At 65.0% G+C, this 115,026-nt stretch carries 104 protein-coding genes and 1 pseudogene; 39 read left to right on the top strand and 66 right to left on the bottom strand.

Annotated elements, in window-relative coordinates:
* The first annotated feature begins 86 nt into the window (after positions 1–86).
* Positions 87–368: a hypothetical protein gene (locus tag XH87_RS29850; RefSeq protein ID WP_271589988.1), complete on the top strand. Its 282-nt coding sequence runs from the start codon at positions 87–89 to the stop codon at positions 366–368.
* 34 nt (positions 369–402) lie between these two features.
* On the opposite strand, the gene XH87_RS29845 is transcribed toward XH87_RS29850, so the two are convergent.
* The 3 genes from XH87_RS29845 to XH87_RS29835 form a co-directional block, all read right to left on the bottom strand.
* The gene (locus tag XH87_RS29845) at positions 403–1,482 is read right to left on the bottom strand and encodes an isocitrate/isopropylmalate dehydrogenase family protein (RefSeq protein ID WP_271589987.1); all 1,080 of its coding nucleotides are present in this window, start codon (positions 1,480–1,482) and stop codon (positions 403–405) included.
* A 109-nt stretch (positions 1,483–1,591) separates the two neighbouring features.
* Positions 1,592–2,659 (bottom strand): alcohol dehydrogenase, encoded by a 1,068-nt coding sequence (locus XH87_RS29840; RefSeq protein WP_271589986.1) that lies wholly within the window; start codon positions 2,657–2,659, stop codon positions 1,592–1,594.
* Between the two features lie 223 nt (positions 2,660–2,882).
* Entirely contained in the window at positions 2,883–4,079 is a 1,197-nt protein-coding gene (locus XH87_RS29835; protein ID WP_271589985.1) for a CaiB/BaiF CoA transferase family protein, read from the bottom strand.
* 182 nt (positions 4,080–4,261) lie between these two features.
* Between XH87_RS29835 and glgA the strand changes: the two genes are divergently transcribed.
* Positions 4,262–5,677, top strand: a complete 1,416-nt coding sequence (gene glgA, locus XH87_RS29830; protein ID WP_271589984.1) for a glycogen synthase GlgA — start codon at positions 4,262–4,264, stop codon at positions 5,675–5,677.
* Positions 5,678–5,812: 135 nt separating this feature from the next.
* Here glgA and XH87_RS29825 read toward each other — a convergent pair whose 3' ends face one another.
* The 3 genes from XH87_RS29825 to XH87_RS29815 form a co-directional block, all read right to left on the bottom strand.
* Positions 5,813–6,763, bottom strand: a complete 951-nt coding sequence (locus tag XH87_RS29825; RefSeq protein ID WP_271589983.1) for an oxygenase MpaB family protein — start codon at positions 6,761–6,763, stop codon at positions 5,813–5,815.
* A 91-nt stretch (positions 6,764–6,854) separates the two neighbouring features.
* A complete protein-coding gene (locus tag XH87_RS29820; protein WP_271589982.1) occupies positions 6,855–7,997 on the bottom strand; it encodes a patatin-like phospholipase family protein in 1,143 nt (380 codons plus the stop codon).
* Positions 7,998–8,067: 70 nt separating this feature from the next.
* Positions 8,068–8,892 (bottom strand): 3-hydroxybutyrate dehydrogenase, encoded by an 825-nt coding sequence (locus XH87_RS29815; protein WP_271589981.1) that lies wholly within the window; start codon positions 8,890–8,892, stop codon positions 8,068–8,070.
* Between the two features lie 177 nt (positions 8,893–9,069).
* Between XH87_RS29815 and XH87_RS29810 the strand changes: the two genes are divergently transcribed.
* Positions 9,070–9,957: a LysR family transcriptional regulator gene (locus tag XH87_RS29810; RefSeq protein WP_035715299.1), complete on the top strand. Its 888-nt coding sequence runs from the start codon at positions 9,070–9,072 to the stop codon at positions 9,955–9,957.
* Positions 9,958–10,013: 56 nt separating this feature from the next.
* On the opposite strand, the gene XH87_RS29805 is transcribed toward XH87_RS29810, so the two are convergent.
* The 3 genes from XH87_RS29805 to XH87_RS29795 all read right to left on the bottom strand — a co-directional run bounded on the left by XH87_RS29805 (position 10,014) and on the right by XH87_RS29795 (position 11,320).
* On the bottom strand, positions 10,014–10,730 hold the full coding sequence (locus tag XH87_RS29805) for a peroxiredoxin-like family protein (RefSeq protein WP_271589980.1): 717 nt from the start codon (positions 10,728–10,730) through the stop codon (positions 10,014–10,016).
* Between the two features lie 84 nt (positions 10,731–10,814).
* Positions 10,815–11,099 carry a hypothetical protein gene (locus XH87_RS29800; protein WP_035715294.1) on the bottom strand — a complete coding sequence of 95 codons (285 nt, stop codon included), beginning with the start codon at positions 11,097–11,099 and terminating at the stop codon, positions 10,815–10,817.
* Positions 11,096–11,320 carry a hypothetical protein gene (locus tag XH87_RS29795; protein WP_271589979.1) on the bottom strand — a complete coding sequence of 75 codons (225 nt, stop codon included), beginning with the start codon at positions 11,318–11,320 and terminating at the stop codon, positions 11,096–11,098. The genes XH87_RS29800 and XH87_RS29795 overlap by 4 nt, the downstream gene beginning before the upstream one ends.
* A gap of 16 nt (positions 11,321–11,336) precedes the next feature.
* Between XH87_RS29795 and XH87_RS29790 the strand changes: the two genes are divergently transcribed.
* Both XH87_RS29790 and XH87_RS29785 read left to right on the top strand, forming a co-directional pair.
* Positions 11,337–11,816 carry a cupin domain-containing protein gene (locus XH87_RS29790; protein WP_271589978.1) on the top strand — a complete coding sequence of 160 codons (480 nt, stop codon included), beginning with the start codon at positions 11,337–11,339 and terminating at the stop codon, positions 11,814–11,816.
* Between the two features lie 101 nt (positions 11,817–11,917).
* Positions 11,918–13,120 (top strand): MFS transporter, encoded by a 1,203-nt coding sequence (locus XH87_RS29785; RefSeq protein ID WP_271589977.1) that lies wholly within the window; start codon positions 11,918–11,920, stop codon positions 13,118–13,120.
* A gap of 124 nt (positions 13,121–13,244) precedes the next feature.
* Here the strand turns inward: XH87_RS29785 and ccoS are convergent, their stop codons facing one another.
* The 10 genes from ccoS to XH87_RS29735 form a co-directional block, all read right to left on the bottom strand.
* Positions 13,245–13,412: a cbb3-type cytochrome oxidase assembly protein CcoS gene (gene ccoS, locus XH87_RS29780; RefSeq protein ID WP_008550618.1), complete on the bottom strand. Its 168-nt coding sequence runs from the start codon at positions 13,410–13,412 to the stop codon at positions 13,245–13,247.
* Entirely contained in the window at positions 13,412–15,601 is a 2,190-nt protein-coding gene (locus XH87_RS29775; protein ID WP_271589976.1) for a cation-translocating P-type ATPase, read from the bottom strand. Before XH87_RS29775 ends, ccoS begins: the two co-directional genes overlap by 1 nt.
* 11 nt (positions 15,602–15,612) lie before the next feature.
* The gene (locus tag XH87_RS29770) at positions 15,613–16,098 is read right to left on the bottom strand and encodes a FixH family protein (protein ID WP_271589975.1); all 486 of its coding nucleotides are present in this window, start codon (positions 16,096–16,098) and stop codon (positions 15,613–15,615) included.
* 16 nt (positions 16,099–16,114) lie between these two features.
* Positions 16,115–17,581 carry a cytochrome c oxidase accessory protein CcoG gene (gene ccoG, locus XH87_RS29765; RefSeq protein ID WP_271589974.1) on the bottom strand — a complete coding sequence of 489 codons (1,467 nt, stop codon included), beginning with the start codon at positions 17,579–17,581 and terminating at the stop codon, positions 16,115–16,117.
* A 119-nt stretch (positions 17,582–17,700) separates the two neighbouring features.
* The gene (gene ccoP / locus XH87_RS29760; protein WP_271589973.1) at positions 17,701–18,576 is read right to left on the bottom strand and encodes a cytochrome-c oxidase, cbb3-type subunit III; all 876 of its coding nucleotides are present in this window, start codon (positions 18,574–18,576) and stop codon (positions 17,701–17,703) included.
* Positions 18,577–18,582: 6 nt separating this feature from the next.
* The gene (locus XH87_RS29755) at positions 18,583–18,747 is read right to left on the bottom strand and encodes a cbb3-type cytochrome oxidase subunit 3 (RefSeq protein WP_028135114.1); all 165 of its coding nucleotides are present in this window, start codon (positions 18,745–18,747) and stop codon (positions 18,583–18,585) included.
* Positions 18,748–18,760: 13 nt separating this feature from the next.
* Positions 18,761–19,495, bottom strand: coding sequence for a cytochrome-c oxidase, cbb3-type subunit II (gene ccoO, locus XH87_RS29750; protein WP_158668050.1), 735 nt, complete (start codon positions 19,493–19,495; stop codon positions 18,761–18,763).
* Positions 19,496–19,507: 12 nt separating this feature from the next.
* Positions 19,508–21,157, bottom strand: a complete 1,650-nt coding sequence (ccoN, locus tag XH87_RS29745; RefSeq protein WP_035715271.1) for a cytochrome-c oxidase, cbb3-type subunit I — start codon at positions 21,155–21,157, stop codon at positions 19,508–19,510.
* Positions 21,158–21,383: 226 nt separating this feature from the next.
* On the bottom strand, positions 21,384–21,809 hold the full coding sequence (locus XH87_RS29740) for a CBS domain-containing protein (RefSeq protein WP_035715268.1): 426 nt from the start codon (positions 21,807–21,809) through the stop codon (positions 21,384–21,386).
* Positions 21,810–21,839: 30 nt separating this feature from the next.
* On the bottom strand, positions 21,840–22,673 hold the full coding sequence (locus XH87_RS29735) for a universal stress protein (protein ID WP_271589972.1): 834 nt from the start codon (positions 22,671–22,673) through the stop codon (positions 21,840–21,842).
* A gap of 217 nt (positions 22,674–22,890) precedes the next feature.
* Between XH87_RS29735 and fixL the strand changes: the two genes are divergently transcribed.
* The 4 genes from fixL to XH87_RS29715 all read left to right on the top strand — a co-directional run bounded on the left by fixL (position 22,891) and on the right by XH87_RS29715 (position 26,290).
* Complete coding sequence (fixL, locus tag XH87_RS29730) at positions 22,891–24,408, top strand: sensor protein FixL (protein WP_271589971.1); 1,518 nt, start codon at positions 22,891–22,893, stop codon at positions 24,406–24,408.
* 3 nt (positions 24,409–24,411) lie between these two features.
* Entirely contained in the window at positions 24,412–25,029 is a 618-nt protein-coding gene (gene fixJ, locus XH87_RS29725) for a response regulator FixJ (protein WP_035715258.1), read from the top strand.
* Between the two features lie 43 nt (positions 25,030–25,072).
* Positions 25,073–25,507, top strand: a complete 435-nt coding sequence (locus tag XH87_RS29720) for a response regulator transcription factor (RefSeq protein ID WP_035715256.1) — start codon at positions 25,073–25,075, stop codon at positions 25,505–25,507.
* A gap of 84 nt (positions 25,508–25,591) precedes the next feature.
* Positions 25,592–26,290, top strand: coding sequence for a helix-turn-helix domain-containing protein (locus XH87_RS29715; protein WP_035715325.1), 699 nt, complete (start codon positions 25,592–25,594; stop codon positions 26,288–26,290).
* 64 nt (positions 26,291–26,354) lie between these two features.
* On the opposite strand, the gene XH87_RS29710 is transcribed toward XH87_RS29715, so the two are convergent.
* The 4 genes from XH87_RS29710 to XH87_RS29695 are packed head-to-tail and all read right to left on the bottom strand — an operon-like array spanning position 26,355 to position 32,237.
* On the bottom strand, positions 26,355–27,641 hold the full coding sequence (locus tag XH87_RS29710) for an MFS transporter (protein ID WP_271589970.1): 1,287 nt from the start codon (positions 27,639–27,641) through the stop codon (positions 26,355–26,357).
* A gap of 23 nt (positions 27,642–27,664) precedes the next feature.
* Entirely contained in the window at positions 27,665–28,186 is a 522-nt protein-coding gene (locus tag XH87_RS29705) for a PRC-barrel domain-containing protein (protein ID WP_271589969.1), read from the bottom strand.
* Between the two features lie 23 nt (positions 28,187–28,209).
* On the bottom strand, positions 28,210–30,414 hold the full coding sequence (locus XH87_RS29700; RefSeq protein ID WP_271589968.1) for an amylo-alpha-1,6-glucosidase: 2,205 nt from the start codon (positions 30,412–30,414) through the stop codon (positions 28,210–28,212).
* 56 nt (positions 30,415–30,470) lie between these two features.
* A complete protein-coding gene (locus tag XH87_RS29695) occupies positions 30,471–32,237 on the bottom strand; it encodes an ABC transporter ATP-binding protein (RefSeq protein ID WP_158669520.1) in 1,767 nt (588 codons plus the stop codon).
* Positions 32,238–32,510: 273 nt separating this feature from the next.
* Here XH87_RS29695 and XH87_RS29690 point away from each other — a divergent pair, with 273 nt between their 5' ends.
* Positions 32,511–33,581, top strand: a complete 1,071-nt coding sequence (locus XH87_RS29690) for a glycosyltransferase family 4 protein (protein ID WP_271589967.1) — start codon at positions 32,511–32,513, stop codon at positions 33,579–33,581.
* Positions 33,582–33,744: 163 nt separating this feature from the next.
* Here the strand turns inward: XH87_RS29690 and XH87_RS29685 are convergent, their stop codons facing one another.
* From XH87_RS29685 to XH87_RS29670, 5 genes and pseudogenes are all read right to left on the bottom strand, one after another.
* A complete protein-coding gene (locus tag XH87_RS29685; protein ID WP_271589966.1) occupies positions 33,745–35,676 on the bottom strand; it encodes an alkyl/aryl-sulfatase in 1,932 nt (643 codons plus the stop codon).
* Positions 35,677–35,803: 127 nt separating this feature from the next.
* A complete protein-coding gene (locus tag XH87_RS36665; RefSeq protein WP_035715321.1) occupies positions 35,804–37,084 on the bottom strand; it encodes a TRAP transporter large permease in 1,281 nt (426 codons plus the stop codon).
* A gap of 219 nt (positions 37,085–37,303) precedes the next feature.
* A pseudogene (locus XH87_RS36660) lies at positions 37,304–37,780 on the bottom strand (TRAP transporter small permease); the annotation flags it as partial.
* Positions 37,781–37,928: 148 nt separating this feature from the next.
* Positions 37,929–38,930, bottom strand: a complete 1,002-nt coding sequence (locus XH87_RS29675) for a DctP family TRAP transporter solute-binding subunit (RefSeq protein ID WP_035715235.1) — start codon at positions 38,928–38,930, stop codon at positions 37,929–37,931.
* Positions 38,931–39,127: 197 nt separating this feature from the next.
* Positions 39,128–39,898 (bottom strand): methyltransferase domain-containing protein, encoded by a 771-nt coding sequence (locus XH87_RS29670; RefSeq protein ID WP_035715232.1) that lies wholly within the window; start codon positions 39,896–39,898, stop codon positions 39,128–39,130.
* 142 nt (positions 39,899–40,040) lie between these two features.
* On the opposite strand from XH87_RS29670, the gene XH87_RS29665 reads away from it, so the two are divergent.
* The gene (locus tag XH87_RS29665; RefSeq protein ID WP_271589964.1) at positions 40,041–40,784 is read left to right on the top strand and encodes an SDR family NAD(P)-dependent oxidoreductase; all 744 of its coding nucleotides are present in this window, start codon (positions 40,041–40,043) and stop codon (positions 40,782–40,784) included.
* Between the two features lie 166 nt (positions 40,785–40,950).
* Here the strand turns inward: XH87_RS29665 and XH87_RS29660 are convergent, their stop codons facing one another.
* The 6 genes from XH87_RS29660 to XH87_RS29635 all read right to left on the bottom strand — a co-directional run bounded on the left by XH87_RS29660 (position 40,951) and on the right by XH87_RS29635 (position 47,793).
* Complete coding sequence (locus XH87_RS29660) at positions 40,951–41,568, bottom strand: DsrE family protein (protein ID WP_271589963.1); 618 nt, start codon at positions 41,566–41,568, stop codon at positions 40,951–40,953.
* 24 nt (positions 41,569–41,592) lie between these two features.
* A complete protein-coding gene (locus XH87_RS29655) occupies positions 41,593–42,141 on the bottom strand; it encodes a hypothetical protein (RefSeq protein ID WP_271589962.1) in 549 nt (182 codons plus the stop codon).
* Between the two features lie 77 nt (positions 42,142–42,218).
* Positions 42,219–43,256: a TAXI family TRAP transporter solute-binding subunit gene (locus tag XH87_RS29650; protein ID WP_271589961.1), complete on the bottom strand. Its 1,038-nt coding sequence runs from the start codon at positions 43,254–43,256 to the stop codon at positions 42,219–42,221.
* 64 nt (positions 43,257–43,320) lie between these two features.
* Positions 43,321–44,955: a hypothetical protein gene (locus XH87_RS29645; protein WP_271589960.1), complete on the bottom strand. Its 1,635-nt coding sequence runs from the start codon at positions 44,953–44,955 to the stop codon at positions 43,321–43,323.
* Positions 44,956–45,296: 341 nt separating this feature from the next.
* Positions 45,297–46,397, bottom strand: coding sequence for a calcium/proton exchanger (cax, locus tag XH87_RS29640; RefSeq protein WP_271590910.1), 1,101 nt, complete (start codon positions 46,395–46,397; stop codon positions 45,297–45,299).
* A gap of 334 nt (positions 46,398–46,731) precedes the next feature.
* Entirely contained in the window at positions 46,732–47,793 is a 1,062-nt protein-coding gene (locus XH87_RS29635) for an isocitrate/isopropylmalate dehydrogenase family protein (protein WP_271589959.1), read from the bottom strand.
* A 171-nt stretch (positions 47,794–47,964) separates the two neighbouring features.
* Here XH87_RS29635 and XH87_RS29630 point away from each other — a divergent pair, with 171 nt between their 5' ends.
* Positions 47,965–49,353 (top strand): MFS transporter, encoded by a 1,389-nt coding sequence (locus tag XH87_RS29630; RefSeq protein WP_271589958.1) that lies wholly within the window; start codon positions 47,965–47,967, stop codon positions 49,351–49,353.
* Between the two features lie 4 nt (positions 49,354–49,357).
* Here XH87_RS29630 and XH87_RS29625 read toward each other — a convergent pair whose 3' ends face one another.
* The gene (locus tag XH87_RS29625; RefSeq protein ID WP_271589957.1) at positions 49,358–50,962 is read right to left on the bottom strand and encodes a B12-binding domain-containing radical SAM protein; all 1,605 of its coding nucleotides are present in this window, start codon (positions 50,960–50,962) and stop codon (positions 49,358–49,360) included.
* 339 nt (positions 50,963–51,301) lie between these two features.
* On the opposite strand from XH87_RS29625, the gene XH87_RS29620 reads away from it, so the two are divergent.
* From XH87_RS29620 to soxA, 7 genes are all read left to right on the top strand, one after another.
* Positions 51,302–51,751, top strand: a complete 450-nt coding sequence (locus tag XH87_RS29620; RefSeq protein ID WP_271589956.1) for a (2Fe-2S)-binding protein — start codon at positions 51,302–51,304, stop codon at positions 51,749–51,751.
* 11 nt (positions 51,752–51,762) lie between these two features.
* Complete coding sequence (locus tag XH87_RS29615; RefSeq protein ID WP_271589955.1) at positions 51,763–53,949, top strand: xanthine dehydrogenase family protein molybdopterin-binding subunit; 2,187 nt, start codon at positions 51,763–51,765, stop codon at positions 53,947–53,949.
* Positions 53,950–54,075: 126 nt separating this feature from the next.
* Positions 54,076–55,347 carry an NAD(P)/FAD-dependent oxidoreductase gene (locus XH87_RS29610; protein ID WP_271589954.1) on the top strand — a complete coding sequence of 424 codons (1,272 nt, stop codon included), beginning with the start codon at positions 54,076–54,078 and terminating at the stop codon, positions 55,345–55,347.
* A gap of 267 nt (positions 55,348–55,614) precedes the next feature.
* The gene (soxX, locus tag XH87_RS29605) at positions 55,615–55,986 is read left to right on the top strand and encodes a sulfur oxidation c-type cytochrome SoxX (protein WP_271589953.1); all 372 of its coding nucleotides are present in this window, start codon (positions 55,615–55,617) and stop codon (positions 55,984–55,986) included.
* Positions 55,987–55,990: 4 nt separating this feature from the next.
* Positions 55,991–56,458, top strand: a complete 468-nt coding sequence (locus tag XH87_RS29600) for a SoxY-related AACIE arm protein (RefSeq protein ID WP_271589952.1) — start codon at positions 55,991–55,993, stop codon at positions 56,456–56,458.
* Positions 56,458–56,775 carry a thiosulfate oxidation carrier complex protein SoxZ gene (soxZ, locus tag XH87_RS29595; protein WP_158667926.1) on the top strand — a complete coding sequence of 106 codons (318 nt, stop codon included), beginning with the start codon at positions 56,458–56,460 and terminating at the stop codon, positions 56,773–56,775. The genes XH87_RS29600 and soxZ overlap by 1 nt, the downstream gene beginning before the upstream one ends.
* Positions 56,772–57,554 carry a sulfur oxidation c-type cytochrome SoxA gene (gene soxA, locus XH87_RS29590; RefSeq protein ID WP_271589951.1) on the top strand — a complete coding sequence of 261 codons (783 nt, stop codon included), beginning with the start codon at positions 56,772–56,774 and terminating at the stop codon, positions 57,552–57,554. Before soxZ ends, soxA begins: the two co-directional genes overlap by 4 nt.
* Positions 57,555–57,607: 53 nt before the next feature.
* Here the strand turns inward: soxA and XH87_RS29585 are convergent, their stop codons facing one another.
* From XH87_RS29585 to XH87_RS29575, 3 genes are all read right to left on the bottom strand, one after another.
* A complete protein-coding gene (locus tag XH87_RS29585) occupies positions 57,608–59,278 on the bottom strand; it encodes a regulator (protein ID WP_271589950.1) in 1,671 nt (556 codons plus the stop codon).
* A 10-nt stretch (positions 59,279–59,288) separates the two neighbouring features.
* On the bottom strand, positions 59,289–59,987 hold the full coding sequence (locus XH87_RS29580) for a cysteine hydrolase family protein (RefSeq protein ID WP_035713742.1): 699 nt from the start codon (positions 59,985–59,987) through the stop codon (positions 59,289–59,291).
* A 305-nt stretch (positions 59,988–60,292) separates the two neighbouring features.
* A complete protein-coding gene (locus XH87_RS29575) occupies positions 60,293–61,246 on the bottom strand; it encodes a hypothetical protein (protein ID WP_271589949.1) in 954 nt (317 codons plus the stop codon).
* A 174-nt stretch (positions 61,247–61,420) separates the two neighbouring features.
* On the opposite strand from XH87_RS29575, the gene XH87_RS29570 reads away from it, so the two are divergent.
* Positions 61,421–64,897, top strand: a complete 3,477-nt coding sequence (locus XH87_RS29570; RefSeq protein WP_271589948.1) for an indolepyruvate ferredoxin oxidoreductase family protein — start codon at positions 61,421–61,423, stop codon at positions 64,895–64,897.
* A gap of 141 nt (positions 64,898–65,038) precedes the next feature.
* On the opposite strand, the gene XH87_RS29565 is transcribed toward XH87_RS29570, so the two are convergent.
* The 4 genes from XH87_RS29565 to XH87_RS29550 all read right to left on the bottom strand — a co-directional run bounded on the left by XH87_RS29565 (position 65,039) and on the right by XH87_RS29550 (position 69,985).
* Complete coding sequence (locus tag XH87_RS29565; RefSeq protein WP_271589947.1) at positions 65,039–66,760, bottom strand: FAD-dependent oxidoreductase; 1,722 nt, start codon at positions 66,758–66,760, stop codon at positions 65,039–65,041.
* A 58-nt stretch (positions 66,761–66,818) separates the two neighbouring features.
* Positions 66,819–67,838, bottom strand: coding sequence for a S1C family serine protease (locus XH87_RS29560; protein WP_158667919.1), 1,020 nt, complete (start codon positions 67,836–67,838; stop codon positions 66,819–66,821).
* 91 nt (positions 67,839–67,929) lie between these two features.
* Positions 67,930–68,379 (bottom strand): hypothetical protein, encoded by a 450-nt coding sequence (locus XH87_RS29555; RefSeq protein WP_271589946.1) that lies wholly within the window; start codon positions 68,377–68,379, stop codon positions 67,930–67,932.
* Between the two features lie 7 nt (positions 68,380–68,386).
* The gene (locus XH87_RS29550) at positions 68,387–69,985 is read right to left on the bottom strand and encodes a GMC family oxidoreductase (protein ID WP_271589945.1); all 1,599 of its coding nucleotides are present in this window, start codon (positions 69,983–69,985) and stop codon (positions 68,387–68,389) included.
* A gap of 199 nt (positions 69,986–70,184) precedes the next feature.
* Between XH87_RS29550 and XH87_RS29545 the strand changes: the two genes are divergently transcribed.
* A complete protein-coding gene (locus tag XH87_RS29545) occupies positions 70,185–70,973 on the top strand; it encodes a thermonuclease family protein (RefSeq protein ID WP_271589944.1) in 789 nt (262 codons plus the stop codon).
* Positions 70,974–71,293: 320 nt separating this feature from the next.
* On the opposite strand, the gene cyoD is transcribed toward XH87_RS29545, so the two are convergent.
* Genes cyoD through XH87_RS29525 form a run of 4 tightly spaced genes read right to left on the bottom strand, consistent with a single transcriptional unit; the run spans position 71,294 to position 75,141 of the window.
* Positions 71,294–71,680, bottom strand: a complete 387-nt coding sequence (gene cyoD, locus XH87_RS29540; RefSeq protein ID WP_035713688.1) for a cytochrome o ubiquinol oxidase subunit IV — start codon at positions 71,678–71,680, stop codon at positions 71,294–71,296.
* Positions 71,677–72,318 carry a cytochrome (ubi)quinol oxidase subunit III gene (locus tag XH87_RS29535; RefSeq protein ID WP_271589943.1) on the bottom strand — a complete coding sequence of 214 codons (642 nt, stop codon included), beginning with the start codon at positions 72,316–72,318 and terminating at the stop codon, positions 71,677–71,679. Before XH87_RS29535 ends, cyoD begins: the two co-directional genes overlap by 4 nt.
* Complete coding sequence (cyoB, locus tag XH87_RS29530) at positions 72,318–74,318, bottom strand: cytochrome o ubiquinol oxidase subunit I (protein ID WP_271589942.1); 2,001 nt, start codon at positions 74,316–74,318, stop codon at positions 72,318–72,320. Before cyoB ends, XH87_RS29535 begins: the two co-directional genes overlap by 1 nt.
* A complete protein-coding gene (locus tag XH87_RS29525; protein WP_271589941.1) occupies positions 74,308–75,141 on the bottom strand; it encodes a cytochrome ubiquinol oxidase subunit II in 834 nt (277 codons plus the stop codon). Before XH87_RS29525 ends, cyoB begins: the two co-directional genes overlap by 11 nt.
* A gap of 239 nt (positions 75,142–75,380) precedes the next feature.
* Between XH87_RS29525 and XH87_RS29520 the strand changes: the two genes are divergently transcribed.
* From XH87_RS29520 to XH87_RS29510, 3 genes are all read left to right on the top strand, one after another.
* A complete protein-coding gene (locus tag XH87_RS29520; RefSeq protein ID WP_271589940.1) occupies positions 75,381–76,181 on the top strand; it encodes an SDR family NAD(P)-dependent oxidoreductase in 801 nt (266 codons plus the stop codon).
* 175 nt (positions 76,182–76,356) lie between these two features.
* The gene (locus XH87_RS29515; protein ID WP_035713674.1) at positions 76,357–77,286 is read left to right on the top strand and encodes a glycine/sarcosine/betaine reductase selenoprotein B family protein; all 930 of its coding nucleotides are present in this window, start codon (positions 76,357–76,359) and stop codon (positions 77,284–77,286) included.
* Between the two features lie 37 nt (positions 77,287–77,323).
* Positions 77,324–78,517 (top strand): CaiB/BaiF CoA transferase family protein, encoded by a 1,194-nt coding sequence (locus XH87_RS29510; protein WP_035713669.1) that lies wholly within the window; start codon positions 77,324–77,326, stop codon positions 78,515–78,517.
* Between the two features lie 129 nt (positions 78,518–78,646).
* On the opposite strand, the gene XH87_RS29505 is transcribed toward XH87_RS29510, so the two are convergent.
* Complete coding sequence (locus tag XH87_RS29505) at positions 78,647–79,408, bottom strand: SOS response-associated peptidase (protein WP_271589939.1); 762 nt, start codon at positions 79,406–79,408, stop codon at positions 78,647–78,649.
* A gap of 63 nt (positions 79,409–79,471) precedes the next feature.
* Between XH87_RS29505 and XH87_RS29500 the strand changes: the two genes are divergently transcribed.
* The 4 genes from XH87_RS29500 to XH87_RS29485 all read left to right on the top strand — a co-directional run bounded on the left by XH87_RS29500 (position 79,472) and on the right by XH87_RS29485 (position 81,351).
* Entirely contained in the window at positions 79,472–79,981 is a 510-nt protein-coding gene (locus XH87_RS29500) for a hypothetical protein (RefSeq protein WP_035713662.1), read from the top strand.
* 9 nt (positions 79,982–79,990) lie between these two features.
* Positions 79,991–80,425 carry an NUDIX hydrolase gene (locus tag XH87_RS29495; RefSeq protein WP_035713657.1) on the top strand — a complete coding sequence of 145 codons (435 nt, stop codon included), beginning with the start codon at positions 79,991–79,993 and terminating at the stop codon, positions 80,423–80,425.
* A gap of 88 nt (positions 80,426–80,513) precedes the next feature.
* Positions 80,514–80,891 carry a TIGR02301 family protein gene (locus tag XH87_RS29490; protein ID WP_035713654.1) on the top strand — a complete coding sequence of 126 codons (378 nt, stop codon included), beginning with the start codon at positions 80,514–80,516 and terminating at the stop codon, positions 80,889–80,891.
* Positions 80,892–81,084: 193 nt separating this feature from the next.
* Positions 81,085–81,351 carry a hypothetical protein gene (locus XH87_RS29485; RefSeq protein ID WP_025034564.1) on the top strand — a complete coding sequence of 89 codons (267 nt, stop codon included), beginning with the start codon at positions 81,085–81,087 and terminating at the stop codon, positions 81,349–81,351.
* 194 nt (positions 81,352–81,545) lie between these two features.
* Here the strand turns inward: XH87_RS29485 and XH87_RS29480 are convergent, their stop codons facing one another.
* The 5 genes from XH87_RS29480 to XH87_RS29460 all read right to left on the bottom strand — a co-directional run bounded on the left by XH87_RS29480 (position 81,546) and on the right by XH87_RS29460 (position 85,821).
* On the bottom strand, positions 81,546–81,866 hold the full coding sequence (locus XH87_RS29480) for a cupredoxin domain-containing protein (protein WP_271589938.1): 321 nt from the start codon (positions 81,864–81,866) through the stop codon (positions 81,546–81,548).
* A 10-nt stretch (positions 81,867–81,876) separates the two neighbouring features.
* Positions 81,877–82,410: a DUF4142 domain-containing protein gene (locus XH87_RS29475; RefSeq protein ID WP_271589937.1), complete on the bottom strand. Its 534-nt coding sequence runs from the start codon at positions 82,408–82,410 to the stop codon at positions 81,877–81,879.
* A gap of 87 nt (positions 82,411–82,497) precedes the next feature.
* Positions 82,498–83,190 (bottom strand): RNA polymerase sigma factor, encoded by a 693-nt coding sequence (locus XH87_RS29470; RefSeq protein WP_271589936.1) that lies wholly within the window; start codon positions 83,188–83,190, stop codon positions 82,498–82,500.
* Between the two features lie 255 nt (positions 83,191–83,445).
* Positions 83,446–84,315 (bottom strand): sulfurtransferase, encoded by an 870-nt coding sequence (locus XH87_RS29465; RefSeq protein WP_271589935.1) that lies wholly within the window; start codon positions 84,313–84,315, stop codon positions 83,446–83,448.
* A gap of 171 nt (positions 84,316–84,486) precedes the next feature.
* A complete protein-coding gene (locus XH87_RS29460; RefSeq protein ID WP_271589934.1) occupies positions 84,487–85,821 on the bottom strand; it encodes a dihydroorotase in 1,335 nt (444 codons plus the stop codon).
* A gap of 101 nt (positions 85,822–85,922) precedes the next feature.
* Here XH87_RS29460 and ygfZ point away from each other — a divergent pair, with 101 nt between their 5' ends.
* The 6 genes from ygfZ to XH87_RS29430 all read left to right on the top strand — a co-directional run bounded on the left by ygfZ (position 85,923) and on the right by XH87_RS29430 (position 92,634).
* Positions 85,923–86,804 carry a CAF17-like 4Fe-4S cluster assembly/insertion protein YgfZ gene (ygfZ, locus tag XH87_RS29455; protein ID WP_271589933.1) on the top strand — a complete coding sequence of 294 codons (882 nt, stop codon included), beginning with the start codon at positions 85,923–85,925 and terminating at the stop codon, positions 86,802–86,804.
* The gene (locus XH87_RS29450) at positions 86,801–87,427 is read left to right on the top strand and encodes a DNA-3-methyladenine glycosylase I (protein ID WP_271589932.1); all 627 of its coding nucleotides are present in this window, start codon (positions 86,801–86,803) and stop codon (positions 87,425–87,427) included. Before ygfZ ends, XH87_RS29450 begins: the two co-directional genes overlap by 4 nt.
* The gene (locus XH87_RS29445; protein ID WP_271589931.1) at positions 87,424–88,035 is read left to right on the top strand and encodes an HD family hydrolase; all 612 of its coding nucleotides are present in this window, start codon (positions 87,424–87,426) and stop codon (positions 88,033–88,035) included. The genes XH87_RS29450 and XH87_RS29445 overlap by 4 nt, the downstream gene beginning before the upstream one ends.
* 214 nt (positions 88,036–88,249) lie before the next feature.
* The gene (locus XH87_RS29440; RefSeq protein ID WP_035713616.1) at positions 88,250–88,756 is read left to right on the top strand and encodes a tyrosine phosphatase family protein; all 507 of its coding nucleotides are present in this window, start codon (positions 88,250–88,252) and stop codon (positions 88,754–88,756) included.
* A 145-nt stretch (positions 88,757–88,901) separates the two neighbouring features.
* Entirely contained in the window at positions 88,902–89,870 is a 969-nt protein-coding gene (locus tag XH87_RS29435) for an NUDIX hydrolase (protein WP_271589930.1), read from the top strand.
* A gap of 46 nt (positions 89,871–89,916) precedes the next feature.
* Positions 89,917–92,634 (top strand): DUF2339 domain-containing protein, encoded by a 2,718-nt coding sequence (locus tag XH87_RS29430; RefSeq protein WP_271589929.1) that lies wholly within the window; start codon positions 89,917–89,919, stop codon positions 92,632–92,634.
* A gap of 3 nt (positions 92,635–92,637) precedes the next feature.
* On the opposite strand, the gene XH87_RS29425 is transcribed toward XH87_RS29430, so the two are convergent.
* The 5 genes from XH87_RS29425 to XH87_RS29405 form a co-directional block, all read right to left on the bottom strand.
* Positions 92,638–94,326 (bottom strand): methyl-accepting chemotaxis protein, encoded by a 1,689-nt coding sequence (locus tag XH87_RS29425; protein ID WP_271589928.1) that lies wholly within the window; start codon positions 94,324–94,326, stop codon positions 92,638–92,640.
* A gap of 264 nt (positions 94,327–94,590) precedes the next feature.
* Positions 94,591–94,773 carry a hypothetical protein gene (locus XH87_RS29420; protein ID WP_271590948.1) on the bottom strand — a complete coding sequence of 61 codons (183 nt, stop codon included), beginning with the start codon at positions 94,771–94,773 and terminating at the stop codon, positions 94,591–94,593.
* Between the two features lie 321 nt (positions 94,774–95,094).
* Positions 95,095–95,694 carry a hypothetical protein gene (locus XH87_RS29415; RefSeq protein ID WP_271589927.1) on the bottom strand — a complete coding sequence of 200 codons (600 nt, stop codon included), beginning with the start codon at positions 95,692–95,694 and terminating at the stop codon, positions 95,095–95,097.
* Positions 95,695–95,808: 114 nt separating this feature from the next.
* Positions 95,809–96,795: an acrylyl-CoA reductase (NADPH) gene (acuI, locus tag XH87_RS29410; protein WP_271589926.1), complete on the bottom strand. Its 987-nt coding sequence runs from the start codon at positions 96,793–96,795 to the stop codon at positions 95,809–95,811.
* Between the two features lie 40 nt (positions 96,796–96,835).
* Positions 96,836–98,089, bottom strand: a complete 1,254-nt coding sequence (locus XH87_RS29405; RefSeq protein ID WP_158668034.1) for an MFS transporter — start codon at positions 98,087–98,089, stop codon at positions 96,836–96,838.
* Positions 98,090–98,446: 357 nt separating this feature from the next.
* On the opposite strand from XH87_RS29405, the gene nadA reads away from it, so the two are divergent.
* From nadA to nadC, 3 genes are all read left to right on the top strand, one after another.
* Positions 98,447–99,553 carry a quinolinate synthase NadA gene (gene nadA, locus XH87_RS29400; protein WP_271589925.1) on the top strand — a complete coding sequence of 369 codons (1,107 nt, stop codon included), beginning with the start codon at positions 98,447–98,449 and terminating at the stop codon, positions 99,551–99,553.
* A 182-nt stretch (positions 99,554–99,735) separates the two neighbouring features.
* The gene (locus XH87_RS29395) at positions 99,736–101,343 is read left to right on the top strand and encodes an L-aspartate oxidase (RefSeq protein WP_271589924.1); all 1,608 of its coding nucleotides are present in this window, start codon (positions 99,736–99,738) and stop codon (positions 101,341–101,343) included.
* A gap of 10 nt (positions 101,344–101,353) precedes the next feature.
* Positions 101,354–102,232: a carboxylating nicotinate-nucleotide diphosphorylase gene (gene nadC / locus XH87_RS29390; RefSeq protein ID WP_271589923.1), complete on the top strand. Its 879-nt coding sequence runs from the start codon at positions 101,354–101,356 to the stop codon at positions 102,230–102,232.
* Between the two features lie 42 nt (positions 102,233–102,274).
* Here the strand turns inward: nadC and XH87_RS29385 are convergent, their stop codons facing one another.
* The 3 genes from XH87_RS29385 to XH87_RS29375 form a co-directional block, all read right to left on the bottom strand.
* Positions 102,275–103,729, bottom strand: coding sequence for a cell wall hydrolase (locus tag XH87_RS29385; protein WP_271589922.1), 1,455 nt, complete (start codon positions 103,727–103,729; stop codon positions 102,275–102,277).
* A gap of 528 nt (positions 103,730–104,257) precedes the next feature.
* Positions 104,258–107,155, bottom strand: a complete 2,898-nt coding sequence (gene ppdK / locus XH87_RS29380; RefSeq protein ID WP_271589921.1) for a pyruvate, phosphate dikinase — start codon at positions 107,153–107,155, stop codon at positions 104,258–104,260.
* Between the two features lie 95 nt (positions 107,156–107,250).
* Positions 107,251–107,406, bottom strand: a complete 156-nt coding sequence (locus XH87_RS29375) for a DUF3096 domain-containing protein (RefSeq protein ID WP_008562090.1) — start codon at positions 107,404–107,406, stop codon at positions 107,251–107,253.
* Positions 107,407–107,632: 226 nt separating this feature from the next.
* Between XH87_RS29375 and XH87_RS29370 the strand changes: the two genes are divergently transcribed.
* The gene (locus XH87_RS29370) at positions 107,633–107,986 is read left to right on the top strand and encodes a DUF1236 domain-containing protein (protein ID WP_271589920.1); all 354 of its coding nucleotides are present in this window, start codon (positions 107,633–107,635) and stop codon (positions 107,984–107,986) included.
* 208 nt (positions 107,987–108,194) lie between these two features.
* Here XH87_RS29370 and glyS read toward each other — a convergent pair whose 3' ends face one another.
* From glyS to XH87_RS29340, 6 genes are all read right to left on the bottom strand, one after another.
* Positions 108,195–110,294, bottom strand: coding sequence for a glycine--tRNA ligase subunit beta (gene glyS, locus XH87_RS29365; protein ID WP_271589919.1), 2,100 nt, complete (start codon positions 110,292–110,294; stop codon positions 108,195–108,197).
* Positions 110,294–111,229 (bottom strand): glycine--tRNA ligase subunit alpha, encoded by a 936-nt coding sequence (locus XH87_RS29360; protein ID WP_271589918.1) that lies wholly within the window; start codon positions 111,227–111,229, stop codon positions 110,294–110,296. Before XH87_RS29360 ends, glyS begins: the two co-directional genes overlap by 1 nt.
* Before the next feature lie 200 nt (positions 111,230–111,429).
* Positions 111,430–111,621, bottom strand: a complete 192-nt coding sequence (locus XH87_RS29355; protein WP_028178670.1) for a hypothetical protein — start codon at positions 111,619–111,621, stop codon at positions 111,430–111,432.
* 104 nt (positions 111,622–111,725) lie between these two features.
* The gene (locus XH87_RS29350) at positions 111,726–112,634 is read right to left on the bottom strand and encodes a S49 family peptidase (RefSeq protein WP_271589917.1); all 909 of its coding nucleotides are present in this window, start codon (positions 112,632–112,634) and stop codon (positions 111,726–111,728) included.
* A gap of 214 nt (positions 112,635–112,848) precedes the next feature.
* Positions 112,849–113,613, bottom strand: coding sequence for a tRNA1(Val) (adenine(37)-N6)-methyltransferase (locus tag XH87_RS29345; RefSeq protein ID WP_271589916.1), 765 nt, complete (start codon positions 113,611–113,613; stop codon positions 112,849–112,851).
* Entirely contained in the window at positions 113,606–113,833 is a 228-nt protein-coding gene (locus XH87_RS29340) for a putative signal transducing protein (RefSeq protein WP_008131471.1), read from the bottom strand. The genes XH87_RS29345 and XH87_RS29340 overlap by 8 nt, the downstream gene beginning before the upstream one ends.
* Positions 113,834–113,965: 132 nt before the next feature.
* On the opposite strand from XH87_RS29340, the gene XH87_RS29335 reads away from it, so the two are divergent.
* Positions 113,966–114,973, top strand: coding sequence for a polyprenyl synthetase family protein (locus XH87_RS29335; protein WP_158669111.1), 1,008 nt, complete (start codon positions 113,966–113,968; stop codon positions 114,971–114,973).
* Positions 114,974–115,026: the final 53 nt, after the last annotated feature.

Below are 115,026 nucleotides of genomic sequence, written 5' to 3'. Positions count from 1 at the left end.
GTAGATTAAATTCGTCGCGCAACCTTACGCAGCCGCAACCACTTGATGTCGCGAAAGTTCTCCCGCCACCAACGAGGGAGATTGCGATGACACTGAAATTTGCTGTTCTTGGTCTTGCTGCCGTCGGCGGTGTGGCCCTCGCGTCGGGACCGGCCCTCGCGGCAATGCCAAACGGCATCCCGCAGGCGGACAAGATTGCAAGCGGTCCGGCGGCCGACGTCGAGCAGGTGCGTTGGGTGTGTAACCCCTGGGGCCGCTGCTGGTGGCGCCCGAACTATTATCGCGCCTATGGCTATTACGGCGGCCCGCGCTTCTACGGCCCGCGTCCGTGGGGCTGGCGTCATCACCATCACTGGCGCCGCTGGTGAACGACAAAGGGGCCCTCGGGCCCCTTTCCTTCGATTACAGCGCTGCCAGCACCGCCTTCGTAAGATCCGCCGTGCCGTTGCTGCCGCCGAATTCCATCGGCTTGATGCCGCCGGCATAGACCCGGTCTACCGCGCGCTCGATGGTCTCGCCCGCCTCGGCCGCACTCTCCACGCCATGCTTGTCGGCGAGCCAGTCCAGCATCATCGCCGCCGACAGGATCATGCCGGTCGGATTGGCCTTGCCCTGCCCCATGATATCGGGTGCGGTGCCGTGGCAAGGCTGGAACACCGCATGCTTGTCACCGATGTCGGCCGACGGCGCCATGCCGAGGCCGCCGATCAGGCTCGCGGTGATGTCGGAGACGATGTCGCCGAACATGTTCTCCATTACCATCACGTCGAAATCCCAGGGGCGCTTCACCAGCATCGCCGAGCAGGCATCGACATAGAGCCGGTCGGTCTTCACCTCGGGATGCTTCTTGGCGATCTCGTCGAAGATGCCGCGGAAGAACGCAAATGCCTTGAATACGTTCGCCTTGTCGACGCAGGTGAGCATTCCCGGCTTGCCGCGCGCGCGGCGCCGCTCGGCCAGGCGAAACGAGAACTCGAACAGGCGCTCGGATGTCTTGCGGGTGATCACCATGGTCTCGCGCGCATCCTCGTGGGTGACGACGCCCTTGCCCATGGAGGCGAACAGGCCTTCGGTCGATTCCCGGATCACGACGAGATCGATGCCGCGTCGGTCGGCGCCGACGATCGGGCTCGGCACGCCCGGAATGAGCCGCGCCGGACGCACGCCGGCATAGAGATCGAAAATGAAGCGCAGCTCGATCTGCGGCGCGATCTCGGTATTGTCAGGATAGCGCACCGACGGCAGTCCGCACGCCCCGAGCAGGATCGCATCCGCCTCCTCGCACAGCCGAACCGTGGACTCCGGCATCGACTTGCCGGTCGCGAGATAATTGTTGGCGCCGGCCGGCGCCTCGGTGAAGCGAAAGCTCAAGCCGGATTTCTGCCCGACCTTGCGCAGGACCTCGAGGGCCGGCGCCATGACTTCGGGACCGATGCCGTCACCGGCGAGCACGGCAATGTGGAAGGCGTTGTTGGCGGACATGGACGTTCCTGTAAAGAAGGTGTCATTCCGGGGCGATGCAAAGCATCGAACCCGGAATCTCGAGATTCCGGGTTCGATCCTGCGGACCGCCCCGGAATGACAGATGAGGCTACGGCGTCAGCACGGTGCGGCCGACCACCGCGCCCTGCTGCAACTGCACCAGCGCGTCATTGGCCTTGGCGAGCGGTTGCCGCGTCACCGGGATCGGCGGCACCTTCTTCGCTCGCACGAGTTCGAGCAATTCCTGCGTCTCGCGCAGATTGCCGACATAGCTGCCCTGAATCGTGACGGCCTTGATCGGAATCAGCGGCAACGCCCAGGTCGCGCCGCCGCCGAACAGGCCGACGATGACGAGCTTGCCGCCCTTGGTCAGGCAGTCGAAGCCGAGCTGCGTCGTGGCGGCGTTGCCGACGAGGTCGATCACGGCGCGAATGGGGCCTCCCGCTTTCCTGGCAAGCTGCTCCAGCGCATCCGGCGCCTTGGGATCGACGGTCGCCAGTGCGCCGGCCTTCTCGGCCGCTTCGCGCTTCTTCGCATCGATATCGACCATGATGGCGCCCTTGCCGCCCATGGCCTTGAGCAGCGACAGCGCCATCAGCCCGAGGCCGCCGGCGCCGAACATCACGATCGGCGTGTCGAAATGCTGCTCGACCTTCTTCAATGCGCTGTAGGTGGTGACGCCCGAGCAGGCATAGGGCGCGGTCGTCGCTGGATCGAGCCCCCGGAGGTTGAGCAGGTAGCGCGGATGCGGCACCAGCATGTGATCGGCATAGCCGCCGTCGCAATAGACGCCGAGCGAGCGCGGCGTCAGGCACATGTTCTCGTCGCCGCCGAGGCAGGTCGCACATTTGCCGCAGCCGATCCAGGGATAGACCAGACCGACATCGCCGACCTTCAGATCGCCCTGGTCGGTCGGCTTCACATCGGGACCGAAGGCCAGGACTTCGCCGACGGTCTCGTGGCCCATCGTGAGCGGCAGGTTGATGCCGCGGTCCTTCAGTGACAGCGGCTTGCGGCCATGGCCGAGATCGTAGCCGCCTTCCCAGATGTGGAGATCGCTGTGGCAGACGCCGGCCGCCTTCACCTTGATCAGCACCTGCGTGCCCGATGGCTGCGGCGTCGCCTCGTCGACCTCCTGCAGCGGCGCCTTGAAATCGGCAACCTTGAAACTCTTCATTGGCGTCCTCCCGGCATGCTTCTCATTCTCTGCACAGCATGCCATGGCCGGCGAGACGAGACAAACCCGGGAGCGGTCTTAGTTCGGGCCAGCGGATGCTGGCAAGCGGCGAATCCCGATGTCTCGGATCGTTGAATGACTTGGGGCGAGATTGGCGACAAAGGCTCGCCACGGCAAGAGAATGGCACGAGAGTCCAAACGCCGCATGCGGCGGCGATGCTGCTCAATATGTCGCGGCCGTCTTGCCCGACGGAATTGGCGTATCGCCTGTGAGGCCGATCTCGTCGCGCAGCGCATCCGTGTGTTCGCCAAGCACGGCCATCGTCTGGCCCGGTGTCGTATCGGCGCCGGACATCCGGAACGGCAAATTGAGCACCCGGAAGGAGCCACCCTGGTCCCGCACCTCGGAGAGCGCTTGCCGATGCGCAAGCTGCGGATCGGCCAGCGCCTCGGACACCGTGCGATAGGCCGAGGCCGGCACGCCGGCAGCACCAAGCGCGACGAGGCATGCATCGGTCGTGAGCTCACGTGACCAGACTTCGACGCCGTCCATCAAGTCCGCCCAGTTCTCGCGGCGCGCGGCGTAGGTGGCGAAGCGTGGATCGGAGATCCATTCGGGGCGGCCGATCACGCTCATCAGTCCCTGAAACGTCTTCTCACTGGCGACCGTGATCATGACATAGCCGTTTTCCGTCTCCGTCGGGCCGAACATCGGGCGCGGCGGCGGCTTCACCGCGAATTGTGCGCTCTGCAGTTCGACCACCGTCAAGGTCAGCATCGATTCCAGCATGGAGACGTCGATGTGCTGGCCAAGCCCGGTCACGGTGCGCTGGTAGAGTGCGGACGCAATTGCGCCAAAACCGTAGGTGCCGGTGACGACGTCGGCGTGGTAGATGCCGCAATAATCGGGACGATTGCGGCCCGGCTGGTAGGCCAGATGCGCCATATCGTAGCCGGAGGCCGCATGGATCACGGGAGCGTAGGCCGGAAGTTCGGCCGAGGGGCCGGTCTGGCCGTAGCCGGAGATGGAGCAGTAGATCAGCCTCGGGTTGACCTGACACAGCCTGTCGTAGTCGAGCCGCAGCCGGCGCATCACGCCGGGGCGGAAATTCTCCACCAGGATGTCGGCCGTCGCGGCCAGCCGGCGCACCGCCTCCCTACCGTCCTCGGACTTGAGGTCGAGAACCACGCTCTTCTTGCCGACGTTGAGTTGGCCGAACACGGTGCTGCACCCCTTGCGCAGGGGAGGCCGGGTCCGCATCGTCTCTCCGCCGTCGGTCTCGATCTTGATGACTTCGGCACCCATGTCGGCGAGCATCCGCGTGCAATGGGGACCGGCGATGGTGGTCGAAAAATCCAGGACCCGCAAACCCGCCATGACCTTTGTCAACGTCCCCTCATCCTTATCTGCTAGCTGCATCGCCGGAGCCCTTTGGAACCTTCAATGTTCTCTCTTGTTGATGCGGCGACCCTAGAGGGCGGCGGCCGAGTAGGAAAGTGTTTACCGCGCGGACGCGTCGCGTGGGCGGGCTTTGAGAATTCCAGGACAACTGGACCCGTTCTTGCATAGCAGCAAACGGGATCGGAAGAGGGCGGCTGTTCTTGAGGGTCTTGTTCGTCACCACAGAGATGGACGACTTCGTCCGCGTTGGCGGACTGGGCGCGGTTTCCGCCGCCCTCCCCCGTGCGCTTCGCTCCTTCGCCGACATCCGGATCATGCTGCCCGGCTATCGCGACATCATCGAGCAGCTCACGCACATTGAGATCGTTGGCCGCTGTCCCGCATTCGCGGAGATGCCGGCCTGCTCGCTCGGCCGGGCCGCGACCAAGGACGGCTTGCCGGTCTATGTGCTGTTGTGCTCGCAACTCTACGATCGTCCAGGCAACCCCTATGGCGACGAGTCCGGGCGCGATTGGCCCGACAACGACATCCGCTTCGCGCGCTTTGCCTCGGCGGCGGCTGAGCTCGCGATGGGCAAGCTGGACAAGAATTGGGCAGCAGATCTGATCCATGCCAATGACTGGCAGGCCTCGCTCGTGCCGGCGTACCTTGCCTGGCGCGGCGCCAAGCTGCCGTCGATCCTGACCATTCATAACCTCGCCTATCAGGGCCTCTTCCCGAAGGACTCGCTGCGGCGGATCGGCGCACCGGAGAGCGCCTTCCACATCGACGGCGTCGAGTTCTACGACCAGGTCTCCTTCCTCAAGGCGGGCCTGGTCTACGCCTCGCACCTCACCACCGTCAGCGGTACCTATGCCCGGGAGATCACCACGGCCGAGTTCGGCTGCGGCCTGGAGGGCCTGCTTCGCCTGCGCTCGGACGCCGCCGAGCTCACCGGCATCCTCAACGGCATCGACGAGAGCTGGGACCCGCGCTCCTGCGCCCAGCTCGCCCAGCAGTTCGGCGCCGGCGACTGGGTCGGCAAGAGAGCCAATGCGGATTACGTGCGCAAGCAGTTCGGGCTCGCGGTCTCCCGCGGCCCGATGTTCGGCATCGTCGCGCGGCTCGTGCACCAGAAGGGGATCGACCTCGTGCTGTCGGCGGCAGACGAGATCGTCGATGCCGGCGGGCAGATCGTGGTCACCGGCTCCGGCGAGCCGGCGCTCGAGCAGGCCCTGGTCGACGCGCATCGCCGCCGCCCCGACGCCATTGGCGTCGCGATCGGCTTCAACGACGCCCAGGCGCGCCGCATCTTCGCCGGCAGCGACTTCACGCTGATGCCGTCGCGCTTCGAGCCATGCGGCCTCAGCCAGATGTATGCCCAGCGCTTCGGCTCGCTGCCGATCGGGCACCAGACCGGCGGCCTCGCCGAGACCATCACCGACGGCGAGACCGGATTCCTGTTCTCGAAGCCCTCGCGCGAGTCCTTCCTCGGCGGCGTCCGCCGGGCCTTCTCGGCCTTCATGACGCAAGACCAGCTCGATACGATGCGCCGCAGCGCCATGGGACGTTCGTTCTCCTGGAGCATCTCGGCCGGCAGCTACAGCGCACTGTACCGGAAGCTGGCGTCGGTGTGAGGCCGAGGCACTTCCGCATACTCCGTCATTGCGAGCGCAGCGAAGCAATCCAGAATCTGTCCGCGGCGGCAATCTGGACTGCTTCGTCGCAAGGGCTCCTCGCAATGACAGTCTTTGTGGCGGCCACCGAGCACCTCACCCCTTCCCGCGTACGTCCATCTGCGGCCGTCCGATCCAGGCGCGATTGAGACAGCGGGTCATCCAGTCGGGCTGCGTCTCGCCCCGCAGCCGCGCCTGCGCCTCCTGGTAGGGGCCGACATAGCGCAGCCTGTCGGGCAATCTCGGATAGATGCGCCTGATCCATCTCAGTGCGTTGTCGGCGGCCTTGATATCCCGCTCGTCAAGCTCAAACCCGAATCCGTCGCGCAGGCGCTCGGGCAGCATCCTCGCCGAGAGCGCGCGATACCATCGCGGTGGCCGCAACCACGGACGCGCGCCCGTGAAGATCTGCGTTGCGATCTCGCGTGCCGCCGCGCTGACGGTCAACGCCTCCGACTGCGCCATTGCCGCGGTGTAGGCAACGAAGCCGGACCAGTCCGCCGGCAAATCATCCCCCGTCAATCCGAACAGGGCGCCGTACAGCCTGGCCTCGCTCCAATAGCGATCGCGCTCCTCCGCCGAGAGTGGTGGCAGCACCAGATCATGTGCCATGAGCGCGGTCTCGACCAGCGTCGCATGGACCCAGCGCAGCGCGGGGATGTCGTTGGCGCAGTAGCGCGAGCCGGCCGCGAACGGACCCACGGTCTCGGGTATCTCGCCGACGATCATGCTGTGACGCCGATGCAGCTGCCGGGACGACAGCAGCGCCCGGTCCAGCGAGCCGAACACCATCGTGAAGACGATGTCGAAGGTGCGATGGAAGCGGCCGATCGGATCGGCAAGGGTGCGCGAATGCTCGGCGATCGCCGCCGCCACCCATGGATGGGCCAGCTGCAGCAGCAGCGCACGGCCGGCACCGAGAAAGATCACGGCCTCCCGGTCGATCTGCCAGGTCAGCGAGGTCGGACCGAACACGCCCGCGACCTGTCCCGCCGCGTTCGTACGCAGCGTATCGAGCGACTCCTCCAGATCTCTCTCAGCAACCAATTGCAGGCCTCGCGACGAAGACACGGCGACCATACTCCGGACCGTGCGCCTGCGAAATCGTCGTCGTGCAAAGCAATGACGAACAAGGCCCCTACTCCGCTGCCATCGGCATCTCGTCCATATGCTCGTGCAGCACCACGCCGGCGAGCGGATCGAATTCGCCGATCCACGGCTTGCGCGCCAGCACCGCCTTCGTGTGGGCATAGCCGGCATGCCACCGCCGCGTGATCCCGGACGGACTGAAATCGATGTCCTTGGTATGCGTCTCGCGCTCGAGCTGCGGCGCCAGCAGCCGCACCACATGCATGCGTGTCGGACAACCGTAGCTCATCAGCTCACGCACGGCGGGGTCGTTGCGCTCACTCTCGGGTAGTCGCGCCGCAAGCTGGTTGATCACATGGCGCAGGCGATGGGCCTGCTGCTGTCGCACGATCTGGCTCGCGATGCGGCTGGAATATTGCACGTCCTTGTGCCGGTTCAGCACCTCCGCCATCGTGGTGGGCTCGGCACCGACGGGATTCCACAGATGCACGGAGAAGATCAGCGAATCCTTGCGGGGATTGTCGTCGAACACCGCTTCCGTCGGCGTGTTCGACAGGATGCCGCCGTCCCAATAGAGCTCACCGTCGATGCGCACGGCCGGGAAAGCTGGCGGCAGCGCGCCCGAAGCCATCACATGCTTCACCGTCAACTCGCCGTCGCGGCTGTCGAAATAGTGCATTTCGCTGGTGCCGACATGAGCCGCACCGACCGTCAGGCGCGGCGCGCAGCGATTGGCCAGGTCGAAATCGACGAGCTCGCTCAGCGTCTTCTGCAGCGGAGCGGTCGAATAATAGCCCGCGTGATCGGGACCCAGCGGATAGGAATCTCCGGCATGCGCCAGCGGATTGGGACGGAAGAAACCTGGAATGCCGTGGGTGACGGTCGACCAATAGGCCAACTTTTCGTTGAAGCCGGGAAATCCGGTGCGCCAGTCCCAGACCGGCTTCTGCTCCATCCGCTTCCAGAACTCCCTCAAGCGCGCGAGCCGTTGCTCCGGCGCGTTGCCCGCGATCAGGCTCGCATTGATGGCGCCGATCGAGGTGCCGATCACCCAGTCCGGCTCTATGCCGGCATCGTGCAGCGCCTGGTAGACGCCCGCCTGGTACGAGCCGAGCGCGCCGCCGCCCTGGAGCACGAGCACGACCTGCCCCGGCAGGTCCTTGCGCTGTATGTTGGTCTGCGTGCCATTCATGGGTCGCTCCTGATCAGCCTGCACTGCCCGGGTATTCGCTGCCGACTGCGGCTTGTTACGCCGGCTCATGTTAGTGCGCGGTCCAGCCGCCGTCGACAGGCAGCGCGACGCCCGTGATGGACGCGGCCGCGTCCGTCGACAGGAACACCGAGAGCGCACCGAGTTCCTCGACGGTGGCGAAGCGCTTGTTCGGCTGCTGCGCCAGCAGCACGTCGCGGATCACCTGATCGCGGGAAATGCCGTGCGCCTTGGCCTGCCCGTCGATCTGCGCCTCGACCAGCGGCGTATAGACGTAGCCGGGACAGACCGCGTTGCAGGTGATGCCCTCCTCGGCGGTCTCCAGCGCCGTGACTTTCGTCAGACCGACGATGCCGTGCTTGGCGGCGACATAGGCCGCCTTGAACGGCGACCCGACCAGGCCGTGCGCAGAGGCGACATTGATGATCCGGCCAAAGCCGTTCCGCCGCATCGCCGGCAGTGCGAGCCGCGTCGTATGGAACGCCGAGGTCAGGTTGATCGCGAGGATCTGATCCCATTTCTCGACCGGAAACTGGTCGAGCGGCGCGACGTGCTGGACGCCGGCATTGTTGACGAGAATATCGAGCCGGCCCGATTGTGCGATGGTCGCCGCGATCATCTCGGCGATCGATTTGGGCTTCGTCATATCGGCCGGCGAGTAGCCCGCCTTGATGCCGAACTCGGCGGCGATCTGCTCGCGCGTCCGGCCGATCTCGCTGGCGACGCCCAGCCCGTTCAGCACGATGTCGGCGCCGGCCGCGGCGAGCGCGCGTGCGATACCGAGCCCGATGCCGCTCGTCGAGCCCGTGACCAGCGCCACCTTGCCCGCCAGCGCGCGGGCAGGTTGAGATGTCTGCGGCTTCAGCGGTATGTTCATGACGCGGTCTCCATTGGCAATGGCTGAGCTTCCAGCCTGCACAGAAGCTGGAGCATCGCCCGCTCAAGCGGAAATACCGGCTGGCTTCCGAATCCATAGGCGCGCGCTATTGCGGGCGTGATGTCATTCGCCGGCCGATCCGATAAGATCGAGTTCATTCTCGCTCGGAGCCGATCCATGGAAATGCACCAGGTCCGCTATTTCCTCGCGGTGGCGCAGCTCTTGAACTTTACGCGCGCCGCGGAGGAATGCAACGTGACGCAGCCCTCGCTGACGCGCGCGATCAAGCAGCTCGAGGCCGAGCTCGGCGGCGATCTGTTCCGCCGCGAACGCCCGGCGGCGCAATTGACCGAGCTCGGTCAGCGCATGCATCCGCTTCTGAAGCAGTGCTATGACGCCGCCGCCGGCGCGCGCTCGCTCGCGTCTTCGTTCAAGAGCGGAGAGATCGGTGCGCTCCGCATTGCGCTGACGCATTCGATCGACCTCGCCTTGCTCATTCCGCATCTCAACGAGATCAAGCGGCAGTTCAACCGGCTCGAATTCCGCTTCCTGCGCGGTTCGAACCGGGAGGTCGGCGACTTTCTGAAGAAGGGTGAGGCCGAGCTTGGCATCGCTGCGGAGATCGACGAGGCATGGGACCGCCTCGACGTCTGGCCGCTGTTCACCGAAAACTTCGAGCTCGTCGTCGGCGACGGACACCGGCTGGCCGGCCGCGCCAGCATCGATCTGGACGATTTGCGATCGGAGCAGCTGCTGAGCCGGACCTTCTGCGAGCACGCGCGCCGCATCTCCGCGAGCCTGCGCGAACACGGCATCGACATCGAACATGGCCACGAAGTCTCGAACGAGCGCGATTTGATCGAGTTGGTCGAGGCCGACATGGGCGTCGCCATGGTGCCGCACACCTCACCCGTGCCGGAGCGGCTGACCCGCGCCGCAGTCACGGGGCTGGACGCCCGCCGTACCGTCAACCTCTATGGAGTCGCCGGTCGGCAACGCACGGCCGTGGGCAATGCCGTGATGCGCATGCTGCGCGGCGCCGACTGGCGGGAGATTGCGGGGTAGCGCGGACGCTGCTGTCCCTTCTCCTCTTGTAGGCGAGAAGGAGGAAAGTGCGTGCCTCAGCCCTCCCGGCTCGCGCTCTCCAGCGCTTCGATCAGATCGTCGATCTCCATGCGTTTGCGGAAATCCGGATCGACGAAGCGGGCTTTCACGACGCCGTCGCGGCCGACGACGAACACGGCCGGGATCGGCAGTATCCAGCCGTCATTGCCGTGGAATTTCGCCATGTCCTGATAGGACAACAATTGCTGGATCTCGGTGCCGAGCCAGATCGCGAGATTGAGCGACAGCGCGTAGCCGTTGTCGAGATCTGTCAGGATCGGAAACGGCGCGCCGGATTCGGCCTTGAGTTGCCCAGTGTATTCCTGCGTCTCCGGCATGATCGCGACGATTTGCGCACCCATGGCCTTGATACGATCGAGCGCCTGGACCACCGCGCGGACATTGAGCCGGCAATACGGACACCAATGGCCGCGGAAGAACATCACGGCGAGCGGACCACGAGCCAGCAACGAGGGCAGGGTCACGAGGCGCCCGCCCTCGTCGGGCAGCATGAACGGCGGCATTGCATCGCCCGGGCGCGGAGCGGTCTCGCCACCGCCGTTTCCGCCCAATCGCGCCACCAGGCGATCAACCGCCTCGCCGTAGGCCGGAAAAACCACGCGGCTGGCATCGGCGTAGGCGCGGAGCTGTTCGTTCAGCGTGCCGTCCATGTCGCGGCAGCGCTGGAAGGCAAGCCTGAGCCGCTCGGCGTCGGCTGGCGAGAGAGATGTCATCTTTCTGCTCCGGCACTTCCGTGGGCGAATACTAGTTTCCCGGTTCGGCCGCCCGCAAGGGGCGGCCGCAATGCCAGGATCGGCTCAGTTCACGTAGAAGTTGCCGGTCGGGTCAAGTCGCCCCGACGTGGAGTACAGCGTGCCCCTGTCCATGAAGAAGACGGTATTGTCGGGCACCTTCTTCGCGTTCTTCATCATGGCCTCGTGGTTCTTCTCGGCCGGGGCCATGGCCATCGCCGACATCTTGCCGGGTCCGCCATAGACATAGGCCATGCCGGCCTTGAAATCCCAGGCCGCTTCCGAGAAGGCCGATGTGGCGATCACCGCGAAGGCCGCGGCAAAAATCAGGGTCTTGGACACTTTCGTCATGGGGACTCCTCCGGATTGACGTGAACGCCCGCCAATCGGGCGCGCTGCAATCGGACGCCGGATATGCCTGAAGCGGAAATGCCGATGCCCAATTGGTTCGATAGCCGCCGCGCATCAACATAGCGCCGGGCTATCGCATCGAAAGCAAGCCGGCATTTCAGGATGGAGACGATCTCGACGAGACTCCTGCCATAGCCGGCGACCAGCGAGGTTGCGGCCAACAGAGGAGACCTCCCCATGTCTAGGCATCACACAATGTCGCGCGTGGTTTGGACAGGCGTTGCCGTTCTCGGGGCGCTGACATTTGCGACGCCGGTTTTCGCGGGCGAATGCCCGGCCGGCAAGATCAAGCCGAACGCACAGCAGATGGTCGACCACAAGCCCGTAGGCGTTACCGATGTCACGCTCGGCGCGATCGACCTCGGCAAGCAGCCGGCGCACATCGAGGGCCGCGAGCTGCGCTTCCGCAAGCTGACCATCGAGCCCGGCGGGATCGTGCCCTGGCACAGCCATGACGATCGTCCCGCCCTGATCTTCGTCCAACAGGGCGAGATCGTCGAATACGCCTCCAACTGCGTCGATCCGATCGTGCACAAGGCCGGCGACATCCGCCCCGAGGTGTTCGGCACCTCGCACTGGTGGAAGAATCTCGGCAAGGAGACGGTCGTTCTCTATGTCGGCGACGTCCGTAAAGATCCCAACGACCATCATATGTAACGAGCGCCGCCCAGCCCCAGCGCACTCGTTACCGGGTGTGGCGCCCGGATCCCCATGCCGTCCGCGTGCCGGGCGCCACATTCCTCACAGGACAATCAGGCATGACCGATCTTTCCGCGCCGATCAAACCGGCCGCAATGACGATGGAGGCTCATTCCCCGGGTCTCGCGCTTCGCTCGCTCGTGATCGGCCTCACCGCATTCCTGACCGTCGTCGACCTCTTCGCGACACAGGCGATCCTGCCTTCGTTGACTCGTCACTACGGCGTCACGCCGGCGGCGATGGGTTTCGCCGTCAATGCCAGCACGTTCGGCATGGCCACGGCCAGCCTCGTCGTCGGCTTCTTCAGCCCGCACATCAACCGGCGCGCCGGCATCCTGCTCAGCCTGGCACTTCTTGCAATCCCCACCAGCCTGCTGGCGTTTGCACCCAATCTTGCGGTCTTCACCGCCCTGCGGGTCGCGCAGGGCCTGTGCATGGCGTCGGCCTTTGCGCTCACCCTTGCCTATCTCGGCGAGCAATGCAGCGCGATGGACGCCGGCGGCGCCTTTGCCGCCTACATCACCGGCAATGTCGCGAGCAACCTCATCGGCCGGCTGATCTCGGCGGCTGTTGCCGATGGCCTCGGACTCGCCTGGAATTTCTATCTGTTCGCGGCGCTCAATCTGGCCGGCGCGGTGCTGGTCTATTTCACGATTCGACGCGTGCAGCCGATGCATGCGATGGTGCCGGCGGATTCGCCGCTAGCCGCCACCATCGCGCATTGGCGCAATCCGCATCTGCGCGCCGCTTTCGGCATCGGCTTCTGCATCCTGTTCGCCTTCATCGGCACCTTCACATTCGTGAATTTCGTGCTGGTCCGGCCGCCTCTGTCCCTGGGCATGATGGATTTGGGTCTCGCCTATTTCGTCTTCCTGCCCTCGGTCTTCACGACCCTGCTGGCCGGCAAGGTGGCTACCCGGCTCGGCACGCGGCCCACGATCTGGGGTTCGCTTGCCGTCGCCGGACTTGGCCTGCCGCTGATGCTGACGCCACATCTGGGCGAGGTCCTAACCGGCATGGTGCTGGTCGGCATCGGCACCTTCTTTGCGCAGGCCGCCGCGACGGGCTTCGTCGGACAGGCGGCAACCGGCAACCGCGGCGTTGCCAGCGGCACCTATCTTGCGTGCTATTTCTGTGGAGGGCTCGTCGGCACGGCAGTGCTCGGCCGGCTGTTCGATGCTTTCGGCTGGCAGGCCTGCGTCGCTGGTGTGGGCGTGGCGCTCGGGGCCGCAGCCTTGCTCACCTTCGCCCTGAGGCGCTAAAGCATGATCCGGAAAAGTGCGCAGCGGTTTTCCCTCGCGACAAACGCGGAACGCGTTTGCGCGGAGATCATGCTCAAACAAAGATCTAAAGCGCGATGACGATTCATCCTAATCGCATCGCGCTTTAGCGTTTGGCCGGCGCTTCCTGCGGCGGCTCGTCGTCGGCAATCGCGCGCCAGGCGGCACCGTCGAGATCGTCGTACTGGCCGCTCCTGAGCGACCAGAGGAAAGCGACGAGACCGGCCCCCCCGAGCATCAGGGCCAGCGGGACCAGGATGACCAGGATCTCCATCACACAATCTCCCGCGAGGCGCTGCGGGCACGCAGCGAGTTCAGCATGACCAGGATCGAGGATCCGCTCATGGCCGCAGCCGCGATCAGGGGGGTCACGACGCCGCTGATCGCGATGGGAACGGCAAGCAAGTTATAGCCGATCGCAAGCCAGAGATTCTGCCGCATCAGTTGCAGCGCCTTGCGCGAAGCATCGATCGCGGCAACGACCGGAGCCAGCGGCCGGCCGAGGAAGACGAGATCGGCTGTCGCCTGGCTGAGATGCGCGGCCGAGATCGGCGACATCGAGACATGGGCGGCCGCCAATGACGGCGCATCGTTCATGCCGTCGCCGACCATCAGCACCTTGGCACCACGCCGCTTCAACTCCTCGATCCTGGCGATCTTGTCGGCCGGCGTGACGCCGGCGCGCCATTCGGGAATGCCGAGCGCATCGGCCGCGGCCTTCACCACCGGCTCGCGGTCGCCGGAAAGGATCTCGATGCCGATGTTGCGCGCCTTCAGCGCCGCGATCACGGCCTGCGCATCCGGACGCAGGCCCTGGCGGATCGAGAGCACGAATCTGTCGCTGCCCTTGCTGAAGGCGACGACGGAGGCTTCGGGATCGAGCGTGGAGTCTCCGGCCAGCGTCTCGGCACCGCAGTAAGACGGACGGCCGAGGCGAAGCTCGACGCCGTCCACGGTCGCGCGCACGCCCTGCCCGGCCTCCTCGACCGCGCCGACGATCGGAGACTTCGCACCGGCAGCCTGAGCGACGGCGGCGGCGACCGGATGATGGCTCGACAGCGCGAGCCGGCCGGCGAGCTCGAAGATCTGGGCGGGAATCTCGGCCGAATTCATGACTTCGAGATCGGGCAGCGTCAGCGTACCGGTCTTGTCGAAGATGACATGGTCGGCTTCGGCCAGCCGCTCGATCGCGTCGCCGGAATTCAGCAGCACCCCGGACTTGAACATCGCGCCGGAGGCGATCGTCTGCACGGTCGGAATGGCAAGGCCCAGCGCACAGGGACAGGTAATGATCAGGACGGCAACGCCGGTGACGATCGCATCGTGCCAGCTCGCGCCGGCGATGACCCATCCGAGAATGGTCAGAAGCGCAGTCGCATGCACCACCGGCGCGTAGAGCCGGGAGGCGCGGTCGGCGAGCCGCATGTAGCGCGAGCGCGCCTGGAGCGCGTTGTCCAATAGCCGCGTGATCTCGGCGAGCAGCGTCGCTTCAGACGCGGCTGAGACCCGCACCCGCAGCGTGCCGGAGATGTTCATCGATCCCGCATAGACGGGCGTGCCCTGCTCCGCCGTGACGTAGAGCGTCTCGCCGGTGATCAGGCTCTGGTCGATCTCGGAACGCCCTTCGATCACGGTGCCGTCGACCGCGCAGCGCTCGCCGGGCCGCAACAGCACGATGTCGCCGGGGTGGATGGCTGCCACGGGCACCTGCGAGATTTCGCCGGGGCCGACGAACTTCGCAGCCGTCTCCGCTTTCAGCGCCGCCAGATTGCCGGCCACCGCGCGGGTCCGCCGCCGCATGTTCTGGTCGAGGAAGCGGCCGACCAGCAGGAAGGTCAGCAGCATGATCGCGGCGTCGAAATAGGCGTGCTCGGCGTGATTGATGGTCTCGACCACGGACATGCCGAGCGCCAGGATCACGCCGATCGAGATCGGCACGTCCATGTTGGTGGTCTTCGCCGACAGCGCGCGCCAGGCCGAGCGGAAGAACGGCTGGCCGGCATAGGCCGCCGCCGGCAATGCGATCAGCGCCGACAGCCAGTGGAAGAAATCGCGCTGCTCGGGGAGCATGTCCGAGACGTTGCCCGACCACACCGGAATCGACAGCATCATCACGTTCATGGTGGCGAATGCCGCGACGCCGAGGCACCGCAGCAGGAAACGCGATTCGGCGACCTCGGCCTCCTCCGCGCTTTCGGTCTCGAACGGATAGGCCTTGTAGCCGAGCTCCTCGAGGCGATCGATGAATCGGCCAGGGTCGAGCGTGCCCGCCTTCCATTCCAGCGCGACGCGGCGGTCGGTGAGATTCACGCGTGCCAGCGTGACGTCGGGGATGGCAGACAGGCCGCGCTCGATCTTGGCCATGCATCCGGCGCAGTGAACGCCTTCCACCGCGAGATCGATGTGCTGGAGGCCCTCGCCCGCGCTTCGGACATAGTGCGAGAAATCCCGCGTGACGTGCATGACGAAGTCCTTCAGTTCAGGATCACGCGGTTGCGAGACAGGAACACGCGTTCCCCCCGCGCCTCGCCCTCGATCACCAGATCCCATTGGCCCGGCGCGACGGACTCGGCGCTGCCGCGATAGAGACCGATGCCGGATTCGGTGAGCTCGACGACGAGATCGGCGCGCTTGTCGGTCGGCCGCTCCAGCCGGCCGCCGAACTTGAGCCCGGAGATCGGCTGGCCGCCGGCATCGCGGACTTCGACCTGGACCGAGGCACCGCCGTCGTTGCGGCGCTCGATATGGGCGTTGACCTTCCATTTGCGCGCGGCCTGGTCCTGCGCCGCCGAAATCTCGCGGTCATAGACGAGGCCCGCGGCGTAGGGGCTGTCGACGTCGGTGCCCGGCAGGGTCGCGATCGCGAGCTTCATCATGGTCACGTTGACGCCGATCACGACGCCGAAGAAGGCGACCAGCATCAGCAAGACCTTGGTTCCGGTCAACGGCTTGGAAGCCATGGCAGTCTCCTGATCCTTAAGGCGAGACGAAATTGTCGGTGGCGGACGCGGCGACGCCGAGGCCGATGTCCGTGACGTGGAAGTGGACCGGAATCGACTTCTCCGGGTTGTTATCGGCCGGCGCGGTGACGAGAAGGCGGAGCTCGCTCGTCGAGTCGCGCGGGATCACGATCATCGGCCGATCCGGGGTCACCGAATCGACGCCGACGACGTGAACGGTCGAATTGACCGGCCCGTCGGCGTCGATCGCGATGACGCGGTCATAGCCGCTCTTGTTGAGCAGCCGAACCGTGTAGGCGTTGCGGATCGAGCCGTCGCTGAGCTTGACCGCGACCGGATTGCGGTCGTGCAGCACGTTGACGTCGAGCAGGCTGCGGGTCGCGAGCGTGTAGATCATGATGCCGCCGACCACCGCGATGATCGCGCTGTAGACGACGGTGCGGGCGCGGACGATGCGGTAGATCGGCGCCTTGCCCTGCTGGCGGCGGTGGATGTTGATGTCGTTGTCGTAGCCGATCAGGCGCTTCGGCCGGCCGATCTTCGCCATCACGTTGTCGCAGGCGTCGATGCAGAGCCCGCACTGGATGCATTCGAGCTGCGGTCCGTTGCGGATGTCGATGCCGGTCGGGCAGACCGCGACGCATTGGTAGCAGTCGACGCAATCGCCGACCTGCTCGCCGAGCGCGCGCAGCTCGGCCGCCTTCTTCACCGAGGTGCGCTTCTCGCCGCGGTCGTAGCGATAGGTGACGTTGAGCGCCCATTCGTCCGTCAGTGCCGCCTGGATTCGCGGCCACGGGCACATATAGGTGCAGACTTGCTCGCGCATGAAGCCGGCCAGCACATAGGTCGTCGCGGTGAGGATGCCGATCCAGATATAGGCGATCATCGGCGCCTGGAAGGTGACGAGCTCCCTCACCAGGGTCGGCGCGTCGCTGAAATAGAGCACCCAGGCGCCGCCGGTCCACCACGCGATCATGATCCAGATCGAATGCTTGAGCACGATCTCGGATATCCGCTCGAGCTTCAACGGATCGGACGATCTGTCCTTCTTCATCCGCTCGCGCCGATCACCCTCGACCAGACGCTCGACGGCATAGAACAGATCGGTCCACACCGTCTGCGGACAGAGATAGCCGCACCAGATGCGGCCGCCGACCGAGTTCATCAGGAACAGCGCCACCGCGGCCACGATCAACAGGCCGGTGAAGTAGTAGACCTCCTGCGGCCACAACTCGATGAAGAAGAAATAGAAGCGGCTGTTGGGAAGATCGATCAGCACCGCCTGGCTGGGGGCGCCGAGGCCGCGGTTCCAGCGTATGAACGGCAGGAAATAATAGACGCCGAGGCAGATCGCCATCAGGCTCCATTTGATCCGCCGAAACGTGCCCGAGACGCTCTGCGGATAGACCTTCTTGCGGGCCGCATAGAGTGGCCCGCTGTCGTCCGCGGGCTTGAGTTCGTTCGGATTGACGGCCTTGTTCATCGCTGAATCTTTCAAGAGGTGCGATTAAACCTAGAGCCGGCGCCGGCAAGTCCCGTTGATCCAACGCAAACGGGGGCGTTTTTCTTCGCCCCCGCCGGAAGTCGTCGGTCGTGGATCGGCTATTTGCCGCCGCCGAGCGAGTGGACATAGACCGCCATCGCCTTGATGGTGGCGGGATCGAGCCGGCCTTCCCAGGCGGGCATCACACCGGAGCGGCCCTGGCTGATGGTCTCGATCAGGCTCGCCTCGTCGGAGCCGTAGAGCCAGATCTTGTCGGTCAGGTTCGGCGCGCCGAGCTCCTGGTTGCCCTTGCCGGCATCGCCGTGACAGGCGGCGCAATTGTCCGCAAAGATCTTCTGGCCCTTGGCGGCGTCGAAGCCGTTGCGGGTGGAAAGGCCCGACAGCGACCGCACGTAATTGGCGACCGTGACGATCTCGTCGCCCTTCAGCACGCCGTCCTTGCCGAAAGCGAGCATCTGGCCCTCATGCGTCTTGGCATGGCCGGACCGCGCGCCGAACTGGATGGTCTGCATGATCTGGTCGAGCGTGCCACCCCACAGCCAGTCGTCGTCGTTCAGGTTCGGATAGCCCTTGGCGCCGGCGGCGCCGGAGCCGTGGCACGGCGCGCAATTGTCGCCGAACACGGTTTTGCCCTTGGCGCGGGCGAGCGCCAGCAGAGCCGGATCCTTCTCGATGTCGGCGAGCGAGGCCGCGCCCAGCGCCGCCATCTTGTCACCGCGGATCTTCTCGAGATTGGCGAGCTCGACCGCGACGTCAGCGCGCGAGGAGTAGCCGAACATGCCGGTGGTGTTGCTGGAGATCAGCGGCCAGGCCGGATAGACGATCCAGTAACCGATCGACCAGACGATGGTGAGATAAAAGGTGATCACCCACCAGCGCGGCAGCGGCGTGTTGAGCTCCTTGATGCCGTCCCACTCGTGTCCGGTCGTGGACTTGCCGGAGACGGAATCGATGTCGCTAGAATGATCGGTCATGGTTCTCTACTCCTCCCGCAACGGCAGGTGCGCTGCTTTGTCGAACACAGCCTTGTTACGGGGCCAGAATGCGTAGGCGATGATCGCGAGAAAGATCGCGACGAACACCGGTGTCCAGATCGTCGTCACGAGATCTGACGCAAGATTATGGACTGTGAGGATGGCTTTCATCGTTCATGCCTTCTCAGCGAAGATTGGCTTTCTCGTTGTAGATCTTGAAGTCGACCAGCGTGCCGAGCATCTGCAGATACGCGATCAGCGCGTCCATTTCCGTCGGCGTGCCGGTCTTGCCGTCGAAATTGCGCACGACGGCCTTGGCGTAGCGCTTGCCGAAGGCGTCGGTGCCGGCATTGTCCGGATCGGCCTGGGCCTTCAAATCGGCGCCCGCGCTGGCGATCTGCTCATCGGTGTAGGGCACACCGACGGTCCTCAGCGTGCGCATGTGGTCGGCGATGGCGTCCGGGTCGACCTCGTTCGCGCTGAGGAACGGATAGCCCGGCATCACCGACTGCGGCACGATCGCGCGCGGGTTGGTCAGATGGGTGACGTGCCAGTCGTCGGAATACTTTGCGCCGACGCGTGCGAGATCCGGACCGGTGCGCTTGGAGCCCCACTGGAACGGATGGTCGAACATGCTCTCGGCGGCGAGCGAGAAGTGGCCGTAGCGCTCGACCTCGTCGCGCAAGGGCCGGACCATCTGCGAATGGCAGAGATAGCAGCCCTCGCGGACGTAGACGTTGCGTCCGGCGAGCTCCAGCGGCGTGTAGGGCCTGACCCCGTCGACCTTCTCGATCGTGCTCTTGAGGTAGAACAGCGGCGTGATCTCGACGAGGCCGCCGATCGCGATCACCAGCAGGATACCGACGACCAGGATGATCGAGTTCTTTTCGAAGATTTGGTGGCGTGTCCAGAACGACATTTCTTTAGCTCCTCATTCCGCCGGCTGAAGAGCGACGGGCATCTGGACTTCGGCCTCGCCGACGCGAACCGTCATCCAGAGATTGTAGGCCATGATCAGCGCGCCGATCAGGAACAGCCCGCCGCCGGCGGCGCGGATGATGTAGAAGGGATGCATCGCCTCGACGGTCTCGATGAAGGAATATTCGAGGAAGCCGAGCGAGGTGTAGGCGCGCCACATCAGGCCCTGCAGGATGCCGGACACCCACATCGCCGAGATGTAGAGAACGATGCCGAGCGTGGCGACCCAGAAATGCCAGTTGACGAGCTTGAGGCTGTAGAGGCCCTTGCGATTCCAGGCCCACGGCACCAGGCAGTAGAGCGCGCCGAAGGAGACGAAGCCGACCCAGCCGAGCGCGCCGGAATGCACGTGGCCGATGGTCCAGTCGGTGTAGTGGCTGAGCGAGTTGACCACCTTGATCGACATCATCGGGCCCTCGAAGGTCGACATGCCGTAGAAGGCGACGGAGACCACGAGCATGCGCAGCACGGGATCGGTGCGCAGCTTGTCCCAGGCGCCCGACAACGTCATCAGGCCGTTGATCATGCCGCCCCAGGAGGGCATCCACAGCATGATCGAGAAGGTCATGCCCAGCGTCTGCGTCCAGTCCGGCAGCGCCGTGTAGTGCAGATGGTGCGGGCCGGCCCAGATGTAGAGGAAGATCAGCGCCCAGAAATGGATGATCGAGAGCCGGTAGGAATAGATCGGCCGCTCGGCGCGCTTCGGGATGAAGTAGTACATGATGGCCAGGAAGCCGGCAGTCAGGAAGAAGCCGACCGCGTTGTGGCCGTACCACCACTGGAACATGGCGTCCTGGATGCCGCCCCAGGCGACGTAGGACTTCGAGCCGAACACCGAGACGGGGAGCGCCGGATTGTTGCCCAGATGCAGGACCGCAATCGTCACGATGAAGGCGAGATAGAACCAGTTCGCTACGAAGATGTGCGGCTCCTTGCGCTTGAAGATGGTGGCAAGGAAGACGAGCAGATAGGCGACCCAGACGATGGTCAGCCACAAATCGGCGTACCATTCCGGCTCGGCATATTCCTTCGACTGGGTGACGCCGAGCAGATAGCCCGTGCCGGCGATCAGAATGAAGAAGTTGTAGCCCACCACGACGAACCACGGCGCGAGGTCGCCGGCAAGGCGCGCGCGGCAGGACTTCTGCACCACGTAGAAGGAGGTCGCGATCAGCACGTTGCCGCCGAAGGCGAAGATCACGGCGGAGGTGTGCAGCGGCCGCAGGCGACCGAAGCTGGTCCAGGGCAGATCGAAATTCAGCGCGGGCCAGGCCAGCTGTGAGGCGATGATGAGACCGACGAGGAATCCGGCAATGCCCCAGAACATCGCCATGAAGGCGGAGAACTTGATCGGCCCCATGTTGTAGTTCGGGCGGCCGTTGATTTCCTGGGGCGGCAGCGCCGCCGGCCGTTCGAAGTAGCGGTTGACGATGAAGAACACCGCAGCCAGGCTCGCCGCCGCGCTGAGCGCGGCGTGGAAGGCGAAGGGCGCATCGAGCGCCTTGGCCGAGGCGATCACGCAGAGGAAGGCGGTGACTGCGAACACGACAGCCAAGCCGCTTTCACCGATGGTCATGGATTTGGAGATGGAGGGCTGGCTCATGCGGATTCTCTCTGAAAGAACACAGCGCCAGAAACCACATCCAGCCTCGCGGGGAATTGATTGAAATCAAGATGGATGGATTTCTGTTAATGTGAGGCTGATGCAACGCCAGTTGAAATCCTCTCCGCATGCGGGAGAGCGGCACGGAAGTCAGACCGGCGCGCGAAAAGGAACAACCTCCGTGAAATCACGGAGGTTGAAACCGCAATATTGGAGGGGCGCTCCGTCAGTCTCTTGCCGTCGCCTTGAGCGCTGCGATGACGTCCTCGCGGGCAATGATTCCGACCAGCTTCTGTGCACCGTCGAGCACGATGATGCTCCTGATGCGATGCTCGACCATGATCTGGAGCACACGTGTCAGCCGCGTGTCGGGACTGACATAGATGAACTCGGGCGTCATGACGTCGCCGATCTTGCGGCTCATCAGGTCATCGTAGCGCGGCAACATCTGGCTCGGCGTGAAGGCGAAGCACTTCAGGATGTCGAATTTGGTGACGATGCCGACCACTTGCCCGTCGTCTTCAACCGGATAGCTGTTGAAATCGTCGGTCTCGAACATCTCGCTGAGCTGGAACAAGTCGAGACTGCGCTGCACCGTCTTGACGTTGCGCGTCATGTAGCCATCGACAGTCTGTTCAAGAAATCTATACACGACGCGTCCTCCTCTGACCCGGGCCGGCGGTCAGTGCGACAGCAGCACGCTGCGGGCGGTTTGCGTGACCAGATGCTGGGTGACGCCCCCCAGGATCAGTTCACGAAATCTCGAATGGCCATAGGCGCCCGCGACGATCAGGCCGGCGCCGATGTCCCCGGCGACTTTCTCCAATTGCGCCGCCGGGGTTTCGTCTGCTGTGGCCTCCGAGACGCGTGCAGTCGCGGTGACGCCGTGACGGCCGAGCCAGGCGACAACGTCGATGACGCCGGCCATCACGGCCGAACGGTCGTCGTCCTGCTCTGGAATTTCAACGATGGTGACGTCCCTCGCCTTGCGCAGCATCGGCAGCGCGTCGGCCACCGCCCGCCGCGCCTCCGGCGTGTCCTTCCACGCCACCAGCACGTTGCGCAAGTCGAGCCAGCCGGCCCGGTCGGGGACGACGAGAAGCGGGCGGCCGGCCTGCAGCACCAGATCCTTGGGGCTCGCGAGCGAGAAAGCGTCGGAGAAGGCCGGACTCTGCCCCCCGCTGACGACGATGTCGGCGCAACGCGCCTGCGCCAGGACGAATCGCGACGGAAAATCCATGGCGCTGCGCCACTCCACATGTCCGCCGCGATTCTTCGTGGCCGCGCGGAATTGTGCTTCCAGGCCGGCCAGCCGCCGCTTGACCGAAGCTTCGCCCTCGTCGATCAGCGTTTGCGCCTCGGCGCCGTCGGTGAAATAGAGCGGCGGCGCGAACTGCGCCGCGGCGACCCCGACGATGGCGGCCTCGAATCGTTCGGCGAGCTCCCCCGCGACCTGAAGACGCGCCTCGTTGGGCTGATCGAGTGCCAAGCTGACCATGACGGTCGCGTATGTCATCGGGATATCTCCAGCATCGCCAAATTTTTTCAAATCCTAAACCTGCTGCCGCACAGCAGGCTGAGATAGATCAAAGCAGGCGCTTTTGGCTCCCTCGCCGTTCAGTGGGAAATCCGCCAGTGAATTCAACGTCCGCGCTTGCCTCCGAGCGGGCCTTGGGCGAAATTGCGGGTACGGTAAAGGCATCCTGCCTGGCCGCCGAGGATAGGAGCAGAGCTTGGCGCCGACCCGCGTGACCCATTCGGCAGACGATGGTCGGGGCGAGCACTTTCGTGGCCGCATCGAAGGATTTGGGGTGGGCACCTGGGACCTTGATCTGCGGACGCGCGAACTTGAATGGTCGGAGATGGCCAAGCGGCTGTTTGGCCTCGGGCGGGATCAGACCGTCAGCTACGATCTCTTTCTTTCGCTGCTGGAACCGAACGATCGGGACCACCTCCTGAAGGCAATCGGGCGCACCTCGGAAGGCGGCGGGGGACTTGACCTGTCGTTCAAGCTCGGCGGCATGTCCGGAAACGGCCAGTGGATCCGAGCCAGGGCTGGCGTGATCCGGGACGAATCGGGCACGCCACGTCACCTCAGCGGGATATTTCTCGACATCAACGAGGAAAAGCAGCTCGAAGAGGCCCTGCGCTCCCAGGAGAATCATCTTCGTTCGATTCTCGAAACGGTGCCCGACGCCATGATCGTCATCGATTCACGCGGCATCATGCAGCTCTTCAGCAGCGCCGCGGAGCGGCTGTTCGGCTACAGCAGGCAGGAAGCCATTGGCCGGAACGTGAGCATTCTAATGCCGGAGCCCGATCAGTCGCGTCACGACGGCTATCTCGCGCGCTATCTCAGGACCAATGATCCGCACATTATCGGGATCGGCCGGATTGTGACCGGCAAGCGCCGCGACGGCACGACTTTCCCGATGCACCTGTCCGTCGGACAGACGCAACGCGCGAGCGAGCCCTATTTCACCGGCTTCGTGCGCGACCTCACCGAGCACCAGCAGACCCAGGCGCGGCTCCAGGAACTGCAATCCGAGCTGGTGCACGTGTCGCGGTTGACCGCGATGGGCGAAATGGCCTCCGCGCTCGCCCACGAGCTCAACCAGCCGCTGGCGGCGATCAGCAATTACATGAAGGGATCGCGGCGCCTCCTCGCGGGCAGCAGCGATCCCAACACGCCGAGGGTCGAAAGCGCGCTGGATCGGGCGGCGGAGCAGGCCTTGCGTGCCGGCCAGATCATCCGGCGCCTGCGCGACTTCGTCTCCCGCGGCGAATCGGAGAAGCGGGTCGAGAGCCTGTCCAAGCTGATCGAGGAAGCCGGCGCGCTCGGGCTCGCCGGCGCGCGCGAGCAGAACGTGCAACTCCGCTTCAGCCTCGATCCCGATGCCGATCTCGTCCTCGCCGACCGCGTGCAGATCCAGCAGGTGCTTGTCAACCTGTTCCGCAACGCACTCGAAGCAATGGCGCAGTCGCCGCGGCGCGAACTCGTCGTCGCCAACACCCGCGTCGGCGACGACATGATCGAGGTGGAGGTCTCCGACACCGGCATCGGCTTCCGGGACGACGTCATTCCGAACCTGTTCCAGACCTTCTTCACCACCAAGGACACCGGCATGGGCGTGGGACTTTCCATCAGCCGCTCGATCATCGAGGCTCACGGCGGCCGCATGTGGGCCGAGAGCAACGCAGCGGGCGGGGCGACATTCCGCTTCACCTTGCCGGCAACCGACGAGAGCTGAATCATGACGACCAAGGGAAAAGTCTACGTCATCGACGACGACGCAGCGATGCGGGACTCGCTGAACTTCCTGCTGGATTCCGCCGGCTTCGGCGTCACCCTGTTCGACGACGCCCTCGCCTTTCTCGAAGCCCTGCCCGGCCTCGGCTTCGGGTGCGTCGTCTCCGATGTGCGCATGCCCGGCCTCGACGGGATCGAACTGCTGAAGCGGATGAAGGCACAGCAGAGTCCGTTCCCGATCGTGATCATGACCGGTCATGGCGACGTGCCGCTCGCGGTCGAGGCGATGAAGCTCGGGGCGGTCGATTTCCTGGAAAAGCCGTTCGACGACGACCGTCTCACCGCCATGATCGATTCGGCGATCCGCCAGGCCGAGCCCGCCGCCAAGAGCGAGGCCGTCGCGCAGGACATCGCCGCCCGCGTCGCGTCCTTGAGTCCCAGGGAGCGCCAGGTCATGGAAGGGCTGATCGCAGGCCTCTCCAACAAGCTCATCGCCCGCGAATACGATATCAGCCCGCGGACCATCGAGGTCTACCGGGCCAACGTCATGACCAAGATGCAGGCGAGCAGCCTCTCGGAACTGGTCCGGCTGGCGATGCGCGCTGGCATGCTCAACGATTGAGGCAGGTCAAGGCGCCTTCCCGGCGCCGTGCTAACCAGCCAGCATGATCGAGGTCAGCTCACATCATGCGCGGCTGCCGTCCTCCCCACAACTCACCGTCTTTGTGGTCGACGATGATGCCGCCGTCCTGGGATCTCTGCGGTTCCTGCTGGAGACCGACGGCTTCGCCGTGCGGACTTTCAGGAGCGGTACAGCGCTGCTCAACGTCAGCGGCGCGCCTGGACCGGACTGTTACGTCATCGACTACAAGATGCCGGACATCAATGGCATCGAGCTGACCGGTCGGCTGCGCAAATCCGACCAGGTCGCGCCAGTGATCCTCATCACCGGTTATCCCGACGAGAACATCTCGGCCCGAGCGGCGACGGCGGGCATCAAAGACGTGATTTTGAAGCCGCTTCTCGACGAAAACCTGGTCAAGTGCATCCGCCACGCCATCCAGGATCGCCCCGCGCCTGACCTACGGGATTCTACGTAAGGCAACCCCCTTAAGATATCGCTCGAAATTTTCGAAGCCCCCGATACCGCGTACGAAAGCGTCATCACAACGGAGATGGCGCAGATGCTGACCCAGACGCTCAACACCCAGGCGATCAACACCCAGATTGTTGGCAAGATTGCTCCTGCCCATCCGGTCACCGACCAGTTCGGTGCAATCGCCGGCCATGTCGGCCTTGTCGCCACGGAATTCTCCTATCGCAAGGACGAGGAGATCTATGGCGAGGACGAGCCGTCCGAATATGTCTACCAGGTCGTGTCGGGCGCAGTGAGCAGCTACAAGCTGCTTTCCGACGGCCGTCGCCAGATCGGCGCCTTCCATCTTCCCGGCGACGTGTTCGGCCTCGAATCCGGTCCCACTCACCGCCTCGCCGCAGAAGCCATCATCGACACCACCGTGCGCCTCGTGAAGCGCGCGAGCCTCGAGAAGGCTGCCGGCACCGACGTCCAGGTTGCCCGCAAGCTCTGGGCGATGACCGCCGGTGAGCTGCGTCATGCCGAGGACCACATGCTGCTGCTCGGCCGCAAGACCGCGATGGAGCGCGTCGCGACCTTCCTGCTGGAAATGGACCGCCGTCTCGCTGTAGCCGGCATGATGGCGCTGCCGATGTGCCGCCGCGACATTGGCGACTATCTCGGCCTCACCCTCGAAACCGTGTCGCGCGCACTGTCGCAGCTTCACGCTCAGGGCATTCTCGGTTTCTCCGGCGCCCGCCAGATCGTGCTGCGTAACCGCCAGCGCCTGCACAATCTCGACGCCTGATGGGTTTCTCCCCCGTGACTTGGCCGGCAGAACCCGTTTCGGCCGGCTTTTTCTTTCGCTGCGATCATGCCGTGCGCCGGGTTTCCGGCATCACCAGCAGGATCAGAAGGAGCCCCGTCGCGGCGACGCCGGACAGCCCGATGAACGCGGTGGCGTTGCCGAACTTGTCGCTGACATAGCCGCCCAGCGCCGTGCTCAGTGACGCGCCGATGCCGGTCGCGGTGCCGACGATGCCCTGCGCCAGGTTGAAGTGACCGCTGCCAAAGGCGACGTCGGCGACGATCAGCGGAATCATCACCGCGAACACCGCCGCGGTGAGGCCGTCGAACACCTGCACCAGCACCAGGAGATAGGGATCGCGCACGGTCGCGAACAGCAGGCCGCGAATCGTCAGCGCGCCGAATCCGATCAAGAGCAAGGGCCGCCGGCCCCACACTTGCGCCTGGCGCCCGACCATCGGCGACAGCAGCGCCACGATCGCCTGCGGCACGATGATGCAGGCGGCGACGAGCACAGTCGCCCATTGGCTCGACCGCGCCGTTACTGCGCTCGCCATCAGCGGCATCATCGCGGCGTTCGCAAGCTGCAACAGCAGGACGCTCAGCGCGAAAACGATGAGGGGACGCTGCCGGATCAGATGCCAGATATTGGTGTCGCCGCGGTCGGCGGCTTCAGGAGGCATCTCGCCGTGACAGCGCCTGATGTCGACCTCATTCTCGCGGATGCGCGACAGCGCGATCAGGGTCGGGATCGCGAGCAGGAAGGTGACCAGAAACACGGAGCGGCTCGACAGGAGATAGCCCGCGGTGCCCATCACGGCCGCCGCGACGCCGTTGCCCAGCGAGGCAAAGCGTGCGTTGCGTCCGAGCCGTTCGCCGATCGCGAGCGGCCCGACGAGGCCAAGGCTGATCGCGGCGATCGCCGGCCCGAGCACGCAGCTCGCCGCCGCGTGCAAGGTGGTCGCGGTGACCACAACGGGGAAGATCGGCATCGCGGCATAGGCCAGCGCGCAAGCGCCGATGGTCGCAATCGCGAGAGCGGCGACGAGACGCTCCGATTTCGCGGCATCGATGATCGCGCCGCCCGGCATTTGCCCGATCAGCGCGACGATGCCGCCGATCGACAGCACGAGGCCGATCTCGACCTGGGTCCATTTCTGCGTCGTCAGATAGACCGCGATGAAGGGACCGAATCCGGTCTGCACGTCGGCGAGGAAGAAGATGAACCAGTCGAGACCGCGCAGGCTCTGGCGCGAGGGCGCCGGAATACCCGCGGCCGACGGCGCAGCGACTTTGTCCTGCTCGACGCGGCCGCCGCGATCTGCATGGTTCGGCTTCCTCGACAACAGCACGGGCAGTCAGCCCTCCCTGCACCTCACTGGATCGCCTGCAGCGGCTGGAGGCTGCCGGACGCGCCGAGCACGACGATCGGCGTGTCTTCCTTGTATTCCGGCGCGGCCGCGACCTGCGCCTTGGTCAATTCCAGCGTGATGCTGTCCTTCTTGTTGGCGATCTTGCCGAACCGTAGCGCGTTCCAGTCCACGACGATTTTGCGGCTGCCGACGCCGAGGAAGCCGCCGAAATCGATCGCCGCGGCGCGCACATGGCCGGTGCGATCGACGATGACGTCGACGATACGGCCCATGTCCTCGCCGGCGGCGCTGCGAACGTCGCGGCCGAGCACGCCGTGGGCCTCGCTCGCGCCGATGATGGTCACCGAGGGCGGCGGCGCGGCGTCCTTGGGCGTCACCGGTACGGTTGAGACCAGCGGCTGTGCCGTCGCCGGCGCATTCGCTTCATTCTGGCCTGCGGGGTGATCCTCCGCGGCGCGCGACGGCGCGACCGTCAGGGCAACCACGATCGCCACGCCCAGGATCAACGCTCCGATCGCACGCATGACACCCTCCTTACGACGCGCCGCTAGCGCGCCAGCACGATCGAGACCTGGATCTGGCCGCGCGTGCGCATCACCTCCAGCGCCACGTCGTCGCCGTGGCGGCTGACGCAAAGATCGACGCTGGACTGGCCGAGGCGCAGATCGCGCAGGATCACCTCGTTGAGGAACGCCGGCAGATGCGGATTGCGCAGGCGAATCTCGCCGCGCGCCACGTCGAACTCGAGGCCGAGCGCCGCCTCCAGCAGCGTGAAGGGCGTCGCGCTGGCCCAGGCCTGAGGCGCGCAGGCGACCGGATAGAGCGTCGGCCCGCGCCGCTTCTCGCGGCGGAAGCCGCAGAACAATTCGGGCAACCGGCGCAGATCCATGTAGGTCGCGGCATCGAACAGCCCCTTGAAGACATGCGCTACCGAATTCTTCAGGCCGTAGCGCGCGAGACCGAGCGCGATCAGCGCGTTGTCGTGCGGCCAGATCGACCCGTCATGATAGGACATCGGATTGTAGCGCACCTCGCCCTGCGCGACGGTGCGGATGCCCCAACCCGAGAAGAAATGCGGGCGCATCAGATCGGCAGCGACGAGGCGCGCGCGGTCCTCCCGGATCATGCCGCTGAACAGCACCTGACCGGCGTTCGAGGTCCGCACCTTGCACGGGCGCTTGTTGCCGTCGAGGGCGAGCGCATAGGTGCCGAGCTCCTCGCACCAGAACGCCTTCTCGAAGCGCTCGGCGAGTGCCCTGGCTTCGGTCTCGAGCTTGCGCACGCGGTCCGGCCTGCCGAGCCGCAGCGCGCAACGCGCAGCGAGCTGCTTGGCGGCAAAGACGTAGCCCTGGACTTCCGCGAGGGCGATATTGCCCTCTGCAAGCTGGCCGTCGGCATGGAAGATCGCGTCGTAGGAATCCTTCCAGCCCTGGTTGGCCAGCCCCTTCTCGGTCGCGCGCTGGTATTCGACGAAGCCGTCCTGGTCGGGATCACCAGGGCCGTCGATCCAGGCCAGCCCCGCCTCGATCGCCGGCCACAGCTCGATCAACGTGGCCTCGTCGCCGGTGCGCTCGAAATAGCTTCCTGCGAGCAGCACGAACAGCGCAGTCGAATCGACGCTGCCGTAGTAGTGCGCGAACGGAACCTCCCCGAGTGCCGCCATCTCGCCGCCGCGCATCTCGTGCAGGATCTTTCCGGGCGCAGCGTCGGCGAGCGGGTCGATCGCCGTGGCCTGGAAATGCGCGAGCCGGCGCAGGACGCCTTTCGCGACACGGGGATCGATCCAGAGCATCTGGAGCGCGGTGATGAGGCCGTCGCGACCGAACGTCGTCGAGTACCAGGGGATGCCGGCATAGGGGTAGCGCCCCTGCGGCGTCTCGGTCATCAGCATGTTGAGGTCGGCCATGGCCTGGCACAGCACCTCGTTGAAGATGTTGTTGGAGGTCTCGATGCTGGCCGCGCCCATGGTCGACTGCCGCATCTCGCGGCGGTGCGCCAGCAGACCCGGGAAGAACCGCACCGGCTTTTCCGTCACCGGTCGGTTGCAGGACACGGCCACGAAAAGCGATTTGGCCTGGTGCGGCTCCAGGTCGAGCTCCCAGGTCGCGGCATTGACCGAGAGCCGCGTCGGACGCGGGTCGAAATGCAGCCCGGTGGTCCGTTCGGCCTCGTCGAGGCCGCGATATTCGAACAGGACGTCGGTCGGCCCGAGCAGCCGGCTCGTTCCTATCCCGCGGCGCGGTCGCCGCTCGCCGCGGACCTCGAACAGATCGGCGAAGTCATTGCCGAACAGCAGCGTCAGGTCGACGCTGGTGCGCCGGTCGCCATGGTTCTGCACGCCGATGCGCTGATAGGCCGTGCCGCGCCACAGGAAGATCGTGCGCACGATGTGCAGCAGGTCCTTCTGCAGAACGAGGTTGCCCTGCCGGTAGATGTCCGGATTGGTGAGGTCGACCGTCAGCGCCGAATTGTCGTCGCGCAGGTTCGAGCCGAGCAGCAGCGGCTGGAGATCGTCGAGCACGAGCTCGAGCCGCGCGAGGTAGCGCGTATCGTGATGGAACAGGCCGTCCGGCCCGCCGGCGGATGCACCGATGTCGCCATGGCTGTCGAGCACGATGAAAGTGTCGTCGTGCTTGAGTGAACGCCGCGGCCGTGCCGACGGCCCCGTCATCGGAATATAGAAGGGTTGTTCCGCGACCTGTTCCGAGGTCCTCGTCACGGAGACGAATTGGGTTACGGCTTCGGCCGACATGAGCTGCTCCCCTGCGCCTGTTTCAAACGCAACCACTCGAGAACGCGACTGCTGGTCTACGCGGCGGCTTGCGCGAGCCGGCTCATTTCCTGCGTGACCAGCTCGCGATACGGCCCGTGGCCCTGCATCAGACGCTCGGGCGAGCCGTCCTCGATGATCTTACCATTCCTCAACACCACCACGCGGTCGAAATTGCGCAGCGTCGCCAGCCGATGAGCGATCGCGATCACGGTCCGGCCGCGCATCAGGCGCGACAGCGCCTCGCGGATCGCCTCCTCGGATTCGCTGTCGAGCGCGGCAGTCGCCTCGTCCAGCAGCAGGATCGGCGCATCCTTGAGGAAGGCGCGCGCGATCGCGATGCGCTGGCGCTGACCGCCGGACATCTTGACACCGCGGTCGCCGACCATGGTGTCGAGGCCATCGGGCAGGCTCTCGACGAAGTCGCAGCGCGCCGCGATCGCTGCACGCAGCACCTCGTCGTCGGTCGCGTTCGGACGGCCGTAGCGGATGTTCTCGCGAATGGAGCGATGAAACAATGAAATGTCCTGCGGCACGACGGAAATCGCCTCGCGCAGGCTCAGCTGCGTGACCTTGGAGATGTCCTGGCCGTCGATGGTGATGCTGCCCTCGTCGACGTCGTAGAAGCGCTGGAGCAATGTGAACAGCGTCGACTTGCCGCCGCCGGACTGCCCGACCAGGCCGACGCGCTGGCCCGGTTGGAGCCGCAGGCTGAACCGCTCGAAGATCTTCTCGCCGCCGGGATAGCCGAAGGCAACATTGTTGAACGCGATCGCAGCGCCGCTCTTCATCAGCGGCTCGGCTTCGGGGTGGTCGCGCAATTCGTGCGGCACCAGCAGCGTGGCGATCGCCTCGGTCAGCCGCGCGACGTGCTGGGTGACGTCGACCAGCGCCACCGCGAGATCGCGCGTGGCGCTCAGGATCGAGATGCCAAGCGTACAGACCAGAACGACGTCACCGGTGGTCGCTTCACCCTTATGCCAGAGCGTGATTGCCCAGGCCATCAGCGCAATCGTCAAAAGCACGGTTACGGCAGCATGCAACAGCCGCAGCTTTTCCAGATAACGCAGGCTGCGGCTTCGCGCGATGAGTTCCCGGTTCACGGTCGCGTCGAACCGCTCATGCTCGTGGCCGATGCCACAGAAGGCACGGACCAGGGGCATATTGCTGATGACGTCGATCATCTCGCCGTCGACCGCGGCCGCCTTGTCGGCGAAATCGTCGTGAAGCGGCTTGCCGGCGGCTGCCAGACGGAACATGGCGATCACCATACCGCCTGCGATCACGGTCAGGCCGAGTGCCATATAAGGACTGACGGTTCCAATCAGCGCGATTGCCGCAATTGTGGCAATGCACGGCGGCAGCACGTTCCAGACGAACATGTTCTCGACCGTGAACACCGCATTCGACGTCGCCGTGATCCGGCTCGTCAGCATTCCTGGCATCCGGTCGGAAAAGTAACTCGGCGCGTGTCCGGTCAGATGACGAAATATGTCTCGCCGCAAATCACCCGTGACCCGCACAAAGGTGAAGCTCGCTGTCCAACTCGCGATCCGCCACAGGAAGTTGTCGGCGGCGATCAAAGACATGAGCAGAATGAATGCCAGCCATACGCCGCCGCCACCATGCGAAGGTCCCGCAGACAAGGCGTCGACAAGGGATTTAACCCCGTACTGAGTGCCTACGGAGCAGGCAACCGCCGCAACGACTGCGGTCAAGATCACCATGTGCGACGCCATTCGCATCCGAAGATAGCGCAAGACAAAGGCAAATGGCCTGCGCGCGTATCCAGAAAGCTGATCCATATGGCTATCGCCCCGTTATGCTGATTTTCGTTTCATTACCGGTCGAGTGAACATCGGCCGCTTCGCCTCTGTTCCCGGGCAACGCCATCACGACATGCGGATGCGGGCGATGTGCGAAGATCTGGTGGCAGCATCGCGACGATCCCCCGACGTGTCGAATATGTAACGTTTGGGAGAAGGAACTTCGCAAATGCGAGAACGTTCCCGCTCTGGCATGCCGGTACCGAGACACGGCGGGGGCTTTAACTCCATGATCGTAGAGGAGATGGTGAGATGCGCATCGCGCAGGTAGCTCCGTTGACGGAAGCTGTTCCGCCCAAGCTGTATGGCGGCACCGAACGGGTGGTGCATTGGTTGACGGAGGAGCTGGTAGCCCTTGGACACGACGTGACATTGTTCGCGAGCGGCGACTCGCGGACGTCGGCAAAGCTGGATGCGTTGTGGCCGAAGGCGCTCCGTCTCGACGGTTCCGTGCGCGATCCCAACGCGCTGCACATGGTGCTGCTGGAGCGGGTGCGGCAGAAATGTGACGACGAGGAGTTCGACTTCCTCCACTTCCATCTCGACTATTATCCGTGGTCGCTGTTCCACCGACAGCCCACGCCATTCGTGACCACGCTGCACGGCCGGCTCGATCTGCCGGAGCATCAGCCGGTCTTCAACACCTTCGCCAGGATGCCCGTCATTTCGATCTCCAATGCGCAGCGACGGCCGGTGCCGCAGGCGAACTGGGTGACGACGATCCACCACGGCCTGCCGGAGAACTTGCTGACGCCGAAGCCGGCGAAGCAGGAATATCTCGCCGTGCTCGGCCGCATCGCGCCGGAAAAAGGCGTCGACCGCGCCATCAAGATCGCGACCCATTGCGGCATCCCGCTGAAGATCGCGGCCAAGGTCGATCGCGCCGACCAGGATTACTACGACGAGCTGATCCGGCCGATGATCGAAGACAATCCGCTGGTCGACTTCATCGGCGAGATCAGCGATCGCGAGAAGTCGGACTTTCTGAGCGGCGCGCTCGGCCTCCTGCTGCCGATCGACTGGCCGGAGCCGTTCGGCCTCGTGATGATCGAGGCTATGGCGTGCGGAACGCCGGTCGTCGCCTTCAACCGCGGCTCAGCGCCGGAGATCATCGACGAGGGTCTCACCGGCTTCGTCGTCGAGGACATCATCAGCGCCGCGGGGGTGGTGAATCGCCTTCCGCAACTCGACCGCACCGCGATCCGCAAGCAGTTCGAGACGCGCTTCACGGCACGGCGCATGGCGCTGGACTATCTCGCGGCCTATCGCAGCCTGACCGAGGCACAGGCGCCGCGGATCAAGCTGGTGAGCAGCGCGGAGTAAGCAGCCACCCGCCACTCTCGTGTCCCGGACGCGCTGCAACGCCCTTCGCGTTGCGGCGCAGAGCCGGGACCCATGCGGCAGGGCATGCTCTTGGAAACATGGGCCCCGGCTCTGCAGCGCACCGCTGAAGAAGTGCTGCGCTGCGTCCGGGGCACGGGTCGCCCTACCTCACCACCGTCCGCTTCGGCTCGACGATCTCGAACATGCGCGGGAATTCGTCCATCAGGCCCATCAGCTCGGCAAGCCGCATCGGGTTGCCCGATAGCTCGATCTTGCCGGCGGCGACCGCTTCCGGAAAGCTCGTCAGCTTCGCGATCACCTCGTCGAGCGTTGCGCGTGCGAGCGTGAAGCTGGCGTCCGCGTTCTCCGCCTGCACGCCCTCGGCGTAAGTGAGCGCGCAGTTCTCCAGATTGAGCACGAAGGTCTCGCCGGTGTCGGAAAAGCGCCAGTTCAAGACGATGTGCTTGCCTTCCGCCTTGGGGCCGTTGAGGCGAATTCCCATCACATCCCAGAGCTGGGAGGTGCGCAGCGCGGCCAGCGTTTCGCGCGGCATCGGCGGGCGCGCCGGTACCTTCGGCATGCCCTGCCGCAATTCCTGCGCGCCGAACAGATAGGCGTTGCGCCAAGTCGCGCTCTCAGCGGCGTAGCCGAGCTGCTCCAGCGTGTCGGCGAGCAGGCTGCGTGCCGCCGAATTGTCCGGTTCGGCGAAGACGAGATGGCCGAGCACCTGAGCGACGAAGCGAAACTCGCCCTTGTCGAAATCATCGCGCGCCCGCGCCAGGATCGCCTCCGCCCCGCCCATATACTCGACATATTTCCTGCCCGACTCCACCGGCGGCAGCGGATCGAGATTGACCGGATTGGCGTCGTACCAGCCGAGATATTTCTGGTAGATCGCCTTCACGTTGTGCCGGATGTGGCCGTAATAGCCACGGCCATGCCAGGCGCCTTCCAGGCTCTTCGGCAGCTGGATCGTCTCGGCGATCTCGGCGGCGGTGAAGCCATGATTCATCAGGCGGATGGTCTGGTCGTGCGCGAATTTGTAGAGGTCACGCTGCTGGCGGATCATCGTGCCGATGCGCTCAGCCCCCCACACCGGCCAATGGTGCTGGCCGCACATCGCCTCCGCCTTGCCGTCCCAGAGCCGCAAGGCCTCGCCCAGATATTTCGACCAGGCCAGCGCGTCGCGCACGTCGGCGCCGCGGAACGGCAGCAGATTGTGGAAATTGTGCGTGCAGTTCTCGGCGAGGTTCAACAGCTTGTAGCGCGGGATGAAGAAGTGCATCTCCGCGGGCGCTTCGCTGTTCGGCGCCATCTGGAATTCGAACTCGACGCCGTCGATCACGCGCGTATCGCCGGTCGCCATGATCAGGTCGGTCGGCCGCAGCAGCGCGACTGATCCTGCCGCCATCGACTTGCCGAGCCCGCAATCGACCTGTCCCCGCACGCCCTTGGCGAGCAGCGGCCCGAACTGGTATTGCGCCCGGCGCAGCATCGCCGGTCCCGCGATGATGTTCTCGGAGACGGCGTGCTCCATGAACAGGTTCGGCGCGACGATCGGCACGCGGCCGGTGGCGAGCGCATCCTCCTCCAGCACGCCGCGCGCGCCGCCCCAATGGTCGGTGTGGGTGTGCGTGAAGATGACGGCCGCAACGGGCTTCAGGCCGCGATGCCTGAAATAGAGATCGAGCGCGGCGCGGGCGCCTTCGATCGAGGTCAGGGCATCGACGACGATGACGCCGCTGTCGCCCTCGATCAGGGTCATGTTGGCGATGTCGAGCCCGCGCACCTGGTAGACGCCGGGCACGACCTCGAACAGGCCGTGCTGCATGTTGAGACGCGATTGCCGCCACAGGCTCGGATTGACCGTGGCCGGCGCCACTTCAGTGGACAGGAAGCCGTAAGGCTCGAGGCTCCAGACCGTCCGTCCCTGCGGATTCAGGATCGTCGCATTCTCGATCGTGCCGAGAAAGCCGCGCGCCGCATCGTCGAAATCCCGCCTGTCGGAAAACGGCAGCGCCTTCAGCATGGCATCATGCTGCGCGATGACCGACGGAGAGGCGTCCTTCGGCTCACTGTTCGAAATGTCTGTCATCGAGCTGGCTCCCCTGATCTGGTGAGCGCCATCTAACCGTATCTCGCAACCGATTGCCATTGATGGAGCGAAGGCGGACGCGGTCACCATCCCCGGAGGGAGTAAGAACCGCGCCGCAGCTCGTGCTCTACATCCCCAACAATCGCGGCAGCCACAGCGACAGGCCGGGCCAATACGTCACCAGCACGAGGAAGCTCAGCATCGTCAACAGCCACGGCCACACCGCGACCGTGAGCTCGGTGATACCCATCTTGGCGATGCCCGAGGCGACGTAGAGATTGAGGCCGACGGGCGGATGGCACAGGCCGACCTCCATGTTGACCGTCATCAGGATGCCGAAATGAATCGGATCGATCCCGAGCTTGACCGCGACCGGAAACAGGATCGGGGCCATGATCAGGATGATCGAGGACGGCTCCATCACGTTGCCCGCCACCAGCAGCAGCAGGTTGACGAGCAGCAGGAATCCGATCCACCCCAGGCCCTGGTCGATCATCCATTGCGCCAGCGCCTGCGGCACGTTCTCGTAGGTCATCAGGAACGAGAACAGCACCGCGTTGGTGATGATGTAGAGCAGCATGGCGGAGAGATTCGCCGACGACAGCAGCACGCGCGGCACGTCGCGCAGCTTCAGATCCTTGTAGATGAACACGGCGACGATGAAGGCGTAGACCGCGCTGACGGCGGCAGCCTCGGTCGGCGTGAACAGGCCGCTATAGATGCCGCCGATCACGATCACGATCAGCAGGATGCCCCAGATCGACTTGCGGAACGCGTCGAGGCGCTCGACGAAGGTGGCCTTGCGCATCCGCGGATAGTCGTTGCGCCAGGCCCGATAGAACGTCGTCGCGCCGAGCAGCGAGGCGAGGACGAATCCCGGCACGATGCCGGCGATGAACAGCTTGCCGACCGAGCTGTTGGTGGACACGGCGTAGAGCACCATCGGGATCGACGGCGGAATGAGAATGCCGAGCGAGCCCGACGTCGTGATCACGCCCGCGCCGAACCGCTTCGGAAAGCCTTGCGCGACCATGGCGGGCAGGATCACCGAGCCGATCGCCACCACGGTTGCCGGCGAGGAGCCGGAGATCGCGGCAAACAACGCGCAGGCGACCACGCCCGACAGAGCGAGACCGCCGTACCAATGGCCGACCAGCGACGTTGCGAAGGTGATCATCCGCCGCGCGACGCCGCCATGGGTCAGGAAGTTGCCGGCGAGGATGAAGAACGGGATCGCCATGATCTCGAAATTCTCGATGCCGGTGAACAGCTTGAGCGCCACCGATTCTGTTCGCACGTCGGTCAGCGTGAACATGAAGCTGAGCACGGTGAGACCGAGCGCAATCGAGATCGGCATGCCCGTCAGCATCAAGGAGAGCAGCAGCGCGAACACGATGAGGACGCGCATACCTTGCGGCAGGGTGATGACGTGGCCGGCATGCGCGAAGCAGAGGGCGACGATCAGGACCGGCAGCAGCATCAGGATCCAGCCGAGCGGGCTGCGCTCGTCGCGAACGACCTGGCTGTGGGTGACCGGGGCCGGATGCACCGGGTCCACCTCGACGCCTTCGACGCCCGCCATGTCATGGTGCGGCAGCTCGCCGGTGCGATAGAACGACCAGGCGACCTGGAGGAAGCGGAAGCACATCAGGCCGGAGCCGAGCGGGATGGTGAGATACACCATCCACATCGGCGCTTCGAGATCGTTGGATTGCTGGCCGGTCTGCCACATCTGGCCGACGAAAGCGGCGCCGAAATAGGCGACGATGGCGGTGAAAAGCGCGCCGCACAGGAGGCCGAAGGTGATCACGCGCCGGCGCGACCCGCCAGGGAGGATATTGACCAGCACGTCGACGCCGACATGGATGCCGGTCCGCACGCCATAAGCGGCGCCGAACTTCGCCATCCAGATGAACATGTAGATGCAGAGCTCCTGCGCCCAGGACAGGTCGAGACTGGCAAGCCAAGTGAATGTCGCGCGCGCCGGGACGGCCAGGAAGGCGAGGTTACGGGCTTCCGCCCATTTGGCGATGTCGATCGACAGCCCGGCGCCGTAACGGTGCAGCACGGCGACGAAGATGAGCGACGTCGCAGCCGCGATCATCGTCGCGATCAGCCATTCCTCGAGATGATCGAGAAAACGATTCAGCACGCGCAGCAACTTGGTCCCCCCGGATTGGATCATTCAAGCGCAACGGCCGGGAGCGCGATCACCCCCGACCGTTGGTAATGTTCTTGTTGGGCCGCAGCCGTCAGTTCATCTTGACGTCGAGTTCCTTGGAAATGAGGTCGAGCACCTCCTGCCCGACCCGGCCCTTGGCCCATTTGTAAGTCGGATGCATCGCTTCCTGCCAGGCCTTGCGATCGGCGTCGGTCAGTGAATGGAGCGTGGTCTTGCCCGACTTCTTGATCTCGGCGAGCGCATCCTCGTTCTCTTTTCGAGCGATCGAGTTCGTGTAATCGGTCGCCTCGGACATTGCCTTTTCGAGCTGACCGCGGATATCGGCCGGCAGACCGTCCCAGAATTTGGAGTTCACGATCACGGCGTATTGCAGATGCGCGTGATTCGAAACGGTGATGTCCTTCTGCACCTCGTAGAATTTCTGCGTGAGGTAGTTAGACGGGGTGTTCTCGCAGCCATCGACCACGCCGGTCTGCAGCGCCTGATAGACTTCCGAGAACGCCATGATCTGCGGGATCGAGCCGACATTGCGGAAGTACTGGTCGGCGATCTTCGACCCGGAAATGCGGAACTTGAGCCCCTGGAAATCGGCCGGCTTGATCAGCGGCTTGTTGGCCGAGACCATGTGGAAGCCGTTATCCCAATAAGCGAGGCCTCTGATGCCCTTGGCCTGGAGCTTGTCGAACAGATACTTGCCGAGCGGGCCCTTCATGGTGGCGGCATAGGTATCGTCGTCCTTGAACAGCCAGGGCAGGTCGAGCGCCTCGAACTCCTTGACGCCGAGCGGCGCGAATTTCGCGGTCGAGGGCGCGAGCATCTGCACCGAGCCGAGCTGCAGCGCCTCGATCTCCTCCTTGTCCTTGTAGAGCGTGGAGTTCGGGTAGACTTCGACCTTCACCTTGCCGTCCGTGTATTTCTCGGCGAGTTCCTTGAACTTCAGCGAGCCCTTGCCCTTCGGGGTGTCGTTGGCGACGACGTGGCTGAACTTGATGACAATAGGACTCTGGGCTTGGGCGATGGCTGGAGCCAAGAGAACAGCCGCGGTGGCGACCGCAGCAAGCAGCGTGCGCATGAAGGTACCTCCCAATAACTCTGAAATCAGCTTCTTTTTGTTTTTCAGGTCAGTAGTGGCAGCAATCCGCCAGCCGAACAACTAGACCTAAGCCCAATTTGCCGCGGCCAAGCTAGCTTGGCGACCGCCGTATGCGCAACCCGGCGTCCGTGCGTGTCCAACGGAACGAGCGCTTATGCCGCAATGCGGCAGTGCAATCAGCCTTTGCGCTGGGCAACCATGAAGAGGCGTCGGAACGGGAACAGGGTCTGCCCGGCCGCATTCTTCGGATAGGCCTTTGCGACCCGCACCCCATAGGCGGCTTCGAACGCGGCCTTCTCATCACCCTGCAGCACATCGAGATAGCGCGTCAGCCACGTCCCCTTGGTCCATTCCTTCACCGGGTTCTCGCCTTCGAGCACCTGCAGATATTCGGTCTCCCAGATGTCGATATTGGCCGACATCGGCGCCAGCAGATCGTGATAGAAGGCCGGCCCCTCGACCGGCGGCGGGGTGACGAGATGCTCCAGCTTGGACCGCCACGGACCATCCAGCGCGGTCTCGCCGATCAGCACATGCGAAGGCGCGAGAAAATTGCGCGGCATCTGCACCGCAAGCATGCCCCCACGCGTCACTTTCTCCATCAACGACGGAAACAGTGCCGCATGATTGGGCAGCCAGTGCAGTGCGGCATTGGAATAGATCACGTCGTACTGCCTGGCGGGACTCCAATGGCCAAGATCCTCATGCGACCATTCCACGTCCGGCGCCGCCTTGCGTCCCGCAGCCACCATCTCGGCCGAGCCCTCGACACCGGTCACGGTTGCGGTCGGCCAGCGCTCCCTGATCAATTTGGTCACATTGCCCGCGCCGGCGCCGAGATCGGCGATCGCTCGCGGGGCGAAATCCGGAATCCGCATCAGGAGATCGACGGCGGGCCGTAGCCGATGGCCGGAGAACTTCAGATATTGCTGCGGATCCCAGACCATCGTTTCAGCCATTTCTTTTTCGTGTTTCCTTCGCCAGAGCTCTTGGTTACCACTGCTCGTCTCGGTTCGGCAAATCGCCGCACTCGGGCCAGGGCAGGAAACGAACAGCAAAAGCGCAAAGCAACCAGGAGAGCGTGTCACCATGGACCTCGGGCTCGAATCGAAAACCGCCGTCGTCACGGGCGCCAGCATCGGCATCGGCCGCGCCATCGCGAAGGGCCTGGCTGCCGAAGGCGTGCGCGTCGTCGCCGTGGCGCGCCGCACCGACCTGCTTGCCGAACTGGCGCAAGAAGTCGGCGGCGGGATGGTCACGCCCCTCGAGCAGGACGTGATGGCCAAGGACGCCGCGGAGAAGATCGCCGCCTTTGCACTGAAGGAACTCGGCCATGTCGACATCCTCGTCAATAATGCCGGCGGCAGCCGTCCCCTCCCCGTCGATGCGCCCGACAGCAAATGGGACGAGGCGATCGCGCTCAACTTCACCAGCTACCGCCGCATCGCGCATGCACTGCTGCCGCAGATGATCGAACGCAAATGGGGGCGTATCATCAACATCACCGGCAAGTCCGAGCCGGAAGGCCTGAACGCCGCTTTCGCCGCCAAGGCCGCGGTGCACGCCTGGGCCAAGGGCCTGTCGCGCGAGATCGGCGAGCACGGCATCACCATCAACTGCATCCCGCCGGGCCGCATCATGAGCGAACAGATCCGCCGCAACTACGCGCCGGATTATCGCGAGCGCTTTGCCGAGGAGGAGATCCCGGTCGGCTATTGGGGCGAGCCGGAGGATCTGGCGGCACTCGCCGTGTTTCTGGCGTCACCGGTGGCGCGATACATCACGGGGACGGTGATCCCGGTCGATGGGGGCCTGAGGAGGTATCAGTTCTAGAGCGTTTTCGAGCGAAGTGGACACCGGTTCGCGTGGAGAAAACGCGTCGAAACACAAGAGTCTAGAGCCCCGTTCCGATTCCATCGGAACGGAAAAGGCTCCAGGAGTAAGCTCCTGAATCCGATCGGCCGCCAAACGCATGCAGTACCCGGTTTGCGGCCGGACTTCACGGTTTGACGTAGCTCCAGCCCTGTTCCTGCAGTTCCATGACGCGGACGACACCGGATTTGACGACCGTGGCCTGCGGAACCAGGCTTATGTCCTTGTTCTCGGCCTTACGCATGTTTTCCTGCGTGTTGCCGCAAGCCTTGAAGGAGATTTCGGGATGGCTCATCGCCAGGACCTCGATGCGCGGCTTTACCGGCGAGGTGTCTTCACGCAGCATGTGAAGCCCGGGACCAAAGGTGACGACCTCGATCGACACCGGCTCGCCGAGATCGCGGTAGTATTGCGCGACGTTGGTCGCATTGTTGAGTGCGAGGTTCATCATCGCAGGTTCGTTGGAATTGACCTGCAATATCAGCCGATGCGGCTTCCTGGCGACCTCAGGTCTGGTCATCTGAGCCAGCGCTCTCTCGTTCGCAGGGTTCCGCTTGCCGGTGTGATTCTGCCCCGGTTTGCTCGCCTGCTTGGGCCTGCTTGAATATTTCGGATTGCTCGCCTGGCCCTTCGCACTCGCCTGCGGGATCGACTGGTTGTCCTGCTGCGCCTGCGCGTTTGGTCCGGCCAGAAGCAGCATCGCCAAGCCGATGATGACTGCCATCGCCAACTTTGAATTGATCATCTCGTTTCTCCCGTTCCCTGACCGTTACCGTCCTGGTCTGGCGACGGCATGCGGCCATTTGCATGCAGCCCCCACTTTTTCGCGCACGTTCTTGAATCCGCCGAGCGGGAATTGTCCCTCTTGCACCACGCCGGTGCGGATGGAGAGACGCACGACGATGTGACCGTCGTCGGGTAGCGACCTCAGCAACTGCACGACGTCGCCGCCGAAAGCAACGCCGGAGCCGGATGACGGCGAGACTGCCGTGAGTTGCATTGGCTGCTCCGCATTGAGCTGAAAGGAGACGGCGTATTCGCTGGCGCTGCGCGACACCGCAGGTCCTGCGACTACGACTTCCGTGCGGCCCTTGCGGCAGTGGATCGCGAGTTGCATCGAGGCACCATCCGAGCCGCCGACGGAAGAGGTGGTGGCGGTGACGATCGGTGAATAGTCGACTGGCGAGGTAGTCTCGCTGATCAGCCAGCCATCGTCTGAGACCCGCCGCCCGGGCGGTGGAATCTTGCGTGACAGATCCTGCAGACATTCCAGCCGGGCTTGCCCCTCCATCGCCGAACAGGCCCGAAGTGTTTCCATGGGATCGCTCGTGTTTTGCGCGTAAGCGATTCCGCAGGCCACAAAGAATGCGACGGCGAGCGGAGGACCCGCACGCTTCATGGCCGCGCCTGCGCACTGCGCGCCTTGCGATCCAGCCAATCCTGCGCGGCCTGGAAGCGGGTGAGCCCTGGCACGGTTGCCGCGAGATTGATCGACTGCCATTTCGGATCGAAGCCCGGCGCCTGCAGCCGGTCGATTCGCGAGAACAGATACTCGACAAGGCGGGCCACGCGTTGATAGCGATTCGAATGTTGCGGCCAGTTGAACGCAACGAGCGCTGTCGGCACCGCGATGGTCGAGATCCGCTCGCCTTGCCTGATCAGATTGGGATACTCGTTGGCATCCAGGGTCGCGGGCAGATAGTAGTCCTCGAACTTCCTGTCGTAGTTGACCGGGAGGAACTTGAATCCGGCCTCCCAGCGGCCCTTTACGAAGGCGTCGACGGGTTTCGAGGTAATGAATACGACGGCCGACATCTCGCCTTTGCGCATCCGTTCCAGGGCCACCTGATGCGGAATGAATGTCTTGTCGACATCGATGCCGAGACGGCTGAAGATCAGTGGTCCCGAATAGGCGGCTGCGGTGCCCAGGGTATTGAAGTTCACCTTCTTGCCGGCAAGATCCTGCAGGCCTGTGATTTCAGGCCGCACAAAGATGTGCAGCTCGGATGGGAAGAGATTGAGCAGATACGTGATGCGGCTTCGGATCTGCGGTGCCTGGACCTTGTACTCTTCGAGCGCATCGGAATTGATGATGGCGGTGTCGACGCCACGCAAATACAGCAGCGCATTCAGATTGTCGGTGGCCCCCCGCGTGACGATCGGCAGAAGATGCAGGTCCGCTCCGTCGTCGACGACGCGAGCCATTTCTGCGGCGAGGCGGATCGGTGCGCCCTCGAGCAGACCGCCGGCGAGCCCGACCGTCCAGGCGTTCATCCGGTCCTTTTCATTCTCTTGCGGGAGCGACCTTCGGACGAGCTGAGCATCGGTCCTGGTATTTCTCGCCGTTTGCGCTTCCAAGGAGGTCGCCTGAAGCATCATCGCGGCCAAACAGGTGAGCAGGAGCAACGAGAGTGACTTTGGCGATCTGTTCATGTCGTTTCCCTTCCGAATCTGCCACCGCAACCTCTGGTTCCGCAGGACTGCAACAAGTCCACTCTCAGCGCTGCAGCGCATCCAGCCGTTCCTTTGCTTCGCGAATACCGCCCCGGTGTGCCTTCGCGTAGAGCTCTCGCGCCTTGGCCGCTTCACCGCGCGTTCCGTAGGTCCCCCAGGCGGACAGAACCGCCGGATCGTAGGTCTCCGCGAGCATGAAACTTGCCTGCGCAATGTCCTTCTCAGCCGCGAGCTCGAGCACGATCCGCGCCGCACCGATATTTCCCTGATCGAGCAACGCCCTGGCGCGCGGGATCAATCGTGCCTCCGCCTCGTTTCGGTTCGCGGCTGTCAGCGGCTCCGCGACAGCCGCTTCCACGCTCGGCGTCGCCGGCAAGATCGAGCCTACATTTGTTTGCTCCACCTGGAGGCGCGCATCGGTTGGGGCCGATGCCGATGCACGGTCCTTTTGCCTGGCTTCGGTCCCGCTCCGCTCCTGTTGCAGCGACTGCCGCAGTTCGGCAATCTCCCGGTTCGCTGCCTGTCTCTGCTGCGAGATCGCATCGTTCGCCTCGCGCAATTGCACGTTCCGGGTTTCGATCTCACGGCGCGTTTCCGCAAGTTCCCTCGCCTGCACGGCCGCATGCGCCCGGGCCTCTTCGAGAGCGCGACGTTGTTGTTCGGCATCGGCCGCTGCCGCTTGCGCTGCTTTGGCCTGGGCGACGAGGTCGGCGTTCTTCTGCCGCTCGTCTTGCAAGGACTGCCGCAGCTCCGCAACCTCCCGCCCTACTGCCTCCTTCTGTTCCGAGGCCGCAGCTTCCGCCATGAGCGATCCACGAGGTATTCCGGCGAGTTCGCTCGCGAGCGCGGCGGCGCGTGACTGCGCCTCGTGGCGGTCTTGCTCAGCGCTCGCCGCTGCCGCCTGCGCGGCGTTCGCCTGCTTCTCGAGGAGGCCGGCTCTTTGCCGCTCCTGCTGCAGGGACTGCCGCAGTTCCGCGATCTCCCGCGCCGCCGCATCTCTCTGCTGCGCGGCCACATCGTCCGCGCTGCGGGATTGGGCGTTGCCGGCGTCGATCTCGCGGCGGGCTCCGGCAAGTTCGTTCGCGAGCTCGGCGCTGTGGGCTTGCTCCTGTTGGAGTGATTTCCGCAGCTCCTCCGCGGCGATTTCCGCCGTGTGCGTGCGCTGGACTGCCTCGTCGAGCTCCCTGTGCGCCTCGGCCAGCTCGTTGGCGGGCGCTACAATGCGCGGCGCGTCTTCGTCCAGCCGCTGGCTTGGTTGCACCACGCTTGCTGGCTCCGCCTGCATCAGGGCTTGGCTCGCTTCGCGCTGAAGGAGCGCTAGCGAACCGGTCGCGATTTCCGGCCGCTGATCCAGGCTGAGGGCGCTCCCGCCGCCGATGCGCGTCATGTCCGGTTGCGCCGTGAACGGTGTGAACACCCCGAGCAGGGAAGCCCCGACGAAGATGACGGGGATCAGAATTGCAGCCGCCACGAGCGAGCCGCCCGATCGTTCGTCTTCCGGATCGACATCCTCCATCGCGGGATGCCAATGGGTGGGCGCCGGATTGATTGGAGAGCCGTCCTGCCAGACCCATTTGCCCGCCTCGGGAGACCAGTGGCCGACCTCGGCAGCCCCGGCCGCATCTTCTACCCAGATGCCTTCTCCGCTCCTCGGTGCTGTATCAATTGGTCGGCGCATGCATCACGCCTCTCTCGACGGCAACCCAATGGAGTGGATGGCTCGGCCTGTTCGCATGGTTCAATGCTCGATCGGAAATCGGCAGATCGAAATGACGTCAGGCGGCACGCCGCCGCGATTAAATTTATTAAATATATAATAACTATATAGTTTTAACTATATGCTAAGTCAAATTAAATAATGGGTGCCAGAGATTCGCCGCTGCCGACGCCAGGTTCGACCACAGGTCATGGAGCAATGTCATCATCCCGCCTGCGGCTTCCCCGCCCCGCGGCTTGTCGGCGGGCAGCCATCCTCCGCCGGGTGAAATCAGAAGCCTCATGCCGACGAGCGACAACCCTTCATCCCGGGCCCGCCGGCGGGACGACATACAGCGTCAGCGCAAAGACCGCATAGATGAACAGCATCAGGGCTCCGACGAACCAGGCCGAGCGCCCGCTGGCGGTGATGAAGGCCGACGTGACGGTCGCGATCATCACCATGGTGACGGCGCCCGGCCAGAACTGCAGGTTCATCGGCGTGGGTCCCACGACATAGCTGAGCAGCACTAGCGCCGGGGCAACGAACAGCGCGATCTGGGAGGCGCTGCCGAGCGCGATGCTGATGGCCATGTCGAGCCGGTCCTTGCTCGCGGCGGCAAAGGCCACCGCAAATTCGGCGGCAGCGCCGACCAGCGAGACGACGATGAAGCCGACAAAGGCCGGGCTCATCCCGAAGGTCTCCGCCGCCTTCTGCACCGACTCCACGAAGATTTCGCTGACCAGCGCGACCAGCACCGTGACGACAAGCAGCGTGCCGACGGCTATTCTGATCGGCCAGTGCGCCTCCTTGGCGTCGCCATGATCAGAGCTTGCGAACAACTCCTTGTGCGTAACAAGCGAGAACAACAGGCCCAGCGCATAGGCGATGATGAGCAGGATTGAAATTCCGACGCTGAGCTTGTTCAAGATGCCCCCGCCTTGCGGCAGGTGCTCGAGATCGGCGACGGCCGAAGGCGCAAGCAGGGCAACGGTTGCCATCAGCAACAGGCCGGACGAGAGCCGCGCGCCGGCACGGTTGTACTCCTGCACGTGGTAGCGCAGGCCGCCGAGCAGCAGGCAGGCGCCGAGCATGAACACCGCGTTGGTGACGATCGCGCCCGCAATCGAGGCCTTCACGAGCATGTACTGCCCTGCACGCAGCGCGGTGATGGCGATGATCAGCTCCGTCAGGTTGCCGAGCGTGGCATTGAGCAATCCGCCCACGGCATCGCCGGTCTTCGCGGCGACCGCCTCGGTGGCATGGCTGAGCAGGGCCGCCAGTGGCACGATCGCGAGCACCGCCAGCACGAAGAGCAGCGTGTGGGAATGCGGGGCCACGGCCTCGGCCACCAGCACGATGGGCACGAAGGCCAGCATCCAGAGCAAAGGGGTATTCCGGATTTCCGTGAGCAGAGTCTGCATGTCGGCCGCCCCTTCCATGGATACGCTGATGGAAAGGTCCGGCGGACGCGCGCGGCGAGTATTGATCTGGCTCAACGTGGGCAGGGAGAGGCGCGACGTCGTGCGGGCTGAAGCGGACAGCGCGTGTGATGAGAACGCGCCGTGGCCTTGGACCCCATCGCTGCCACGATAGCATCCTGCCAGTGTTTTGCCCGACGGGTCAACTTGATCGCGGCCGGCGAATGTCGTTCCGACACGGCTCGAAAATCCCTTATCGATCAAGGGGCCTTCTACTGTGCATGGGGTTGTTTTCCGACTTTTTGTTTTGAGCCCAAGAAAAACGCGCCACCGCAGCTCACTCCGCCTGCAGGATCTCCGCAATCGCCGCCCCCGCCGCGATCGTGCCCAGCGTGCCGCCGACGTCGCGCGTTGCCCTGCCCTCGCGAAGCGCCTTCGCCACCGCGACCTCAATCGCACGCGCGGCTTCCTCGTAACGCACGGCACCGCTCCTTTCGCCGTGCCAGGCCAGCAGCAGGGCCGTCGACAGGATCAGCGACACCGGATTGGCGACATCCTGCCCCGCAATGTCGGGCGCCGAGCCGTGCGCGGCCTGCGCCATGGCGTAGCCGTCGCCGACATTGAGCGAGCCGCCAAGGCCGAGACTTCCGGAGAGCTCTGCGGTGAGATCGGACAGGATGTCGCCGAACATGTTGGTCGTGACGATCACGTCGAAGCGATCGGGGTTGCGCACCACATGCGCCATCATGGCGTCGACGAGGATGTCGTCGACCGCAAGGCCGGGATAGGTCTTTGCCGCCGCGCGGCAGATGTCGAGGAACATGCCGTCGCCGATCTTCAGCACATTGGCCTTGTGCACGATGGTCAGATGCTTGCGCCGCTTCAGCGCCAGACGGCAGGCGGCGTGCGCGATGCGCTCGCAGCACGCCCGCGTGATCCTTCGCAGCGAGATGACGACGTCAGGCGTGACCAGCATCTCGCCATTGCCCTGCTCCATGTTGCGGTCGGCGTAGAATCCTTCGGTGTTCTCGCGCACCACGACGAGGTCGAACTCGCCGAGGCGGTTGGGCCGCCCCTCATAGGTGCGCGCGGGCCTGACATTGGCGTAGAGGTCAAGACTGTTGCGGAAGTGCCGCGAAGGATTGATCTCGCCATGCGCCTCGTCCTTGAAGTCGAAGGTCGCGGTCGGCCCCAGGATCAGGCCATCGGCGGCGCGGACGATACCGAGCAGCTCTGGCCGCACGGTGGTGCCTGACAGCTTCAGGCTCGCGTGCCCGACCGCATGCTCCTCCAGCCGCAGATTGAGCTGGAAGCGCTCGGACGCCGCCCGCAGCACGCCCGTTGTCGCAGTCGTGATCTCCGGTCCGATGCCGTCACCGGGCAAAACGACGATTTGCATGACGATACCCTGACATTGCAGCAGCTCGCGTGAGCATACGCCAGCCCGAGGCCGCATCGCCTGACCTTCGTGCATGCACAGCATGCAAGCATATGCCTGTGGAAGACGGCCTGGCCGTAGTACATGCCGAAGGTCCCTATCGCGACGACGCCGGAGCAACGCGCCAACGCAATGACAATCACGTTACCTGCCGCCGCGCGCGAGCCTGACCACACCATTTCCGATGGCCTGCCGGCCGCGCAGCGGCGCTGGGCGATCGCCGCGATCTTCACCGCGCTGGCGATGGCCTCGCTCGACACTGCGATCGCCAACATTGCCCTGCCCGCCATCGCCGCCGATCTGCATGTCAGCCCGGAGCAGTCGGTCTGGGTGGTCAACGTCTACCAGATCGCGCTGGTCGCGACGCTGCTGCCGCTCGGGGCCCTCGGCGAGATCGTCGGGCACCAGCGCATCTATCTCGGCGGCCTGATCCTGTTCACCATCGCCTCGCTGTTCTGCGCGGTGGCGTGGTCGCTGGACAACCTGCTCGTCGCGCGCACGTTGCAGGGCCTGGGCGCGAGCGGCATCATGAGCGTCAACACCGCGCTGGTGCGCTTCGTCTATCCCGGAAGGATGCAGGGCCGCGGTTTCGGCCACAATGCGCTGGTGGTCGCGACCGCCTTCACCTTCGGACCCTCGATCGCCTCGGCCATCCTGGCGATCGGTCCGTGGCCCTGGCTGTTCGCCGTCAACATCCCGTTCGGCCTCGTCGCGATCGGCATCGGCTTTGCGATGCTGCCGAAGACGCCGCGCGCCGATCACGGTTTCGACTTTCTCGGCGCGATCCTCGCCGCCGCCTGCCTCGGCCTGTTCATCACCGGCATCGGCAGCGCCGCGCACAATCTGTCGCCGCTCGTCGTGGGCATCGAGCTGGTTTCGGCGCTCGCGCTCGGCTTCATCCTGACCCGCCGTCATGCCGACCATCCGGCGCCGATGCTGCCGATCGACCTGTTCAGCCGGCCGATGTTCGCACTGTCGGCGGCGACTGCGGTGTGCTCCTTCGCCGTCCAGGGCCTCGCCTTCGTTTCGCTGCCGTTCTATTTCGAGGACGTGCTCGGCCGCTCTCAGGTCGAGACCGGTTTCTTCATGACGCCCTGGCCGCTGGTGGTCGGCATCATGGCGCCGATCGCGGGGCGCCTCTCCGACCGCCACCCGGTCGGCCTGCTCGGCGGCATCGGCCTCGTGCTGCTCGGCCTCGGCATGGCGCTGCTCGCGACGCTGCCGGCCAATCCCGCCATCGCCGACATCATCTGGCGGATGGTGATCTGCGGCATGGGGTTCGGCTTCTTCCAGGCGCCGAACATGAAGGCGGTGATGTCGAGCGCGCCGCCGCACCGCAGCGGCAGTGCCTCGGGCATCGTCGCGACCGCGCGCCTGACCGGACAGACGACAGGCGCGGCGCTGGCCGCCGCCTGCTTCGCGCTCGCGGGACATGACGGCGCAACCCTGGCGCTCGCGCTCGGCGCGGGCTTTGCCGCGCTCGGCAGCGTGATGAGCTTCTTGCGGCTCGCGGTGAAGTAAGCCGTCAAGCCGCCGTCACGCCGACATTCGCCGGAACGACGGTCTCGCCGTCAAGCGCAGCCAGGCGCTCGTCGATGGCGGCGATGACCTTGCGCGAGAACGGTCCGAGATGCGCATAGGCCGCGATCATCTGCACCGCGATACGCGCGGACGAGGTGTCACGCTTGGCGCAATTCATGAAGGTCTGCCACAGCGGTCCCCGTGCCTCGGGAAGGGCGGTGACCACCTTGTGCACCGTCTCCATCGCCCCGAGCCTGGCGCGGATATCTCCTTCGGCGAGTTCGGGACGCTGCCTGGATCGGTCGAGCAGCGTCATCAGGCGGTCGACGCGTCCTGCATAGGCCGCCGGGCTGTAGGTGTGCTCCAGCACGCGCCTGTAATCCAGCAGGATGTCGCGCAACGGACGGACCGGATCGAAGTTGATGCCGGCCGTGCACTGATCGGCGCCGATGGTCGGCGCCACATCGTGGCCCGGATGCAGCCGGCCTTCGCGCTCGAGTCGGCGCGTGAGCTGCGTGTTCGGCAAGGCATAGAGCAGGCCGACCATGGCGACGGGAATCGCCGCCTCCTCGATGAATTCGATCATGGCCTCCGCCATCGAGACCTTCTCGTTGTCGAAGCCGACGATGAAGCCCGCGGTGACGAGCATGCCGGCGGCGTAGATCTTGTGGATGCTCTCGGCGATGTTGCGCCGCGTGTTCTGCTTCTTCCGCATCGCGACCAGCGTCGCCGGGTCGGGACTTTCGATGCCGACGAAGATGCCGAAGAAATTGGCCGCCCCCATCAGCTCCAGCAGTTCCGGATCGTCGGCGAGGTTGACCGAGGCTTCCGTGGAGAATTCGAAGGGATAGCCGTGCGTGCGCTGCCATTCGGCGAGCTTTGGCAGGAATTGACGCAGCGACTTCTTGTTGCCGATGAAATTGTCGTCGACGAAGTCGAGATGGCCGCGATAGCCCATCCGGTAGAGCGTCTCGAGCTCGACGAACATCTGCTCGACCGTCTTGGTTCGCGGCACGCGCCCGTAGAGCTCGATGATGTCGCAGAATTCACAGGTGAAGGGACAGCCGCGCGAATACTGCACACCGAGATAGAGATAGTCCTCGAACTTGAGCAGGTCGAAACGCGGCACCGGCGTCTTGGTGACGTCGGCCTGGAATTTCGGCGCGGTGAAGACGCCGGACCGCGCGCCGCTTTCCCAGGCCGCGATGAACTCGTCGATCACGCTCTCGGCCTCGCCCAGCACCCGGAAGTCGGCCCGCTCATAGATGTGGGGGCTCGAGGTGGGATCGGGACCGCCGACGACCACCGGCTTGCCAGCGGCGCGGCAGAGCTCGATCAGGCGAAGCGTATCGGCCTGCTGCGGCATCATTCCGCCGGTGAAGACGACGTCGGCCCAGGCGAGATCCTCGTCGCCGAGGGCTGCCGTGTTGCAATCGATCAGCCGGACCGTCCAGCTCTCGGGCAACATTGCGGCAACGGTGATCAGGCCCAAGGGGGCGGCAGGGCGTTTGACGCCCATCACTTTGCAGGATTCGCCAAAGCTCCAGAAGGACTCTGCCGAGAACAGCGGGTAGAGCATCAGCACGTTGCAGGGACTCGGCACGTTCATGGAACTCCTTTTGTGTCGACGCAGTGTACCAAAGTGCCGGCGTCTTGCATCCCGGCAAAAAGGACAAACTGTCGCCGCTCCACGGGACGCGACCCGGGCCTGGAACCGACCTTCACGGCCGGACGTCGCCTGAAGCCGCGGATTGGCGCCCAGAGGAGACGTCAACTCGAATCGATTAACGAAGGGATGAGGCAAAACAGCGCCGCGGTCCATACTCTCGCGCGGCCGGGCAATGCATCCCGGCTAGCCCGCGGAGTGTTGATTTGAACAGTTCCAGTTTGCCGGACAGATTGCGCCCCTGAGTTCAATCGGTGGATTGGGCCAATCAGGGGACTTGCGATGGCAAACCTAACAATCAACGGAAAACCCTTCACCCTCGACGTCGAGCCGGATACGCCGCTGCTCTGGGCGATCCGGGAGAATGCCGGCCTGACCGGCACCAAATACGGCTGCGGCATCGCACAATGCGGCGCCTGCACAGTTCACATCGACGGCGCGGCGATGCGCTCCTGCGGGATCTCGGTCAGCGAGGCCGAGGGCAAGAAGATCACCACGATCGAGGGGCTCGCCTCGGGCGATACGCTGCACAAGGTGCAGGACGCCTGGATCGCCCAGGACGTGCCGCAATGCGGCTATTGCCAGAGCGGCATGATCATGGCGGTGGCGGCGCTGCTGAACGAGAAGCCGAAGCCGACCGACGCCGACATCGACGAGGCCATCACGAACATCTGCCGCTGCGGCACCTTCCAGCAGGTGCGCGAGGCGATCCACATGATCGCAAGCGCGTAAGGAGCCGCCCCGTGAACAAGCACGTCTCGCCCAAGATGAACCGTCGTGCCTTCGTCATCGGCAGCGCTGCTGTCGGCGCGGGCCTTGCAATCGGCCTCGACATCCCCTTCGGCGGCCCCGCCGTGGTGCGTGCTGCCGACGGCTCGCCCGAGATCGGCGCCTGGGTCGTGGTCAGGCCCGACGACACCGTGGTGATCCGCATCGCCCGCTCCGAGATGGGCCAGGGCTCGCTCACCGGTCTCGCCCAGCTCGTGGCCGAGGAGCTCGAATGCGACTGGAGCAAGGTCACGACCGAATATCCGACTCCGGGCCAGAGCGTCGCGCGCAAGCGCGTCTGGGGCGATTTCTCGACCGGCGGCAGCCGCGGCATCCGCTCGTCGCAGGACTATGTCCGCAAGGGCGGCGCCACCGCGCGCGTGATGCTGATTCAGGCTGCCGCCGATGCGTGGAAAGTGCCGGCCTCCGCATGCACGGCCGCGAACAGCGTCATCACCCATACGCCCTCGGGCCGAACCACGACCTACGGCAAGGTCGCCGAGGCCGCGGCGAAGCTGACGCCGCCGGCGGATGTCAGGCTGAAGGATCCGAAGGACTGGAAGCTGATCGGCAAGGGCGTGAAGCGGCTCGACACCGTCGACAAGACCACCGGCGCCATGATCTACGGCATCGACGTCAAGCTGCCGGGCATGCTGAATGCCGCGATCAAGGACTGCCCCGTATTCGGCGGCAAGCTGAAGAGCTTCGACGAAGCCAAGATCGCCGGCATGAAGGGCGTCAAGAAGGTGGTCAGGGTCGGCGATACCGCGGTCGCTGTCGTCGCCGACACCTGGTGGCACGCCAAGACCGCGCTGGAAGCGTTGCCGATCGTCTGGGACGAAGGCGACAACGCCAAGGTCTCCAGCGCGTCAATTGCGAAATGGCTGGCCGAGGGGCTCGACGATTCGCAGCCGGCCTATGTCGGCAACAAGAACGGCGACGCCAAGGCGGCGATCGCCGGCGCCGCGAAAAAGGTCGAGGCCGTCTACTCCTATCCCTATCAGAACCACGCCACGATGGAGCCGATGAACGCCACCGCGATCTACACGGCGGACAAATGCGAGGTCTGGTGCGGCACGCAGAATGGCGAGGCGGCCTTCGCAGCCGTGCTGGAGGCTTCCGGCCTGCCGGCCGAGAAATGCGATGTGCACAAGGTGATGCCAGGCGGCGGCTTTGGCCGGCGCGGCCAGACCGACTATGTCCGCCAGGCGGTCATGATCGCCAGGCAGATGCCGGGCACGCCGATCAAGCTGTTGTGGTCGCGCGAAGAGGACATGGCGCACGGCAGGTATCACCCGATCACCCAGTGCAAGATGACCGGCGCGTTCGACGCCGACAACAATCTGGTCGCGCTGCACTACCGCCTGTCCGGGCAGTCGATCCTGTTCTCGCTTCGCCCTGAAGCGCTGCAGAACGGCATGGATCCCGTCGCATTCCAGGGCGTCGCCCAATCCGGCGACGCCGCGTTCGGCTATTCGGTGCCGAACCTTCTGATCGAGCATGCGATGCGCAATCCGCACGTTCCGCCCGGCTTCTGGCGCGGCGTCAACGTCAATCACAACGCGATCTACATGGAATGCTTCATGGACGAGCTGGCCCAGGCCGCAGGCCAGGACCCGCTCGAATTCCGCCGCAGGCTGATGGGCAATCACCCCAAGCACCTCGCGGTGCTCAACGCCGTCGCCGAGAAGATCGGCTGGGACACGCCGGCGCCGCAGGGCGTCTATCGCGGCATCGCGCAGGTCATGGGCTACGGCAGCTATGTCGCCGGCGCCGCCGAGATCTCGGTGACCGACGGCAGCAAGATCAAGGTGCATCGCATCGTCGCCTCCACCGATCCCGGCTACATCGTCAATCCGGCGCAGGTGGAGCGGCAGATCGCCGGCTCCTTCGTCTACGGCCTCTCCGCGCTGTTCTATGGCGGCTGCACCGTCAAGGACGGCAAGATCGAGCAGACCAACTTCGACACCTACAACTCGATGCGCATCAACGAGATGCCGAAGGTGGAAGCGGTGATGGTGCCGAGCGGCGGGTTCTGGGGCGGTGTCGGCGAGCCGACCATCGGCGTCGCTGCGCCGGCCGTGCTCAATGCGTACTTCGCCGCGACCGGCAAGCGCATCCGCTCGGTGCCGCTGCGGGACCAGAACATCACCTTCGCGTAAAGCATGATCCGGACCCGAAGGGCCGCGTTAGCGCAAAGTGCGAAGCGGTTTTCCGAAGAAGATCATGCTCGAACAACGACTCGCGGCGGCCATGCCGGCCGCCGCAGCATTGTCCGGACAGGCCTCATGAATGCGCCGGTGACACGGCGGAACGCCGTCCTCGGCATCGCCGTCGCGGCCACAACGCTCGCCGCACCTTCGATCCTGCGCGCGCAATCGGCGGGCCGCGTCGTCGTGGTCGGCGGCGGCTTTGGCGGCGCGGCTTGCGCCCGCGCGCTCAAGCGCGCCGACGCCAGATTGCAGGTCACCCTGATCGAGCCGAACAAGACCTACATCTCCTGCCCGTTCAGCAACGAGGTGATCGCGGGCCTGCGCGAGATCGAGGCGCAGCAGTTCGACTACGACAGGCTCGCCGCTACTGGCATCACCGTCGTCGCCCAGGCTGCAACGACCATCGACGCGCAAAAGCGTCGCGTGACCACGGGCGATGGCACCGCGTTTGGCTATGACCGGCTCGTGCTCTCGCCCGGCATCGACTTCCATCCCGAAGCCCTGCCCGGCTACGACGAGGCCGCATCGGAGACGATGCCGCACGGCTGGAAGGCCGGCGCGCAAACGCTTTTGCTGCGCAGGCAGTTGGAGGCGATGGCGGACGGCGGCACGGTCGCCATTGCAATCCCGGCCAATCCCTCACGTTGCCCGCCGGCGCCTTACGAGCGCGCCGGCCTCATCGCGCATTACCTGAAGACGAAGAAGCCGCGTTCGAAAGTTCTGATCCTCGACGCCAAGGACACTTTCTCCCAGCAGCGACTGTTCGAAAAGGCGTGGAAGGAGCTCTACGGCGACATGATCGAGCGCATCGCACTGTCGCAGGGCGGCCGCGTCACCTCGGTCGATCACGCGACGAGGACCATCGTCACGGAGTTCGGCAACTACACCCCTGATGTCGCCAATGTCATTCCGCCGCAGCGCGCGGGGCGCATTGCCGGGATCGCGGGCGCTGCGGATGCGACCGGCTGGTGTCCGATCGATCCCGTGACCTTCGAATCGAAGCTCGTCAAGAACATCCACGTCATCGGCGATGCCTGCCTCGGCGGCGGGATTCCAAAATCGGCCGCCGCTGCAAGCGCGCAGGGCAAGGCCTGCGCTGGCGCGATCGTCAACCTGCTCGCGGGCCGCGCGCCGGAGACGCCACGGCTCACAGGGGTCTGCTACAACATCGTCGCGCCCGGTTACGGCTTCTCGCTCGCCGCCAACTACCAGCCTAGGGGCGACATCTTCGCCGAGGTCGAGGGCGGCGCGACCAGCCCGGTCGACGCGCCGCGCGAATTGCGGGCCCGTGAGGCGACTGAGGCCGAGCGCTGGTTTCAGGCCATCACGGCGGAGACGTTTGGCTAGGACATGGTGAGACGAGCATGTCGCCATGACCGCGGTGCGCCCCCTTCCCCGCCTGCGGGCGAGGGATGGGGAGAGGGTGTCTCCGCTCGCGAGACCCCCCAAGAGGAAAGAACCCTCGCCCTCACCCTCGCCTTCGGCCCGACCTCTCCCGCAAGCGGGAGAGGTAAGAGGAGTGCGCGGCGACCTCAGCCAGTCAATCCAATATTCGCGATTGCGGGATTCGTCGCGAGCCTTGCCGTCGCCTTGCCCGCCCGAGCGGACGAGCTCTTGCCCTACGGAATAGTCGGCGACGGCATTCCTGCATCGCTCACAGGCTCCCCCGGCGATGCCGCGCGCGGACGCGCGCTGGTGCTTGCGCGCACAACGACTTGCATCCTCTGCCATTCCGGCCCATTTCCGGAAACCCGGTTCCAGGGCGACCTTGCGCCTGATCTCACCGGCACCGGGAACAGATGGTCGGTGAGCCAGTTGCGGCTTCGGCTGGTCGACGCCTCGCGCTTCAACCCGGACACCATCATGCCGTCCTATTACCGCACCGACGGCCTCGTTCGCGTCGGACGCAATTTCGCCGGCAAGCCGATCCTGTCGGCTGCGGAGATCGAGGACATCGTGGCCTTTCTTGCAACGCTTCGGGACTAGGTTCATGCCAACCACGCGACGACAATTCCTGAGCCTCGCCGGAGGCGTGACAGTCGCCGGCACGATGCCGATCGTCACGTTGCGGCCACTCGAGGCAACACCGGCGATGCTCAGCACCGCGATCCGCAACGTCGTCGGTGAAGCCCAGATTCACACCGGCAGGGTCAAGCTCGACATTCCGCCGCTGGTCGAGAACGGCAACACGGTGCCGATGACGGTGAGCGTCGCCAGCCCGATGACGGTGGACGACCACGTCAAGAGCATCCACGTTTTCAACGAGAAGAACCCACAGCCGAACATCGGCAATTTCCTTCTCGGCCCTGCCTCTGGCCGGGCCCAGGTCTCGACCCGGATTCGGCTCGCCGACACCCAGAAGGTGGTCGCGATCGCGCGCCTCTCCGACGACACGTTCTGGCAGGTTGCCGCCGACGTCGTCGTGACGCTGGCCGCCTGCACCGAGGAGATGAACTGATGACCGCCCTCATCAACGTTCCGGCAAAGGCCAAACGCGGCGAGATCATCGAGATCCGCACGCTGACCTCGCACATCATGGAGACCGGCTTCCGCCACACCGCCGACGGCAAGCTGGTGCCGCGCAACATCATCACGAGCTTCACCTGTCGTTACAACGGCACTGAGATTTTTCGCGCCGATCTGTTTCCGGCGATCGCGGCGAACCCATATTTGTCGTTCTTCGCGGTCGCCAAGGAAAGCGGCAAGTTCGAGTTCGAATGGATCGGCGACAGCGGCTATTCGTCCACCGCGTCGGCGTCGATCACGGTCGAATGATGTCTTGGCGCGCGATGGCGGCGGCGACATTGTTGGCCGCGGCGCCCCCCGCCCTGCTCGCCGGCGAAATCCGACCCGATGCACGACGCTCCGGCTATGCCTTCATGGGTCCGGACACGCGCGCCATGCAGGACGACGACACCATCAATCCGGGAATGCTGTTCGTGCTCGATGGCGAGGCGCTGTGGGCGAAGAAGACCGGCAGCGCCGACAAAGCCTGCGCGGATTGTCATGGCGATGCGCGCAGCAGCATGAAGGGCGTTGCCGCACGCTACCCGGCCTTCGACAATGCGCTCGGCCGTCCCGTCACGCTCGACCAGCGCATCAATCTCTGCCGGGCCAATCATCAGCAGGCGACACAGTTGCCCTACGAGAGCCGCGATCTGCTGGCATTGTCCGCCTTCACCGCCCACCAGTCGCGCGGCACCCCGATCACGGCCGGTGACGATCCGCAAGCCAAGCCCTTTGTCGAGCAGGGCCGCGCGCTGTACATGCAGCGCGAGGGGCAGCTCAACCTCGCCTGCACCAACTGCCACGACGACAATTTCGACAAGCGCCTTGCGGGCGCGCCGATCACGCAGGGACAGCCGACCGGTTATCCGCTCTACCGCTTGGAATGGCAGACGCTGGGATCCCTCGAGCGCCGGCTGCGGAGCTGCATGACCGGAGTCCGCGCCCAGGCCTATGACTACGGTTCGCCCGAGCTGGTCGCGCTCGAGCTCTATCTGATGTCGCGGGCGCACGGCCTGCCGATGGAGACGCCGGCCGTACGTCCCTGAAACAGGAGCGGCCGGGCCATCGCCCGGCCGCTCCGCCGAATTGAAACCCGCGCCTATTCCGCCGGAGCGGCCGACATCTCCGGATGCGCGGCATAGTGTTCGCTGGCGCCGAGCTTGCTGGCCGCGAACAGGCCGGCTGCCATCACGGCGTAGGCCAACGCCACTGCGGGCGTGACGCCGAAGCCGCCGCCGATGCCGACGGCTTCGCCGTGCATGAAGCCGAAATAGGTGAGCACGGCACCGACCAGAGCAAAGCTCGATGCCTTCTCGAAGTCGCGCTCGATGATGAAGACGCCGATCGCGCCGAGGATCAGACCACCGAGGATGGAGCCGCCGCCCATCACCTCCAATCCGTGATAGAACACGCCCTGCTGCGGCAGCGCGGCGATGGCGGCAGCCTTGACCGCGTCGGCCTTGTCGGCGGCGAGCCCGCCGACGCTGGTCGCCGCCATCATTGTCGAGCCCAGCATGGTGTCGATCTGGAGCTTGGCCCAGGCGGCAAGATGTGGGGTCAGCGCCAGCACGATCGCGGGCGCATGCTTCACCGGCGTGGTCTGGAACGCCTGCGCGCCGATCAGCATGCCGATGTAGAGCAGGATCGGCGAGATCGCGACGACGGGCACGAGTGCCAGCAGGACCGAGATGATGCCGAACCAGGCCAGCACGACCACCATGATGCCAGTCGCCGCCGAGTAACCGATCCGGCCGCCCATCGCCTTCCAGCCGGGATGGCCGATGTAGACGGCGTTGATGAAGGGATTGCCCATCAGGCAGCCGATCAGGCTGACGACGCCGTCGGCGGTCAGCACGCGCGTGGTCGGATATTCGTCGCCGGCAGCCTCGGCGCTCTCGACATTGTCCATGGCCTCGACGAGGTCATAGATGCCGAACGGGATGGCGGTGACCAGTATGATGCCGAGGAATTCGAAGCCGGAGAAGACGTAGCCCACCGCCGGGATCGGCACCGAGAAGCCGAAATTGGCAAACGCAGCGCCGACGCCCTTGAGGCTCAAGCCGCCAAGGCCGAGCCCGAACAGGTTCGAGCCCCAGGCGATGATCATGCCGGCGGCAATGGCGACGAGACCTGCGGGAATCCCGCGCCAGTATTTCACGCCGCCGAACCAGCTCACCAGGATGATGGCGAAGCAGACCAGCCCGATCTGCGGCGTCATGTACATTTCAAGCGCGGGCCGCATCGAGATGAAGGTGACGGAGACGCCGGCAAGCGTGCCGAGCAGCGCCGCGCGCGGCGTGATCTTGCGGATGAAGGGCGCAATGAAGCCGCCGATCATGAGGATGAAGCTCTGGAAGAACACCCAGACGAGGCCCGCGGACCAGCCCTTGAGCGGATCACCGGTCTTCAGCGTGATCGGCAGCATGATCACGAAGGTGACGATGAACATGTGCGGCACGCTGACGCCCGAGGGCAGCGCGCAGACATCGTTGCGGCCGGTCTTCTGCGCAAGCCGGTAGGCGAGGTACGCATAATAGAAGGTGGACAGGCACATCATCAGCCCGAGGGCGGGCAGGATGCGGCCGAACACCAGACTGTCCGGCATCTTCAGCACGAAGCGCAAGAGGCCCGTGAGCACCAGCATGTTGACGAGGATGTTGGTGCCGAAGCCGAAGAAAGCGTTCCAGTCGCCCGATGTCCATAGCGCCGGCTTGAACCCGGACGTATTGATCTCAGATTTGCCGGCCGCCGTGCCCGTCAATGTGCTCATGATGTTACCCCTATGTGGTCGAAACCTTCATCGCCTCCAGGACTGCGGCTGAGTTCGCAACCCAGCCGAAGATGCCGCCCTGGGCCTTGATCATCTTCAGGCCCATCTCGTGAAATTCGGGGAAGTAGGATGCGCAGCCGTCGGAGATGACGACGCAGCGATAGCCGCGGTCATTGGCCTCGCGCACGGTGGTGTTGACGCACACTTCCGTCGTGACGCCGCACACCAGCAGGTTCTCGATGCCGTACTTCTCGAGGACGTCGCCGAGCTCGGTGGCGTAGAAGGCGCCCTTGCCCGGCTTGTCGATCACGATTTCGCTGTCGAGCGGATAGAGCTCGGGAATGATGTCGTGACCGGCCTCACCCCGAATGAGAATGCGCCCCATCGGACCGGGGTCGCCGATGCGAAGGCTCGGCGCGCCGCGTTCGACCTTCGCCGGTGGCGCGTCGGAGAGATCGGGCAGATGTCCCTCGCGCGTGTGGATGACCAGCATGCCGGTGTCGCGCGCCGCTGTCAGCACCGCGCCGATCGGCTTCACCGCGCGTGCAAGCTGGCTGACGTCGTTGCCGAGCGTCTCACCAAAGCCGCCGGGCTCCATGAAGTCGCGCTGCATGTCGATGATGAGAAGCGCGGTGGCGGGCCAGTCGAGCTTGATCGGCTCGGGCTCTGCGCCGATGACGCCCTTTGTCGGCTTGGCTGAGTTCAACATGACGCAGGCCCCGCAAGAACTCTCTTGGCCAGGAGTTCTGCAAGCGCCGTGCCATTGTGTACAATTGCAGTGGGGTGCGGGTGGCGAGGAAATCCGTTGTATAGTCAGAATGTTACGCCGGCGATCGATTTCTGCTTATTCCCTGAGCGACGGCTTTGCGACGTGCATTTGCCTAGAGGTTGAGCGCTCTCCACTGGTCATTCCGGGTGGCGCGAAGCCTCGAGCCCGGAATCCATCGGGCGCCAAAGTCCGCGGTAAAATGGATTCCGGGCTCGCGCTGAGCGCGCCCCGGAATGACGAGGAGACTACCGCCCTGCCCCATACAGCCGCCGATACTCTTCCTCGTACGGCGCGTAAGAGTCCTTCAGCGTCGCCATGTTCAGCAACATGGTCGCGACCATCGTGCCCGCCTTGTCGAACACACGTGTCTTCACCCAGGCGCTTTCGGTGCGGCGGCTGCCGGAGAGCGCGACGACCTCGCGCTCGACTTCGTACTCCTCGTCGACGAAGAGCGGGCCCTTCACCAGCCTGATCTCCTGATCGGCAAACAGGCCGACGGCCGGACCCTTGGCCGGCAGCGGATCGTCCTTGGAGCGGTACTGGAACAGCACGCTCAGCATCTCCATCGGGATGAAGGGCTTGCCCCACGGATTGTCCGCGCCCGAATAATAGGGCGAGTTCTCGGTGATGACGGCGAGCTTCTGTCGAAGGGAAAACGGATAAAGGTCGCCCATGTTCTGGTCGAACGCCATGCGCACCGCCTGACGCTTGCCGGTCTGCGCCACCTTCACATCGCGCAAGATCACGGGATCCGTGAGCGGCTTGAGCTCGCCGAGGCGCGCCTCGAGCGCGGTCGCAACCGACGCATCGCCGACCGAGGCCGTACCGCGCAGCACCTCGGTGCCGTCGCGCTTGACCATCTGAATTCGGCACTGGTTCGTGCCGGGCAATGGCTTCGACAGGATCGCCTGCACCTCCTCACCTTCGTAGCAGACACTGCGATAATGCGCGGACAGGCAGCCCGTCTCGAACCAGGCACGTCCCCAGAGCCGTTCGCCGAGCGGCGCGAACTGGCTGAAATGCGTCGGTCCCTCGATCGTACCCCCCTTGAAGCCGAGCTTTTGCGCGGTGGTGTCATCGTGGATGGAGGCGTGCGCATCGTAAGTCTGCGCTTGCAGCATCTGACGCGGCTGGCGCCACGGGCCGATCAGCGCCTCGGCGGTCTCGGTGATCTCAGTGTCGAATGCGTTCGCGGCCATGATGTTCTCCACAATCAGCCATGACTAGCAGGACCGCCACGGATGCGGCCAGCGATATTGACTTCGCCGGCCCATGCTTTTGACTGTCACAATTCGCGTCGCGCAGCCGCAATCCCTCCCGCAGCGCAAACCCCAAGCCGTATTCAAGCCGAACGAAAGACAAGGACTCCCGAAATGACGCTGATGCAGGTCGAGCTGGACGATAAATACCGGCTCGAATCGAAGCGGATCTTCCTGTCCGGCACCCAGGCTCTGGTCCGCCTGCCCATGTTGCAGCGCGAACGCGACCGGCTACAGGGGCTCAACACCGGCGGCTTCATTTCCGGCTATCGCGGTTCTCCGCTCGGCATGTACGACCACGCGCTGTGGCGGGCGAAGCCGCACCTCCAGCAGCACGACATCGCCTTCGTGCCCGGCCTGAACGAGGACTTAGCTGCAACCGCCGTGTGGGGCAGCCAGCAGGTTGGCCTGTTTCCCGGCGCCAAGGTCGATGGCGTGTTCGGCATCTGGTATGGCAAGGGCCCCGGTGTCGATCGCTCGGTCGATGCGCTCAAGCATGCCAACGCGGCCGGCACTTCGCTCAATGGCGGCGTGCTGGCGCTCGCCGGCGACGACCATGGCTGCCAGTCCTCGACCTTGGCGCATCAGAGCGAGCAGGTGTTCGCGGCGGCGCTGATCCCCGTGATCAATCCGGCAACGCTGCAGGACTATCTCGACCTCGGCCTCTACGGCTTCGCGTTGTCCCGCTTCTCGGGCTGCTGGGTCGGCTTCAAGGCGATCAGCGAGACCGTCGAGAGCTCGGCGTCGATCTATAGCGACCCCGAACGTATCCAGATCAGGCTGCCCGACGATTTCGAGATGCCGCCCGGCGGCCTCAACATCCGCTGGCCCGATCCGCCGCTCGATGCCGAGAAGCGCCTGTTCGGTCCGAAGATGGAAGCGGTGCAGGCCTTCGCCCGCGCCAACCAGCTCGACCGCATCGTGCTCGATTCCAAGCCGGCACGGCTCGGCATCGTCGCGACCGGCAAGGCCTATCTCGACCTGCGCCAGGCGCTCGCCGACTTGGGCATAACCGACAAGGACGCCCAGGATCTCGGCCTTCGCATCTACAAGGTCGCGATGACCTGGCCGCTGGAGGAAAGCGGCGCCAGGCGTTTCGCCGAAGGTCTTCAAGATGTACTGGTGGTCGAGGAGAAGCGCGGCTTCATCGAAGACCAGCTGATGCGCATTCTCTACAATATCGATGCGTCCAGACGCCCGACCGTCACGGGCAAGCGCGACGAGCGCGGCGCGCCGCTGCTGCCGAGCGAGGGCGAACTGACGCCGACCATCGTCGCGTCCGCGCTCGTGGCGCGCTTGCGCAAGCTCGGCCATCACAGCCCGGTGCTGGAGCAGCGCCTTGCCCGGCTCGAGGCGTTCGACCACCCCCTCACCGCCAGCGCGCCGATCAAGCTCGCGCGCACGCCGTTCTTCTGCTCGGGCTGCCCGCACAACACCTCGACGCGCGTGCCCGAAGGAAGCCGCGCCATGGCCGGCATCGGCTGTCACGGCATGGCCCTGAGCATGCCGACCCGCCGCACCGACCTGATCTCGCATATGGGCGCCGAGGGCGTGAACTGGATCGGCCAGTCGCCCTTCACCACCGAGAAGCACATCTTCCAGAACCTCGGCGACGGCACCTATACCCATTCCGGATTGCTGGCGCTGCGCGCGGCTTCGGCCGCCGGCATCAGCATCACCTACAAGATCCTCTACAACGATGCCGTTGCGATGACCGGCGGCCAGCCGGCTGAGGGTGCCTTCAACGTCGCCCAGATCGCGCATCAGGTCTGGGCCGAGGGCGTCAAGCGGCTCGCAATCGTCTCGGACGATCCCACGAAATATCCGGCCGGGAATTACTTCCCGCAGGGCGCGACCATCCATCACCGCCGCGAGCTCGATGCCGTGCAGCGCGAGCTGCGCGACATCAAGGGCCTCACCGTCATCATCTACGACCAGACCTGCGCCGCCGAGAAGCGCCGCCGCCGCAAGCGCGGGCTGTATCCTGATCCCGCCAAGCGCGCCTTCATCAACGAGCTGGTCTGCGAAGGCTGCGGCGACTGCTCGCAGGCCTCCAACTGCGTCTCGGTGCAGCCGCTGGAGACCGAGTTCGGTCGCAAGCGCCAGATCGACCAGTCGAACTGCAACAAGGACTTCTCCTGCGTCGAGGGCTTCTGCCCGAGCTTCGTCACCGTGCATGGCGGCACGCTGAAGCGGATGAAGACCTCGGCGGTGGATTCCGGCCAGCTGTTCGCCGATCTGCCGCTGCCGCCCGCGCGCGAGCTCGACGGCCCCTACAACATCCTCGTCACCGGCATCGGCGGCACCGGTGTCATCACCATCGGCGCGCTGCTCGGCATGGCCGCCCATGTCGACGGCCGCGGCTGCTCGGCGCTCGACTTCACCGGCCTGTCGCAGAAGAACGGCGCCGTGATGAGCCATGTCCGCATCGCACGGAGGCCGGAGGACATCTCCGCGGTCCGCATCACCACCGGCGGCGCCGACGTCATCCTCGGCTGCGACATGATCGTCTCGGCAGGTCCCTCCGCGCTTAGCCGCGCCGAGCGCGGCGTGACCAAGGCCTACATCAACGCCGACCTGCAGCCGACCGCAAGCTTCGTGCAAAACCCCGATCTCGACTTCGAGATGGGCACGATGCAGACCGTGCTGCGCGACGCCATCGGCGACAAGAACCTCGACATCATCGACGCCACGGGCATTGCCGCGGCGCTGATGGGCGACAGCATCGCGACCAACCCCTTCATGCTCGGCTTCGCTTTCCAGAAGGGCGCGATCCCGCTGTCGCTGGAGGCCCTGCTCCGCGCCATCGAGATCAACGGCGCCGCGATCGAGATGAACAAGCTCGCCTTCACCTGGGGGCGGCTCGCCGCCCACGACATGTCGCGGGTGCGCAGCGTGCTGCAGTTCAAGAACCGGGCGTCCGCGCCGACGAAGTCGCTCGACGACATCATCGCGACCCGCGTGGAGTTTTTGACCGCCTATCAGGACAGGGCGTATGCCGATCGTTACCTTGCGGCCGTTACCAAGGTGCGTGAGGCGGAGAGCGCAGCCTCGCCCGCATCCACGGAGCTGACCGAGGCCATCGCGAAAAACCTGTTCAAGCTGATGTCCTACAAGGACGAATACGAGGTCGCACGACTCTACACCGACGGCAGCTTTGCCAGGAAGGTGTCGGAAAAGTTCGACGGGGACTTCACGCTGAAGTACCACCTCGCCCCGCCGATCTTCGCGCAGCGCGACAAGGTGACGGGTCGGCTCCAGAAACAGGAATTCGGCGGCTGGATGATCCATGCCTTCCGCGTTCTCGCAAAGCTCAAGTTCCTGCGCGGCGGCCTGTTCGATCCGTTCGGCCGCACCGAGGAGCGCCGGACCGAGCGGAAGCTGATCGCGGATTATCTTGGCATGATCGATCAGCGGATCGCCGGGCTGAGGGCGGAGCAGATTCCGCTGCTCGCACGGCTTGCGCGTGTGCCGGAAACGATCCGCGGCTTCGGCCATGTCAAGGAAGCCAGCATCAAGCTGGCGGCGGCCGAGACGGCGCGGCTGGAAGCGGAGCTGGAAAACAGCCGCTTTGCAGCAGCAGCGGAGTAACCGTTAGAAGGGCGAAGGCTTCTCGTCGTCGTTGCGAGGAGCCCTTGCGATGAAGCAATCCAGAATCCCGCCGAAGAAACAGCCCGGATTGCTTCGCTTCGCTCGCAATGACGGAAATTGTGGAGACAGAGGAGACGACAGTCAGGCAGATGCTTTCGTGGCACCCGACGCCGCCACGCTCCCCTCAGCCAGATGCCGCCCCGCGATATACCCGAACGTCAGCGCCGGCCCGAGGGTGATGCCCGGACCCGGACAATTGCCGTTCATGATCGAGGCCATGTCGTTGCCGCAGGCATAGAGGCCCGCGATCGGCGTGCCATCCTTGCGCAGCACCCGCGCCTGCGCATCCACCGTCATGCCGATGGCTGTGCCGAGATCCGCCGGATAGATGCGCAGCGCGAAGAACGGCGCGCGGACGATCGGCGCGACGCAAGGATTGGGCCTGAGTGTGGCATCGCCGAGATGGCGCTGATAGGTGGTGCTGCCGCGACCGAATTCGGGATCGCGCCCCTCCTTCGCATCGGCGTTGTAGGCCGCAATCGTGGCCGAGAGCGTAGACGGCTTGATGCCCATCTTCGCCGCCAGCTGTGCAACGTCAGGGGCCCGGATCAACTCGCCGCTTGCGACATAGCGCCGGACACGGCGTGTGAACGGCTTGATACGGCCGAGGCCATAGCTCCACAGGAAATCGCGGTCGCAGATCAAGTAAAATGGAAGATCCGGCTCACCATTGCCATCGCGGAACATTGCGAGCACGAACTCGTGGTAGGACAGCGCCTCGTTGACGAAACGCCTGCCGGCCGCGTTGACGGCGATCACGCCGGGCTTGGCGCGGTCTGTCACCATGTGCGGGAACACGCCGCGGCTGCCATCGGTGCGGCGGAACAGCGAGACCGGGACCCAATAGGCTGCGCTCGTCGCGTCCGTATTGAGCGCTGCACCGGCCGCAATCGCGAGCCGAATCCCGTCGCCCGTACCCGACGCACAGGCTGCTGAGATGAAGCCTGCCCCGGCCGGGAAGAAGCGTTTGCGCAAGCTGACATCGTACGAGAAGCCACCAGTCGCGAGCACCACGCCGCGGCGCGCCGCGATCAGGCGGTCGCGGGCGCCGTGGCGGATCACCACACCGGCGACACGCTCGTCCCGCATCGACAAGTCCTCGACATCGGCGCTGAAGAGGATCTCGACCCGCCGCGCCAGCAGCGTGGCATACAGCTGCGCGGCGAGCGCATTGCCGGGATGCAGTATCGTGCCGTGCGGCGATCGCAAGCGTTGGCACGCATACGAAGAAAACAACTGCACCGCACGCAAGGTCGAGCGCAGCGACGTTCCGATCCGGCCTAGATGCGAAATGTCGAGGCGGTTGACCATCATCCCGCCGAACCGCGGGCACTCCGGCAGCGGTGGCCGCAATCGCGCCAAACTCTTTCCCAGCCAGACGCCGTCGAAAGCAACCGGCTCCAGCACGCGGCCGCCGCGCGTCGCGCCCAGCCGTTCCGGATAATAGTCCGGATAGTCCTTCACCGGCTGGAGCCGCACCGCGGTGTTGGCTTCGAGATAGCCGATCGCCTCCGGTCCGCGCGCGAGGAAGGCGGCGCGCAGGCCGGCATTGGCGGGCTCAGGCACCGTGCTCGACAGATACCGAACTGCGTCCGTGATACTGTCCGACAACCCCGCCTCCATCTTGGCATTGGCGGGAATCCAGATCATGCCGCCGGACCAGGCAGTGGTGCCGCCGACGAAGGCGGTCTTCTCGATCACCAGCACGCGCAGGCCTTCAGCGGCGGCGACGGCCGCGGCCGTCATGCCACCGGCACCGGCCCCGATGACAATGACGTCGTAGGTCTCGTGCGCCGGCATCATGCGGCAAGGTTCCGTGAGCGAGGCATGACGCCGTCATACCGCGCCCCCGGGCTCGCAGCTAGCGCGCCTTCTTGCGCTCGATCGGATCGATATCGATCGCCCGCAGCCGGCCGAGCCGCAACACGTCCATGGCAAGCCGCCGGCCGATCCGGTCGCGGTCGAGCACGCGGATCAGATCATCGACGCCGTTGATCTCGACGCCGTCGAGCCTGATCACGACGTCGCCAGGCAACAGGCCCGCCTTGGCCGCAGGTCCATCCGGCTCGATCTGCATCAAGAGCGCGCCCATCTTGTTGTCGACGCCGGCCAGCACCGCGTGCCGGCGCGGGACCGGCGCGGTCTGGCCGGCAACGCCGATATAGGCGCGGCGGACATAGCCGTGGCGGATGATCTCCGACAGCACGAATTGCGCGGTGTTGCTGGCAACCGCAAAGCAGATGCCTTGCGCGCCGTTGATGATGGCGGTGTTGATGCCGATCACCTCGGCATTCGACGACACCAGCGGCCCGCCCGAATTGCCGGGATTGAGCGCGGCATCGGTCTGGATCACGTCCTCGATGGTGCGCCCGCTGACGGAACGGATCGAACGCCCCAGCGCGGAGACCACGCCGGCCGTCACGGTCGATTCGAACCCGAGCGGATTGCCGATCGCGATCACCAGCTGGCCACGCCGAAGGCTCTTGGAGTTGCCGAGCGCGGCATAGGGCAAGTGGCGCACGCCGTTGGCGCGCAGGAGCGCAAGATCCGTGTCGGGATCGACGCCGAGCACCTGCGCGTCGCCGACATGACCCTCGACGTCGCGCAGCCGAATCTCCTTCGAAGTGCCGACCACGTGGCTATTGGTGAGCACGAGTCCATCCGGCGAGATCACGATGCCCGAGCCGAGCCCGCCGCGCTCGCGGCCGTTCGGCACCTTCGGCCCGGTCTCGACGCGCACGACCGCGGGACCGACACGGTCGGTCACGTCGATCACCGCATTGGAATAGGCGTCCAGCAGGGCCCCGTCGTCGACAGGGGCAGATGGTGTCGTTCGCGATGACGATGCGTCATCGACGATATCTGAGGTGAAGTCCAACATGGCAAGAGTCCTTGAGGCTCACACAGATGGTGGCCTGCTCCCTGCCGCGCAAGGTGCCCGCCTGGAGCGCTGGGCTGGACTGCCCAGATGGCTAGGTCGCCCGCCGCAGCGTGCCCGCCCGCGCCTTGACCGGGTCGAGCAACGACCAGTGGCCGTCCGGCAGCACATGCCCCTTGGGGAACGGTGCGCGCGGCTCCAGCCCAAGCGAGCGCAGCACGCGGTCGTCGCGGTAGTAGCATTGCAGGACCACGCGGACGAGCGTTGCCGCGGCGACACCGCCGTGCTTGCGGAACTCTTGCGCCACGGCATCGCGCCGCCCGGCATCGAGCTCGGCCAGCGGCCCTCCCGCCAGCCGCGCCAAATGCTCCAGCGCCGCTACCACCAGCTTGGAGTCGCGGCCGAGCGTCGCCTGGAGATCGGCCTGGATCGCAGCATCGTCGGCGCCGGGCACCTTGTACTCGTCGCTGGCGGGAATAATCATTCCGGCGACGACGCGAAGGTCGTCTCGTTGCCTGCGTGTCAGTTGATTGTCTGCGGTCATGACGATCTCAATCGAACAAATTGGCGAGGCGCTGCTTCATCTGGTCGGCGATGTAGAGCGCGAGGGCCTGGATGGTTGACGTCGGGTTCACGCCGCCCGAGGTGACGAAGATGCTGCCGTCGACGATGAAGAGGTTCTTCACGTCATGCGAGCGGCCCCATTCGTTGACCACGGAACGTTCGGGGTCGGTGCCCATGCGCGCGGTGCCGAGCAGGTGCCAGCCGCCCCAGGGGATCGGATTGTTGATGCAGATGTCGGTCGCGCCGGCGGTCTCGAGAATCTCCCGGCCGCGCGCCAACCCGTGCTCCATCATTTTCCGGCTGTTCTCGCTGATCGTATAGTCGATCTTGGGCGCAGGGATTCCGTGACCGTCCTTCAGCACGGGATCGAGCGTGACGCGGTTGTGCTCCTCGGGTAGATCCTCGCAGATTGCCGACACCGCGAGCCGATGACCGTTGAGCTTGCGGAATACGCGATGATGGTCGGCGCCCCATGGCAGAATGCCTTTCTGCTCGCTCGCGACCGCCTCGAACACCGGCCCCGCGCCGCGGCCGAACTGGATGCCGTAGCCGCGCACGAAGCCGCGCGACAGGTCGGTGTCGTAAAATTCCTTGCTCCACAGGCAGGTCGGCGGCGCGCGGTTGCTGTCGGTCGGCTCCTTCACAAATCCATAAATTTGCGCATAGGGATGGAACATCAGGTTCTTGCCCACGAGGCCGGACGAATTGGCAAGGCCATTGGGGAAGCGGCCGGATGCGGAGTTCAAAAGCAGCCGCGGCGTGCCGACCCCGTTGCAGGCGATGATGACGACGTGCGCGGGCTGAAACTGCTCGACGCCGTCCTTGTCGTAATAGACCACGCCCGAAGCCATGCCGTTCTCGTCGGTGGTGATCTCCCGCACCCGGCAATGGGTGCGCAGCTCGACGCCGGCGCGGATGGCATGCGGCCAATAGGTGATGTCGGTGGATGACTTCGCGCCCTGCGCGCAGGCGGGCGTACAATGGCCGAGGTTGATGCAGCGCGCCCGGCCCTCATAGTCCATGGTCGCGACCGTCGTGTCCGACGGCCACCAGTGCCAGCCGAGCTTGTTCATGGCCTTGCCGATGATGGCGCCGGACAATCCGAGCGGCTGCTGCGGCATCGGCGGATGCGTCAGCGGCGAGAGTGGATCGCCCGACAGGCCGGACGTGCCCATCATGCGGTCATTCTCTTCGAAGAACGGGGTCAGCGCATCGTAGTCGATCGGCCAGTCGTCGGCGACGCCGTCGAGCGTCTTCACCTTGAAATCGGAGGGATGCAGCCGCGGCCAGTGCGCGGTGTACATCACGGTCGAGCCGCCGACGGCGTTGTAGTTCACCACCTTGATCGGGGAATTGTCGTCGTTGATCGGGTAGTCTTCAGGCCGGCCGCGGACGTTCGGACTCGACGACCATTCCCCGTAGAACTTGGCCTCCCAATCCCGCCCCGTGCTGGGATATTCCGCCGGGTTCATCCAGCCGCCCTGCTCCAGGCAGAGGATGTGCATCTTGGTCTCGGCCAGCGACCACGCCACCGCTGCGCCTGAAGCGCCGGCGCCGATGATCAGGACGTCCACGGGGTCTTTCATCGTAACCTTGTCCTCCCCTCGCCGCTTTCCGGGCGATTCGGCCTTTCGCGGTCAGCGAGGCCGGCGAACGATAGGGTCAGAGCGACGGCCGAGTAAAGCCGCGAGGCCGGAATGTCGCACTTCGCAGGGTGCAGACCATTGGTATCGCCACATCCGGATGCTAGGAACGAGGCGCACGAGCCATCGATAGCGAGACCGTATGTCCTCCCGAAATTTCTTTGCCACCGCCCGCGCCTTTGCGCTCGTTTCGTTTCTCGCCTTGCCCGGATTTCTGGCCTCGTCCGGGCCAGTCTCCGCGCTTACCGGCGCCGCGACGGTCCGTGACGGCAACTCGATCCAGTTCGGCGACGTGACCTATCGGCTGGACGGCGTCGATGCACCCGAGCTGGATCAGATCTGCATCGACGATCACGCCGATGCCTGGACCTGCGGCATCGAGGCCCGCGACCAGCTGGCGAAGCTGATCAACAAGCGCACCGTACGTTGCGACGATGTCGGCCCGGAAAAGAGCTTTGGCAAGCGGCACCGCGCGATCTGCACTGCCGAGGGCGACAAGGCTAGCCTGAACGAGCAACTGATCAAGCTCGGCTTTGCCCTCGCTCGCGAGCCGATCAAGGCCAACTTCAAGCCGGCGGCCACCGAAGCCAAGACGGCGGCGGCCGGGATCTGGAAAGGTTGCTTTGTTGCACCGCAAGATTTCCGGAGCGGCAAGAAGGACGGCGCGCTCCTGGGGGCCGCCTGCCGCCCGGACCGTGACAAGGAAATCCGCGCCGTGCTGTTTCCGGAGGAACTGCCGATGCCGCCCAGCTGCAGCATCAAAGGCAAGCTTGCGGCGCGCGCCCGCGTCACCGGCAATATCGGCATCTATCATCTGCGCGGCTGCCCGAGCTATCCCGCGATAACCAAGCCCGACCGCTGGTTCTGCTCGGAGGACGACGCCCAGGCGGCCGGGTTCCGCAAGGCCTATAATTGCCGCCGGCCAAAGTGAATGGGCGGATTCACACACCCGTGAGTAGTATTTCGGGTACCGTATTGATCCGGAATTGAACTCCGTCGGCAGTTGCTGCATTTGTAAGGATACGCGAGCGCCTTGCGCGAGCGTTTCCTTGGCAACAATCCGGCTCCGGCCCGATTGTCTTTGCTCGGGCGTTTCCTCCCTTGACTTGGCCGCTTGTCACGAACAAGCGGCCTTCTTTTCTATGCACCGCTGTGCAAGCCGAGGCGTCGTGCCCGGGACAAGCCGTGACGCCGTGGGAACGTCAGCCCTCCGAATGCACCGCGACGCCTTGATACGATCGTTGCGCGTCATCACTGCATCCGCATGATCTGGTCCATCGGCGGCATGTTCGCGTTGAGATGCGCCATGATCCAGACCGTCCCGCCCACCACCAGGAAGACGACCAGCAGCCCGAAGGCGAGCGCCAGCACGTTGTTGGTGTTGTCGGGGCCCGTGGTGATGTGCAGGAAGAATACGAGATGCACACCCATCTGTGCGATCGCAAGCACGATCAGCGCGACGGGAATCGAGGGCTGCCAGACCAGATCGGTGCCGGCGATGAAGAACGACGTCGCCGTCAGCAGCAGCGCAAGCGCGAGCCCGACGACGTAACCGAGGATCCTCGTGCCGACACTATGTTGCTCTTCCTCGCCCGGTGCGAGGTCATGCCCGGCCGGCACGTGCGTCTGATCGCTCATGGGGCACCTCCAAGCAGGTAGACGACGGAGAACACCCCGACCCAGATGATGTCGAGTGCATGCCAGAACAGCGCAAAGCACATCATCCTCCGCAACACGTCGGCACGAAATCCCTTGGCGAAGACCTGGGCCATCATGGTCAGGAGCCAGAGCACGCCGGCCGAAACGTGCAGGCCGTGGCAGCCGACCAGCGAGAAGAACGCGGTCAGGAAGGCGCTGCGCGACGGGCCATAGCCGCGCGCGACGAGATCGGCGAACTCACGGAACTCAATGGCAAGGAAGATCAGCCCGAGCACGCATGTCACGGTCATGCCGAGATAGAACCAGAACCGGTTGCGCACGTCGGCAGCGATGCTCGCCATTCCGCAGGTGAAGCTCGATAGAAGCAGGCAGACCGTCTCGATCGCGACATTCCTCTGCTCGAAGATCTCCGCCCCCTTGGGGCCGCCGGCAGTCTGGCCGGACAGCACCGCATAGGCCGCGAAGAAGCAGGAGAACATCACGATGTCGGAGAGCAGGAAGACCCAAAAGCCGTAGGCGGTCACGATCCGCTTCGGCGCCGGCCCGGGATGCTCAATGACAACGCCGACGTGATGGGGATCGGCACGGGCGTGGTCGGCAGTCGCGGTCATCGCCATCAGATTGCTCCCGCCATGCTGACGAGGCTGCGCCGTTCCTCGATATTGATGCGGTCGATGCGGGCGACCTCCTCGGCCGGGATGACGTATTCGTCATGGTCGCGCCAGGCGAACACGACGAAGGTCGCGAACGCGCCGATACCCCCCAGGATCACCATCCACCAGATGTGCCAGATCAGCGCAAAGCCCATGATGGCGGCGAAGAACGCGCAGACGAAGCCGGTCGGCGAATTGCGGGGCATCTCGATGTCCCGATATTCCGGCTGTTCGTGCGCGAGCGACTGCTGCCGGGCGTGGACTTTCATCTCCCAATAGGCGTCCTCGCCGCGCACATCGGGATTGAAGGCGAAGTTGAATACCGGCGGCGGCGACGAGGTCGCCCATTCCAGCGAGCGCCCGTCCCAGGGATCGCCGGTGCGATCGCGCAGCGCCTCGCGGTTGCGGATGCTGATGACGAGCTGCATGATCTGGCAGATCACCCCGATCGTCAGCACGGCCATGCCGACTGCCGCAACGATCATCCAGGGCCGCCAGGCCGCGACGTCATAGTGCTGCATGCGCCTGGTCATGCCGAGCATGCCGGCGATGTAGAGCGGCATGAAGGTGACGTAGAAGCCGAGAAAGGTGAACCAGAACGCGGCCTTGCCCCAGCGCTCGTCGAGGCGGAAGCCGAACGCCTTCGGAAACCAGTATTCGAAGCCGGCGAAGGCGCCGAACAGCACGCCGCCGATGATGACGTTGTGGAAGTGCGCGACCAGGAACATGCTGTTGTGGAGCATGAAGTCGGCCGGCGGCACCGCGACGAGGACGCCCGTCAATCCGCCGATGATGAAGGTGACCATGAAGCCGACCGACCACAACATCGGCGTCGCAAAACGGATGCGGCCGCCATACATCGTGAACAGCCAGTTGTAGATCTTCACGCCGGTCGGTATCGCAATGATCATGCTGGCGATGCCGAAGATGGCATTGACGTCGGGCCCCGCCCCCATCGTGAAAAAATGGTGCAGCCAGACCATGAACGAGACGACGCAGATTGCCATGGTCGCGAGCACCATGGAGCGATAGCCGAACAGCGCCTTGCCGGAAAAGGTCGAGACCACCTCCGAGAAGATGCCGAAGGCCGGCAGCACCAGGATGTAGACCTCCGGATGTCCCCAGGCCCAGATCAAGTTCATGAACATCATGACGTTGCCGCCGGCCTCGTTGGTGAAGAAATGGAAGCCGAGATAGCGGTCGAGCAGCAGCATCGCGAGCGTGGCGGTGAGGATCGGGAAAGCCGCGACGATGAGCAGGTTCGAGGCCAGCGTGGTCCAGCAGAACATCGGCATGCGCAGATAGTTCATGCCCTTCGTGCGCAGCTTCAGCACCGTGGTGACGAGATTGATGCCGGCCACCAGCGTACCGACGCCTGATATCTGGAGCGACCAGGCGTAATAGTCGACGCCGACACCGGGCGAGTAGACAAGCCCCGACAGCGGCGGAAAGGCGAGCCAGCCGGTGCGCGCGAACTCGCCGACCACGAGCGAGACGTTGACCAGCAGTGCGCCGGTCGCAGTCAGCCAGAAGCCGACCGAATTGAGCGTCGGGAACGCAACGTCGCGCACGCCGAGCTGGAGCGGCACGACCAGGTTCATCAGGCCGATCACGAACGGCATCGCCACGAAGAAGATCATGATGGTGCCGTGCGCCGAAAAGATCTGGTTGTAGTGTTCCGGCGGCAGGTAGCCCTGAGACTGATACGCCACCGCCTGCTGGATCCGCATCATGATGGCATCGCTGCCGCCGCGCAGCAGCATCACCGAGGCGAGCAGGATGTACATGACGCCGATGCGCTTGTGATCGACGCTGGTGATCCATTCGCTCCAGAGATAGGGCAGATGTCCCTTCACCACGACCCACGTCAAGACGCCGAGGATTGCGACTAGGACCATCGCGCCGGCAACGAGCGGAATCGGCTGATCGAACGGAATGGCGGACCAATCGAGCTTACCGAGCATCATGGCCTCCACTGTGCGACCGGCCCGCCTCGGATGCGAGCTCCGGCCCTGGCCCCGGCGGAATGTACTGGGTCGCGATCAGGTCGAACAGCCGGGGATCGTCCAGACGGTAGACAGGTCGGCCCTTCTCGATGCCTTGCTGCATCAGCTCCTTGTAGCTGTCCGCGTTCAGCACGGCATCCGTCTTCGCGGTGTTCGCCACCCACTCCGGAAACGCGAGCGGCGAGATGACGTTGACGTCGAACATCATGTCGGGGAAACCGTCGCCGGAGAAATGCGCGGACAGACCCTGGAGCTTGCCTTCATTGTCGGCGCGCAGGTTCAGCTTCGTCACCATGCCGTTCATGGTGTAGATCATGCTGCCGAGCTGCGGGATGAAAAACGTGTTCATCACGCTCGACGATGTCAGCTGGAAATTAAGCTCGGCGCCGGCGGGCACCGTCAACGTGTTGACGGTGGCGATGCGCTGGTCCGGATAGATGAAGAGCCATTTCCAGTCGAGCGAAACGGCCTGGATCCGCACCGGGCTTCCGGTGCCCGGCACCGGCGCGGCCGGATCGAGCTGGTGCGAACCGATCCAGGCGACGCCGCCGAGCAGGATGACCGTGAGTGCAGGGATTGCCCACACCACCATTTCGACGCGGCCGGAATAGACGAACTGGGGCTGAAACCGCGCGCGCGGATTGGAGGCGCGAAACCAGAACGCGAAACCGAGAATCGCGATGATGGTCGGCACCACGATCACGAGCATGATGAAGACGGAATCGACCAAAATGGTGCTGTTGGCCGCAGCCACGGGCCCTTGCGGATCGAGCAGATTCATCGGCAAGCCACTAGCGGTTGGGAAGCCCCGGAAGTGAGCCTAGCGCGGGAAAGGCTCCGGCGGCAAACGCTGCAATCTCGGAACGGTTCCTGGACTGCAAGGGCCAGCCGTGCGCGATGGACCGGCCGCAACATGCAATTCCATGCGATGTCAATGACATGAACGCGGGAGCCACGCCCTTCTCTCCGGTCGGGACGATTGCTAATCTGCACGAAAATGTTGCCCGGGAGTGAACTGAGATGCGCTTGAAGGACAAGGTCGCGATCGTCGTCGGGGCCGGGCAAAGCCCCGGCGAAGGCATGGGCAACGGCCGCGCCACCGCGCTGACCTTTGCGCGCGAGGGCGCGAAGGTCTTGTGCGTCGACCATCATCTGGAATCGGCGCAGGAAACGGTGGCAATGATCACTGCGAAACATGGCACCGCCGCGGCCTTCAAGGCCGACGTGACCAAAGCTGCCGACATCAAGGCGATGGTTGCCGACGCGCAGTCGCGCTGGGGCCGGATCGACGTGCTGCACAACAATGTCGGCGTCAGCCTCGCCGGCGGCGATGCCGAACTGCTGCAATTGACCGAGGAGGCATTCGACCGCGTCGTCGCCATCAATCTGAAGAGCTGCATTCTCGCCGCGAAGGAAGTGATCCCGATCATGCGCGCGCAAGGCGGCGGCGCCATCATCAACATCTCCTCGATGGCGGCGATCACGACCTACCCTTACGTCGCCTACAAGGCGACGAAGTCGGCGATGATCGCCTTCACCGAACAGCTCGCCTACCAGAACGCCGAATACGGCATTCGCGCCAACGTCATCCTGCCCGGCCTGATGAACACGCCGATGGCAGTCGATACCCGGGCCCGCGAATGGCACAAGACCCGCGCCGAGGTCGAAGCCGAGCGCGACAGCAAGGTGCCGCTACGCAGGAAGATGGGCACCGGATGGGATGTGGCGAACGCGGCACTGTTTTTGGCGTCCGATGAGGCGAATTTCATTACGGGCGTGACACTGCCGGTCGATGGCGGAGCCAGTGTGAGAAGGGGGTAGAGCGAGCACGCCACTCTTACCCCGCCCTCCAGAGCCCCGCCAGGGGCGGGCAGGTGGCACCGTTCGCGCGGCTTCATCGTCCATTGCAATTCTGTCTTGCGCCGACCTGCCCCCCGTTGAGCTGCTCCAAAACTATCTCTAGTCTGGCGCCAACCAAGAACCAGGAGACGCGTCCATGTCCGCTCCGCGCGACGATGAATTCGGCTTTGCGCCCGACTACGATTCCCCCGTCCCCTACATGCAGCGCACGCGGGAGTATTACGCGGCGATCGGCTACACCACGCCGTATCGCTGGGCGCATCACACCTCGGCGCCGTTCCAGCCGCTGAAGAAGAAGCTGGCAGAGTCGCGCGTGACCATCGTCACGACCGCTGCGCCCTACGATCCCGCCAAGGGCGACCAGGGGCCGGGCGCGGCGTATAACGGCAGCGCGAAGTTCTACCAGGTCTATGACGGTGACACGTCCAGGCAGCACGACCTTCGCATCTCGCACATCGGCTACGACCGCAAGCACACGAGCGCCACCGACAACGGCACCTGGTTTCCACTGCCGCAGCTGTTGCAGGCGTCCGCCGCCGGGCGGATCGGCGAGGTCGCCCCGCGCTTCTTCGGCGCGCCGACCAACCGCAGCCATCGCGTCACGCTCGACACCGACGCGCCGGAGATCCTGGCACGCTGCCTCGCGGACAAGGTCGACGCCGCGGTGCTGGTGCCGAACTGCCCGGTCTGCCACCAGACCACGGCGCTGGTGGCGCGGCATCTTGAAGCCAACGGCATTCCCACCGTGATCATGGGCTGCGCCAAGGACATCATCGAGCACGCGGCGGTGCCGCGCTTCTTGTTCAGCGACTTCCCACTCGGCAATTCCGCCGGCAAGCCGCATGACGTCGCCTCGCAGGCGCGGACGCTGGAGCTCGCCTTGCGGCTGCTGGAGACCGCGAGCGGCCCGCAAACGACGATGCAGTCGCCGCTGCGCTGGAGCGAGGACGCCTCCTGGAAGCTCGACTACAACAATATCGCGCAGCTTTCGCCGGAAGAGCTCGCCCGCCGCCGCGCCGAATTCGACAAGCAGAAGGAGATCGCGCGCGGCAACCGCGCCGCCTGACGTCCTCCGATAACGACAATCAAAAGGGGAGAGCGACGTGACGCGACCGTTCGAGGGCGTGAAGATCCTGGATTTCACGCAAGTGCTGGCCGGTCCTTATGCCAGCTACCAGCTTGCGCTGTTGGGCGCGGACGTCATCAAGGTCGAGCGGCGCGAGGGCGAGGACATGCGCCGCACGCCGCTTTCACGCGAATGGGCCGAACGCGGGCTGGCACCGGCGTTCCAGGCCATCAACGGCAACAAGCGCAGCCTGACGCTCGATCTGCAGAAACCGGAGGCAATCGCGATCGTGAAGAAGCTCGCCGCGAGCGTCGATGTCGTCATGGAAAACTTTCGACCGGGCGTGATGGACAAGCTCGGTATCGGCTATGAGGCGCTGTCGGCGATCAATCCAAAGCTGATCTATTGCGCGGTCTCCGGCTTCGGCCAGACCGGCCCGGACCGCCTGCGGCCCGGCTATGACGGCAAGATGCAGGCGTTGTCGGGCATCATGGCGATCACCGGACACCCCGAAACGGGGCCGACGCGCGCCGGCTTTGCCGTATGCGACGTGCTGTCGGGCGCGACGGCGGCATTTGGCGTATCGAGCGCACTGTATCAGCGCGACCGCACCGGCAAGGGACAGCTCATCGATGTCTCCATGCTGGAGGCGACGCTGGCGTTCCTCTCCGGACAGATCGCGGACTGGTCGGTCGCCGGTCATCAGCAGCAGCTCTCGGGCAACCAGGCGGTCAGCCGCCGGACGACCGCGAACCTGTTCAAATGCGGCGACGGTCACATCCTGCTCGCCGTCAACAACGAGAAGCAGTACCGCGCGCTGATAAGCGCGCTCGGCCGCGAGGACACGCTCACCGACCCGCGCTTCGCCGACTGGTTCGCGCGCAACGAGAACGAGCCGGCGCTGCGCGCCATCATTGAGGAGGCGCTGGCGGCAAGGCCGGCGCGCGAATGGGAGACGATCCTGGAAGACGCTGGAGCACCCTGCGCCAGTATCTGGAAGGTCGAGGAGGTCATCGATCATCCGCAGATCAAGGCGCGCGGCGCGATGCAGGAGCTCGACACGCCCTATGGCCGCCTGCGCTTCGCGGGCAGCGGCTTCAAGCTCGCCCATGGCGGCGGCCGGCTGGATCACATGGCACCGGAGCTGGGCGCAGATACGGATGCGGTCCTCGACGAGCTGGGGTTCGATGCGGCGGAAATTGCGGCGCTGAGGGCGAGGGAGATTGTTTGAGGCGGCGCCAAACACTCCGCTGCCGGGTGGGCAAAGCGAAGCGTGCCCACCATTGCTTATCGCGTAACGGGAGAGATGATGGGCACGGCGCGTTGCGCCTTTACCCACCCGGCACTTGCGGCACCGCAGCTAGAACAACGACCCCTGCCCGTCATCGGCAGACGCAGCGGAGGCCTTCCGCACCTTCTTCGGCTTCACCGCCTCTGCCTCCGCCTCCATCTCCTCCGCGCTGATCGGCAGCACGAGCTGCTCGTCGTCATTGGCGACGCGGTTGACGCGGGTGGAGACGGGGTGCCAGGCGAATTCGCCGATGCGCGGCGCGGTCATCAGCGGCAGGATCGCGTCGACCTCGTCGCCTTTGATGTCGAGCCAGCGCTCGAAATCGCGCGGGCTGATGGTGACGGGCACGCGGTCATGCAGCGCGGCGAGGTCCTCGCCTGCTGCCGCCGTGACGATCGCGACCGTGTCGAGTTCCTCGCCATTCGGCCCGACCCAGGTCTCGAACACTGCGGCAAAACCGAGCGGTTCGCCGTCGGCGCGACGGATGAAGAACGGCTGCTTGCGGCCGCCTTCCGTCTTCCACTCGTAATAGCCATCGGCCGGAATCACGCCGCGCCGGCGGCGAATCGCCTTCTTGAAGGCAGGCTTCTCCAGCACGGTCTCCGAGCGGGCGTTGATCAGGAGCGTAAATCCGCGCGGATCCTTGACCCAGGAAGGCAACAGCCCCCATCGCATCAGGCGGAAATGGCGAGCGCCGTTCTCGACCAAGACCACCGGAATTGGTTGTGTCGGGGCGACATTGTACCGGGGCGGGAAATTCGGCTGTTCGACATAGCCGAACAATTGCCGCAAGGCCGCGGGGGCCGAAGTTATGACGAAGCGTCCACACATGCCTGGCCGTCTATATAGGGTCCGTTCAGGTCCTTTTAACCCCGAACGTTAACACTGCGGCAGATGAGCTCAACGGCCTCCCAACCCGCGCGGACGCATGTACAGACGGGCCCCGAGGCTGAGGCCTGGGCCGAGCGGCTGCGTGTCGCCAACATCAACCCGCGGACCGGGCTTGCCACCGACTATCTCAACCATTTCAATGAAGCCGTGATGCTGCTCGAAATGGTCCCGGACATGCCGGAATGCGCGGAAGATTTTTTGACCTGGTCGCCGCTGTCCTATGCCGAGCATTTCACGGCGTCGAATTTCAAGGCGCGGGATTTGGCGATCGAGGCCTATGAGAAGGCCGATCCCAACGTGCGCGCCCAGTTCGACCACATCACGGACACCATGACCTCGATCCTGACCGCGGTCGGCTCGGCCATGCGCGAGGTCGAGAAGGACACGACCCGCGTCCGCCTAGCCGAGCAGGCCACGCTCTGGGTCAAGCCGTTGATCGCAGCCTGCGGCGGCATCATCAATGGCGGCGCGGAAGCCGACGTCGATACCATCATGGCGAACTCGGCCGGATAGGTGAAAAGATTGGCAGCGATCGTCCAGCCCAGCCACCCCCAGCTTGCGGTCAGCGCGGCCATCTTCCGCGACGGCAAGGTGCTGCTGGTCCGCCGCGCCCGCTCGCCCGCCAAGGGGTTCTATTCGCTTCCAGGCGGCCGGGTCGAATTCGGCGAATCGCTGCATCAGGCCCTGAGCCGCGAGGTCGACGAGGAAACCGGCCTTCGTATCGAGATCATTGGCCTCGCCGGCTGGCGCGAGGTGCTGCCGGCCGCGGCCGGCGCCGGCCATTATTTGATCATGTCCTTTGCCGCCCGCTGGACGGCCAGGGAACCGGCCTTGAACGATGAGCTCGACGAATACCGCTGGATCGCGCCGGACGCCCTGGCGAGCCTCGGCGACCTGAAGCTGACCGGGGGGCTGGAGGAGGTCATCCAGTCGGCCGCGCGGCTGATTGGCGCCTGACCGCGCCGCGAATAGCCGATACCTCTCCGCACAGCGCCGGCGCGGCTCCGCCTTGCGTCCACCGCCCCAAGGGGGCATACAGCCGCCGATGTCCACGCGATTTCTGGCCATTTTTGCCCTGATTCTCGCCTGCGCCGCCGGGTCCGTCCGGGCCCAGGACGTGGCGGCGCCGTTTGACGGCGACTTGCAGCGGCTGGCCGAGATCCTGGGCGGACTGCACTATCTGCGCGGCATCTGCGGAGCCAACGAGGGCAACAAATGGCGCAACGAGATGCAGGCGCTGATCGATGCCGAAACCCCCTCCGGGGAGCGCCGCACCCGCATGATCGCCGGATTCAACCGCGGCTATAACGGTTTTCAGCAGACCTACCGGAGCTGCACGCCGGCCGCGACGGTGGCGATCCGCCGCTACATCGAGGAAGGCTCGAAGATCTCGCGAGATCTCACCGCGCGCTACGCGAACTAGGCTCTTTCCGTCCGTCATTCCGGGGCGCGCCGATCGGTGCGTCCCGCAATGACGCATGGTGGAACCCTGTCATCGACTTTGTTCACAGCCGTTAACCGTTCTTAAAGATGTGGCCTAGCGGTCGTTAACGTCCGTGCTACACCTCTCGCACAGCGCATCGCCGTGGATCGCGCCCCAGCCCTGACCGAGTTTCATGAGCCAGCCGATCTCCTACGCCCCCGCCCGCGCGCCGCTGCCCGATCACGAGCAGAAACAGGCTGCCCTGAGCTATCTCAACGAGGCCTGGGCCGAGGCGCGCCATGACGGCGTCGACGGCGATTGCCTGGCTCAGGCGAGCCTGTTCGCGGCACTGGCCGAACTCGTCGGCACTTATGGCGAGGACGCGGTGGCGAAGTTCGTCGAGGGTTTCCCTGGCCGCATTCGCAACGGCGAGTTCTCGGTCGGCATCTCCAGGCAGTAGGCCCTGCCGAAAATGACCCCGCCACGCGGGCGGGGCCAGTCGACGGATGAATGACCTTGCAAAGCGGATTTGACGAAAGGCTTCGCGAAGTCTGCCGCCTTTATCGCACGGAAGCCGCTGTCGGCGGACAAGCATTAGTCTCCCGGCCATCGGGAGATGTTCCCGCAGCGCACGGGAATGCGCTGCCCTCTCCTTCACGGCTCGACCTTGAGTGTCGCTTTCATATTGGGATGATAGCGGCAGTAATAATCGATCGTTCCCGCCTTCTTCAGAATTGACGACGCCGACTTCTTCGGCGCCAGCGTCACGTCGAAATCACCGTTTTTCGCAGTGGCCGTATGCGCGAAGACGTCCTTGTTGATCCAGGTGATGGTATCGCCGACCTTGGCCGATATCTCGGCCGGTGAGATCACGAGGTTCTCCATCGTGATCTCGATCGTCGTGGCGTGCGCCCGGACGGCCATCGCCGCGAAGACAAGCGCGATAGGAAGCGAAAACAGCCGCCCCGACCTCATCGTACACTCCCTATTTCAGCTCGGCCGCGACGTGCTCGGCGTGCTGCTGATGACCCTGGAATATCTTCAGGCCGGTCTGCAGCAGGCTCCTCAGCTCGGCATTGTTTGCGGACGGAATCAGCTGCGTCTCCAGCGCGCCATTGACCGCCTTGTGGTAGGCGACCTCGTTCGCGACATAGGCCTTGTCGAACGCCGCACCACTCAGCTTGTCGAGCTCAGCCAGCTTGTCGCTCGCCTGCTTCGACAGCGCCTTGCTGGTGTCGTTGTCCTCCGGCGTGACGTTCAGCTTCTTGACCAGCGCGAGGGCCTGCTTGTTGACCGCCTCGTGGTCGCGCAGCATATCTTCGGCGAACGCCTTGACATCCTTGCTCTTCGCCTTCTTCTGCGCCTGCTTGGCCGCGTTGATGTCTATCACGCCCGCGGTGTAGGCGATATGCGCGATCTGCGGATCGGTGGGCTTGTCGGCTGCGCTGGCGCTTTGCAGCAATACGGGACTCGACAACATCATCGCTGCGGCGACCGCCGCGCTCCATCGGATCAACATGGCTTTACACTCCTGTGAGGCCGGAAACTTCCCGGCGTGTTGCTTGCACAGGTTGGATGCCAATTCCGAACGAACGTTCCCGGAAAATTACGCGCCGATGCCAAGACGCCTGAGCACGGCCTCGGTCAGGCGCTCGCAGCGCCGGCCGGCGAATGGAAACGCATCCATCACGACCGGACCGATCTTCTTCTCGACGTGCTCGCGCAGCAGCGTGCGCGCACGGTGCAACCGCGTCTTGACAGTCTCCGGTTTGATGCCGAGCAACTCGGCCGTTTCCTCCATGCTCATCCCCTCCATCACCCGCGCGATGAACACCATGCGGTAGGCGTCGGGCAATTCGTCGACCGCGTGTTCGACGACGCGCTGGATCTCGCGTTGAGCCATGGACTTTTCCGGATCGGTTGCGGCGGACGAAAGGGGAAACCGGATGATCTGCGCCTCGAGTGTTGCCTCCGGCAGCGATCCCAGCTCGACTTGCGGCTTCCGCCTGCGTGCGCGTCCGAGCGCCTCATTGATCGCAATGCGCGACAACCACGTCGACAACGCCGACTCGCCAAGAAAGCCCTCGAGATGGGTGAAGGCGCGGACATAGGTTTCCTGCACCACGTCCTCGGCTTCGCTGTCGCTGCGCAGGATGCCGCGCGCGAGCCTGTAGAGCCTGCGGTTGTTGGCCTGCATGATCTCGCGCAAAGCGGCCTCGTCCCGGCGCCGCGCGCGGTCGATCAGCGCGGCTTCCGATGTCCTGGGGCCGGCGGACAGGCCAGTTGCGGTCCCTGGCATCGCGGTTACCTTGTCTCCATTGGTTCCGGACATTGGATGCAGGCCCAGGGGAAAGGTTCCCGGATTTCTTACCCGATTTTACCTTCCCCTGGAGGGGGAGGGTCGCTTCACGTCGAGCGAAGCGAGAGGTGAAGCGGGGTGGGGTGATCTCTCCACACGGGCACTGTTCGATGCCGAGAGACCGTCACCCCACCCCGTCTCACATTCCGCTTCGCTCATGTGAGCCGACCCTCCCCCTCCAGGGGAGGGTAAGAGCTAATCCGTCTCGATCGGCAGCGCCGGATCCCTCGCCCATTCGCCCATCGAGGCATCGTAGAGCGCCAGCTTGTCGTAGCCGAGCTGCGTCAGCAGCAACAGGTCGATCGTCGCCGAGATGCCGCCGCCGCAATAGAGAATCACATTCTTGTCGCGCGTGACGCCCAGGGCCGCGAATTTGGCTTCGGCATCGGCAAGCGTCGCCAGCGTCTTGTCGGCATTGGCAAGCGTGGCTGCGGGAACGTTGACGCTGCCGGGAACGCGGCCTGGCCGGCCATAGCGGCTCGGCTCGAGGCCGCGATGAAACTGCGGCCCGAGCGCATTGACGATGACGGTGGCGGGATCGCCGATCCGCGACAGCATCGTAGTCTTGTCGACGAAGAAGCCCGTGCGCGGCGTCGCCTTGAATGTCGTCGCCGGATAGCCTTTCGGTGCGCCTGTCTCAATCGGCCGCCCCTGCTCCTTCCATTTGTCGAAACCGCCATCGAGAACGAGCGCATCGACGCCGAGCGAGCGCAGCATCCACCAGAACCGCGTCGACCACATCATGGTGCCGATGCTGTAGAGCACGATGGTCTTGCCGGCATCGAGGCCGTGCCGGCCGAAGGCTGCCTCCAACTGGGCCACGCCAGGCATCATGAAAAACTGTTGCGACGAGGTGTCGGAGAACTCGCCTTGCAGATCGAGGAAATCGGCACCGGGAATGTGGCCGGACGCAAACGTCTTGTCGCCGGGCACCGCGCGATACGGCACATCGCTGCCGGGCGGGACGGGCTCGTTGTAGGTCGTGCAGTCGTAGAGGCGCAGGTTGGGATCGCCAAGGATGGTGGCGAGTTGCTCGGTGGTGATAAGGGCCGTTGGCTGGGACATAGTTGCTTCCCCCACGTTCATACTTGTCCGTCCACGACACTGTCATTGCCCGCGAAGGCGGGCAATCCAGTATTCCAGAGGTGGCAGCGCTTGTATCGAGAGGCCGCAGCGTACTGGATGCCCCGCCTACGCGGAGCATGACAGCGGGGAAAACGGCGCAATCCTTGCCCCCTACTGCTTCAGCGTCTCCAAAAATCGCACCGGCTCGCCCTGCCCCGGCGTCACGAGCTCGCCCTGCCACATCACGCGGCGGCCGCGGATGAAGGTGCCGACGGGCCAGCCCGTCACGCGCACGCCGTCATAGGGAGTCCAGCCGGCTTTGGACGTGACCCATTCGTTGGTGATGGTCTCGCTGCGCTTCAAATCGACGATGGTGAAATCGGCGTCGTAGCCGGCGGCGATTCGCCCCTTGCAGGCGATGTTGTAAAGGCGTGCGGGACCGGCGCTGGTGAGGTCGACGAACCTCGCCAGCGACAGCCGGCCGGCGTTGACGTGATCGAGCATGATCGGTACCAGCGTCTGCACGCCGGTCATGCCCGAGGGCGAGGCCGGATAGGTCTTCTGCTTCTCCTCCAGCGTATGCGGGGCGTGATCGGAGCCGAGCACGTCGATGATGCCCTGCTCGATGCCGTGCCAGATGCCGGCACGGTGATCGGCGCCGCGCACCGGCGGGTTCATCTGCGCGAGCGTACCGAGCCGCTCGTAGCATTCGGGCGCCACCAGCGTGAGATGATGCGGCGTCGCCTCGCAGGAGGCGACATCCTTGTGGTCGCGCAGGAACTCGATCTCTTCCTTGGTCGAGATGTGCAGCACGTGAATGCGCTTGCCCGTCTCGTGCGCGAGCTTGACGAGACGCTGGGTCGCCATCAGCGCCGCGGTCTCGTCGCGCCAGACCGGATGCGAGCGCGCATCGCCCTCGATGCGCTGCGATTTGCGCTCGTTGAGGCGATACTCGTCCTCGGCGTGGAAAGCCGCACGACGGCGGATCACCTGGAAGATGCGGCGCAGACTTTCGTCGTCCTCCACCAGAAGCGCGCCGGTCGATGAGCCGATGAATACCTTGACCCCGGCGCAGCCGGGCGCGCGCTCGAGCACCGGCAGGTCCTGCACGTTCTCGCGGGTGCCGCCGATGAAGAAGGCGAAATCGCAATGCATGCGGTGATGGGCGCGCTTCACCTTGTCGGTGAATTCGGCCTCCGTCACCGTCAGCGGCGCGGTGTTCGGCATTTCGAATACGGCGGTAACGCCGCCCATCACGGCGCTGCGAGATCCGGTCTCGAGGTCTTCCTTGTGCGTCAGGCCAGGTTCGCGGAAATGCACCTGCGTATCCATCACGCCGGGCAGAATGTGAAGGCCCTTGCAGTCGATCACCTCGGCGGCGGCAGCCTGCGACAGCGGACCCAGCTCGGCGATGCGCCCGCGGGTGATGCCGATATCGCGAACACCCTCGCCGTCCTGGTTGACCACGGTGCCGCCCTTGAGGATCACATCGAAACGCTGGGTCATGGCTGAAGGCCTCTGTCATCCCCAAGCGCAGGGCTCGAGGTCTTGTCGTTTATGCGTTGCGGGCTTACGTTCCGGAGCAACATGTCGCAAGAGATTTTCGCATGAAATCGGCGTTTCTTCCCGACCGGGGCGTGGTCAAGGTCGCGGGCGAGGATGCGCGCAACTTCCTCAACGGCCTCATCACGACGGACGTCGACAGGCTGAAACCGGGCCTGGGCCGATTCGGCGCGCTGCTGACGCCGCAGGGCAAGATCATCGCGGATTTCCTGATCACGGAAGCGCCCGCGGGTCACGGCGGCGGGTTCCTGATCGACTGCCCGAAAGCGCTGGCGGATAGCCTCGCCACCAAGCTCAAATTCTACAAGCTTCGCGCCAAGGTCACGGTGGACAACCTTTCCGACGATCTCGGCGTGCTCGCGGCCTGGGACGGCCAGCCCGCGGCCCAGCCGGACCTCGCCTTCGCCGATCCGCGGAATGACGGGCTCGGCTACCGCATCCTGGTCCCGGAAAATCTCAAGCAAAAGCTGTCAGACCTGATCGGTGCCGAACTGGTCGATGCGGCCGAATACGAGGCGCACCGCATCGCGCTCGGCGTGCCCCGCGGCGGGCTCGACTTCATGTACAGCGATGCGTTCCCGCACGAGACCAACATGGACCGCCTTGCCGGCGTCGATTTCGACAAGGGCTGCTATGTCGGTCAGGAGGTCGTCTCGCGCATGCAGCATCGCGGCACTGCACGCACCCGCAGCGTGAAGGTGCTGCTCGACGGTGCTTCACCCGAACCGGGCGCGACCATTCTTGCCGGCGACAAGCCGGTCGGTACGATCGGCTCGACCGCCGGCGGCAAGGGCATTGCGCTGGTGCGCATCGACCGCGTTGCCGAAGCGCTCGACGCGGGCCAGCCGCTCACCGCTGGTGGGCTGCCTCTGACGCTCGCTGAACCAGACGTCGTTCGAATTCCAGCCAAGCACCCCACCGCATGAGCCGCGCCCCTCGCCTGCATCCCGACGGAAAGACACGGTGCCCCTGGCCCGGCGAAGATCCGCTCTATGTCGCCTATCACGACACCGAATGGGGCGTGCCGGAGTACGACGACCGCGCGCTGTACGAGAAGTTGATGCTCGACGGTTTCCAGGCCGGGCTGTCCTGGATTACGATCCTGCGCAAGCGCGACAATTTTCGCAAAGCCTTCGACGATTTCCAGCCGGAGAAGATCGCGCGCTATACGCCCAGGAAGGTGCACGCGCTGATGAACGATGCCGGCATCGTGCGCAACAAGGCCAAGATCGACGGCGCGATCCTGAGCGCAAGATCCTATCTCGACATCATGGAGAAGGGCCCGGGCTTCTCGAAGCTGCTGTGGGACTTCATGGGCGGCAAGCCCAAGGTCAACAATTTCAAGACCACCGCGAGCGTGCCCGCCTCGACGCCGTTGTCGGTGCAGATCTCCAAGGAGCTGTCCTCGCGCGGCTTCAAATTCGTCGGCCCGACCATCGTCTATGCCTTCATGCAGGCGACCGGCATGGTCAACGACCACCTCGTCGACTGCCACTGTCACGCCACCTGCGGCAAGGCGCAGCGCAAGCCGCGTCTCAAGGCCAAATGACCGGGAAGACCGCGCGCGACGCGCAGTCCCGCGCCTGGCAGCGCATGCTGTCGGGCCGGCGGCTCGATCTGCTCGATCCCTCCCCGCTCGACATCGAGATCACCGACATCGCGCACGGCCTTGCCCGCGTCGCGCGCTGGAACGGGCAGACCATCGGCGCGCATATCTTCTCGGTTGCGCAACACACGTTGCTGGTGGAGACCGTGCTGCGGCACGAGATGCCGCGCGTCGACCAGCGCGTGCGCCTCGCCGCGCTGCTGCATGACGCACCCGAATATGTGATCGGCGACATGATCTCGCCGTTCAAGGCCGTGCTCGACGGCCATTACAAGGCGGTCGAGAAACGCCTGCTCGGCGCCATCCATCTCCGCTTCGGCCTGCCGCCGGTGCTGCCTGACGAGATCACGCAAGCCATCAAGGCCGCCGACCGCGGCGCGGCCTACCTCGAGGCAACCGAGCTCGCCGGCTTCAGCGAGAGCGAAGCCAAGCGCCTGTTCGGCAAGGATCCCGGCCTGTCCGACAGCGTCCGGCGCGACCACCTGACGCCCTGGACGGCGGCACGGGCCGAGAAGCAGTTTCTCGAGCGGTTTGGCGCCGTCTTTGCGTAGCGTTGTTCGGATTGATCGTGGTTATCGCTCCGCCGTCGTTCCCGCGAAGGGGGGGCCCAGGAAGTGATTGTAGCGCAAAAACTGGCAGCATGTGTCTTCGCAGAACCCGATTCTGTCGCTATAGGCCCGGATCTGCGCTTCGCTTGTCCGGGACGACGAAGTGGTAGCTTTGCCCACCTTGTGGCCGCCGCTATAATCAACAAAAAGGTCCGCCATGATCCACGTCTGTTCCCTCGCCGCGCTTCCCGAGACTGTCCGCACCACAGGCGCCAGCCATGTGTTGACCGTGATGGCCAATGTCGAGCAGGTGGCACGTCCGGTGTCGGTGCTCCCCGCCAACCACCTCAAGGTGTCGATGGATGACATCACCGAGGAGATGGACGGTTTCGTCGCACCATCGGAGAGGCATATCGAGCAGGTGCTGAACTTCGTGCGCGGCTGGGACCGTAGCGCGCCGCTGGTGGTGCATTGTTATGCCGGCATCAGCCGCTCCACTGCCAGCGCGTTCGCGGCCGTCTGCGCGCTCAATCCGAATCGCGACGAGATCGAGATTGCGCGCAAGATCCGCGCGGCCTCGCCGATCGCCTCGCCGAACCGGCGCATCGTCAGCCTCGCCGATCGTGCACTCGGGCGCAACGGCCGCATGCTGCGCGCGCTCGACGAGATCGGCCCCGGCGCGATGATGGTGGAAGGCCGGCCCTTCGTGATCGAGCTCGAATGAGAGCTGTGCGCCACAATAGAGGTGCTGCCGTCATGGCCGGGCTTGTCCCGGCCATCCACGAACTTTCCAAGGGTACGCAGAGCGTGGATCCCCGGGACAAGCCCGGGCAGGACGAGTTTGTGGCAACACCTGCGATCATCATCGCATGAGCGAGACGCAGCTGACACCGATCGAGATTGGCCTCACCGCCGCAATCGTCGCGATCGAGAACCACGAGCCGCTGATCCTGACCGCACGCGGTGCTGACGGGCTTGCCGGCCTGCCGTTCGGCCCCTTCGATGCGGTGAGCCATCGTACCTTCGAGATCGGCCTGCGCGCCTGGGTCGAGCAACAGGCGGGCCTGCGGCTCGGCTATGTCGAGCAGCTCTACACCTTCGGCGATCGCGGGCGCCATGCCGAGGCCGGCGACACCGGCGCGCATATGGTCTCGATCGGCTATCTCGCACTGACGCGCCCTGTGGACGGCGAACTCGCAGCAAACGCGGCGAGCTTCGCGCCATGGTACCGCTTCTTTCCCTGGGAAGACTGGCGCGAGGAACCGCCGGGGATCATCGCCCGCGACATCATCCCCGCGCTGACGAAGTGGGCCGAGGAGGAGACGCCGGAGACGACGCGCGCGCTGCCGCGGAGGGATCGCGTGCGGTTCTATTTCGGTCTCGACGGCGCGCCCTGGGACGAGGAGCGCGTGCTCGACCGCTACGAGCTGCTGTACGAGGCCGGGCTGATCGAGGAGGCGCGCCGCGATGGCCGCCCTGCGGCATTAGCGCGCAAGATGCTTCCCCCGCTCGGGACCTCGATGCGGTTCGACCATCGTCGGATTCTCGCCACGGCCATCGCGCGGCTGCGTGCAAAGCTGAAGTATCGCCCTGTCGTCTTTGAACTTTTGCCAGCTGAATTCACACTTACCGAACTGCAGCATGCGGTGGAGGCGATCTCCGGCCGACATCTGCACAAGCAGAATTTCCGCCGCCTGGTCGAAATGGAAGCGCTGGTCGAACCGACCGGGGTCATGTCGACACAGACGGGCGGGCGGCCGGCGGCGCTCTATCGCTTCCGCCGCGACGTGCTCCAGGAGCGGCCCGCGCCGGGCTTGCGCGTACGCTCCCGGCGCTAGACCATTTGCGTGATCGGCTCCTGCCTGCCGATCGCCTGGAGGCTTCATGTTCGACGGCCCGTTTGACGTCTTTGCGTTGATCATTGCGATCACCGCCTTCCTGATCGCCATCAAGGCCTCCAGCCAGGCAGCCGAGCTGCGCCGGCGACTGAACGCGCTCGAAGAGATGCTCTACGCGCAACGGCCGATCCAGCCGCCGCCGCTGCCCGCACAAGTGCAGGCTGAGGCCCCCGCAACGGCTGCCAGCGAGCTGCCGCCGCTGGCGCCCGAGGCCGAAACGGCGCCGCCTCCGCTCGTCACCGAAGAGCTTTCGCCGTCCCCGCTTGCAACGAGCCCGCAGGCCGATGCCCCGCCGCCGCTGCCGGCGCCCGCACCCGATATTCGCGAACCTGGCTTCGAGGAACGGCTCGGTACGCGCTGGGTGGTGTGGATCGGCGGCCTTGCGCTGGCGCTCGGCGGCTTCTTCATGGTGCGCTATTCGATCGAGGCCGGCCTGCTCGGCCCGGGCGTGCGCGTATTCCTGGGCGGCCTATTCGCCGCTGCGCTGCTTGGCGCCGGCGAATGGACCCGGCGCAAGGAAAGCATCTCCAACATCGCGGCGCTGCCGATCGCCAACATCCCCGCGATCCTCACCGCGGCCGGAACGGCGGTGGCGTTCGCCACCATCTATGCCGCCTATGCGCTCTACGGCTTCCTGGTGCCCGCCACGGCCTTCGTGCTGCTCGGCATCGTGGCCATGTGCACGCTCGCGGCCGCGCTGCTGCACGGACCCGCGCTCGCCGGCCTCGGCGTGGTCGGCGCCTTCGTGACGCCGGTTCTCGTCTCCAGCGGCAAGCCGGACTTTTGGGCGCTCTACGTCTATCTCGCCGTCGTCTCCGCCGCGAGCTTCGGCCTCGCCCGCATCCGGCTGTGGCGCTGGCTTGCGGTGACGACGATCGTCTTCGCCGTGCTCTGGCTCTTCCCGGGTCTGGACGCAAGCGATTTGCAGGTCGCGCCGCACGCCTTCCATGTCATCGCAGGCTTCGTGCTGGCCGCGCTGCTCGTCGTCTGCGGCTTCATGTTCGGACCCGGCATCGAGGACGGCGAGATCGAGCCGGTCTCGTCGGGCGCGCTCGGCGCCTATCTGTTCGGCGCGATGCTGATCGTGCTGTCGAGCGGACATGCCGATCTGGCGTTGATCGCCTTCACGCTGCTGGTCGCAGGAACGCTGTTCGTCGCCTGGCGTGCACCGGCGGCCACGGGCGCCCTCGGCGCGGCTGCAGCGACCGTGTTCATCGTGTTCGCCGAATGGGCGGTGCGCGCCAATCCCGACATGCTGGTGCTGCCGGGCGGCCCCATCGCCGGAATCGGTCCTGTCGCGACCGACAGCTCCGTGACGCTGCATCTGGTGACGGCCGCGATCTTCGCCGCCGGCTTCGGTATCGCGGGCTTCCTCGCGCAGGGCCGCTCGAATTCGGCGATCATTCCGGTGGTGTGGTCGGCGGCGGGCGTCGCCACGCCGATTGCGATCCTGGTCGCGCTCTATGCGCGTATCGCCCATCTCGACCGCTCGATCCCGTTCGCAATCCTCGCGGTGCTGCTCGCCGCCGCCTTTGGCGCTGCGACCGAGGCTCTCACGCGCCGCGAGAGCCGGCCGGGCGCCATGGTCTCCACCGCCCTGTTCGCGACCGGCACGCTCGGCGCGCTGGCGCTGGCGCTGACCTTCGCGCTGGAGAAGGGCTGGCTGACGATCGCGCTGGCGCTGATGTCGCTCGGCACCGCCTGGATCTCGATGCAGCGGCCGATTCCGTTCCTGCGCTGGCTCGCGGCAATCTTCGCAGGCCTCGTCACCGCGCGCATCGCCTATGACCCTCGCATCGTCGGCGATGCCGTCGGCACCACGCCCATCTTCAATTGGCTGCTCTGGGGCTACGGCCTGCCGGCGGCCTCATTCTGGGCCGCGAGCATCTTTCTGCGCCGCCGCACCGACGATGCGCCGCTGCGCATGGTCGAGACCGCCGCGATCCTGTTCACTGCCCTGCTCGCCTTCATGGAGATCCGGCACTTTGCGACCGGCGGCAGCATGACGGCGCCCCCCTCGCTGCTCGAATTCGCGCTGCAAGCATGTGTCGCGCTGGCGATGGCCATCGGGCTCGAGCGCTTGCGGCTGCGGAGCCGCAGCATCGTGCACAATGTCGGCGCGGTCGTGCTGACGACGATTGCCGGGCTCGTCAGCGTGTTCGGTCTGCTGATCCTGGAGAATCCGCTGCTGTGGCGCATCGACGTCGGCGGCGCCGTCTTCAATCTGCTGCTGCTGGGCTACGCGCTGCCGGCCGTGCTCATGCTGCTGCTGTCCTATGCGGTGGTCGGCGAGCGTGGCAAGGTCTACGCCAACACGATTGCGGGCGGCGCACTCGTGTTCGCGCTCGCTTATGTCACGCTGGAGGTCCGCCGGTTCTATCACGGGCCGATCCTGTCCACCGGACCGACCACGGGCGCCGAGCAATATACCTATTCGATCGGCTGGCTCGGCTTTGGCGTGGCGCTGCTCGGCATCGGCATCCTCGTCAACTCTGAACGGGCGCGGCTGGCGTCTGCCGCCGTCATCGCGCTGACGATCCTCAAGGCCTTCGTCATCGACATGTCGACGCTGACGGGCGTCTACCGCGCGCTCTCGTTCATGTGCCTCGGCGTCGTGCTGGTCGCGATCGGCTGGCTGTACCAGCGCATCCTGTTCCGGCGGCAGGTTACGCCGCCGCCGGCCGCGCCGCAGCCGGGCACGTGAAGGTCAGGCCGCGCGGACCGATGCCAGGAACTGCGCGACTTCGAGCTTCAGGCGGGTGCTGTCGGTCGCCAGCGATTTCGCCGCGGACAGCACTTCGCCCGAGGCCGAGCCGGTCTCGATCGCGCCGCGCTGCACGTCGGTGATGTTGGACGAGACCTGCTGGGTGCCGAGCGCGGCCTGATGAACGTTCCGCGAAATCTCCTGCGTGGCCGCGCCTTGTTCCTCGACGGCGGCGGCGATGGCCGAGGACACCTCCGACAGCCGCTCGATGGTGCCGCCGATCTCCTGGATGGCGCTGACGGATTCTTGCGTCGCGGCCTGGATGCCCGAAACCTGCGCGCCGATTTCACCGGTCGCTTTCGCCGTCTGCTCGGCGAGTGCCTTGACTTCGGCGGCGACGACGGCAAAGCCGCGGCCGGCCTCACCGGCGCGCGCCGCTTCGATGGTCGCATTCAGCGCGAGGAGGTTGGTCTGGCCCGCGATGGTGTTGATGAGCTCGACCACGTCGCCGATGCGGGAGGCCGCCTGCGACAGCGCGTTGACGCGCTCGTTGGTTCGCGTCGCCTGCTCGACGGCTTCAACAGCCATCCGCGCCGAATCCTGCACGCGTCGGCTGATCTCGGTGATCGAGGACGACAGTTCCTCGGAAGCGGACGCCACCGCCTGGACGTTGGTGGAAGCTTCCTCCGACGCAGCCGCGACGACCGTTGCAAGTTCCTGGCCGCGCTGCGCTGTGCCGCTCAGCGTGGCCGCCGAGGCCTCGAGTTCGGTCGAGGTCGATGACACGGTCTCGACGACCTCGCCGATCATCGCCTCGAAATTGCGGGTGATGGCATCGACGCGGCGACCGCGCTCGATCTTGGCCTCGGCGTCGCGCGCCGCCGCCTCGTCGGCGGCCTTCTTGGCGATCAGCGCCTCCTTGAAAATCTGGAGCGCATCCGCCATCGAGCCGATCTCGGTCCTCTCGCCACGATGCGGCACCTCGGCCGAGAGGTCGCCCTCGCCGAGCGACTGCATCGGACGGACGATCGAAGCAATGCCGCGCGAGACGTCGCGCACGAGATAATAGGCGGCGCCGATCGCAACCACGACGGAGGCCAGGATGATCCCAACCAGCGCGCGGAAGATGGTGGCGTAGCTGTCTGCCGCCTGCTTCGTCTCCAGCTCGGCGCCCTGGTTGTTCATCTCGATGCCCTTCAGGAGCAACGGATCGGCGGCCTGCGCCATCTTCGCGACCTTGGTCTGCAACATCTCGTTGGCATCGGTCGGGAAGCGGCCGACGCTCTTGCGCGACAGCGCCATCACCTCCTGCACGCCATTCAGATACTCGGCCCAAGCCCTGGTCCATTGCTCGTACAGCGAGCGCTCCTCGGCGGCCGTGATCAGCGGCTCGTAGACCTTGCGGGTCTTCTCGATACGCTCGCGCAATGAAGCCAGGCGTTTCTCGGCGGCGTCCTTGCCCTCGGCAGTATCCTGCATCAGGTGCAGACGCAGCGCGACGCGCAGCTCATTGATGTCGGCGCGCATCGAGCCGAGCGCACGCACGCTCGGCAGCCAGCTCTCCGCAATCTCGACGGTATGGGCGTTGATGTTCTGCATCGTGCCGATCGCCATCACGCCGACACCGGCGAGCGAAAGCACGAGGACCGACAGCACCGTCAGCAGCTTGAACACGATCGACAACTTCGACATCACACAAATCCCGATGATACCAGCAACGCGCAAATCGCCTGCGCCGCAGTCGTCGCAGCGGACGAAAGGGCGGAAGTCAGTTCAACGATGCTGGCTGATTCTTATCCCGTAAGATTGCGCCCATAATTCCAAACAGGCGTTAACAGGAACCTACGTAGAACTACGCGAAGGGTTCGGCGTCCGTTATCTTCTCTGCAACCATCTGTTGCAGTCGCATGAACATCCACTGCTGCGATGCGAACGCAGCTTTGCGAACGGCGAGCGTCAGGCCGCGCACACGGTTGCCATGAACTTGCCGACCTCCAGCTTCAGCCGGTTGCCGTCGCCGGACAGCGATTGCGCCGCCGCCGGCACCTTCAAGGACGCCGGGCCGGTCTCGCCCGCGCCGTGCTGCACATCGGTGATGTTGGACGACGAGAGCTCTTCAGTCGCCGACGCCGCCGGCAAGCTTGTCCATGGCCATGGTGAGGGCGCGGATCGGCCGCGCGGTGGTCAGGAACGACATCAGCCAGGAGCCGACGAGGACGAGCACCGCGAACACGCCGACGGATCATTCCGACGTGCTCGCTCGAGGCCATCTCCCGCACCGAGGCGCCGATACGACATCGTTGCCCCTTGCGTGGGACCGCCCCCGGGCCGCACGCAAACTGAGGCGCGAACAGTTACCAAGGCATGAAGGCCGCCGTCCGTATGATTGCGGCGCGGCGGCTTCGTGTTCGATGGATGTCTTCGACGACAAGGCGCGCGGACCATCCCGCGCAGGCCAGCTCACTGGGTCGACCGGCGCAGCTCCAGCGGGCCTTCGTTCTTCGCCGGCTCGGACTTGGCTTCGGCCTTCACCGGCTCGAGCCGGCTGCTCTCGACACGCGGCGTCTCGACGCGCGCGGCGACTTCGGTGTTCGATGCACCGACCGAACCGGTGCGCTCCGAGGTCCGCAGCGAGCGCGGCCGCGCCGCAGCCCGCGCCATCAGCATCTGGTTGCCGCCTTGGTGATGAAAGTCGCAATAGGCGAAGCCCATGCCCGACACCGAACCGCGGAAGCTGCGATCGTCGGTCTTTTCCAGGTTGAAACAGGGCTCGAACGGGATGCCCTTGATCGAGGCGCAGACGTTCTGGCCGCGGATCTGGAGCGTATTGCCGGGCAGGCGGAGGTGACGGACCGGGCCTGCGCCCGAGAACTGCACTGCACCGGCGGCGCCGAGATCGTCGAGAATGCGGCCCGCACCGCGGGTGCCGTCGAAGCAGGTGAAGGCGAACACTTTGCCGGCCACGAAGCGGCGCGCCTCATCGGCGTTCATGCTTCCAGCAATGGCCGGCGCAAATGTTGCTGCCGCCGTGACAGCCCCCAACACAATACGCGCAAGCATGCTCAACTCCGAACTCAACCCCCGCAGCGGGCGACGCCCTGTCTCTTTACCTGCTGCTTACCATACGAACCAAGGCAACATTGGAGCAGCTTGGTTGGTAAAGTCTAAACGCCGCTAGACAATTTTAACCGCGATGCGGCCCCGGACTTGGCCAGCAAGGATTTTCGTGCCCCACTCCGAAACCTCATCGAGCGAAATTTCCTTAGTGATTTCAGATAGTTTTTCCCGATCCAGATCGGACGCGAGGCGTTGCCAGGCCGCCCTCCTCGGCTCGATCGGGCACATCACGGAATCGATGCCGAGAAGGCACACTCCGCGCAAAATAAACGGCGCGACCGAGGACGGCAGGTCCATACCGGCGGCCAGGCCGCAAGCCGCAATCGCCCCGCCATATCTGGTCATCGAGAGCAGGTTGGCGAGGGTGGTCGAGCCGACGCTGTCGACGCCGCCCGCCCAGCGCTCCTTGGCGAGAGGTTTTGCCGGTGCCGACAATTCGTTGCGGTCGATGACTTCGGTCGCGCCCAGGTGCTTCAGATAGTCGGCCTCCGAGGCCCGGCCGGTCGAAGCGATGACGTGATAGCCGAGCTTCGAGAGCACGGCGATCGCGACCGAGCCGACGCCGCCGGCGGCTCCTGTCACCACCACCGGCCCGCTCTTCGGCAAGATGCCGTGCTTCTCGAGCGCCAGAACCGCGAGCATCGCAGTGAAGCCGGCGGTACCGATCGCCATGGCATCGCGCGCCGACAGGCCTTGCGGCAAGGCGACCAGCCAGTCGCCCTTCACCCGCGCCTTCTCGGCATAGGCGCCGAGATGGGTCTCGCCCATGCCCCAACCGGTGCAGACGACCTTGTCGCCAGCCTTCCACTGTGGATGCGAGGACTGCTCGACGGTGCCGGCGAAGTCGATGCCGGCGATCATCGGGAAGCGGCGCACCACCGGCGCCTTGCCGGTGAGCGCGAGGCCGTCCTTGTAGTTCAGCGTCGACCATTCCACGCGGACGGTGACATCGCCCTCCATCAGTTCGGCTTCGTCGAACTGCGCGAGCTGCGCGGTGGTGCCCTTGTCCGCCTTGTCGATCCTGATCGCCTTGAATGTGGCCACGACTGCACTCCCTGACTCGTTTCACGGATTGTTTAGCCGATCAGGCAGGTTGCGCAACCGCCCGCTGAACCGGTTTCTCCACAATCGGAAGATTGATCAGTGCGGAAAGCACGCCGAACAGGATCGAGAGCCACCAGATCGGCGTATAGGAACCGAAGCGCTCGAATACGACGCCCCCTAACCAGACGCCGAGGAAGCCGCCGACCTGATGGCTGACGAAGGCAAAGCCGTAGAGCGTCGCAAGCCAGCGCGTGCCGAACATGAGCGCCACCAGCGCCGAGGTCGGAGGCACCGTCGACAGCCAGGTCAGGCCGGAGATCGCGCCGAACGCGATCGCCGAGAACGGCGTGATCGGGAACGAGATGAAGGCGAGCGTCGCGAGCGCGCGGGTGAAATAGATGGTCGAGAGGATGTAGCGCTTGGGCAGATAGTTCTGGAGATAACCGACGCTCAGCGATCCCATGATGTTGAACAGGCCGATCGCCGCGATCACCCAGCCGCCAGTCTGGGTCGAGATGCCGCGATCAACGAGGAATGCCGGCAGATGCACGGTGATGAAGGCGAGCTGGAAGCCGCAGGTGAAGAAGCCAAGCACCAAGAGCACGTAGGAGCGATGACCGAAGGCTTCCGCCAGCGCCCGGGTGAAGGTCTGCTCATCCGCAGGCGCCATGTTGGCCGTGCTTGCGACCGGCGGCGTCGAGAGCGCCAGCGACAGCGGAATGATCAGCAGCATGAGGAAGCCGAACACGGTGAGCGCCTGCTGCCAGCCGAAATTATCGATCAACGCGACGCCAATCGGTGCGAACAGGAACTGCCCGAACGACCCCGCCGCCGTGCCGGCACCGAGCGCAAGGCCGCGCTTCTCGGCCGGCAGGAGCTTGCTGAACGCCGACAGCACCAGGTTGAACGAGCAGCCCGCGAGACCAAAGCCGACCATCACGCCAGCACCGATATTCAGTGAGAGCGGCGTCGAGGAGTAGCGCATCAGGAGCAGGCCGCCGGCATAGAGCAGCGCCCCCACGCACATCACCCGGAACAGGCCGAAGCGATCGGCGACGGCGCCGGCGAACGGCTGGCCCAGCCCCCACAACAGATTCTGGACGGCAATCGCGAGGCCAAACACGTCGCGGCCCCAACTGAATTCGTGACTCATCGGCTGCACGAAAAACCCGAGCGCCGAACGCGGACCGAAGCCGAGCATGCCGATCGCACAACCGCAGAGAATGATGATGGCCGGAGTGCGCCAGTTGGAGGAACGGGAGGCCGGAGCGAGCTCGCCGATCTGTGTCGACATGGTCTTCCTTGTCTGTCGTTGGCGGATCCGCAAATGAGCAGCCGCGAGGTTAGCCCGTTTAATGCATCTGCATGCAAATCCCAAGTCAAAAAGGATACCTAGTCAGAGACGGTTGCATTCCACGAGGAGCTGCCGCGGGAGCATTGCGTTTCAATGCGGCCTCGCTCGACGCATCAGCCGCAAATTGACGGGAATGTGTGCGGCAGGACCTAGCCACACGCAGCGGAGCGTGTTATCCTTGATTTACTCAGATTGAGTATATCTGGTAGCGGAGACATGCGACCGGCCTCTCGGCCGGACTTCTAGGATCCTTGATATTCTCAAATTGAGCATAAATAACGTGCACGGGAGGTTTCGATGCCGATCGCTGGAATTTACGGCCCCGACGACTTTACCAACCGGCCGCAGGGCCAACTCATCACCTCCCCGCGCGCCGCGCCGGTCCCCACGGGACCGAGATTGCCAGTGCCCGCACTGGAATGGACGCCGGAGATCGAACGTGCCACCGCGCCACTCTACGACCGCGTCAAACACGTGATCCCGCCGATCGAATGGCCGCTGATGGCGCCGGCCATCCACGCGATCAACCAGCTGAAGCGCGCGCGGGGCGCGGTGATCCTTGCCCACAACTACCAGGCCCCGGAGATCTTCCACTGTGTGGCCGATATCGGCGGCGACTCGCTCCAGCTCGCGGTCGAAGCCACCAAGGTGAAGGCAGACATCATCGTTCAGTGCGGCGTGCACTTCATGGCGGAAACCTCGAAGCTGCTCAATCCGGACAAGACCGTCTTGATCCCGGACTCGCGCGCGGGCTGCTCGCTTGCCGCCAGCATCACCGGCGCGGACGTACGGCTGCTCCGCGCAAAATTTCCCGGTGTGCCCGTCGTTGCCTATGTCAACACCTCGGCAGAGGTGAAGGCGGAGGTCGATATCTGCTGCACGTCTTCGAACGCGGTGCAGGTGGTCGAGAGTCTGGGCGCTCGAAGCGTGATCTTCCTGCCCGACCGATACCTCGCCACTTACGTGGCTTCGAAGACCGACGTTGAGATCATCGCCTGGAAAGGCGCCTGCGAGGTGCATGAGCGCTTCACGGGCGAGGAGCTGCGGAGCTTTCGCGAAGCCGATCCGTCCGTCCAGATCATCGCGCATCCGGAGTGCCCGCCGGACGTGCTGGCGGAAGCCGACTTCACCGGTTCGACCGCACACATGATCAACTGGGTGCGCGCGAAGCGGCCGCGGCGACTCGTCATGATCACGGAATGCTCGATGGCCGACAACGTGCGGGCCGAGCTTCCCGATGTCGAGATGCTGCGGCCCTGCAATCTCTGCCCGCACATGAAGCGCATTACGCTCGCCAACATTCTTGAGAGCCTCCTGACGCTTCGCGAGGAGGTGACGATCGATCCCGCGCTTGCGGCCCGTGCCCGGCGTTCAGTCGAGCGCATGATCAATCTGAAGAATTGAAGGCAACCCGCAGCAGCAAACTCCGCTGTCGTCCCGGACAAGCGAAGCGCAGATCCGGGACCCATAGCCACAGGCAGACGTTTGGCGAAGAACAGCGTGGCGGAGCTTCGTAAGACAATTTCCGCCGCAGCGTATGGGTCCCTGCTTTCACAGGGACGACGGCGGAGTGAATGGAGAGGACAATGACGAACACCATCCACGACCTCACCCGCTCGACCGACAACGTCGTCATCGTCGGCGGCGGCCTTGCCGGACTGTTCTGCGCGCTGAAGCTCGCGCCGCGGCCGGTGACCTTGATCTCGGCCGCGCCGCTCGGACAAGGCGCATCGTCCGCATGGGCGCAAGGCGGCATCGCCGCGGCGGTGGCCGAAGGCGACACACCGGAGGCACACGCCGCCGATACCATCGCGGTTGGCGGCGGCCTTGTCGATGAAGCCGTCGCACTCGGGATTGCGCGCGAGGCGGCGCCGCGCATCCATGACCTTCTCGCCTATGGCGTGCCGTTCGATCGCGATCTCGAAGGCGGGCTTGCCGTCGGGCAGGAAGCTGCACATTCCGCCCGCCGCATCGTGCATGTGCGCGGCGATGGCGCTGGCGCCGCGATCATCGCCGCCTTGAGCGATGCCGTACGTCGCACGCCCTCGATCCGCCTGATGGAAGGCTTCGTCGCCGAGGCACTGTTGACCGAGGACGGCGCCGTCACCGGCCTTCAACTGCGCGAGGCCGGCAATCGCGCTGCACGACCGGTCGTGCTCGCCTCACGCGCGATCGTGCTTGCGACCGGCGGGCTCGGCCATCTCTATGACGTCACCACCAATCCGGTTGAGGCCAGCGGCTCCGGCCTTGCGATCGCGGCCCGCGCCGGCGCCGTGATCGCCGACCCTGAATTCGTGCAGTTCCACCCCACCGCCATCATGGTCGGCCGCGATCCGGCGCCGCTCGCCACCGAAGCCTTGCGTGGCGAAGGCGCGACGCTGATCAACGGCCATGGCGAGCGCTTCATGAGGGCGCGCCACCCGCTCGCCGAGCTTGCACCGCGCGACATCGTGGCCCGCGGCGTGTTTGCCGAGGTCGCAGCCGGGCGCGGCGCCTTCCTCGATGCGAGGCAGGCGCTGGGCGCCCGCTTTGCCGAAAGATTTCCGACCGTGCATGCGAGCTGTATCGCCGCCGGCGTCGATCCCGCGACGCAAGCCATCCCGATCGCGCCCGCTGCGCACTACCACATGGGCGGCATCGCGGTGGACGCGCGCGGGCGCAGCTCGATCGAGGGGCTCTGGGCCGGCGGCGAAGTCTCCTCGACCGGCGCGCATGGCGCCAACCGGCTCGCCTCGAATTCGCTGCTGGAAGCCGTGGTCTATGCCGCGCGCATCGCTGACGACATCGCCGGCCGGACGATCCCCGCGCCCGCGCACCTGCCCGATGCGCTGGTAACGCCGCGGGGCGGCGCGCCGGATGCCGCGGCCATGAAAGGGTTGCGGACGATGATGAGCGCGCATGTCGGCGTCATCCGCGAGGGCGACGGGCTCGCGGAAGCCGTGCGCCACTTTGCCATGCTCGAACGCGAGGCCGGAAACATCGTCCTCCGCAACTTGGCGACGTCAGCCCTGTTCGTCGCCGCTGCGGCCTGGACGCGGCGCGAAAGCCGCGGCGCGCATTTCCGTTCCGATCATCCGGCTGACGTTCCCGGGCCGGCTCGGAGAACGATGACGACGCTCGTCGCGATGCGCGAGGTCGCGGAGAGCCTGAACGAGCGTCCGCTGCCGCGCATTGCGCAATCCATGATCGCCTGAAGGAAACCCCATGATCACTCCAACCTCACTGCTCCATCCCGACGCCTTTCTGTCCCCGCTCGCGATCAACACAGTCGTCCAGCGCGCGCTCGACGAGGACCTCGGCCGCGCCGGCGACATCACCTCGCTTGCGACGATCCCGGAAGCGACCAGAGCGCAAGCGATCCTCGTCGCGCGCCAGCCCGGCGTGATTGCCGGATTGCCGCTGGCGCTCGCAACCTTGCAGAAGCTGTCGCCCGACATCGAGGTGCGCGCGCATGTCCGCGATGCCACGCGGGTTGCTCGCGGCCAGCATGTGCTGGCGATCTCTGGCCCCGCGCGCGCCATTCTCACGGCCGAGCGAACCGCGCTGAATTTCGTCGGCCGCCTGTCGGGCGTTGCGACGCTCACGGCGGACTACGTCGCGCGCACGGAGGGCACCAGGATGCGCATCTGCTGCACGAGAAAAACCACGCCGGGATTGCGCGCGCTGGAGAAATACGCGGTACGTTGCGGCGGCGGCTTCAACCATCGCTTCGGCCTCGACGATGCCATCCTGATCAAGGACAACCACATCGCGGTCGCCGGCGGCGTCCGCCCGGCGCTGGAGCGCGCGCGTGTCCACGCGGGCCATCTCATCAAGATCGAGATCGAGGTGGATACGCTGGCGCAGCTGCGCGAAGTGCTCCACGCCGGACTTGCCGATGCCGTGCTGCTCGACAACATGGACGTCGCAATGCTGCGCGAGGCTGTCAGGATCAACGAGGGCCGTCTCAAGCTGGAGGCGTCAGGCGGCGTCACGCTGGACTCGATCGCCGCGATCGCGGCGACCGGCGTCGACTACGCCTCGGCAGGCGCACTGACGCATTCGGCGCCGAACTTCGACTGCGCGCTGGATATCGAGGCGTGATTTCTTCACCTCTTCCCGCTTGCGGGGAGAGGCGAAGGAACATTACCTGCGCTCGCTCACACCCATTTCGGCGGAGCTCTTGGCTTCCTGTGCGAGTTCGGCCGACAGCGCGGCAGTCTGGGCCGGAGTGCCCCAACTCGGTTCCTCGCTGCCGTCGCCCCAGTTGCGCGGCCGATAGAAGGTGTGCACGCCGGTCCTGTACATCTTCTTCATCTCGGCGACCCAGGACGGGCGGACCCAATAGGCATGGTAGTGCGTGGACTTGCCGACCTCGGGCAGCCAGATCTGGCCGTCGAGCATCGCCTTGGAAATCTTCTTGGCGCGCTCCCACATGTCGGGCTCGCGGATGACGTCCGGATTGTTGTCGCAGGCGAAGGTGAACTGGCAGGCGAAATGGCGGTACTTGTTCTGGTAGACCACGCCGCACACGGTCTCGGGGTATTTGCCGGAAAACACGCGGTTCATCACCACCTGCGCCACTGCGATCTGGCCGCGCACGGCCTCGCCGCGGGATTCGAAGTAGACGGCTTCGGCGAGGCACTTCTCGGATTTCGCGCGCGCCTTGTCGTCGAGCGCGAGCCGCTCCGCCGGCGATCTGGCGCGCTGGTTGTCGGCGTTGACCTCGCCCTTCGGCGCAACGCTCTCGCCGCTCTCGATGTCCTTGGCGGTGTCCGCCGTCGGCGGGGTCAGCGAGGCCGTCACCTTCATGTCCGGGTCGGGCATTACGATCAGAGGCTCGGCGCCGGGCTGCCAGCTCTCGATAGTCTCGAGATTGCCTCCGAGTGAGGAGCTGCCGAAGAACAGGCTCGAGGTCTTGACGCTGAAGGGATCGCGCGCCGGTGTGGGCGCGGCGGGGGCCTGCTTCAACGCCTCCAGCGGTGCGGTCGCGAGCGCGCGCGCAGCGTCGCTGGCCTGCGGCGGATTGGAATATTGCGGCAGCGGCGGCGCGCGCAGCGCTTCCTGGAGCTCGGGATCGAGCGCGGCCGCGGATTCCGGCGACATCGCCTGAGGCAACGCGGCGCTCTTGGCGCCGAAAACCGAGCTGTTCGACGTCGCAGGATCGTCCTTGGCCGGCTCCGCAGCTGGTGCGACCGTCTCGGGAGCTTGCGTCGGCGTGAAGGTTGCGAGGCGATCACCCTTCAGGGAGCGATCGACCTTGGGAAAGTCGGAAGCCTGGTAGCGCGGCGGCGCCTGAAGCGCAGGATTGCGGCTGATCGCGCCGGTGACGTCGCGGCCGTCGAGGCTCGCGAGCCGAACCATCGCGCTCTGCGGAACGGAGGTGCCAATGGGCCGCGAAAAGCTGTAGGTCGCAAGCTGGATCGATGACGCCGCGGAGAACACCTGCTTCTGCCAACGCTCGGCGACGCCGGGTTGGCGCGCCAGCAACGAGGCAATGTCCTGATAGCCGGTCTCTCTCGGCACCAATGCGAAGATGCAGAGACCGATGCCGAAGGACGCGAACCGCGCGCCCTTCGGATGGTTACGCAACACTGACATCGATACGCTCACGCTACGCTTACGCTCGTCCGATCGAACTCAGTACATCCGTGCAATTCGATCTTTATCGTAAGTATCCAATTTAGGTTGCCGGGGCGTTAATCGGCGTTGCGCGTGCAACACACTCAAGCGAACACAGGTGTTTTCACGGGGTGATCGCGCGCGTTGGTAAATGCGGCCTGACGCGAAGCGGTAAACAACCGGTCAATGCGAATGGTGAAGGAACTCTTGCCGGCGCGTATCGCGACGGGATGCGGGGAGTTCCTGGTGTCGCGCGAAGTCCATCCACATCAACGGTGTCATGCCACGCGAAGGCGAGGCATCCAGTATGCCGCGGCTTCTCGATTCAATCATTGCCGTCTCGGCGTACTGGATCGCCCGCCTTCGCGGGCGATGACAGCGCGTGTAGTGAACGCTTCCCGCAAGCTCGTCATTGCGCTCGCAATGACGGCGTGTGGAGCGAGAGTCGTGCAAAATGAAAGAGGCGGGGTTTGGCCCCGCCTCTCTCGACTCAATCCTGCGCTCCGCCTACGCCTGGCTCGCGATCGCCTTGCCGAGCGCGGCTTGCGCCGCTGCAAGCCGGGCGATCGGCACGCGGTACGGCGAGCAGGAGACGTAGTTGAGGCCGATGTGGTGGCAGAAGGCGACGGAGGCGGGATCGCCGCCGTGCTCGCCGCAGATGCCGACCTTGAGCGAGGCGCGCGTCTTGCGGCCGCGCGCGACGCCGATCTTGACGAGCTCGCCGACGCCTTCCTGATCCAGAGAGATGAAGGGATCGACCGAAAGAATGCCCTTCGCGACGTAGGGACCGAGGAAGCTCGCCGCGTCGTCGCGGCTGATGCCGTAGGTCGTCTGGGTGAGGTCGTTGGTGCCGAACGAGAAGAACTCGGCCGACTGTGCGATCTCGGCCGCGAGCAGACAGGCGCGCGGCAGCTCGATCATGGTACCGACCTGATAGGCCAGCTTGGTGTTGGTGTCGCGCATCACCGCCTGTGCCGTGGCATCGATCCGCGCCTTGACGAGATCGAGTTCGGCCTTGGTCGCGATCAGCGGCACCATCACCTCGAGGCCGACGGCCTTGCCGGTGCGCTTCTGCGCCTCGACTGCCGCCTCGAAGATCGCACGGGCCTGCATCTCTGCAATCTCCGGATAGGCGATCGCGATGCGGCAGCCGCGGAAGCCGAGCATCGGGTTGAACTCCGAGAGTTCGCGCGCGCGGTCGGCCAGACGCCGCGGATCGGTATTCATGGCGCGCGCCACTTCCTCGACCTCGGCATGGGTGTGCGGCAGGAACTCGTGGAGTGGAGGATCCAAGAGCCGGATCGTGACGGGCAGGCCCTTCATGATCTCGAACAGCTCGACGAAGTCGGCGCGCTGCATCGGAAGGAGTTTTGCGAGCGCGGCGCGGCGCGACTGCTCGTCCTCGGAGAGGATCATCTCGCGTACCGTGCGGATGCGCGTCTCCTCGAAGAACATGTGCTCGGTGCGGCACAGGCCGATGCCTTCCGCGCCGAACTTGATCGCGGTGCGCGCGTCGTCGGGCGTGTCGGCATTGACGCGCACACCGATCTTGCGGACTTGGTCGGCCCAGTTCATCAGCGTGCCGAACTCGCCGGAGAGCTCCGGCTCGATCATCGGCATGCGGCCGGCGAGCACCTGGCCGAGCGAGCCGTCAATGGTGATGACGTCGCCGGTCTTGAAGGTGCGCGAGCCGATGCTCATGGTGCCGCGGCCGTAATCGACGCGGATGGTGCCGCAGCCGGAGACGCAGGGCTTGCCCATGCCGCGCGCGACCACCGCCGCGTGCGAGGTCATGCCGCCGCGGGTGGTCAGGATGCCTTCGGCAGCGTGCATGCCGTGGATGTCTTCCGGGCTGGTCTCGATGCGGACCAGGATGACCTTGTGCCCGTCGGCCTGGAGCTTGGCCGCTTCATCCGAGGAGAACACGATCTCGCCGGAGGCCGCACCCGGGGATGCCGGCAGTCCGGTCGCGATCACGTCGCGCTTGGCATTGGGATCGATGGTCGGATGCAAGAGCTGATCGAGCGAAGCCGGATCGATGCGCGTCACCGCTTCCTTCTTCGAGATCAGGCCTTCATTGGCGAGCTCGACAGCGATGCGCAGCGCCGCTTTCGCGGTGCGCTTGCCGCCGCGGGTCTGGAGCATCCAGAGCTTGCCCTGCTCGACCGTGAACTCCATGTCCTGCATGTCGCGGTAGTGCTTCTCGAGCAGCGTGTAGATCCGCGTCAGCTCCTTGAAGGCCTCCGGCATCGCCGATTCCATCGAGGCCTTGTCGGAGCCCGACTCTTTCCGCGCCTCCTCCGTGATGTCCTGCGGCGTGCGGATGCCCGCCACCACGTCTTCGCCCTGCGCGTTGATCAGGAACTCGCCGTAGAGCTTGCTCTCGCCGGTCGACGGGTTGCGGGTGAAGGCAACGCCGGTGGCCGAGGTCTCGCCCATGTTGCCGAACACCATGGCCTGGACGTTGACCGCAGTGCCCCAGGATTCCGGAATGTCGTGCAGCTTGCGGTAGGTCACCGCGCGCGCATTCATCCAGGAGGAAAACACCGCGCCGATCGCGCCCCAGAGCTGGTCATGCGGATCCTGCGGGAAGTCCTTGCCGGTCTCGCGCGCGACCGCGTCCTTGTACTTGCCGACCAGTTCGACCCAGTCGTCCGCGGACAGATCGGTGTCGAGCGTGTAGCCCTGGCTATCCTTGAAGGTGTCGAGGATTTCCTCGAAGTGATGATGCTCGAAGCCGAGCACCACGTCCGAATACATGGTGATGAAGCGGCGATAACTGTCATAGGCGAAGCGGCGGTCGCCCGACAATTCCGCCAGCGCTTCGACGGTCTGGTCGTTGAGACCGAGATTGAGCACGGTGTCCATCATGCCCGGCATCGAGGCGCGCGCGCCGGAGCGCACGGAGACGAGCAGCGGGTTCTTGGCATCGCCGAAGACCTTGCCGGTCAACTTGCCGACATAGTCCAGCGCCTTCTCAACCTGCGACTGCAATTCCTTCGGGTAGGCCTTGTCATGCGCGTAGAAATAGGTGCAGACCGAAGTCGGGATAGTGAAGCCGGGAGGCACCGGCAGACCGAGATTGGCCATCTCGGCGAGGTTTGCGCCCTTGCCGCCGAGCAGGTCGCGCATCTCCGAGCGGCCCTCGGCCTTGCCGTCGCCGAATGTGAACACCCACTTGCCGGCCTTGACCGCTGCCGGCGCCGCCTTGGCGGGCGCGGCCTTCTTCGGTGCCGGCTTCGCGGCGACCTTCACGGCCTTTGCCGCCGGCTTGGCAGCGGATTTGGCGACCGGCTTCGGCGCGCTCTTGGCCAGCGCCTTACGGGCCGGCGGCGCGGCTTTCGTGACGGCGGAGGACTTTGATTTCGCTGGGATTTTCTTGGGCTTCGAGGCGGCTTTGGCCATAGCTTGCACACAACCTGCGAGAGGAATGGGAAATCGCGGGCCTTACACCATTTTGGGCGGGCCCGCGCAAGTCGGACAGTTCCGAAAAGTGACGCCTAGAAGCGGAGCCACTTCAGGAGCCCGAGCCCGATCGCGCCGTTCACGATGAGGAAGATTGCGACAATGAGGTTGAGAAGCCGCGGCATGATCAGGATAAGCACGCCCGCAATCAACGACAGGATCGGCGAAATGTGGGCGACGGTGATGTGCATGAACAATCTTTCCGTGGAGGTGAGGCGAATCGCGGGCGGATCATAGCCGTCCCTGTTCCGGGAGTAGAGATGCGCGAGACGCGCTGCAAGTTCCCCGCTTCGCGAAAACTGCCCGAAATTGCCGCGAATGCGGCGGGCCTTTTCGCGGAACATTGCGAAGGGTGCATGCATTGGCAACCGGTCGCGCCATTGGCGCGCCCGAAAAATCACGTCGAAGGAGTTGTCCATGCGGAACAGGATTCTTGCTCTTGCAGCGCTCGCGGCCGCGATCGGCTCCCCCCTTGCGGCCCAAGCGCAAAGCAGTGTCACCATCGGACGCGCGCCGGCCGCGGTCGACAGCACCCCGACCATCGCGGTCGAGCAGCGGCCGGCCTTCCGCGAATATGTCATCGAACAACGTGTACCGGCCTTCAGCATTCCGGATCGCGTGGTGGTCGGTTCTACGTTACCGGAGACCGGCATCACCTATTATGACGTGCCGCAACGTTTCGGCGCCACCACCTATCGCTACACCGTGGTGAACGGCGAAACCGTCCTGGTGGAGCCGCGCTCGCGCCGCATCGTCGAGGTGCTGGACTGACATCGCGACCGATTGACATCGACTGGATGTCCGGCGCGTCACATCAGGCTGGCGCGAGCAGTTAAGCGGACATCAGGCCCCGCCCGGTCTTCCCCCCGCCGGGCGGGGCTTTTTTATGTGGCTGTCATTCCGGGACGCGCGAAGCGCGAACCCGGAATCTCGAGATTCTGGGTTCGGTGCTACGCACCGCCCCGGAATGACGGAATGATCAATCCTGGATCTTCGAGAAGTCCGCCACCGCACGCGTGGCGCTGCGGATCTCGTTCAGCAGCTTCAGGCGGTTCTCGCGCACCTTCGCATCGTCGTCGTTGACGCGAACCTTGTCGAAGAACGCATCGACCGGCGGCCGCAGCCTTGCCATGGCGCTCATCGCCGCGGCAAAATCCTCCCTGGCGACGGCGGCGCTGGCCTCCGCCTTGACCTCGCCGATCGCTTTCGCCAGCGCCTTCTCCTCAGCGAGGCTGTAGAGCGCGGCATCGGGCGCGCCGTCGAAGGTCCGCTTGTCCTTCTTCTCCTCGATCGAGAGGATGTTGCTGGCACGCTTGGTACCGGCGAGCAGGTTCTTGCCGTCGTCGCTATCGAGGAATTTGCCAAGCGCCTCGACGCGGCGGACGATCATCAGGAGGTCATCCTGGCCGCCGAGCGCGAACACGGCGTCGACGAGATCGTGCCGCGCGCCCTGCTCGCGAAGCTGGACCTTCAGGCGGTCGGCGAAGAAGGCGAGGAGATCGCTTGGAAGCTTCTGCGCATCGGCCGTCTTCACCGACAAGCCGGCGAGCGCGGATACCGCCACCTTCATCAGCGACAGACGCAGCGTATTCTCCGCGATCAGCCGGATCACACCCAGAGCGGCCCGACGCAGCGCATACGGGTCCTTGCTGCCCGTCGGCTTCTCGTCGATGGCCCAGAAGCCGACCAGCGTATCGAGCTTGTCCGCGAGCGCCACCGCGACGCTGACCGGATCGGTCGGCACGCGATCGGCGGGGCCTTGCGGCTTGTAGTGCTCCTCGCAGGCAGCGGCGACGGAGGCGTCCTCGCCCTGGGCCAGCGCGTAGTACTTGCCCATCAGGCCCTGCACCTCCGGGAATTCGCCGACGACTTCGGTCAGCAGATCCGCTTTCGCCAGACGCGCGGCGCGCGTCGCCTTGGCGACGTCGGCGCCGACCAGCGGCGCGATCTCCGCGGCAAGGCGCTCGATGCGCTTGATGCGTTCGGCCTGGGTGCCGAGCTTCTCGTGGAACACGATCTGATCGAACTTCGGCAGCCGGTCCTCGAGCTTGGTCTTCAGATCCGTCTCGTAGAAGAACTTCGCATCGCTCAACCGCGCGCGGATCACGCGCTCGTTGCCGGCGACGATGGTCGCGCCGCCGTCGGTCGCCTCGATATTGGCGACCAGGATGAACTTGTTGGCGAGCTTGCCCGCTTTCGGGTCGCTCACGACAAAGCACTTCTGGTTATTGCGGATGGTGGCGCGGATCACTTCGCCGGGCGTCGCCAGGAATTCCTGTTCGAACGAGCCCATCAGCACGACCGGCCATTCGACGAGGCCGGCGACCTCGTCGAGCAGATTCTGGTCCTCGACCAGCTCGAACCCTTGCGCGAAGGCAAGCTGCTTGGCGTCGGTGAGGATCGCGTCCTTGCGGCGCTCGGGGTCGAGCACGACCTTGGCGCCGAGCAGTTTTGCCTCGTAGTCCTCGAAGCGGCGCACGGAGATCGCAGCCGGCGCCATGAAGCGGTGGCCATAGGTGGTCTGGCCGGTCGCGATGCCGTCGACCTCGAACTTCACGACATCGGGCTCTTCGGTCTCGAGCCCGAAGGTCGCGGTGATCGCGTGCAGCGGACGTACCCAGTTGAGCGAGCCGGGCTTGCCCGAACGCGCGCCCCAGCGCATCGATTTCGGCCAGGGGAAGGTGCGGATGATGACGGGCAGGATTTCCGCGAGCACGTCGATCGCGTCGCGGCCGGGCTTCTCGATCAAGCCGATGTAGAAATCGCCCTTGGGGTCGCGCTGGATTTTTGCTTCGTCCAGCGACTTCAATCCCGTCGCCTTCAGAAAACCCTGCACGGCCGCATCGGGCGCGCCGACTTTGGGTCCGCGGCGTTCGGTCTTGAGATCCGGCTGGCGCGCAGGGATGCCGTGCACGGTGAGCGCAAGGCGGCGCGGCGTGGCGAACGCTTTCGCACCCTCGTAGACGAGGCCTTCGGCGACGAGCTTGTCGGTGACCATGCGGCGCAGATCGTCCGCCGCCTTTCCTTGCATGCGCGCGGGGATTTCTTCGGAGAACAGTTCAAGCAAAAGATCGGGCATCAGGCCGCTCCGCCCGCTTCAGTGTGGATCCAGGCCTCGCCGCAGGCCTTGGCCAGCTCGCGCACGCGAAGAATGTAGCTCTGCCGCTCGGTCACGGAGATCACGCCGCGCGCGTCGAGCAGATTGAAGACATGGCTTGCCTTGATGCACTGGTCATAGGCCGGCAGCGCCATCAGGTGTTCTCTGCGATTGCTTTCGCGCCAGCCGGCATCGAGATATTTCCGGCAGGCCGCTTCCGCCATCTTGAACTGCTCGAACAGCATCGCGGTGTCGGCGTGTTCGAAATTGTGCCGCGAATATTCCTGCTCGGCTTGCAGGAAAACGTCGCCATAGGTGACCTTGGCGTCCCCCTCGCGGCCGTTGAAGTTGAGGTCGTAGACGCGGTCGACGCCCTGCACATACATCGCGAGGCGCTCGAGTCCATAAGTGAGCTCACCCGCGACCGGGGCGCATTCGAAGCCCGCGACCTGCTGGAAATAGGTGAACTGGCTGACCTCCATACCGTCGCACCAGCACTCCCAACCCAGGCCCCAGGCGCCCAGCGTCGGGCTCTCCCAATCGTCCTCGACGAAGCGGATGTCGTGCACGGCGGAATCGATGCCGATCGCGGCGAGCGACTTCAGGTACAGCTCCTGAAGATTCGGCGGCGACGGCTTCATGATCACCTGGAACTGGTAGTAGTGCTGCATCCGGTTCGGATTCTCGCCGTAGCGGCCGTCCTTGGGCCGCCGCGAGGGCTGCACATAGGCCGCGTTCCAGGGCTTTGGCCCGAGCGCGCGCAGGGTGGTCGCCGGATGGAACGTGCCCGCGCCCATTTCCATGTCGTAGGGCTGCAGGATCACGCAGCCCTGCTCGGCCCAGAACCGCTGCAGCGCGAGAATGAAGCCTTGGAACGAACGTTCCGGGCGCATATGGGCGGGCAATGAGGCGTCCATCGTCAGATCAGGCTCTCGCGGGGGGCTTTGAATCGCGCGGGACCGTATCGACGGCGGGGATGGGAATCAAGGCAAAGGGGGCCGAAATGGGCCCCAACGTCAGTCATTCCGGGGCGCCCGATGGGCGAACCCGGAATCTCGAGATTCCGGGTTCGATGCTTTGCATCGCCCCGGAATGACGTCATTTGGGAAGGCGCCGACTACCCCGGCCTATACGCTCCGGTCACGGGGTCACGCTTCAGCGTCTGGATATCCCCCATACGGGCGGCTTCGGCGACGCGCGACAGGCGCATCTCCTCCAGCTCCTGGTTGATCCGGACAGCGGTCTTGTAGGCCCAGCGGACCACGGCAAGCCCGCCCAGGACGCCCGCGAAAGCGACGAACGGCGGCATCGGTCGATCCTTGTCTAGTGCTCAGCCCCCACACGTATTGTTGCGCAGATGAGCCTGCATCGCAATTGGCTCACCTCGGGCCAAATGGCGCGGGAGGGCCCGGCCTAGAACCCGAATTTCGCCCAAATCGCCCGCGTCTCGACCGCCGAGATCAGCTCGTCCGGCAAGCCGGCCATTGATTCCAGCGCTGAAAGCTGCCCCGCGCCGGGCGATTTCCGTCCCAAAAGGCCGGAGAGCAGCCCGGTCGGCTGCGCTATCATGGGGGTGAGAACCTTCTCGCCGTAGCGGGCACGAAGAATTGAGCGGAGATCGCCGATGCCGTCGGCGAGCCCCAGCGCGATGGCGCTCTCGCCGGCCCAGTATTCGCCCGTGAACAGGCTGTCGTCCGCGCCTTTCAGCCTTGCGCCGCGGCTCTCCTTGACCAGCGAGATGAAGATCTGGTGGATCTCGCGCTGGATCGCCTTCAGCTTGGCGACGTCACCGGGGTTTTCCGGGAGGAACGGGTCGAGCATCGCCTTGTGCTCGCCGGCCGTGTAGAGGCGCCGCTCGATGCCGAGCCGCCTGATCGCCTCCTGAAAACCAAAACTGCCGCCGACCACGCCGATCGAGCCGAGGATCGAGGACGGATCGCAGATGATCTCGTCGCCGGCACAGGCGATCATGTAGCCACCGGATGCCGCGACGTCCTCGACGAACACGAGCACCGGCAGCTTCTTCTCCGCCGCGAGCTGCTTGATGCGCAAGTAGATCTGACGCGACTGCACCGGCGACCCGCCGGGAGAATTGATCACCAGCGCCACGGCCTTGGCGTGCCGATATGAAAACGCGCGCTCGAGCACCCGCGCGACGCCGGCAAGCGTCAAGCCGGGGCGCAGCGGCGTCACCGCACCGATCACCCCTGACAGCCGCACCACCGGCACCACGGCCGTGCCCGGCCGGAAGCGCGCCGGCAGATATTGCATGAGCTTGTCGGCCAGGCCGGAACTCTCACGATCGTTCAATTGTTCGGCCATGCCGTTACCTCTGATTAACCATTTCTTATCACGCGACTGTCATTGGAAGTGCCCGGAACGTGTTTTGCAGATTCCCCGTTGGGAGGCTGCAATGAGGCAGCGGAGAACACCATGAAAATCTATCTGCTGATGCTGCTGATCGGTGCGCTATTCATGGCGATCCGCCTCACGTCCCCGCAAGAGCAGCAGTCGGAATCGCTTCCCCGGTAAGCCCTCACGGTTCCACCAGCGGCAAGGCCGCTCGCCCTTCCAGAATCTCAGTCACCTCGCTCTTGGACAAGCCTGACTCGTCGTTGAGCACGAGGCCCGGCAGCAGTCGCGTCGGGGCCCGGCCACCCTTCACCGCACGCACCAGCACGCGGATCGCGGCCCGCCCCGCCTCGCCGTGAACCGGCAGGATCGAGAGGCTGCCGAAGCCGCGTGACAGCGCTGCCAGGACCTCAGCGATTCCATCTGCACGCCAGATCAAGGTCAGCACGCCATTGGATCGAAGGATACGGCGCGCTGCATGCACCCACGCATGCAGGGTCTCTTCCGTCGCCACATGCGCGGTGTGACGCGCCCGATCCGGCGAGCCGCGATGTCGGGCCGGATCGTTGAACGGCGGATTCATCAACACCACATCCACGCTGTCGGGCGACAGCCCGTTTGACGCAAAGGCCTGCGCCTCGGCGGTGACGTCGAGCACGATCGTCTCGGCGGCCATCCCGTTCGCCGCCGCGTTGCCGCGCGCGAGTTCGGCCAGCTCCGGATCGATCTCGACCAGGCTGAGCCGGATCCCGGCGACGCGCCGCGCCAGCGCCAGTCCGGCCGTGCCGACGCCGGCGCCGAAATCGACCACGCGGTCTCCCGCCCGGGCGTCGGTCGCCGCCGCAAGCAGAATGGCGTCATGCCCGGCGCGATGGCCGGATCGCTTCTGCATCAAGCGCAACTGCCCGCCGAGAAAGGCGTCCTCGGTAATATCTGCGGCCTCAATCATCGCCGCGCAATTCGTGGCTGAGGCCGGCTTCGGTGAGGAGCGCCCTAGCCTCCTGGGCATCGTCCTCGTGAACCAGGATCCGCCGCGGCAATATGCCGAGCGAGCCCTCGATGATGCTCATGTTCTGGTCCAGCACCAGGTGATGGATGTTGGCGCCGTCGAGCAGCGCGCCAATCGCCGACACCAGCACCATGTCATTGGTCCGAACCAGTTCACGCAAAATGCAGATCTCCTGCCTGAAAGGGGGGCAACGGCAAATGTCAATGGTTCCGCGGGCCTTGCCGCATTCGCCGCCAGTTTCTATTGTCTTTCCATCAGAATAGCCCTTCCGGGGCAAATATTGGAGACCGGCGTGGCCGTCATCGTACCTTTCGAAACTCCCGGCGCGTCGATCGAAGAGCTGGTTGCCCTTGTCGCCCCCGATATGGAGCGCGTCAACGCCACGATCCTGTCGCGGACCGGTTCGGACGTGACCATGATCCCCGAGGTCGCCAACCATCTGATCTCCTCCGGGGGCAAACGCCTGCGCCCGATGCTGACCCTCGCCATGGCCAACCTCGCCGGCTATGCCGGCGACGGCCATATCAAGCTCGCCGCCTCCGTCGAGTTCATGCATACCGCCACCCTGCTCCACGACGACGTCGTCGACGAGAGCGAGATGCGCCGAGGCAAGCTCTCGGCGCGCATGCTCTGGGGCAACGAGGCGAGCGTGCTGGTCGGTGACTTCCTGCTCGGCCAGGCCTTCCGCATGATGGTCGAGGTCGGCTCGCTCCGCGCGCTCGACATCCTCTCCGCGGCCGCCGCCACCATCGCCGAGGGCGAGGTGATGCAGCTGGCCGCCGCCAAGAACACCGCGACCACCGAGGACGAATATCTCGCCGTGATCCGCGGCAAGACCGCCGAATTGTTCGCAGCCGCCTGCGAGGTCGGCCCTGTCATCGCCAACCGCCCGAAGGCCGAGCAGACCGCCTGCCGCTCGGTCGGCATGAATCTCGGCATCGCCTTCCAGCTCGTCGACGACGTGCTCGACTATGGCGGCAAGAGCGCCAAGCTCGGCAAGAACACCGGCGACGATTTCCGCGAAGGCAAGATCACCTTGCCGGTCGTGCTCGCCTTCCGCAGGGGCAACGACACCGAGCGCGCATTCTGGATCCGCGCGCTGGAGCGCGGCGAGATCGGCGACAGCGATCTCGATCACGCCATCGGCCTGATGAACAAGCACCGCGCGCTCGAGGACACGCTCAGCCGCGCCCAGCACTATGGCGCCATGGCCGTCGACGCACTCGCGCTGTTCCCGCCCTCGCCGATGAAGAGCGCGCTGGAGCAGGTCGTGGCGTTCTGCCTCGCACGGTCGCATTAGGCGACTGGCTGACGTACTTCCCGATTTTCGCACTGTTGCCTACTCCGTCATCC

Origin of the sequence: Bradyrhizobium sp. CCBAU 53415, from assembly GCF_028128735.1 — a bacterium.
Classification (GTDB): domain Bacteria; phylum Pseudomonadota; class Alphaproteobacteria; order Rhizobiales; family Xanthobacteraceae; genus Bradyrhizobium.
The sequence above is the reverse complement of the archived record's forward strand: the minus strand, read 5'-3'. Positions and strand labels throughout refer to the sequence as shown.

Coding starts and splice junctions, on each gene's coding strand:
- XH87_RS29850 (WP_271589988.1), top strand. CDS start 87: ATGACACTGAAATTTGCTGTTCTTGGTCTTGCTGCCGTCGGCGGTGTG.
- XH87_RS29845 (WP_271589987.1), bottom strand. CDS start 1,482: ATGTCCGCCAACAACGCCTTCCACATTGCCGTGCTCGCCGGTGACGGC.
- XH87_RS29840 (WP_271589986.1), bottom strand. CDS start 2,659: ATGAAGAGTTTCAAGGTTGCCGATTTCAAGGCGCCGCTGCAGGAGGTC.
- XH87_RS29835 (WP_271589985.1), bottom strand. CDS start 4,079: ATGCAGCTAGCAGATAAGGATGAGGGGACGTTGACAAAGGTCATGGCG.
- XH87_RS29820 (WP_271589982.1), bottom strand. CDS start 7,997: ATGAATGGCACGCAGACCAACATACAGCGCAAGGACCTGCCGGGGCAG.
- XH87_RS29815 (WP_271589981.1), bottom strand. CDS start 8,892: ATGAACATACCGCTGAAGCCGCAGACATCTCAACCTGCCCGCGCGCTG.
- XH87_RS29810 (WP_035715299.1), top strand. CDS start 9,070: ATGGAAATGCACCAGGTCCGCTATTTCCTCGCGGTGGCGCAGCTCTTG.
- XH87_RS29805 (WP_271589980.1), bottom strand. CDS start 10,730: ATGACATCTCTCTCGCCAGCCGACGCCGAGCGGCTCAGGCTTGCCTTC.
- XH87_RS29800 (WP_035715294.1), bottom strand. CDS start 11,099: ATGACGAAAGTGTCCAAGACCCTGATTTTTGCCGCGGCCTTCGCGGTG.
- XH87_RS29790 (WP_271589978.1), top strand. CDS start 11,337: ATGTCTAGGCATCACACAATGTCGCGCGTGGTTTGGACAGGCGTTGCC.
- XH87_RS29785 (WP_271589977.1), top strand. CDS start 11,918: ATGACCGATCTTTCCGCGCCGATCAAACCGGCCGCAATGACGATGGAG.
- ccoS (WP_008550618.1), bottom strand. CDS start 13,412: ATGGAGATCCTGGTCATCCTGGTCCCGCTGGCCCTGATGCTCGGGGGG.
- XH87_RS29775 (WP_271589976.1), bottom strand. CDS start 15,601: ATGCACGTCACGCGGGATTTCTCGCACTATGTCCGAAGCGCGGGCGAG.
- XH87_RS29770 (WP_271589975.1), bottom strand. CDS start 16,098: ATGGCTTCCAAGCCGTTGACCGGAACCAAGGTCTTGCTGATGCTGGTC.
- ccoG (WP_271589974.1), bottom strand. CDS start 17,581: ATGAACAAGGCCGTCAATCCGAACGAACTCAAGCCCGCGGACGACAGC.
- ccoP (WP_271589973.1), bottom strand. CDS start 18,576: ATGACCGATCATTCTAGCGACATCGATTCCGTCTCCGGCAAGTCCACG.
- XH87_RS29755 (WP_028135114.1), bottom strand. CDS start 18,747: ATGAAAGCCATCCTCACAGTCCATAATCTTGCGTCAGATCTCGTGACG.
- ccoO (WP_158668050.1), bottom strand. CDS start 19,495: ATGTCGTTCTGGACACGCCACCAAATCTTCGAAAAGAACTCGATCATC.
- ccoN (WP_035715271.1), bottom strand. CDS start 21,157: ATGAGCCAGCCCTCCATCTCCAAATCCATGACCATCGGTGAAAGCGGC.
- XH87_RS29735 (WP_271589972.1), bottom strand. CDS start 22,673: ATGACATACGCGACCGTCATGGTCAGCTTGGCACTCGATCAGCCCAAC.
- fixJ (WP_035715258.1), top strand. CDS start 24,412: ATGACGACCAAGGGAAAAGTCTACGTCATCGACGACGACGCAGCGATG.
- XH87_RS29720 (WP_035715256.1), top strand. CDS start 25,073: ATGATCGAGGTCAGCTCACATCATGCGCGGCTGCCGTCCTCCCCACAA.
- XH87_RS29715 (WP_035715325.1), top strand. CDS start 25,592: ATGCTGACCCAGACGCTCAACACCCAGGCGATCAACACCCAGATTGTT.
- XH87_RS29705 (WP_271589969.1), bottom strand. CDS start 28,186: ATGCGTGCGATCGGAGCGTTGATCCTGGGCGTGGCGATCGTGGTTGCC.
- XH87_RS29700 (WP_271589968.1), bottom strand. CDS start 30,414: ATGTCGGCCGAAGCCGTAACCCAATTCGTCTCCGTGACGAGGACCTCG.
- XH87_RS29695 (WP_158669520.1), bottom strand. CDS start 32,237: ATGGATCAGCTTTCTGGATACGCGCGCAGGCCATTTGCCTTTGTCTTG.
- XH87_RS29690 (WP_271589967.1), top strand. CDS start 32,511: ATGCGCATCGCGCAGGTAGCTCCGTTGACGGAAGCTGTTCCGCCCAAG.
- XH87_RS29685 (WP_271589966.1), bottom strand. CDS start 35,676: ATGACAGACATTTCGAACAGTGAGCCGAAGGACGCCTCTCCGTCGGTC.
- XH87_RS36665 (WP_035715321.1), bottom strand. CDS start 37,084: ATGCGCGTCCTCATCGTGTTCGCGCTGCTGCTCTCCTTGATGCTGACG.
- XH87_RS29675 (WP_035715235.1), bottom strand. CDS start 38,930: ATGCGCACGCTGCTTGCTGCGGTCGCCACCGCGGCTGTTCTCTTGGCT.
- XH87_RS29670 (WP_035715232.1), bottom strand. CDS start 39,898: ATGGTCTGGGATCCGCAGCAATATCTGAAGTTCTCCGGCCATCGGCTA.
- XH87_RS29665 (WP_271589964.1), top strand. CDS start 40,041: ATGGACCTCGGGCTCGAATCGAAAACCGCCGTCGTCACGGGCGCCAGC.
- XH87_RS29660 (WP_271589963.1), bottom strand. CDS start 41,568: ATGATCAATTCAAAGTTGGCGATGGCAGTCATCATCGGCTTGGCGATG.
- XH87_RS29655 (WP_271589962.1), bottom strand. CDS start 42,141: ATGGAAACACTTCGGGCCTGTTCGGCGATGGAGGGGCAAGCCCGGCTG.
- XH87_RS29650 (WP_271589961.1), bottom strand. CDS start 43,256: ATGAACAGATCGCCAAAGTCACTCTCGTTGCTCCTGCTCACCTGTTTG.
- XH87_RS29645 (WP_271589960.1), bottom strand. CDS start 44,955: ATGCGCCGACCAATTGATACAGCACCGAGGAGCGGAGAAGGCATCTGG.
- cax (WP_271590910.1), bottom strand. CDS start 46,397: ATGCAGACTCTGCTCACGGAAATCCGGAATACCCCTTTGCTCTGGATG.
- XH87_RS29635 (WP_271589959.1), bottom strand. CDS start 47,793: ATGCAAATCGTCGTTTTGCCCGGTGACGGCATCGGACCGGAGATCACG.
- XH87_RS29630 (WP_271589958.1), top strand. CDS start 47,965: ATGACAATCACGTTACCTGCCGCCGCGCGCGAGCCTGACCACACCATT.
- XH87_RS29625 (WP_271589957.1), bottom strand. CDS start 50,962: ATGAACGTGCCGAGTCCCTGCAACGTGCTGATGCTCTACCCGCTGTTC.
- XH87_RS29620 (WP_271589956.1), top strand. CDS start 51,302: ATGGCAAACCTAACAATCAACGGAAAACCCTTCACCCTCGACGTCGAG.
- XH87_RS29610 (WP_271589954.1), top strand. CDS start 54,076: ATGAATGCGCCGGTGACACGGCGGAACGCCGTCCTCGGCATCGCCGTC.
- XH87_RS29600 (WP_271589952.1), top strand. CDS start 55,991: ATGCCAACCACGCGACGACAATTCCTGAGCCTCGCCGGAGGCGTGACA.
- soxZ (WP_158667926.1), top strand. CDS start 56,458: ATGACCGCCCTCATCAACGTTCCGGCAAAGGCCAAACGCGGCGAGATC.
- soxA (WP_271589951.1), top strand. CDS start 56,772: ATGATGTCTTGGCGCGCGATGGCGGCGGCGACATTGTTGGCCGCGGCG.
- XH87_RS29585 (WP_271589950.1), bottom strand. CDS start 59,278: ATGAGCACATTGACGGGCACGGCGGCCGGCAAATCTGAGATCAATACG.
- XH87_RS29580 (WP_035713742.1), bottom strand. CDS start 59,987: ATGTTGAACTCAGCCAAGCCGACAAAGGGCGTCATCGGCGCAGAGCCC.
- XH87_RS29575 (WP_271589949.1), bottom strand. CDS start 61,246: ATGGCCGCGAACGCATTCGACACTGAGATCACCGAGACCGCCGAGGCG.
- XH87_RS29570 (WP_271589948.1), top strand. CDS start 61,421: ATGACGCTGATGCAGGTCGAGCTGGACGATAAATACCGGCTCGAATCG.
- XH87_RS29565 (WP_271589947.1), bottom strand. CDS start 66,760: ATGATGCCGGCGCACGAGACCTACGACGTCATTGTCATCGGGGCCGGT.
- XH87_RS29560 (WP_158667919.1), bottom strand. CDS start 67,838: ATGTTGGACTTCACCTCAGATATCGTCGATGACGCATCGTCATCGCGA.
- XH87_RS29555 (WP_271589946.1), bottom strand. CDS start 68,379: ATGACCGCAGACAATCAACTGACACGCAGGCAACGAGACGACCTTCGC.
- XH87_RS29550 (WP_271589945.1), bottom strand. CDS start 69,985: ATGAAAGACCCCGTGGACGTCCTGATCATCGGCGCCGGCGCTTCAGGC.
- XH87_RS29545 (WP_271589944.1), top strand. CDS start 70,185: ATGTCCTCCCGAAATTTCTTTGCCACCGCCCGCGCCTTTGCGCTCGTT.
- cyoD (WP_035713688.1), bottom strand. CDS start 71,680: ATGAGCGATCAGACGCACGTGCCGGCCGGGCATGACCTCGCACCGGGC.
- XH87_RS29535 (WP_271589943.1), bottom strand. CDS start 72,318: ATGGCGATGACCGCGACTGCCGACCACGCCCGTGCCGATCCCCATCAC.
- cyoB (WP_271589942.1), bottom strand. CDS start 74,318: ATGCTCGGTAAGCTCGATTGGTCCGCCATTCCGTTCGATCAGCCGATT.
- XH87_RS29525 (WP_271589941.1), bottom strand. CDS start 75,141: ATGAATCTGCTCGATCCGCAAGGGCCCGTGGCTGCGGCCAACAGCACC.
- XH87_RS29520 (WP_271589940.1), top strand. CDS start 75,381: ATGCGCTTGAAGGACAAGGTCGCGATCGTCGTCGGGGCCGGGCAAAGC.
- XH87_RS29515 (WP_035713674.1), top strand. CDS start 76,357: ATGTCCGCTCCGCGCGACGATGAATTCGGCTTTGCGCCCGACTACGAT.
- XH87_RS29505 (WP_271589939.1), bottom strand. CDS start 79,408: ATGTGTGGACGCTTCGTCATAACTTCGGCCCCCGCGGCCTTGCGGCAA.
- XH87_RS29500 (WP_035713662.1), top strand. CDS start 79,472: ATGAGCTCAACGGCCTCCCAACCCGCGCGGACGCATGTACAGACGGGC.
- XH87_RS29490 (WP_035713654.1), top strand. CDS start 80,514: ATGTCCACGCGATTTCTGGCCATTTTTGCCCTGATTCTCGCCTGCGCC.
- XH87_RS29485 (WP_025034564.1), top strand. CDS start 81,085: ATGAGCCAGCCGATCTCCTACGCCCCCGCCCGCGCGCCGCTGCCCGAT.
- XH87_RS29480 (WP_271589938.1), bottom strand. CDS start 81,866: ATGAGGTCGGGGCGGCTGTTTTCGCTTCCTATCGCGCTTGTCTTCGCG.
- XH87_RS29475 (WP_271589937.1), bottom strand. CDS start 82,410: ATGTTGATCCGATGGAGCGCGGCGGTCGCCGCAGCGATGATGTTGTCG.
- XH87_RS29470 (WP_271589936.1), bottom strand. CDS start 83,190: ATGCCAGGGACCGCAACTGGCCTGTCCGCCGGCCCCAGGACATCGGAA.
- XH87_RS29465 (WP_271589935.1), bottom strand. CDS start 84,315: ATGTCCCAGCCAACGGCCCTTATCACCACCGAGCAACTCGCCACCATC.
- XH87_RS29460 (WP_271589934.1), bottom strand. CDS start 85,821: ATGACCCAGCGTTTCGATGTGATCCTCAAGGGCGGCACCGTGGTCAAC.
- ygfZ (WP_271589933.1), top strand. CDS start 85,923: ATGAAATCGGCGTTTCTTCCCGACCGGGGCGTGGTCAAGGTCGCGGGC.
- XH87_RS29450 (WP_271589932.1), top strand. CDS start 86,801: ATGAGCCGCGCCCCTCGCCTGCATCCCGACGGAAAGACACGGTGCCCC.
- XH87_RS29445 (WP_271589931.1), top strand. CDS start 87,424: ATGACCGGGAAGACCGCGCGCGACGCGCAGTCCCGCGCCTGGCAGCGC.
- XH87_RS29440 (WP_035713616.1), top strand. CDS start 88,250: ATGATCCACGTCTGTTCCCTCGCCGCGCTTCCCGAGACTGTCCGCACC.
- XH87_RS29435 (WP_271589930.1), top strand. CDS start 88,902: ATGAGCGAGACGCAGCTGACACCGATCGAGATTGGCCTCACCGCCGCA.
- XH87_RS29430 (WP_271589929.1), top strand. CDS start 89,917: ATGTTCGACGGCCCGTTTGACGTCTTTGCGTTGATCATTGCGATCACC.
- XH87_RS29425 (WP_271589928.1), bottom strand. CDS start 94,326: ATGTCGAAGTTGTCGATCGTGTTCAAGCTGCTGACGGTGCTGTCGGTC.
- XH87_RS29415 (WP_271589927.1), bottom strand. CDS start 95,694: ATGCTTGCGCGTATTGTGTTGGGGGCTGTCACGGCGGCAGCAACATTT.
- XH87_RS29405 (WP_158668034.1), bottom strand. CDS start 98,089: ATGTCGACACAGATCGGCGAGCTCGCTCCGGCCTCCCGTTCCTCCAAC.
- nadA (WP_271589925.1), top strand. CDS start 98,447: ATGCCGATCGCTGGAATTTACGGCCCCGACGACTTTACCAACCGGCCG.
- XH87_RS29395 (WP_271589924.1), top strand. CDS start 99,736: ATGACGAACACCATCCACGACCTCACCCGCTCGACCGACAACGTCGTC.
- nadC (WP_271589923.1), top strand. CDS start 101,354: ATGATCACTCCAACCTCACTGCTCCATCCCGACGCCTTTCTGTCCCCG.
- XH87_RS29385 (WP_271589922.1), bottom strand. CDS start 103,729: ATGTCAGTGTTGCGTAACCATCCGAAGGGCGCGCGGTTCGCGTCCTTC.
- ppdK (WP_271589921.1), bottom strand. CDS start 107,155: ATGGCCAAAGCCGCCTCGAAGCCCAAGAAAATCCCAGCGAAATCAAAG.
- XH87_RS29375 (WP_008562090.1), bottom strand. CDS start 107,406: ATGCACATCACCGTCGCCCACATTTCGCCGATCCTGTCGTTGATTGCG.
- XH87_RS29370 (WP_271589920.1), top strand. CDS start 107,633: ATGCGGAACAGGATTCTTGCTCTTGCAGCGCTCGCGGCCGCGATCGGC.
- glyS (WP_271589919.1), bottom strand. CDS start 110,294: ATGCCCGATCTTTTGCTTGAACTGTTCTCCGAAGAAATCCCCGCGCGC.
- XH87_RS29360 (WP_271589918.1), bottom strand. CDS start 111,229: ATGGACGCCTCATTGCCCGCCCATATGCGCCCGGAACGTTCGTTCCAA.
- XH87_RS29355 (WP_028178670.1), bottom strand. CDS start 111,621: ATGCCGCCGTTCGTCGCTTTCGCGGGCGTCCTGGGCGGGCTTGCCGTG.
- XH87_RS29350 (WP_271589917.1), bottom strand. CDS start 112,634: ATGGCCGAACAATTGAACGATCGTGAGAGTTCCGGCCTGGCCGACAAG.
- XH87_RS29345 (WP_271589916.1), bottom strand. CDS start 113,613: ATGATTGAGGCCGCAGATATTACCGAGGACGCCTTTCTCGGCGGGCAG.